The sequence below is a fragment of the Agilicoccus flavus genome, from assembly GCF_014857905.1.
Classification (GTDB): domain Bacteria; phylum Actinomycetota; class Actinomycetes; order Actinomycetales; family Dermatophilaceae; genus Agilicoccus; species Agilicoccus flavus.
Genome location: NZ_JACYXE010000010.1, coordinates 1 through 112,367, shown reverse-complemented (window position 1 = coordinate 112,367; position 112,367 = coordinate 1). Strand labels below are relative to the sequence as shown.

The 112,367-nt window shown below is 74.2% G+C and carries 108 protein-coding genes and 1 pseudogene (1 of these 109 running past the window's edge); 34 read left to right on the top strand and 75 right to left on the bottom strand.

Going from position 1 to position 112,367, the window contains the following annotated elements:
• Both ICW24_RS15150 and ICW24_RS15145 read right to left on the bottom strand, forming a co-directional pair.
• Positions 1 to 863, bottom strand: partial view of a Mur ligase family protein gene (locus ICW24_RS15150; protein ID WP_226346558.1) — the 5' portion only. It extends 439 nt beyond the left edge of the window; only the first 863 of its 1,302 coding nucleotides appear in the window; its start codon is at positions 861 to 863; its stop codon lies off the left edge, out of view.
• Between the two features lie 52 nt (positions 864 to 915).
• Positions 916 to 1,854 carry a phosphatase PAP2 family protein gene (locus ICW24_RS15145; RefSeq protein WP_226346557.1) on the bottom strand — a complete coding sequence of 313 codons (939 nt, stop codon included), beginning with the start codon at positions 1,852 to 1,854 and terminating at the stop codon, positions 916 to 918.
• Between the two features lie 822 nt (positions 1,855 to 2,676).
• On the opposite strand from ICW24_RS15145, the gene hemG reads away from it, so the two are divergent.
• Positions 2,677 to 4,257 (top strand): protoporphyrinogen oxidase, encoded by a 1,581-nt coding sequence (gene hemG, locus ICW24_RS15140; protein ID WP_226346556.1) that lies wholly within the window; start codon positions 2,677 to 2,679, stop codon positions 4,255 to 4,257.
• Between the two features lie 239 nt (positions 4,258 to 4,496).
• Here hemG and ICW24_RS15135 read toward each other — a convergent pair whose 3' ends face one another.
• On the bottom strand, positions 4,497 to 4,877 hold the full coding sequence (locus ICW24_RS15135; RefSeq protein ID WP_226346555.1) for a nuclear transport factor 2 family protein: 381 nt from the start codon (positions 4,875 to 4,877) through the stop codon (positions 4,497 to 4,499).
• A 233-nt stretch (positions 4,878 to 5,110) separates the two neighbouring features.
• Between ICW24_RS15135 and ICW24_RS15130 the strand changes: the two genes are divergently transcribed.
• From ICW24_RS15130 to ICW24_RS15120, 3 genes are read left to right on the top strand one after another with little or no spacing between them, the layout of a single operon-like run.
• Positions 5,111 to 5,344 (top strand): helix-turn-helix domain-containing protein, encoded by a 234-nt coding sequence (locus ICW24_RS15130; protein WP_226346554.1) that lies wholly within the window; start codon positions 5,111 to 5,113, stop codon positions 5,342 to 5,344.
• Positions 5,338 to 5,940 carry a HipA N-terminal domain-containing protein gene (locus ICW24_RS15125; protein ID WP_226346553.1) on the top strand — a complete coding sequence of 201 codons (603 nt, stop codon included), beginning with the start codon at positions 5,338 to 5,340 and terminating at the stop codon, positions 5,938 to 5,940. Before ICW24_RS15130 ends, ICW24_RS15125 begins: the two co-directional genes overlap by 7 nt.
• Positions 5,873 to 6,337 (top strand): HipA domain-containing protein, encoded by a 465-nt coding sequence (locus ICW24_RS15120; protein WP_226346552.1) that lies wholly within the window; start codon positions 5,873 to 5,875, stop codon positions 6,335 to 6,337. The genes ICW24_RS15125 and ICW24_RS15120 overlap by 68 nt, the downstream gene beginning before the upstream one ends.
• Positions 6,338 to 6,480: 143 nt before the next feature.
• Here the strand turns inward: ICW24_RS15120 and ICW24_RS15115 are convergent, their stop codons facing one another.
• On the bottom strand, positions 6,481 to 7,932 hold the full coding sequence (locus tag ICW24_RS15115) for an aminotransferase-like domain-containing protein (RefSeq protein ID WP_226346551.1): 1,452 nt from the start codon (positions 7,930 to 7,932) through the stop codon (positions 6,481 to 6,483).
• Here ICW24_RS15115 and ICW24_RS15110 point away from each other — a divergent pair.
• Positions 7,931 to 8,833 (top strand): DMT family transporter, encoded by a 903-nt coding sequence (locus ICW24_RS15110; RefSeq protein ID WP_226346550.1) that lies wholly within the window; start codon positions 7,931 to 7,933, stop codon positions 8,831 to 8,833. The genes ICW24_RS15115 and ICW24_RS15110 overlap by 2 nt on opposite strands.
• Positions 8,834 to 8,895: 62 nt before the next feature.
• On the opposite strand, the gene ICW24_RS15105 is transcribed toward ICW24_RS15110, so the two are convergent.
• From ICW24_RS15105 to ICW24_RS15080, 6 genes are all read right to left on the bottom strand, one after another.
• Positions 8,896 to 9,384: a nuclear transport factor 2 family protein gene (locus tag ICW24_RS15105; RefSeq protein ID WP_307781357.1), complete on the bottom strand. Its 489-nt coding sequence runs from the start codon at positions 9,382 to 9,384 to the stop codon at positions 8,896 to 8,898.
• 334 nt (positions 9,385 to 9,718) lie between these two features.
• A complete protein-coding gene (gene guaA / locus ICW24_RS15100) occupies positions 9,719 to 11,314 on the bottom strand; it encodes a glutamine-hydrolyzing GMP synthase (RefSeq protein WP_226346549.1) in 1,596 nt (531 codons plus the stop codon).
• Positions 11,315 to 11,324: 10 nt separating this feature from the next.
• Positions 11,325 to 11,702 (bottom strand): DUF3817 domain-containing protein, encoded by a 378-nt coding sequence (locus ICW24_RS15095; protein ID WP_226346548.1) that lies wholly within the window; start codon positions 11,700 to 11,702, stop codon positions 11,325 to 11,327.
• Positions 11,699 to 12,664 carry an SURF1 family protein gene (locus ICW24_RS15090; protein WP_226346547.1) on the bottom strand — a complete coding sequence of 322 codons (966 nt, stop codon included), beginning with the start codon at positions 12,662 to 12,664 and terminating at the stop codon, positions 11,699 to 11,701. Before ICW24_RS15090 ends, ICW24_RS15095 begins: the two co-directional genes overlap by 4 nt.
• Positions 12,665 to 12,763: 99 nt before the next feature.
• Complete coding sequence (locus ICW24_RS15085) at positions 12,764 to 14,395, bottom strand: succinic semialdehyde dehydrogenase (RefSeq protein WP_226346546.1); 1,632 nt, start codon at positions 14,393 to 14,395, stop codon at positions 12,764 to 12,766.
• 71 nt (positions 14,396 to 14,466) lie between these two features.
• Complete coding sequence (locus ICW24_RS15080; protein ID WP_226346545.1) at positions 14,467 to 15,588, bottom strand: GuaB3 family IMP dehydrogenase-related protein; 1,122 nt, start codon at positions 15,586 to 15,588, stop codon at positions 14,467 to 14,469.
• Positions 15,589 to 15,833: 245 nt separating this feature from the next.
• Here ICW24_RS15080 and ICW24_RS15075 point away from each other — a divergent pair, with 245 nt between their 5' ends.
• Positions 15,834 to 17,066, top strand: a complete 1,233-nt coding sequence (locus tag ICW24_RS15075) for a DUF480 domain-containing protein (RefSeq protein ID WP_226346544.1) — start codon at positions 15,834 to 15,836, stop codon at positions 17,064 to 17,066.
• Between the two features lie 49 nt (positions 17,067 to 17,115).
• On the opposite strand, the gene ICW24_RS15070 is transcribed toward ICW24_RS15075, so the two are convergent.
• From ICW24_RS15070 to shbA, 12 genes are all read right to left on the bottom strand, one after another.
• On the bottom strand, positions 17,116 to 17,877 hold the full coding sequence (locus ICW24_RS15070) for an iron ABC transporter ATP-binding protein (protein ID WP_226346543.1): 762 nt from the start codon (positions 17,875 to 17,877) through the stop codon (positions 17,116 to 17,118).
• Complete coding sequence (locus ICW24_RS15065; RefSeq protein WP_226346542.1) at positions 17,874 to 18,881, bottom strand: iron chelate uptake ABC transporter family permease subunit; 1,008 nt, start codon at positions 18,879 to 18,881, stop codon at positions 17,874 to 17,876. The genes ICW24_RS15070 and ICW24_RS15065 overlap by 4 nt, the downstream gene beginning before the upstream one ends.
• Positions 18,878 to 20,038 carry an ABC transporter permease gene (locus tag ICW24_RS15060; protein WP_307781356.1) on the bottom strand — a complete coding sequence of 387 codons (1,161 nt, stop codon included), beginning with the start codon at positions 20,036 to 20,038 and terminating at the stop codon, positions 18,878 to 18,880. Before ICW24_RS15060 ends, ICW24_RS15065 begins: the two co-directional genes overlap by 4 nt.
• On the bottom strand, positions 20,035 to 21,021 hold the full coding sequence (locus ICW24_RS15055; protein ID WP_226346541.1) for an ABC transporter substrate-binding protein: 987 nt from the start codon (positions 21,019 to 21,021) through the stop codon (positions 20,035 to 20,037). The genes ICW24_RS15060 and ICW24_RS15055 overlap by 4 nt, the downstream gene beginning before the upstream one ends.
• Before the next feature lie 398 nt (positions 21,022 to 21,419).
• Entirely contained in the window at positions 21,420 to 22,829 is a 1,410-nt protein-coding gene (gene lhgD, locus ICW24_RS15050) for an L-2-hydroxyglutarate dehydrogenase (protein ID WP_226346540.1), read from the bottom strand.
• Positions 22,826 to 24,145 (bottom strand): NAD(P)H-dependent oxidoreductase, encoded by a 1,320-nt coding sequence (locus ICW24_RS15045; protein WP_226346539.1) that lies wholly within the window; start codon positions 24,143 to 24,145, stop codon positions 22,826 to 22,828. Before ICW24_RS15045 ends, lhgD begins: the two co-directional genes overlap by 4 nt.
• Entirely contained in the window at positions 24,142 to 24,684 is a 543-nt protein-coding gene (gene rfbC, locus ICW24_RS15040) for a dTDP-4-dehydrorhamnose 3,5-epimerase (RefSeq protein WP_226346538.1), read from the bottom strand. Before rfbC ends, ICW24_RS15045 begins: the two co-directional genes overlap by 4 nt.
• Positions 24,681 to 25,709, bottom strand: coding sequence for an NAD-dependent epimerase/dehydratase family protein (locus ICW24_RS15035; RefSeq protein ID WP_226346537.1), 1,029 nt, complete (start codon positions 25,707 to 25,709; stop codon positions 24,681 to 24,683). The genes rfbC and ICW24_RS15035 overlap by 4 nt, the downstream gene beginning before the upstream one ends.
• Positions 25,710 to 25,711: 2 nt before the next feature.
• The gene (rfbF, locus tag ICW24_RS15030) at positions 25,712 to 26,488 is read right to left on the bottom strand and encodes a glucose-1-phosphate cytidylyltransferase (RefSeq protein ID WP_226346536.1); all 777 of its coding nucleotides are present in this window, start codon (positions 26,486 to 26,488) and stop codon (positions 25,712 to 25,714) included.
• Positions 26,489 to 26,947: 459 nt separating this feature from the next.
• On the bottom strand, positions 26,948 to 28,465 hold the full coding sequence (guaB, locus tag ICW24_RS15025; protein ID WP_226346535.1) for an IMP dehydrogenase: 1,518 nt from the start codon (positions 28,463 to 28,465) through the stop codon (positions 26,948 to 26,950).
• Positions 28,466 to 28,708: 243 nt separating this feature from the next.
• The gene (locus ICW24_RS15020; protein WP_226346534.1) at positions 28,709 to 29,929 is read right to left on the bottom strand and encodes a hypothetical protein; all 1,221 of its coding nucleotides are present in this window, start codon (positions 29,927 to 29,929) and stop codon (positions 28,709 to 28,711) included.
• Positions 29,926 to 30,507 (bottom strand): RNA polymerase sigma factor ShbA, encoded by a 582-nt coding sequence (gene shbA / locus ICW24_RS15015; protein WP_226346533.1) that lies wholly within the window; start codon positions 30,505 to 30,507, stop codon positions 29,926 to 29,928. The genes ICW24_RS15020 and shbA overlap by 4 nt, the downstream gene beginning before the upstream one ends.
• A gap of 430 nt (positions 30,508 to 30,937) precedes the next feature.
• Between shbA and ICW24_RS15010 the strand changes: the two genes are divergently transcribed.
• Positions 30,938 to 31,234, top strand: a complete 297-nt coding sequence (locus ICW24_RS15010; RefSeq protein WP_226346646.1) for a WhiB family transcriptional regulator — start codon at positions 30,938 to 30,940, stop codon at positions 31,232 to 31,234.
• A 227-nt stretch (positions 31,235 to 31,461) separates the two neighbouring features.
• On the opposite strand, the gene groL is transcribed toward ICW24_RS15010, so the two are convergent.
• The gene (gene groL / locus ICW24_RS15005) at positions 31,462 to 33,072 is read right to left on the bottom strand and encodes a chaperonin GroEL (RefSeq protein WP_226346532.1); all 1,611 of its coding nucleotides are present in this window, start codon (positions 33,070 to 33,072) and stop codon (positions 31,462 to 31,464) included.
• Between the two features lie 194 nt (positions 33,073 to 33,266).
• Positions 33,267 to 33,563 (bottom strand): co-chaperone GroES, encoded by a 297-nt coding sequence (gene groES / locus ICW24_RS15000; RefSeq protein ID WP_226346531.1) that lies wholly within the window; start codon positions 33,561 to 33,563, stop codon positions 33,267 to 33,269.
• Between the two features lie 277 nt (positions 33,564 to 33,840).
• Between groES and ICW24_RS14995 the strand changes: the two genes are divergently transcribed.
• The gene (locus ICW24_RS14995; RefSeq protein ID WP_226346530.1) at positions 33,841 to 35,061 is read left to right on the top strand and encodes a THUMP-like domain-containing protein; all 1,221 of its coding nucleotides are present in this window, start codon (positions 33,841 to 33,843) and stop codon (positions 35,059 to 35,061) included.
• Between the two features lie 67 nt (positions 35,062 to 35,128).
• Here ICW24_RS14995 and ICW24_RS14990 read toward each other — a convergent pair whose 3' ends face one another.
• The 3 genes from ICW24_RS14990 to ICW24_RS14980 all read right to left on the bottom strand — a co-directional run bounded on the left by ICW24_RS14990 (position 35,129) and on the right by ICW24_RS14980 (position 38,941).
• Positions 35,129 to 36,148, bottom strand: a complete 1,020-nt coding sequence (locus ICW24_RS14990; RefSeq protein WP_226346529.1) for an o-succinylbenzoate synthase — start codon at positions 36,146 to 36,148, stop codon at positions 35,129 to 35,131.
• Positions 36,149 to 36,231: 83 nt separating this feature from the next.
• Entirely contained in the window at positions 36,232 to 38,265 is a 2,034-nt protein-coding gene (locus ICW24_RS14985; RefSeq protein ID WP_226346528.1) for a phosphate acyltransferase, read from the bottom strand.
• 169 nt (positions 38,266 to 38,434) lie between these two features.
• Positions 38,435 to 38,941 carry an NUDIX hydrolase gene (locus ICW24_RS14980; RefSeq protein ID WP_226346527.1) on the bottom strand — a complete coding sequence of 169 codons (507 nt, stop codon included), beginning with the start codon at positions 38,939 to 38,941 and terminating at the stop codon, positions 38,435 to 38,437.
• A 59-nt stretch (positions 38,942 to 39,000) separates the two neighbouring features.
• On the opposite strand from ICW24_RS14980, the gene ICW24_RS14975 reads away from it, so the two are divergent.
• The 4 genes from ICW24_RS14975 (at position 39,001) to ICW24_RS14960 (ending at position 42,147) form a co-directional block, all read left to right on the top strand.
• A complete protein-coding gene (locus ICW24_RS14975) occupies positions 39,001 to 39,984 on the top strand; it encodes a 1,4-dihydroxy-2-naphthoyl-CoA synthase (protein WP_226346526.1) in 984 nt (327 codons plus the stop codon).
• Positions 39,985 to 40,072: 88 nt separating this feature from the next.
• A complete protein-coding gene (locus ICW24_RS14970; RefSeq protein WP_226346525.1) occupies positions 40,073 to 40,306 on the top strand; it encodes a hypothetical protein in 234 nt (77 codons plus the stop codon).
• Positions 40,303 to 40,572, top strand: a complete 270-nt coding sequence (locus ICW24_RS14965; RefSeq protein ID WP_226346524.1) for a hypothetical protein — start codon at positions 40,303 to 40,305, stop codon at positions 40,570 to 40,572. Before ICW24_RS14970 ends, ICW24_RS14965 begins: the two co-directional genes overlap by 4 nt.
• Positions 40,573 to 40,923: 351 nt before the next feature.
• A complete protein-coding gene (locus tag ICW24_RS14960) occupies positions 40,924 to 42,147 on the top strand; it encodes an acyltransferase family protein (protein WP_226346523.1) in 1,224 nt (407 codons plus the stop codon).
• A 48-nt stretch (positions 42,148 to 42,195) separates the two neighbouring features.
• Here the strand turns inward: ICW24_RS14960 and ICW24_RS14955 are convergent, their stop codons facing one another.
• Positions 42,196 to 42,984, bottom strand: coding sequence for an SDR family NAD(P)-dependent oxidoreductase (locus ICW24_RS14955; RefSeq protein WP_226346522.1), 789 nt, complete (start codon positions 42,982 to 42,984; stop codon positions 42,196 to 42,198).
• Between the two features lie 128 nt (positions 42,985 to 43,112).
• Between ICW24_RS14955 and ICW24_RS14950 the strand changes: the two genes are divergently transcribed.
• From ICW24_RS14950 to ICW24_RS14925, 6 genes are all read left to right on the top strand, one after another.
• On the top strand, positions 43,113 to 44,309 hold the full coding sequence (locus tag ICW24_RS14950; RefSeq protein ID WP_226346521.1) for an AMP-binding protein: 1,197 nt from the start codon (positions 43,113 to 43,115) through the stop codon (positions 44,307 to 44,309).
• 219 nt (positions 44,310 to 44,528) lie between these two features.
• Positions 44,529 to 44,714, top strand: a complete 186-nt coding sequence (locus tag ICW24_RS14945; RefSeq protein ID WP_226346520.1) for a hypothetical protein — start codon at positions 44,529 to 44,531, stop codon at positions 44,712 to 44,714.
• Between the two features lie 85 nt (positions 44,715 to 44,799).
• Positions 44,800 to 45,015, top strand: coding sequence for a hypothetical protein (locus ICW24_RS14940; protein WP_226346519.1), 216 nt, complete (start codon positions 44,800 to 44,802; stop codon positions 45,013 to 45,015).
• Positions 45,016 to 45,172: 157 nt separating this feature from the next.
• Positions 45,173 to 46,168, top strand: a complete 996-nt coding sequence (locus ICW24_RS14935) for an iron-containing redox enzyme family protein (protein ID WP_226346518.1) — start codon at positions 45,173 to 45,175, stop codon at positions 46,166 to 46,168.
• A 17-nt stretch (positions 46,169 to 46,185) separates the two neighbouring features.
• A complete protein-coding gene (locus ICW24_RS14930; RefSeq protein WP_226346517.1) occupies positions 46,186 to 46,362 on the top strand; it encodes a CDGSH iron-sulfur domain-containing protein in 177 nt (58 codons plus the stop codon).
• A complete protein-coding gene (locus tag ICW24_RS14925) occupies positions 46,355 to 46,987 on the top strand; it encodes a methyltransferase domain-containing protein (RefSeq protein WP_226346516.1) in 633 nt (210 codons plus the stop codon). Before ICW24_RS14930 ends, ICW24_RS14925 begins: the two co-directional genes overlap by 8 nt.
• Positions 46,988 to 47,047: 60 nt before the next feature.
• On the opposite strand, the gene ICW24_RS14920 is transcribed toward ICW24_RS14925, so the two are convergent.
• Both ICW24_RS14920 and ICW24_RS14915 read right to left on the bottom strand, forming a co-directional pair.
• Positions 47,048 to 48,235 (bottom strand): FAD-dependent oxidoreductase, encoded by a 1,188-nt coding sequence (locus ICW24_RS14920; RefSeq protein ID WP_226346515.1) that lies wholly within the window; start codon positions 48,233 to 48,235, stop codon positions 47,048 to 47,050.
• Positions 48,232 to 49,302: an NAD(P)H-binding protein gene (locus ICW24_RS14915; protein WP_226346514.1), complete on the bottom strand. Its 1,071-nt coding sequence runs from the start codon at positions 49,300 to 49,302 to the stop codon at positions 48,232 to 48,234. The genes ICW24_RS14920 and ICW24_RS14915 overlap by 4 nt, the downstream gene beginning before the upstream one ends.
• Here ICW24_RS14915 and ICW24_RS14910 point away from each other — a divergent pair.
• The 3 genes from ICW24_RS14910 to ICW24_RS14900 all read left to right on the top strand — a co-directional run bounded on the left by ICW24_RS14910 (position 49,286) and on the right by ICW24_RS14900 (position 50,802).
• Entirely contained in the window at positions 49,286 to 49,444 is a 159-nt protein-coding gene (locus ICW24_RS14910; RefSeq protein WP_226346513.1) for a hypothetical protein, read from the top strand. The two genes, ICW24_RS14915 and ICW24_RS14910, sit on opposite strands and share 17 nt — an antisense overlap.
• A 140-nt stretch (positions 49,445 to 49,584) precedes the next feature.
• A complete protein-coding gene (locus ICW24_RS14905; RefSeq protein WP_226346512.1) occupies positions 49,585 to 49,854 on the top strand; it encodes a PLD nuclease N-terminal domain-containing protein in 270 nt (89 codons plus the stop codon).
• Positions 49,855 to 49,920: 66 nt separating this feature from the next.
• The gene (locus ICW24_RS14900) at positions 49,921 to 50,802 is read left to right on the top strand and encodes a 1,4-dihydroxy-2-naphthoate polyprenyltransferase (protein WP_226346511.1); all 882 of its coding nucleotides are present in this window, start codon (positions 49,921 to 49,923) and stop codon (positions 50,800 to 50,802) included.
• An 80-nt stretch (positions 50,803 to 50,882) separates the two neighbouring features.
• Here the strand turns inward: ICW24_RS14900 and ICW24_RS14895 are convergent, their stop codons facing one another.
• From ICW24_RS14895 to ICW24_RS14790, 22 genes are all read right to left on the bottom strand, one after another.
• Positions 50,883 to 51,197, bottom strand: a complete 315-nt coding sequence (locus ICW24_RS14895) for a DUF4229 domain-containing protein (RefSeq protein ID WP_226346645.1) — start codon at positions 51,195 to 51,197, stop codon at positions 50,883 to 50,885.
• Entirely contained in the window at positions 51,197 to 52,255 is a 1,059-nt protein-coding gene (gene ccsB / locus ICW24_RS14890; RefSeq protein WP_226346510.1) for a c-type cytochrome biogenesis protein CcsB, read from the bottom strand. Before ccsB ends, ICW24_RS14895 begins: the two co-directional genes overlap by 1 nt.
• A 93-nt stretch (positions 52,256 to 52,348) precedes the next feature.
• The gene (gene resB, locus ICW24_RS14885) at positions 52,349 to 54,109 is read right to left on the bottom strand and encodes a cytochrome c biogenesis protein ResB (protein WP_226346509.1); all 1,761 of its coding nucleotides are present in this window, start codon (positions 54,107 to 54,109) and stop codon (positions 52,349 to 52,351) included.
• 1 nt (position 54,110) lies between these two features.
• Positions 54,111 to 54,863: a cytochrome c biogenesis CcdA family protein gene (locus tag ICW24_RS14880; protein WP_226346508.1), complete on the bottom strand. Its 753-nt coding sequence runs from the start codon at positions 54,861 to 54,863 to the stop codon at positions 54,111 to 54,113.
• The gene (locus ICW24_RS14875) at positions 54,863 to 55,444 is read right to left on the bottom strand and encodes a TlpA family protein disulfide reductase (RefSeq protein WP_226346507.1); all 582 of its coding nucleotides are present in this window, start codon (positions 55,442 to 55,444) and stop codon (positions 54,863 to 54,865) included. Before ICW24_RS14875 ends, ICW24_RS14880 begins: the two co-directional genes overlap by 1 nt.
• 38 nt (positions 55,445 to 55,482) lie before the next feature.
• Entirely contained in the window at positions 55,483 to 56,247 is a 765-nt protein-coding gene (locus ICW24_RS14870; RefSeq protein ID WP_226346506.1) for a histidine phosphatase family protein, read from the bottom strand.
• On the bottom strand, positions 56,244 to 57,566 hold the full coding sequence (gene hemL / locus ICW24_RS14865; protein WP_226346505.1) for a glutamate-1-semialdehyde 2,1-aminomutase: 1,323 nt from the start codon (positions 57,564 to 57,566) through the stop codon (positions 56,244 to 56,246). Before hemL ends, ICW24_RS14870 begins: the two co-directional genes overlap by 4 nt.
• A gap of 59 nt (positions 57,567 to 57,625) precedes the next feature.
• On the bottom strand, positions 57,626 to 58,645 hold the full coding sequence (gene hemB / locus ICW24_RS14860) for a porphobilinogen synthase (RefSeq protein ID WP_226346504.1): 1,020 nt from the start codon (positions 58,643 to 58,645) through the stop codon (positions 57,626 to 57,628).
• Entirely contained in the window at positions 58,642 to 60,282 is a 1,641-nt protein-coding gene (locus ICW24_RS14855; RefSeq protein WP_372360827.1) for a bifunctional uroporphyrinogen-III C-methyltransferase/uroporphyrinogen-III synthase, read from the bottom strand. Before ICW24_RS14855 ends, hemB begins: the two co-directional genes overlap by 4 nt.
• A gap of 5 nt (positions 60,283 to 60,287) precedes the next feature.
• On the bottom strand, positions 60,288 to 61,454 hold the full coding sequence (gene hemC, locus ICW24_RS19755; protein WP_226346502.1) for a hydroxymethylbilane synthase: 1,167 nt from the start codon (positions 61,452 to 61,454) through the stop codon (positions 60,288 to 60,290).
• Positions 61,451 to 62,770, bottom strand: coding sequence for a glutamyl-tRNA reductase (locus ICW24_RS14845; RefSeq protein WP_226346501.1), 1,320 nt, complete (start codon positions 62,768 to 62,770; stop codon positions 61,451 to 61,453). Before ICW24_RS14845 ends, hemC begins: the two co-directional genes overlap by 4 nt.
• Entirely contained in the window at positions 62,767 to 63,594 is an 828-nt protein-coding gene (locus ICW24_RS14840; RefSeq protein ID WP_226346500.1) for a redox-sensing transcriptional repressor Rex, read from the bottom strand. Before ICW24_RS14840 ends, ICW24_RS14845 begins: the two co-directional genes overlap by 4 nt.
• A 223-nt stretch (positions 63,595 to 63,817) precedes the next feature.
• The gene (locus tag ICW24_RS14835; RefSeq protein WP_226346499.1) at positions 63,818 to 64,123 is read right to left on the bottom strand and encodes a glutaredoxin family protein; all 306 of its coding nucleotides are present in this window, start codon (positions 64,121 to 64,123) and stop codon (positions 63,818 to 63,820) included.
• An 81-nt stretch (positions 64,124 to 64,204) separates the two neighbouring features.
• On the bottom strand, positions 64,205 to 65,176 hold the full coding sequence (locus ICW24_RS14830; RefSeq protein ID WP_226346498.1) for a lysophospholipid acyltransferase family protein: 972 nt from the start codon (positions 65,174 to 65,176) through the stop codon (positions 64,205 to 64,207).
• Complete coding sequence (locus ICW24_RS14825) at positions 65,173 to 66,252, bottom strand: NAD-dependent epimerase/dehydratase family protein (RefSeq protein WP_226346497.1); 1,080 nt, start codon at positions 66,250 to 66,252, stop codon at positions 65,173 to 65,175. The genes ICW24_RS14830 and ICW24_RS14825 overlap by 4 nt, the downstream gene beginning before the upstream one ends.
• A 245-nt stretch (positions 66,253 to 66,497) precedes the next feature.
• Positions 66,498 to 66,596 (bottom strand): 30S ribosomal protein bS22, encoded by a 99-nt coding sequence (locus ICW24_RS14820; protein ID WP_003792170.1) that lies wholly within the window; start codon positions 66,594 to 66,596, stop codon positions 66,498 to 66,500.
• 152 nt (positions 66,597 to 66,748) lie between these two features.
• Positions 66,749 to 67,939, bottom strand: a complete 1,191-nt coding sequence (locus ICW24_RS14815) for an acetoin utilization protein AcuC (RefSeq protein ID WP_226346496.1) — start codon at positions 67,937 to 67,939, stop codon at positions 66,749 to 66,751.
• 120 nt (positions 67,940 to 68,059) lie between these two features.
• Positions 68,060 to 68,563 (bottom strand): GNAT family N-acetyltransferase, encoded by a 504-nt coding sequence (locus tag ICW24_RS14810; RefSeq protein ID WP_226346495.1) that lies wholly within the window; start codon positions 68,561 to 68,563, stop codon positions 68,060 to 68,062.
• A 154-nt stretch (positions 68,564 to 68,717) separates the two neighbouring features.
• Positions 68,718 to 69,587, bottom strand: a complete 870-nt coding sequence (gene proC, locus ICW24_RS14805) for a pyrroline-5-carboxylate reductase (RefSeq protein ID WP_226346494.1) — start codon at positions 69,585 to 69,587, stop codon at positions 68,718 to 68,720.
• Positions 69,588 to 69,631: 44 nt separating this feature from the next.
• Complete coding sequence (locus ICW24_RS14800) at positions 69,632 to 70,585, bottom strand: proline dehydrogenase family protein (protein WP_226346493.1); 954 nt, start codon at positions 70,583 to 70,585, stop codon at positions 69,632 to 69,634.
• Positions 70,586 to 70,644: 59 nt separating this feature from the next.
• Positions 70,645 to 71,478, bottom strand: a complete 834-nt coding sequence (locus tag ICW24_RS14795) for a sugar phosphate isomerase/epimerase family protein (protein WP_226346492.1) — start codon at positions 71,476 to 71,478, stop codon at positions 70,645 to 70,647.
• 122 nt (positions 71,479 to 71,600) lie between these two features.
• Positions 71,601 to 72,536: a Ppx/GppA family phosphatase gene (locus ICW24_RS14790; RefSeq protein WP_226346491.1), complete on the bottom strand. Its 936-nt coding sequence runs from the start codon at positions 72,534 to 72,536 to the stop codon at positions 71,601 to 71,603.
• A 119-nt stretch (positions 72,537 to 72,655) separates the two neighbouring features.
• Here ICW24_RS14790 and ICW24_RS14785 point away from each other — a divergent pair, with 119 nt between their 5' ends.
• Positions 72,656 to 73,567, top strand: a complete 912-nt coding sequence (locus ICW24_RS14785) for a DUF3109 family protein (RefSeq protein WP_226346490.1) — start codon at positions 72,656 to 72,658, stop codon at positions 73,565 to 73,567.
• 64 nt (positions 73,568 to 73,631) lie between these two features.
• Here ICW24_RS14785 and ICW24_RS14780 read toward each other — a convergent pair whose 3' ends face one another.
• A complete protein-coding gene (locus tag ICW24_RS14780; RefSeq protein WP_226346489.1) occupies positions 73,632 to 73,877 on the bottom strand; it encodes a hypothetical protein in 246 nt (81 codons plus the stop codon).
• Positions 73,878 to 74,038: 161 nt separating this feature from the next.
• Positions 74,039 to 74,668 (bottom strand): flavin reductase family protein, encoded by a 630-nt coding sequence (locus tag ICW24_RS14775; RefSeq protein WP_226346488.1) that lies wholly within the window; start codon positions 74,666 to 74,668, stop codon positions 74,039 to 74,041.
• 174 nt (positions 74,669 to 74,842) lie between these two features.
• Between ICW24_RS14775 and radA the strand changes: the two genes are divergently transcribed.
• From radA to ICW24_RS14755, 4 genes are all read left to right on the top strand, one after another.
• Positions 74,843 to 76,285 (top strand): DNA repair protein RadA, encoded by a 1,443-nt coding sequence (gene radA, locus ICW24_RS14770; RefSeq protein ID WP_226346487.1) that lies wholly within the window; start codon positions 74,843 to 74,845, stop codon positions 76,283 to 76,285.
• 345 nt (positions 76,286 to 76,630) lie between these two features.
• Entirely contained in the window at positions 76,631 to 77,749 is a 1,119-nt protein-coding gene (disA, locus tag ICW24_RS14765; RefSeq protein WP_264176657.1) for a DNA integrity scanning diadenylate cyclase DisA, read from the top strand.
• Positions 77,750 to 77,826: 77 nt separating this feature from the next.
• Positions 77,827 to 78,702, top strand: a complete 876-nt coding sequence (locus tag ICW24_RS14760) for an iron-sulfur binding domain-containing protein (RefSeq protein ID WP_226346644.1) — start codon at positions 77,827 to 77,829, stop codon at positions 78,700 to 78,702.
• Between the two features lie 30 nt (positions 78,703 to 78,732).
• On the top strand, positions 78,733 to 78,930 hold the full coding sequence (locus ICW24_RS14755) for a hypothetical protein (protein WP_226346485.1): 198 nt from the start codon (positions 78,733 to 78,735) through the stop codon (positions 78,928 to 78,930).
• Between the two features lie 109 nt (positions 78,931 to 79,039).
• On the opposite strand, the gene ICW24_RS14750 is transcribed toward ICW24_RS14755, so the two are convergent.
• Together ICW24_RS14750 and ku are read right to left on the bottom strand one after the other, a co-directional pair.
• A complete protein-coding gene (locus tag ICW24_RS14750) occupies positions 79,040 to 81,643 on the bottom strand; it encodes an ATP-dependent Clp protease ATP-binding subunit (RefSeq protein WP_226346484.1) in 2,604 nt (867 codons plus the stop codon).
• A 234-nt stretch (positions 81,644 to 81,877) separates the two neighbouring features.
• Positions 81,878 to 82,903, bottom strand: a complete 1,026-nt coding sequence (gene ku / locus ICW24_RS14745) for a non-homologous end joining protein Ku (RefSeq protein ID WP_226346483.1) — start codon at positions 82,901 to 82,903, stop codon at positions 81,878 to 81,880.
• A 191-nt stretch (positions 82,904 to 83,094) separates the two neighbouring features.
• Here ku and ligD (ICW24_RS14740) point away from each other — a divergent pair, with 191 nt between their 5' ends.
• Together ligD (ICW24_RS14740) and ligD (ICW24_RS14735) are read left to right on the top strand one after the other, a co-directional pair.
• Positions 83,095 to 84,138: a non-homologous end-joining DNA ligase gene (gene ligD, locus ICW24_RS14740; RefSeq protein WP_226346482.1), complete on the top strand. Its 1,044-nt coding sequence runs from the start codon at positions 83,095 to 83,097 to the stop codon at positions 84,136 to 84,138.
• A complete protein-coding gene (ligD, locus tag ICW24_RS14735; protein WP_226346481.1) occupies positions 84,131 to 85,051 on the top strand; it encodes a non-homologous end-joining DNA ligase in 921 nt (306 codons plus the stop codon). Before ligD (ICW24_RS14740) ends, ligD (ICW24_RS14735) begins: the two co-directional genes overlap by 8 nt.
• Before the next feature lie 93 nt (positions 85,052 to 85,144).
• Here the strand turns inward: ligD (ICW24_RS14735) and ICW24_RS14730 are convergent, their stop codons facing one another.
• The 12 genes from ICW24_RS14730 to ICW24_RS14675 form a co-directional block, all read right to left on the bottom strand.
• The gene (locus ICW24_RS14730; protein ID WP_226346480.1) at positions 85,145 to 85,480 is read right to left on the bottom strand and encodes a histone-like nucleoid-structuring protein Lsr2; all 336 of its coding nucleotides are present in this window, start codon (positions 85,478 to 85,480) and stop codon (positions 85,145 to 85,147) included.
• A 301-nt stretch (positions 85,481 to 85,781) separates the two neighbouring features.
• On the bottom strand, positions 85,782 to 86,000 hold the full coding sequence (locus ICW24_RS14725; RefSeq protein ID WP_226346479.1) for a hypothetical protein: 219 nt from the start codon (positions 85,998 to 86,000) through the stop codon (positions 85,782 to 85,784).
• Between the two features lie 277 nt (positions 86,001 to 86,277).
• Complete coding sequence (locus ICW24_RS14720; RefSeq protein WP_226346478.1) at positions 86,278 to 87,183, bottom strand: Rossmann-like and DUF2520 domain-containing protein; 906 nt, start codon at positions 87,181 to 87,183, stop codon at positions 86,278 to 86,280.
• 93 nt (positions 87,184 to 87,276) lie between these two features.
• Positions 87,277 to 87,804 (bottom strand): DUF3180 domain-containing protein, encoded by a 528-nt coding sequence (locus tag ICW24_RS14715; RefSeq protein ID WP_226346477.1) that lies wholly within the window; start codon positions 87,802 to 87,804, stop codon positions 87,277 to 87,279.
• Positions 87,779 to 88,735, bottom strand: coding sequence for a 2-amino-4-hydroxy-6-hydroxymethyldihydropteridine diphosphokinase (folK, locus tag ICW24_RS14710; protein WP_226346476.1), 957 nt, complete (start codon positions 88,733 to 88,735; stop codon positions 87,779 to 87,781). The genes ICW24_RS14715 and folK overlap by 26 nt, the downstream gene beginning before the upstream one ends.
• The gene (gene folP, locus ICW24_RS14705; RefSeq protein WP_226346475.1) at positions 88,732 to 89,571 is read right to left on the bottom strand and encodes a dihydropteroate synthase; all 840 of its coding nucleotides are present in this window, start codon (positions 89,569 to 89,571) and stop codon (positions 88,732 to 88,734) included. The genes folK and folP overlap by 4 nt, the downstream gene beginning before the upstream one ends.
• Positions 89,568 to 90,137: a GTP cyclohydrolase I FolE gene (gene folE / locus ICW24_RS14700; RefSeq protein WP_226346474.1), complete on the bottom strand. Its 570-nt coding sequence runs from the start codon at positions 90,135 to 90,137 to the stop codon at positions 89,568 to 89,570. Before folE ends, folP begins: the two co-directional genes overlap by 4 nt.
• Before the next feature lie 88 nt (positions 90,138 to 90,225).
• Positions 90,226 to 92,238: an ATP-dependent zinc metalloprotease FtsH gene (gene ftsH, locus ICW24_RS14695; protein WP_226346473.1), complete on the bottom strand. Its 2,013-nt coding sequence runs from the start codon at positions 92,236 to 92,238 to the stop codon at positions 90,226 to 90,228.
• A 190-nt stretch (positions 92,239 to 92,428) separates the two neighbouring features.
• Positions 92,429 to 92,980: a hypoxanthine phosphoribosyltransferase gene (gene hpt, locus ICW24_RS14690; RefSeq protein ID WP_226346472.1), complete on the bottom strand. Its 552-nt coding sequence runs from the start codon at positions 92,978 to 92,980 to the stop codon at positions 92,429 to 92,431.
• Between the two features lie 99 nt (positions 92,981 to 93,079).
• Positions 93,080 to 94,162 carry a tRNA lysidine(34) synthetase TilS gene (gene tilS, locus ICW24_RS14685; protein WP_226346471.1) on the bottom strand — a complete coding sequence of 361 codons (1,083 nt, stop codon included), beginning with the start codon at positions 94,160 to 94,162 and terminating at the stop codon, positions 93,080 to 93,082.
• Positions 94,163 to 94,172: 10 nt separating this feature from the next.
• A complete protein-coding gene (locus tag ICW24_RS14680; protein ID WP_226346470.1) occupies positions 94,173 to 95,276 on the bottom strand; it encodes an Rv3626c family coenzyme F420 biosynthesis-associated protein in 1,104 nt (367 codons plus the stop codon).
• A 78-nt stretch (positions 95,277 to 95,354) separates the two neighbouring features.
• On the bottom strand, positions 95,355 to 96,932 hold the full coding sequence (locus ICW24_RS14675; RefSeq protein ID WP_226346469.1) for a D-alanyl-D-alanine carboxypeptidase: 1,578 nt from the start codon (positions 96,930 to 96,932) through the stop codon (positions 95,355 to 95,357).
• Between the two features lie 218 nt (positions 96,933 to 97,150).
• Here ICW24_RS14675 and ICW24_RS14670 point away from each other — a divergent pair, with 218 nt between their 5' ends.
• Positions 97,151 to 97,681: an inorganic diphosphatase gene (locus tag ICW24_RS14670; protein ID WP_226346643.1), complete on the top strand. Its 531-nt coding sequence runs from the start codon at positions 97,151 to 97,153 to the stop codon at positions 97,679 to 97,681.
• A gap of 75 nt (positions 97,682 to 97,756) precedes the next feature.
• Here ICW24_RS14670 and egtD read toward each other — a convergent pair.
• A pseudogene (egtD, locus tag ICW24_RS14665) lies at positions 97,757 to 98,677 on the bottom strand (L-histidine N(alpha)-methyltransferase).
• 403 nt (positions 98,678 to 99,080) lie between these two features.
• Here egtD and ICW24_RS14660 point away from each other — a divergent pair.
• Entirely contained in the window at positions 99,081 to 100,241 is a 1,161-nt protein-coding gene (locus ICW24_RS14660) for an MFS transporter (protein WP_226346468.1), read from the top strand.
• Between the two features lies 1 nt (position 100,242).
• Here ICW24_RS14660 and ICW24_RS14655 read toward each other — a convergent pair whose 3' ends face one another.
• From ICW24_RS14655 to ICW24_RS14640, 4 genes are all read right to left on the bottom strand, one after another.
• Positions 100,243 to 102,294: a bifunctional aldolase/short-chain dehydrogenase gene (locus ICW24_RS14655; RefSeq protein WP_226346467.1), complete on the bottom strand. Its 2,052-nt coding sequence runs from the start codon at positions 102,292 to 102,294 to the stop codon at positions 100,243 to 100,245.
• Between the two features lie 320 nt (positions 102,295 to 102,614).
• Entirely contained in the window at positions 102,615 to 103,796 is a 1,182-nt protein-coding gene (locus ICW24_RS14650; protein ID WP_226346466.1) for a DUF222 domain-containing protein, read from the bottom strand.
• Between the two features lie 229 nt (positions 103,797 to 104,025).
• The gene (locus ICW24_RS14645) at positions 104,026 to 104,526 is read right to left on the bottom strand and encodes an SRPBCC domain-containing protein (protein WP_226346465.1); all 501 of its coding nucleotides are present in this window, start codon (positions 104,524 to 104,526) and stop codon (positions 104,026 to 104,028) included.
• Positions 104,523 to 104,894 carry an ArsR/SmtB family transcription factor gene (locus tag ICW24_RS14640; protein ID WP_226346464.1) on the bottom strand — a complete coding sequence of 124 codons (372 nt, stop codon included), beginning with the start codon at positions 104,892 to 104,894 and terminating at the stop codon, positions 104,523 to 104,525. The genes ICW24_RS14645 and ICW24_RS14640 overlap by 4 nt, the downstream gene beginning before the upstream one ends.
• A gap of 358 nt (positions 104,895 to 105,252) precedes the next feature.
• Between ICW24_RS14640 and ICW24_RS14635 the strand changes: the two genes are divergently transcribed.
• Positions 105,253 to 106,275 (top strand): LacI family DNA-binding transcriptional regulator, encoded by a 1,023-nt coding sequence (locus ICW24_RS14635; protein ID WP_226346463.1) that lies wholly within the window; start codon positions 105,253 to 105,255, stop codon positions 106,273 to 106,275.
• Positions 106,276 to 106,300: 25 nt separating this feature from the next.
• Here ICW24_RS14635 and ICW24_RS14630 read toward each other — a convergent pair whose 3' ends face one another.
• Positions 106,301 to 106,990: a TetR/AcrR family transcriptional regulator gene (locus ICW24_RS14630; protein WP_226346462.1), complete on the bottom strand. Its 690-nt coding sequence runs from the start codon at positions 106,988 to 106,990 to the stop codon at positions 106,301 to 106,303.
• Between the two features lie 172 nt (positions 106,991 to 107,162).
• Between ICW24_RS14630 and ICW24_RS14625 the strand changes: the two genes are divergently transcribed.
• The 3 genes from ICW24_RS14625 to ICW24_RS14615 are packed head-to-tail and all read left to right on the top strand — an operon-like array spanning position 107,163 to position 110,828.
• Positions 107,163 to 108,509, top strand: a complete 1,347-nt coding sequence (locus ICW24_RS14625; protein ID WP_226346461.1) for an MFS transporter — start codon at positions 107,163 to 107,165, stop codon at positions 108,507 to 108,509.
• A 13-nt stretch (positions 108,510 to 108,522) separates the two neighbouring features.
• Positions 108,523 to 109,806, top strand: a complete 1,284-nt coding sequence (locus tag ICW24_RS14620; RefSeq protein WP_226346460.1) for a glycoside hydrolase family 1 protein — start codon at positions 108,523 to 108,525, stop codon at positions 109,804 to 109,806.
• Between the two features lie 26 nt (positions 109,807 to 109,832).
• Entirely contained in the window at positions 109,833 to 110,828 is a 996-nt protein-coding gene (locus ICW24_RS14615) for an alpha/beta hydrolase (RefSeq protein WP_226346459.1), read from the top strand.
• 70 nt (positions 110,829 to 110,898) lie between these two features.
• Here the strand turns inward: ICW24_RS14615 and ICW24_RS14610 are convergent.
• Positions 110,899 to 112,367 (bottom strand): alpha-L-rhamnosidase-related protein (locus ICW24_RS14610; protein WP_307781355.1); only part of this gene is annotated, 1,469 nt, incomplete at its 5' end.

The window sequence follows — 112,367 nt, the reverse complement described above, 5'->3', positions numbered from 1 at the left end:
GGCGGGGCGACCTCCCGCAGCGCCGCGCCGGCGACCGCCGGGTCGAACGCCTCGCCCAGGAGCAGCCGGGCCGTGGACACCGCGGCGGTCGCGTTGATCATCGCGGCGAGGCCCCGCTGGCGCAGGACGATGGGCCCGCTCGCCGACCCGTCGCCGAGGACGAGCTCGAACTCCCGCTCGTCCCGAGGGCGCAGGAGGACGTCCTGCGCCCCGAGGCCGGGGGTGGGCGCCTCGTCCTCGAAGCGGACGTCGGCCTCCTGCAGCTCCGCGAGCCGCTCGAGCACGCTCTCGTCGAGGCCGAAGTAGCGGGCCGGCGGCACGTCGGGGTCGTCGGCGATGCGGGCGACGAACGGGTCGTCGCGGTTGAGGACCACGCCCTGGGTCGTGGCCGCGGCGAGCGAGTGCAGGAGGCGGGCCGTGTGGTCGATCTCGGCGAACCGGTCGAGCTGGTCGCGGGCCACGTTGAGCAGGAGCGCGTGGGTGGGCGCGACCTTCTTGACGAAGTGCAGTGCGTGCGCCTCGTCGAGCTCGAGGACGGCGAGGTCGGCGTGCATCCGCCCCTGCCGGTCGAGCGCCGGCAGCATCGCGGAGATGACGCCGCGGGTGAAGTTGCTGCCCGTGGGGTTGGTGAAGACCTCCCGCCCGTGGGCCCGCAGCAGGGCGACGAGCATCTTCGTCGTCGTCGTCTTCCCGTTGGTGCCGGTGACGACGACGACCTGCGGGACGCCGGCGAGCGCGTGCGTGAGGATGTCCGGGTCGACCCGCTCGGCGACGAGTCCCGGCAGGGCCGAACCGCCCCCGCGTCGGCGGGCCGCGCTCCGCGCGATCCGCCCGGCTGCCACGGCCAATCCTGTTCTCGCCACGGACGCCACCCTATGCCGTCCCCCTCCCCCGGGGTCGTGCGGCAGCGGCGGCTCAGCCGGCCCGGGGTGCGTCCCGGGAGTCGGCGCCGACCGCGACGAGGGCGCACAGCAGCGCGCTGGAGAGCCCGAGGACGGTGAGCATGACGCCGCCGACGAGCACGTTCGTCGTCTCGCCGTGGGCGACCAGGCCCCCGGCCACGAGGAGCGCGCCGACGACGGCGGCGCCCACGAGCCCGCACGCGAGGTGCAGCCAGAACCGGCGCGCCGGGCGGACGCGCCCCACGTGCACGGCCCCCGCCACGAGGAGGGCGAGCCCCGCCCACAGGCCGCAGACGCCGAACGCCGCGACGACGTCGCTCGGTCGGTGCCAGCGCTCGACGACGACCGCGGCGCCCGTGAAGGTGCCCACGGCGCTCGCGAGGAACACCGCCGGCGCCCGCAGGGGCCGCGGCAGGACGAGGATCGCCGCGAGCGAGAGGGACACGAGGACCGTCGTGTGTCCGCTGGGGAGGCTGTTGTCGGACCCGATGCCGTAGAAGGGCCGCGGGATCCCGGCCTTGAGCACCTGGGTGGTCACGTTCGCGCCGGCGACGAGCAGTCCGGCCGCGGCCGCCCGGCGCACCCGTCCCTGCACGAGCGCGAGGACGACGGCGGCGATCATGCCGACGGCCACGAAGGGAACGCTGACGAGATCGAGCCAGTCCATGACGGCGGCGCGCGTCTCGTCGGGCAGCGCGATCGACCAGCGCGACCGCTCGTCGGCCCGCTGGCCGAGGTGGGTCCAGACCACCCCGACGACCGCGACGACCACGCAGGCCGCCCCCAGGCCGACGAGGGTCGGCGCGAGCGCGCCGACCCGGCGCACCTCGCTCCGTCCGGCCTGTCGTCCGCCCTCGCGTGCGGCCCGGTCGGCGTCGCCGACGGAGTCGCCGGGTCCGTTCCGGCGCGACGGAGGCCTCTCCCCCGGAATCGCGTCGCGTGTCATCGTCATCCCACCACCCTGCCCCAGTCGTCCGTCGGACCCCTGGACGTCTCCTGGACGCCCACGGGGTGAGCGAGGCACGGGTCCGCCCCCACCCCCACCTCACCCCTCGCGCCCCGCGGCACCGCGACCGGCACCTGCCGGCCACTGCCCGGTGGCGGCCCGGGGGCCGCTCACCGACAGCTCGACGGCGGCTCGGCCGGCGACGAGGGGAACGACCAGCGTACCGGGGCGGGGAGCGGCCACCGGGCGGCAAACCCTGCCCCGGCCGGGCGGCGAGCCCGCGCCGAACCCACGTCCGGGGTGTCGACGGTCCGACGACAGCGTCGGTGTCGCCGCGGCGTCCGTCCACGTCGAGGGCGGCAGATCGCGTCTCCCGGGCGCCGGCGGTGCCGGCGTGGGGCCGGCAGTGCCGGCGTGGGGTCGGTGCGTCACGGCGAGGGGTCGGCGCGCCGCGGCGTGGGGTCGCACGCACCGCGCCGGCACGACGCGCCGCTGGGCGCCCCGCCCGCGATGGTGGTCGGGACGACCGCCGCGCGTCGCGGCGTGGGGTCGGCACGTCGCGGCGCCACCGGCCCTCGCCTCAGGGACGAGCCGGCGTTCTCCGACGCCGCCGGTCCGCACGCGGGGTCGGTGTGGACGCGGTGCCAGCGCGGCCCGTCCACGCCCGGCCGTCCCGCGGGCCGACTCCGGCGGCGGTCCTCGGGGACGTGGCTGCCCGCGCCCGGGTCGTCGCGGGGTGAGCGAGGGCGGCGGATACGCTGGTCGGGCCGGCGCGCCGCCGCCGACACCCGCACCCCCGTCAGCCACGCCCGACCGAACGAGGCCCCGATGTCCACCCCGCCGCGCCCCTGCCGGGTCGCCGTCGTCGGGGCCGGCCTCACGGGCCTCCTGGCCGCCCGCCGCCTGCATCTCGCCGGGGTCGACGTGCTCGTCCTCGAGGCCGGCGACCGCGTCGGCGGTCAGATCCGGACCGTGCCCTTCGCGGGGCGCCGCGTCGACGTCGGGGCCGAGGCCCTCCACCTGCTCGCGCCCGCTGCCCGCGCCCTCCTCGACGAACTCGGTGTCATGGGTGACGTCGTCGGTTCGGTGCCCGGCGCGAGCCTCGTCTGGACGTCGGGGCGCCTACGCCGCCTCCCGGCGGGCGTGGGCCCGGCCGGCCCGACGCGCCTGTGGCCCGTCCTGCGCAGCGGATTCCTCTCCCCCGCCGGTCTGCTCCGCGCGGGGCTCGAGCCGCTGCGCGCCCGCACCTCCCGCCGGCTGCGCGCTGGCCACGACACGTCCGTGGGCGCGTTCACGACGTCCCGGTTCGGCCCCCAGGTGACGGCGCGGCTCGTCGACCCGCTGCTCGGGGGGCTGCACTCCGGCGACGTCGGACGCCTCAGCCTGCGCGCCTGCGTGCCCACTCTCGTGTCCGCCGCGTCCTCGGGGCGCTCCCTCGTGCTGCGCCGCGCGCCCGCGACGACCCGGCCCGTGGCCCCCGCGACGGAGCGACCCTCGGGTGGGCCGGGGACACCGGCCGCCGCCGGCACCCCGCCGGGCCCCCCGGTGACGTTCGCGACGTTCCGGACCGGCCTCAGCACCCTCCTGGACCGCATCGCCGCCGACCTGCCCTCCCCTGTGCGCACCGGCACCCGCGTCGACGCCCTCGACCGGGACGGCGACGGCTACGTGCTCACCACGTCACCCGCCGATGGACGCGCCGACCGCCGGCCCGGGCCCCGAGCGCGAGAACGCGTCGACGGCGTCGTCCTCGCCGTCCCCGCGCACGTCGCCGCCCGGCTGCTCGACGGGCCGGCTCCGGGCGCCGCGGCACCGCTGCGCCGGACGCGCTACGCGAGCACCGCGGCCGTCGTGGTCGCGTTCCGGCGGCGGGACGTCGCGGGCGCGGCCGCCCTGGCCGGCACCGGCATCCTCGTGCCGAGCGAGGCCGGCGGCCTGCTCAAGGCGGCCACCCACCTGTCGACCAAGTGGCCCCACCTCGCCGCGCCCTCACCCGTCGGCACAGCGGCGGGCGACGGCACGACGGGGGACGGCGCGGACGGCGGAGCGCGCGGCGACGCGGCGCACGACGACGACCTCTACCTGGTGCGCCTGTCGGCGGGCCGGGCCGGCGCCGACGTCGTGGCGGGTCTGTCCGACCCCGACCTCGTCAGCGGGCTGCTCGCCGACTTCGCCCGGCTGACCGGCATCGACGCGGCCCCGGTCGACACCCTCGTGCAGCGCTGGGACCCGGGCCTGCCGCAGCTCACCGTCGGCCACCTCGACCGGATGGCCGCCGCTCGCGCCGCACTCGCCGCCGACCTGCCGGGGGTGGCGCTCGCGGGCGCCTCGTACGACGGCATCGGCCTCGCCTCGTGCATCACGTCGGCCGACCGTGCCGCCGCCGACCTGCTGCGCCCTCCCGCCTGAGGTCGCCGTAGCTCTCGCCCGCGATTGCTCCGGCACGGCGATCCCCGCGACCACCGTGGGTTCGTGGAGCGCCCCCGAGCGCCGGGCCTGCACCTCTGACCTGCACCTCTGTGCACGCGCCGCGCAGCGCGTTCGACGGCTCGACGACGCCGCGCGGCCGCCCGCGGGCCCCCACGGCGCCGGGTCGATGCCGAGCCGGCACCGACCCCGCGTCGACGCGGCCTGCGGCCTGGGCCCTTTCAGACCGCGGGCACGTGGAAGTACGTCGTGTGCGAGGCGATGCGGCCGTTGCCGTCGATGGTGAAGAACGCGGCGAACCCGACCGAGCGGCGCCCGCCCTCGCGCAGCTCGCCCTCCCACTGCCCGTGGGCGGCGACCTCGTTGCCGTCGACGAGCATGGACCGGACGACGTGCCGCCCGGGTGCGAGCTTGCGATCGCTCGCGTAGTAACGGCGCAGCGCCTCCAGGCCGACGATCCGGTCGTACCCCGGCCGCCGGTAGAGGACGTCGCCGCTGAACGCCGCGAGCACGGCGTCGATGTCGTCGGCGTCGAGCGCGTCGTAGTAGCCCTGCACCACCCGGCGCGGGTCGACCCGCCCTCGCGTGTCGTTCGTGGTCATCGACGCCTCCCGTTCTCGATCGGTCCAGCGTACGGCCCGCCCCCGTCGACACGGCCCCCCTCGACGCACCTCGACCGGGCCGGGGCGGCCACCACCTGGTGCCGTGTATGGATGTCCGCATAATTGCCCGATGAGCGCAAAATGCGCATTCGCCGCCTGGTGGCCGGTGGACGTCGCCCCGGCGGGTGGACGACGTGGGCACGTTCGTCGGAGCGGTGCGGTGAAGCGCGGGCTTGACGCAGGCACAGCTGGCCGAGCGCGCGGGTGTGGGGCGTCGCTTCGTCAACGAGCTGGAGACCGGGCACTCCACCTTGTTCGTCGATCGCCTCGCCGCCGTACTGCGCGAACTCGGCATCCGGGTCGTGCTCGAGACCGGGCCGACCGAGGGGGCGGCACACGGCGTGGTCCGCGTGAGCGGCCACGCCGAAGGTGAGACGCACTCCCCGGTCAAGGACCTGGGATGGTGAGCGTCCCGCCCGCGCTCGACGTCCACCTGTACGGCATCCACGCGGCGGTCGTGACCCGCGGGCACCATGCGCGAATCCCTGGCCGCGTGCATGGGGAGTGGACCCACGGTGCGGCGAGGCACTGGGGCGACGGGAGACGCGTCGTCTCGTACGGTCTCCCCGTCCATGGCGACGCGCGGGGTGTCGACGCGCGCGTCACCGCCTTCATCGACGGACTTCTTCCTGAGGGCGACCTTCGCACCCGCCGCGCTCTGAACCTCGGCCTCGATCCCGACGACACCTACGCCCTGCTCCACCGGTGCGGCGTCGACACCGCCGGGGCCATCACGGTGACCGCGCCCGGAGAACCTCCGGACGCACCGGCATCCGCGCCGGGCGACGTGCTCGACGACACCGAGTTCGCCCGGCGGCTCACCGAAGCGGGCATGGGCCGATACACGGGCCGACTCACCTCCATCTCGCTGGCGGGCCTGGTCCCCAAGATCGGCGTGGTCCGCGATCCGGGCGGCGCGTGGCGGCGCTGCCCTCGTGGCGACACGCTGCGGACGTCCTGCGGGCCGGGGGCGGGATGCTGTCGCCGCTGGCCCGGCTGGTGACGTTCTCTCGTTCCTCGTCGGCAACACCGACCATCACGCCAAGAACACGTCGTTCCTCCGGTACGAGAACGGCGAGGTGCGACTGGCGCCCGCCTATGACATCGGCGCTCACCTGCACCACCGGGGTCCCCACCGGTTCGCTCTCGACATCGCCGGGCGCCGCGACGTCGAGGACGTCACCGTCCTGCACGTCGTCGACGAGATCGTGTCCTGGAACGTCGATCGCGATCGGGCCGTGGCTGCTGTCGTCGATGTCGCCGCCGATCTGCGAGCCGCTCTGGGGGACGTGGACCGCAGCAGGCATCCCGGGGTGTCGAGAACCGCCTGGACGCTGCTCGACTCCAGATCGGACGACGCCGAGCGGCTGCTCGCCGGCCTGTCCGCGCCCGGCCACTGATCGACCTTCTCCGCCACCCTCCGATATCACCGAAGTTCACAGCGCCGTCCCTCCCGCCCCCGACCCACCCCGTGTCGTCCCTACGGTTCGTCGTCCTCGAGCCACGTCGCGCGACCGGGCGCGCGGGTCGGACTGCGCGTGACTCACGAGCCGCCCGGGCCGCGGATCATGTCGACGAGGCGCCCCGCGGCGGTCTCGACGTCTCGCGGCGTCGGCGCCGCGACGTAGCTGAGCCGGACGAAGGGGCGTTCGTCGTTGCCGGGGGCGTAGTAGTTGCGGCCGGGCGTCACGGCGACCCCCGCTGCCGCGGCGTCCCGCGCGACGTCCGTCCCGGCGCGCCCCCCCGGCAGCGCGACCCACAGGTGGTAGCCGCCACGGGGACGGTGGGGCAGCACGTCCTCGCCGAGCGCGTCGACGAGGGCGGCGCTCGCGGCGTGGCAGCGATCGCGCAGCTCACGCTGCAGCGCGGTGACCGACCGCCGCCATCCCGGGGCGGTCACGACCTCGAGGGCCGTGTGCTGCAGCACCGCCGGGACGAGGAGCGTGTCGACGGTGAGCGCGGCCCGGAGCCGGCCGAGGACCGGCCCCCGCGCGGCGAGCGCCGCCACCCGAAGGTTGGGCGACGAGATCTTCGTCAGGGACCGGATGTGCACCACGGTGCCGTCGGGGTCGTCGTCGACGAGGGGCGGTGGCGGGCTCCACGCGCCCGGGTGGGTGAGGTGCCGGGCGAAGTCGTCCTCGACGAGGAACGCGCGGTGCCGGCGAGCGACGTCGCGCACCTCGCGCCGGCGCTCGGCGTCCATGGCCGTCCCGGTCGGATTCTGGTGCAGCGGCTGGACGACGACGACCCGGGCGCGCGAGCGGGTGAGCGCCTCGTCGAGGTGATCGGGGATGATCCCGCGGGCGTCCAGCGGGGTCGGGACCGCGCGCAGGCTCGCCGCCGCGGCGGCGGCGATGGTGCCGGGGTAGGTCGGGGCCTCGACGACCACCGCGTCGCCCGGGCCGGTGAGGGCGCGCAGCGCGGTGGCCAGCGCGCTCTGCCCTCCGGGCGCGACGAGCACGTCGTGCCGGTCGAGGCCGCCGCCGATGTCCTGGGCGAACCAGTCCCGCAGGGCGGGAACGCCCGCGGCGGGCGGTCGCTCCCACGCCTCGGGCCGCCGCGAGACCCGGGTGAGCGCGCTCGCGAGGAGACCGGCCGGTTGGAGGGTGGGGTGCAGGTAGCCGCCGTTGAGGTCGATCGTGTCGGGGGCGGTCGCCGTCAGGGTGTCGGCGAGCGCCGAGCCGGCGAACCGCCGGGCGAGCGTCGGCCGCTCGGCGAGCCCCTCGGTCAGCTCGAGCGCGGCCTCCTGCCAGGCGGTGTCGCCGCCGGTGCGCGGGCGCGTCCGCGCGGCCCGGAACGTCCCGGCCCCGGGGCGGGTCTCGAGGAGTCCCGCGAGCGCGAGGCGGTTGAGCGCCTGCGCGATCGTCGTCGCACTCGCACCGAAGCGACGGACGAGCTCCCGTTGGGAGGGCAGTCGGGTCCCCGGCGCCAAGGGCCCGACCTCGGCGGCCAGACGACCGGCGATGACGTCGGCCGAACTGCTACTGTCTTTCATGACGGCAAATAGTAGCGATATCGTCGCCTCGCGGGTGGCACCATCGGCGGCGCGGGGTAGCGCCCTCGCCGCCTCGGGGGTCCTCGCCTTCTCCTTCAGCTTCCCCGCAACGGTCTGGGCGCTGGACGGGTTCGGCCCCTGGAGCGCGACCGGCGTCCGAGGCGTGCTCGCCGCCCTCCTCGCCGCCGCGGCTCTCCTGCTCAGGCGGGGTCCGCTGCCCCGGCGGGACGACTGGCCGGCGCTCGCCGTCGTCGCCGTGGGCTGCGCGATCGGCTTCCCGCTCCTGACCACCCTCGCGCTGCAGACGTCCACCACGGCGCACTCGGCGGTCGTCATCGGCGCCCTGCCCATGGCCACCGCCGGCATCTCCGCGTGGCGGACCGGCCGCCGCCACTCGCCGCTCTTCTGGGGCGCGGCCGGGCTCGGCGCCTCCACCGTGCTCGGATTCACGCTGTCGCAGAACCACGGCGTGCCCACCGCCGCCGACCTCTTCCTCTTCGGCGCGCTCCTGCTCTGCGCGGCGGGCTACGCCGAGGGCGGGGGCCTGTCCGCCCACATGCCCGGGTGGCGCGTCATCGCCTGGGGCGTCCTGCTCGCCGCCCCCGCCAACCTCGCGCTGAGCACGTGGGCCCTCGGCGTCGAGCCCGTCCACCCGACCCCCACCGCGGTCGGCGGGATGCTCTACATCGGGTGCGTCTCCCAGTTCCTCGGCTTCGTCGTCTGGTACCGGGGCATGGGCCTCATCGGCGTCGGGCGCGCCAGCCAGCTCCAGCTCGCCCAACCGCTGCTCACCCTCACGTGGGCCGTCCTGCTCATGGGCGAACACCTCCCGCCGGAGGTGCCGCTCACCGCGATCGTCGTCCTGTCGTGCATCGTCGTCACCCAGCGCGCGAGGACGTGAGCCGACCGCGCTCGAGCGTGTGCGCACGGCCCTCCCGCGCGGGTGGAGCCGGCGACCGATCCTCAGACGGCGGGCGCGTCGAAGAACGTCGAGCGGGTGCGGATGCGCCCCGCGTCGTCGAAGCCGAAGAAATCGGCGAACCCCACGCGGGTGTCCGACCCGTCGCGCAGCCGGCCCGTGAACACGCCGCGCGTCGCCGCCGACATGCCCTGCACGACCACCTCGTCCAGCTCGTGAGCGCCGGAGCTGATGACCCGTACGCCGCCGTAGAACTCGCGCAGGCCCGCCGACCCGACGATCGGCTCGTACCCCGGGCGGCGGTACACCGCGTCCTCGGAGAAGCACGCGAGCACCGCGTCGACGTCACCCGAGTCGACGGCGGTGTAGTAGCCGCGCGCCCGCGCCGCCAGCTCGTCGACCCCGAACGGCGGGAGCTGGGTGGTGCCCTCTGCCTCGGCGCCGGCCCCTGCCTCGTCGGGCGTGAGCAAGCGCCCCGCACCCGCCCGCGACGACGCCATCTCGTGGTTCAGGTTGCCCTCGACGTCACTCATGTCACTCCCACTCCAACTCCTGGTCGCAGGAGCGACCCGCTCACAACCCACCTCGACCGGCACGTCACCTGCCGTACCCGCGGGTCACTCCCACTCGAACCCACTGTCGCAGGAGCGACCCGCTCACACCTCACCTCGGCGAGCGACGTCACCTGCCGTACCCGCGGGTCACTCCCACTCGAACCCACTGTCGCAGGAGCGACCCGCTCACACCCCACCACGGCGGGCACGTCACCTGCCGTACCCGCGGGTCACTCCCACTCGAACCCACTGTCGCAGGAGCGACCCGCTCACACCCCACCACGGCGGGCACGTCACCTGCCGAACCCGCGGGTCACTCCCACTCGATCGTGCCGGGCGGCTTGGACGTCACGTCCAGCACCACCCGGTTCACCTCGGCCACCTCGTTGGTGATGCGGGTCGAGATCTGGCCGAGCACGTCGTAGGGCACGCGGGACCAGTCGGCCGTCATCGCGTCCTCGCTGCTCACGGGCCGCAGGACGACGGGGTGACCGTACGAGCGGCCGTCGCCCTGCACGCCGACCGACCGCACGTCGGCGAGGAGGACGACCGGGCACTGCCAGATGTCGCGGTCGAGGCCGGCCTCGGTCAGCTCGGCGCGTGCGATGGCGTCGGCCCGGCGCAGCGTCTCGAGCCGCGACGCGGTCACCTCGCCGATGATCCGGATGCCCAATCCCGGGCCGGGGAACGGTTGGCGCCACACGATGCCCTCGGGCACCCCCAGCTCGAGCCCGACCTGGCGCACCTCGTCCTTGAACAGGTCGCGCAGCGGCTCGATGAGCGTGAACTGCAGGTCGTCGGGCAGCCCGCCCACGTTGTGGTGGCTCTTGATGTTCGCGGCGCCGGTCCCGCCGCCGGACTCGACGACGTCGGGGTAGAGGGTCCCCTGCACGAGGAACTCGACCGGGTGCCCGTCGGCGTCGGCCGAGCCGACGATGTCGCGGGCGGCCTGCTCGAAGCAGCGGATGAACTCGCGCCCGATGATGTTGCGCTTCTGCTCCGGGTCGGTGACCCCGGCGAGCGCGGACAGGAACTGCTCGGCCGCGTCGACGACGACGAGGTCGACGCCCGTGGCGGCGACGAAGTCCTGCTCGACCTGCTCGGCCTCACCCTCGCGCAGCAGCCCGTGGTCGATGAACACGCAGGTCAGCTGGTCCCCCACGGCCTTCTGGACGAGGGCCGCGGCCACCGAGGAGTCGACGCCGCCCGACAGCCCGCAGACGACGCGGGCGTCACCCACGGCGGCGCGGATCCGCTCGACCTGCTCGGCGACGATGCTCTCGGGGTTCCACGTCGCCTCCAGGCGAGCGCCACGCCGCAGGAAGTTCTCGAGGACCCGCTGGCCGAACGTCGAGTGCATGACCTCGGGGTGCCACTGCACGCCGTAGAGGCGACGGTCGTCGTCCTCGAACGCCGCGACCGGCGCCCCGGGCGTCGACGCGGTGACCCGCATGCCGTCGGGTGCCTCGGTCACGCTGTCGCCGTGCGACATCCACACCGACTGGGCGTCGGGCTGGCCGTTGAACAGCGTGGACTCGCGGTCGGAGACCGACGCCTTCGTCGCCCCGTACTCGCCCAGACCCGTGCGCGAGACGGTGCCGCCGAGCGCCTGCACCATGGCCTGGAAGCCGTAGCACATGCCGAACACAGGGACGCCGGCCGCGAGGATCTCGGGGTCGAGCGGGGGCGCGCCCTCGGCGTACACCGACGAGGGCCCGCCGGAGAGGATGATCGCGCCCGGCTCGCGGGCCAGGAGGTCGGCGACGCTGCTCGTGTGCGGGACGACCTCGCTGAACACCCCGGCCTCGCGGACCCGCCGGGCGATGAGCTGCGCGTACTGGGCGCCATAGTCGACGACGAGGACGGGCGAGTCGTGCGGGTCGGGCTGGGGCGCGCTCGGGTCGGTCACGGCCAGGAGTCTACCGGCGCGTCGAATCCTGGACCTGTGCGTCCCGGCCCCCGGCCACCTGCGGGAGCAGGCCCCGGCTCACGCGGTGCTCCACCCAGAACGACAGGAACGGGACACACCCGGCGAGCATGACGCCGACCATCTTCGGCAGCGACCACCGGGCCGTGAACCCGAGGTTGGCCACGGCGGCGAGGTAGACGATGTAGAGGAACCCGTGCGGCTGCGGCCACCAGTGCAGCGGATTGTCCGTGCCCTTCATCCCGAAGCCGTAGCCGAGCACCATCTCGACGACGAGCACGAGCAGGCCGATGCCGACGATGAACGCCATGACCCGGAAGAAGGTGAGGGAGGAGCGGAGCTTGTCGCGGTCGAGCGCGGGGGTCGTCATGTGTCGGTCCTGGTGGTCGTCGGGTCGGGTGTCGTCGTGGCGGCCGGGGCCGCAGTGGTCCTGGCGGTCGGTACCGCAGTGGTCGTGGCGGCCGGGGCCGGGGTGGTCGAGGCGGCCGGGGCCGAAGTGGTCCTGGCGGCCGAGGCCGGGGTGGTCGAGGCTGCGCTCGGGGCGTCGTCGCCGCCGTCCGCGGCCGGTGCGCCCTCGCGGTCCTGCGCGGCGGCGAGCAGGGTGCGGTGGTGGTCGTCGGCGACCATCCGCGACCACATGTAGAGGACGAACGCGGCGAAGACCCACCACTGCGCCGCGTAGGCGAGGTTGCGCCACGACAGCTCGGTCTCGGCGAGGTCGGGCGGCGGCACGCGGGTGAGTCCGCCGCCGGTGGGGACGGCCGCCCCGTCGGCGGTCTCGGCCCCGGCGAAGACGAGCGCGTTGTAGACGGAGGCGTCCCACTCGTTGACGAGGTTCGCGAGGTCCACGGACTGGATCTGCCCGGGCGGCAGCGCGACGGGTTCGTTGGGCGCCGACTCGGGCGGGGACAGCGTGCCGGTCACACCCACCCGGCCGGCCGGCGGCGCCGCGGCGGACGCGGCGTCGCCGACGAAACCCCGCAGGACGGGCAGGCGGGCGCCGGTCCCCTCGACGACGAGCGGCGTGACCACCCAGAAGCCCTGGCGGTCGCCCTGGCGGCGGTGCGCGACGAGCACCTGCTGGTCGGCGTCGTAGCGGCCTCTCGCGGACACGGACCGCCCGACGGCGTCACCTGCCATGACGGCGTGCGGTCCGACGATCGCCGCGATGTCGGCGGTCGGCATGGCCCGGATGCGGGCCACCTGTTCGGCGCGCCCGGCGTCCCGCGCCGCGTTGAGCTGCCAGAGGCCGAGTTCGACGAAGGCGACGACGATGACGATCGCGAGCCCGAGCAGCCCCAGCCACCGGGGTCGAAGAGCCGTCCGCCACATGCCGCCAGGCTAGGTCATGGGGCTGGGCGCCCCCTGGGCCGTCCTGGCGTCCGGGGCCCCCGGAACCGGCGCCGGGCGGAGCCCCTGTGGGTACCGACCTCAAGCCCTCCCGAGGCGGCCCATGACGCGCAGGGCACCGGTGGCGACGCGGGCGAAGGTCTGCGGGGCGACGCCGTCCGGCACCCCCAGCCCGGCGAGGCGCTGCACGGCGATGGTCTGCGGCTCGGTGAACCTCAGCAGCCCCTCGACACCCTGGCGCCGGCCCAGCCCGGACGCCTTCATCCCGCCCATGGGCGCGGCGGCGCTCGCGAACGAGGCCGCGTACCCCTCGTCGACGTCGACCGAGCCGGCGCGCAGCAGGGAGGCGATGGCGACCCCGCGGGCGTGGTCCCGGGTCCACACCGAGGCGTGCAGGCCGAAGTCCGTGTCGTTGGCCGCGGCGATCGCCTCGGCGTCGCTGCGCACCCGGGAGACGGCGACGACGGGCCCGAAGACCTCCTCGCGGTGCAGCCGGGCCGACGGGCCGACGTCGCTGAGGACGGTCGGGGCGTAGAACCAGGGCCCGACGTCGGGGCGGGCGGTGCCGCCGGTGAGCACGCGCGCCCCCGCGGCCACGGCGTCGTCCACGTAGGCGGAGACGCGATCGAGCTGCGCCTTCGACACGAGCGAGCCCATGTCGGCGTCCCAGTGCAGGCCCGCCCCCAGGCGCAGGCCCTCGACCGCGGGCACGAACGCCGCCAGGAACTCGTCGGCGATCGTCTCGTGCAGCAGGAGCCGCTCGACGGACACGCACAACTGGCCGGCCGAGGAGAAGCACGCCCGCAGGGCGCCCTCGACGGCGCGCGGCACGTCGGCGTCGGCGGCCACGTACATCGGGTTCTTGCCGCCCAGCTCGAGGCTCGCCCCGACGAGCCGCTCGGCGGCCCGCACCGCGACGGTCCGTCCGGTGGCCGTGGACCCGGTGAAGCAGACGTGATCGGCGGCGTCGAGCACGGCCGCGCCGACGTCGGGGCCGTCGCCGAGCACGACCTGGAGGACCCGCGGCGGCAGACCGGCACGATGCAGGAGGTCGACGGCGGCGAGGGCCGTAAGCGGGGTCTGCGGGTCGGGCCGCAGGACCACGGCGTTGCCGGCGACGAGAGCGGGCAGGGCGTCGGTGATGCCCATCGACAGCGGGTAGTTCCACGGGGAGACGATCCCGACGACGCCCTTGGGGTGGTTGACCTGTGTGACCTGGGTCAGCCCGGGGACGAACCCGACGAGGCGACGCGACCGCAGCGTCCGCTCCGACGTGCGCGCGTAGTAGCGGGCGACCGAGGCGACGTGCACGACCTCCTCGAGCGCGTTCAGGCGCGTCTTGCCCGTCTCGAGCTGCACGAGGTCGAGCAGGTCCTCGAGGTGATCGAGGACGAGGTCGTGGAAGCGCAGGAGGATCGCGGCGCGGGAGGAGACCGGGAGCTGCGCCCACGAGCGTTGCACGTCGCGCGCCCCGTCGTAGGCGACGGCGACGTCCTCGGCGGTGCTGCGCGGGAGCCGCGCGAGCTCGCGCCCGGTCGCCGGCGCGTACGTCACCGCCGTCTCGCCGCGAGGAGAGGCGACGACGGCCTGCGCCACGTGCTCGACCCACGCGGCGTCGAGGGCGCCGTTACCGGCCGACCCGACGCCGGCTGATAGGGCGTGGCCGGCAGAATCGCCGGCGGCGCGTCCTCGCGTCGGGCTGGTCGAGGTCATGCCCTCCAGGATAGGCCGGGCTCCGGGCGAGGCCGGGGACCTGGGCGGACCTCGGCGGACCCGGCCCGGGCTCAGCTGCTCACGTACGGCGAGACGACGACCTCGACGCGCTGGAACTCCTTGAGGTCGGAGTAGCCGGTCGTCGCCATCGAACGCTTGAGGGCGCCCACGAGGTTCGTCGTGCCGTCCGCGCCGCGGCCGGGGCCGTGCAGGATCTCGGCCAGCGGGGCGAGGGAGCCGACCCCGACCCGCTCGCCGCGCGGCAGCTCGCCGTGGTGCGCCTCGGGGCCCCAGTGGAAACCGCGGCCCGGCGCCTCGTGCGCGCGGGCGAAGGCCGCGCCGACCATGACCGCGTCGGACCCGCACGCGATGGCCTTGACGACGTCCCCGGAGCGGCCGACGCCGCCGTCGGCGATGACGTGGACGTACCGGCCGCCGGACTCGTCGAGGTAGTCGCGGCGGGCGGCCGCGACGTCGGCGATGGCCGTCGCCATGGGCGCGTGGATGCCGAGCGACTGCCGCGTCGTGTGGGCGGCTCCCCCACCGAACCCGACGAGCACGCCGGCCGCGCCCGTCCGCATGAGGTGCAGGGCGGCCGTGTAGGAGGCGGCGCCGCCGACGACGACGGGCACGTCGAGCTCGTAGATGAAGCGCTTGAGGTTGAGGGGCTCGGCGTGGCTGCTCACGTGCTCGGCCGACACGGTCGTGCCCCTGATGACGAACAGGTCGACGCCGGCGTCGACGACGGTCTTCCAGTGCTCCCGCGTGCGCTGGGGCGAGAGCGCGCCCGCGACCGTGACGCCCGCGCGGCGGATCTGCGTCAGCCGCTCCGAGATGAGCTCGGGCTTGATGGGCTCGGCGTAGATCTGCTGCATGCGGCGCGTCGCCGAGGCCGGGTCGAGCGCGGCGATCTCGGCCAGCAGCGGCTCCGGTTCGGCGTACCGGGTCCAGAGCCCCTCGAGGTCGAGCACCCCGAGTCCGCCGAGCTTGCCGAACTCGACCGCCGTCGCCGGCGACACGACCGAGTCCATCGGCGCGGCGATGAACGGGATGTCGAAGTGGTAGGCGTCGATCTGCCAGCTCGTCGAGACCTCCTCCGGGTCGCGCGTGCGCCGACTCGGCACCACCGCGATGTCGTCGAAGGAGTACGCGCGGCGACCCCGTTTGCCCCGGCCGATCTCGATCTCAGTCACGCCCGCCAGGCTATGCGATGCACCGGCCGCGACGCGCGCCCCGCCGCCCGTGCCGGAGGTCCGGCGTGACCGGCCGAGCACGTCCCCGAGGCCTGAGAGCATCGGGGTACGCGTTCCTCCTGCGCCCTCTCCGTGGACGCTCGCGGCCGCCTGAACATCCACGAGATCATCGAGTCCGATCGCTTCGCGCTGCGGCAGCACGTCCGGCGGGTCGCCGAGGCACAGGCCTGGTCAGGAGGACCACCATGACGAGCATGACCGACCTGCCCACCCTCGACGCCCTCGACCAGCGCATCCTCGGCAGCCTGCTCGAGAAGCAGATCACCGTGCCGGGCAGCTACCCGCTGACGCTCAACGCGCTGCGCGGCGCGTGCAACCAGTCGAGCAGCCGCGAGCCGGTCAGCGACTACGACGACGCGACGCTCGAGCAGCGGGTCCGCGACCTCAAGGGACGTGGGCTCGTCCGGGTCATCTGGGCCGGCAAGGGATCCCGCACCCTCAAGCATCACGAGCTGCTCACCGAGGTGCTCGGGCTCGAGGCCGACGAACGCGCCCTGGTCACGGTGCTGCTCCTGCGCGGGCCGCAGTCGGCGGGCGAGCTGAAGACGCGCACCGAGCGGCTGCACCCGTTCGCCGACCGGGCGGACGTCGAGGCGTGCCTCGCGCGGATGTCGCGCCGGGCCGAGCCGCTCGTCGCTCGACTCGAACGCCGCGCCGGACAGCACGACCCGCGGTGGGCGCACCTGCTCGGGCCGGTCGAGTCCGCGGCCGCGTCGCCGGGCACGGCCTCGCACGCCGCGGTCGCCGTCGACCTCGAGGTCGTGCTGCGCGACGGGGGCGAGGCCCGCGACGCGCGGGTGCGCGCCGCCTACGACGAGGTCGCCGCCGAGTACGCCGGGCGGGTCTCCGACGAGCTGACGCACAAGCCGTTCGACCGGTGGCTCCTGGCGCGGGTCGGCGAGTCCGCCGCCGGCGGGCCGGTGCTCGACGTCGGATGCGGGCCCGGGCACGTCACCGCCGCGCTCGCCGCGGCCGGTGCGCAGGCCCACGGCCTCGACCTCTCCCCGCGGATGGTCGAGCTCGCGACCGCCGCCCATCCGCAGGCGTCGTTCGAGGTCGGCGACCTGCGGCGCATCCTGCGCCCGGCGACCGCCGACGGGTGGGCCGCGATCGTCGCCTGGTACTCCCTCGTGCACTTCGCGCCGTCCGAGCTGCCGGAGGCGATCGCCGGTCTCGCGCGGACCCTGCGCCCCGGCGGCGTGCTCGCCCTCGCGACGCACGTCGGCGGCGAGGTGCGCCACCACGACGACTGGTGGGGCCACGAGGTCGACCTCGACGTCGCGCTCCACGACCCGGCTCGTGTGCTCGCCGCGGTCGAGGCCGCCGGGCTGCGGGTCGAGGAGCGCTACGTGCGCGGCCCGCTGGCCGACGTCGAGGTCGAGACCGACCGCCTCTACGTCCTCGCCCGCCGCCCCTGAGGAGGCGCCCGCTCGGTCGGCCGCGTCGCGACGGCCGCCCCCCGAGCGCTCAGCCGCGCACGTAGAGCGCGGTGAGCTCGCCGTCGATCTCGCGCACCCGCACGGGGGTGCCGAACACGTCGGTCAGGGTCGCGTCGGTGATGGTCGCGCCCACGGTGTCGTGCGCGACGACCTGGCCGTCGCGGAGGGCGACGATGCGGTCGCTGTACGCGGCGGCGAAGTTGAGGTCGTGGACGACCATGACGAAGGTCTTGCCGAGCTCGTCGGCGGCGCGGCGGATCCGCTTCATCATCTGCACGGCGTGGAACATGTCGAGGTTGTTGAGCGGCTCGTCGAGGAGCACGTGGGACGTGTCCTGGGCGAGCACCATCGCGACGAACGCGCGCTGCCGCTGCCCGCCCGAGAGCTGGTCGAGGAACCGGTCGGCGAGCGGCTCGAGCTCGAGGAACGACAGGGCCGCGTCGATGTGCTCACGGTCGGCGGGCCCCAGCCGTCCCCGGGAGTGCGGGAACCGGCCGAAGGCGACGAGCTCGCGCACCCGCAGGCGGGCCGTGACGTGGTTCTCCTGCCGCAGGATCGAGACCGTCCGGGCCAACTCGGCGCCGCGGGTCGTCGCGACGTCGAGGCCGCCGATGCACACCCGGCCGGTCGTCGGCTCGAGCAGGCGGCCCATGATCGTCAGGAGCGTCGACTTGCCGGCCCCGTTCGGGCCGACGAGCGACGTGATCCCCCCGGAGGGGATCGAGCCCGTCACGGGCCCGAGCACGCACGTCGTGCCGTAGGTCTTGGAGACGTTCTCGAACTCGATCACAGCGACCGCCGTTTCAGCAGGAGGGCGAGGAACAACAGGCCGCCGACGAACTCGATGACGACGGTGAGGAAGCCGGCGGCGTAGAAGACGTGCTGCAGGACGAACTGCCCGCCCGCGAGGAAGACGACCCCGATCGCGAACGCCATGGGGATGACGTACGCGTGCCGGTACGTGCCCGTGAGCTGGTAGGCGAGGGTCGCGACAAGGAACCCGAAGAACGTCATCGGGCCGACGAGCGCCGTCGAGAAGCTCACGAGGAGCGCGACGAGCACGAGCACGCCCGTCAGCTCGCGCCGGTGGTCCACGCCGACGCAGATCGAGGTCTCGCGCCCGAGGAGCAGGGCGTCGAGGACGTGCCGGCGCCACCACACGACCACCCCGGCGAGCAGGCACACCCCGAACGCCAGGGGCAGGAACGCGGGGTCGACGTCGGTCATCCGCCCGAACAGCTCGACCGAGAGCAGGTCGTAGTCGGTGGGGCGCAGGAGCCGCTCGAGGAACGTCGAGAGGCTGTCGAAGGCCATCCCGAGGACGACGCCGACGAGCAGGAGCACGAAGAGGTTGCCGAAGCGGCCCGAGAAGAGCCACCGGTAGAGGCCGGTCGCGGCGAGCACCATCGCCGCGGTCTGCGCGAGGCGCATCGGGACGCCGGCGAGCTGCGTGAGGATCATGCCGCCGAAGAACCACACGAGCAGCGTCTGCATGAGCACGAACATCGAGTCGAAGCCCATGATCGACGGCGTGAGGATGCGGTTGTCCGTGACCGTGTGGAACAGGACGGTCGCGACCGCCTGCGTGAACGCGGCGACGACCATCGCCGCCGCCGTGGGCGCGCGCAGCTCCACGGCGAAGAGGAACGAGCCGCGGGTGAACAGCGTGAGGTAGGCGGCGAGCGCGAGCAGGGCCAGCCCGAACGCGATCGCCACGCGGGCGCCCGGCGCGAGTCGCGGCCGGGTGGCGTCCGCCGGAGCGGCGGTGCGCGCGGGAGCGAGCGTCGCGCTCACGCGCTCATCACCCGCCGCTGCCGCAGGACGAGACCGATGAAGACGGTGGCCCCGACGACCCCGAGCACGACCGAGGCGGGGATCTCCATCGGCGCGACGATCGTGCGCCCGACGAGGTCGCACGCGAGCAGGAACGCGGCCCCGGTGAGCGCGACCCACGGCAGGTTGGCCCGGATGTCGTCGCCGAGGATCATCGAGACGAGGTTCGGCACGATCAGGCCGAGGAACGGGATGAACCCGACGACGACCGCGGTGATCCCCGTCGACAGCGCGACGAGCGCGGTGCCGAGGACGACGGTGCGGTCGTAGTCGAGCCCGACGTTGGTCGCGACGTCGCGGCCCAGGCCCGCGACGGTGAACCGGTCGGCCGCGATCCACGTGAGCACGGTGACGACGAGCACGGCCCACAGCGGCTCGTAGAAGCCCTCGACGATGCTCGAGAAGCCGCCGCTGCGCCACGCCGACATCGCCTGGAGCAGGTCGAACTGCCCGGCGAGGAACGTCGTCACCGACCCGACGACCGCGCCGAGCATGATCCCGACGAGCGGCACGACGATGGAGGTCGTCACGGCGATCCGCCGCAGCGCGGCGAGGAAGACCATCGTGCCGAGAAAGGCGGCGCTCGCGGCGGCGACCATCCGCAGCATCGGCGGCGCCGCCGGGAACGCGATGAGCATGAGCAGGATGCCGAGCCCGGCCCACTGGCTCGTGCCGGCCGTCGTCGGCTCGACGAACTTGTTCTGCGTGATCATCTGCATGATGACGCCCGAGACGCTCATCGCCGTCGCGGCGAGCACGAGCGCGAGCGTCCGCGGGATGCGCGAGATGGTGAACATGAACCACGCGCCCGGGTCGGTGAAGAGGTTGGCGAGCGTGATGTCGTACCCGCCGACGAGCAGCGAGGCGACGACGAGCGCGAGGACGCCCACGATCAGGACGCCGCCGACGACGCGGCGAGTTCTTCTGTCGCGCTCACTGCGGCTCGCGAGCTCGCCTCCGTTCGCCGCTCGCCGGCCGGCCCCGACGGGCCGGCGGGCGGTGGCCACGGCGGCGGTCGGGGCCGGCGCGGCCGCCGGCGGGGTCTCCCCCGAAGACCCCGCCGGCCCGGACGGCTCCTCGCCGCCCGGCGTCGGCCGGCGCGTGGCGGCGGAGCTCACGCGGCCTGGCCGACGGTCTTCGCGAGGGCCCGGTAGGCGTCGGTGTAGGCCTGGATGCCCTCGGTCGTGTAGAAGGTCGGGTCGAGGTACACGATCGCCTTGTTCTTCATGAAGGTCGTGTTCGCCCAGGCCTTCTGGGCGGCGATCGTCGCGGAGGCGGGCGCGCTCGCGGTGCCCGTCGAGGTGGCCGCGTCGCGGTCCATGACGACCATGACGTCGGGGTTCGCCTGCGCGACCGTCTCGGGGGCGAGGCCGGAATCCTGGTGGACCGCCTCGGACCCGCCCTGGGCCTTGCCGAACACGTCGGTCATGTCGAGCGGCTGGAGCAGCGGGGCGATGCGCCCGGCGCCGTTGTCGATCTTGCCGCCGTTGTGGTTGGCGAGGAAGACCGACTTGGTCCCGCCCGCCTTCTTGGCCTCCGCGGCCGCGGCGTCGAGGTCGGCGTTGAGCTTCGTCGCGACGTCGGTCTTGCCGAAGATCCTGCCCAGCTCGGTCGTCTGCGCCTTGAGGGCGGTGAGGTAGCCCTCCTTCTCGACGCTCGGCGCGAGGTCGACGACGGGCGCCACCTTGGCGAGTTGGTCGGTGTACTTGACGAACCGCTTGCCGCCGACGATGAGGTCGGGCTGCGCCTGGTCGACGACCTCGATCTTGGGCTCGCGGTGCGTGCCGACGTCGAGGATGTCCGCGTCCTTCTTCCACGCCTGCGCCTGGGCCGGCAGCAGCTGCTTGGGCACGGCGACGGGCGTGACGCCCATGGCCTGCAGCGTCTGGAACGACGTGTTGTCGAGGGCGACGACGCGCTTGGGGTTCGCCGGCACCTCGACGGTGCCGTTGTTGGCCTTGACGCTGACCTTCGCCCCGGACGCCTGGGTGCCCCCGCTCGCCTGCCCGGCGGGCGACGTGGCCGACGGAGCGCCGCAGCCGGCGGCCGCGGCCAGAGCCCCGACGGTGAGCAGGGACAGGGCAGCACGATCCAGGCGCATGGGGACTCCAGGGCAGGCGGGAAGCAGGTCCTCGGCCCCCGAGGGCGACCGATGTAGGCGAGCCTAACCATAGTCACGGGGTCGCGGGCAAGCCGTCCAGCGCTGCAGCAGCCGGAGTTTTCACGCCAACTGCACTGCCGTTCGCACCGGCGTTCACATCGCCGCAGGTCAGCGGAGTGCGCCTTTCCGCTAGGGGCCATTGGCAGTGCAGTTGTCGCGAAAACCCCCGCCCCGGCGGCTCGGCCTCGTCGGGTTCCCGCTCCCGATCATCAGCTCCTGCGCAGACGCCTGCCCGGGACGTGTCACCGCTCGAGCCCGGCACGCCGAACGCCCCGCCGGTCCGGTCGGATCGGCGGGGCGTTCGAGGGCGTCGGGCGTCCGACGGGCGGGCGGGCCCGTCAGGCGCCGGTCAGCACCTTGTCGGCGATGAGATCGCCGATCGGCATGGCACTCGTGGCGGCCGGGGAGGGCGCGTTGCACACGTGCAGCATGCGGTCCGTGGAGTAGAAGAGGAAGTCCTCGACCATCGTCCCGTCCTTGCGGACGGCCTGGGCGCGGATCCCCGCCTCCTCCGGCGTGAGGTCCTTCGTCGTCAGCAGCGGGCAGTACTTGCGGACGAGGTCGAGGTAACCCGGCTTGTACACCGAGTTCCACTGCTCGACCGCACCCGTCTTGAGCTGCGCCTTCGCGATCTTCCAGAACCCCGGGAAGGTGACGAAGTCCTTGATGTCCCGGGCGTTCGTCGACCACTTGGGGTACCCCTCGCGGGCGAACCCCATGACGGCGTTCGGGCCGACGGTGACCCCGCCGTCCATCATCAGCGTCAGGTGCACGCCGAGGAAGGGCAGCTCCGGGTCGGGCACGGGGTAGATGAGCGTCGAGACGACGTCGTTCCGGCTCGGCGGGAGCCGGTAGTACTCCCCGCGGAACGGCACCATCTGGAAGTCGACGTCGAGACCCGCCAGGGTCGCGAGCCGGTCGGCCTGGATGCCGCCGCAGACGACGAGCTTCCGGGCGTACATGCGCTCGCGGCCCGAGGCGTCCGAGGACCCCTCCGGCGCGGCCGTGGGGGCCGCGTGCCGCCCGGAACCGCCGGCCGACTCGACGTCGATCCGCACCTCTGAGAGCGACTCCGTGATGTCGGTGACCTTGGTCGACAGCCGGATCGTCCCGCCGGCGTGCTCGATGACCTCGGCCATCTTCCGACACACCTGCGTGTAGTCGACGATCCCGGTGCTCGTCAGCCAGATCGCACCGACGCCCGTGATGTTCGGCTCGCGCCGACGCAGCTCGGCGCCGTCGATCTTCTCGACGTCGAGCTCGTTGACCAGGGCCCGCTCGTGCAGGGCGTTCATCCGCTCCAGCTCGACGTCGTCGGTCGCGACGATGAGCTTGCCGGTGTTGCGGTAGGGGATGCCGTGCTCGTCGCAGAACTCGCGCGTGCGGACGGCCCCCTCCTTGCACAGCTTGGCCTTGTGCGAGCCGGGCTTGTAGTAGATGCCCGCGTGGATGACGCCGCTGTTGTGGCCCGTCTGGTGCCGCGCGACGCCGTCCTCCTTCTCGACGACGACGAGGCTGGCGCCGGGCCGCTCCCGCAGGAGCGACATGGCCGTCGCGAGGCCGACGATACCGCCGCCGATGACGGCGAAGTCGTAGACCTTCTGCGCCGGGTCGGCCACGGCGGCCGGCTCGGCCGTGTCGGCTGTGTCGGCGACGTCCTGCGTGTGCTCGACCGGGCTTTCCTGCCGGTCGGGCACGCGGCGCGCCTCATCGGCGTTCATCACGACGGGGTCGATGGGCTCGGTCATCGGGCCCCCTCGACCGCGGGCTGCGGGAACGCGGCGTCCTGCTCGGCGCGCAGCTCGTCGGCGAGCCGCCCCGAGGGCACCGTGACGTCGGCGTACGAGATGGCCTCGTCCTTGGCGACGTCACGCGTCAGCACGCACCCCTCGGCCAGGCCGACGGGCAGCAGACGCTCGGCCGCCGCGATCGGCGCCTTCTCGCACTCGCCGTAGTACGTGTACCCGCCGAGGGCGTCGAGCGTCTCACCGGCCTTGAGGTCCGTCTTCGCGACCGTGATGACCTCGACCTTCGGCGCCTGCCTCAGCGGCTTGATCGTCGCGTCGCCGAGCAGGACGGCGCGGGCGATCGTGTTCGGCACCTCGAAGTGGCACAGGTGGTAGGGCGTGTAGAAGCTGTACAGCGGCCCCTCCCCCAGCTTGTAGAGGTTGAGGTAGTGACGCTGCTTTGGGTCGTCGTGCGTCGCGAGGACGTAGACGCCGGGGCCCGGCTTGGAGCCGACGACGTAGTCGACCGCGCCGCCGAGCTCCTTGAGCTCATCGATGTCGTACATGCCGGTCAGCTCGTCGACGTGCCCGCGGTGGTCGCGCTGCAGGCAGCCGCGCCGGTGCACGGACAGGCCGGCCGCGTTGGCGACGAGGGCCTGCTCGACGGACACCTTCGTGCCGTCGGCGAAGCTCGTCACCATGTGCGGGTCCTGCCCCCACTGCTTGGCGAACCCCTCCTGCGTCGTCGGGTTGCGGTAGGGGTCCTGCAGACCCTTGACGTTGCCCGCGACGAGCGGCGTGAGGCCGAGGCCGCGGACGAACCGGATGAGGTTCATCTGCACGCCCGGCTGGTCGCCGTCGCAGCCGGTGTAGACGAGGCCGGCGTCCTCGAACCTGCTGTTGAGGATCGGGCCGATCGTCGCGTCGACCTCGGCGTTCATGAGCACGAGGTGCTTGGCGCCCGCGAGAGTGTCGAGCGCGAGGCGGGCCCCGAACTCGACCGAGCCGGTGCAGTCGACGACGACGTCGACGCTGCTCGCGCCGGTCATCGCGGCGTGGTCGGCCGTGACGGCGTGGCGGCCCTGCGCGACGACGCGGTCCACGTCGGCGGCGGTGTCGACGACCTCGATGTCGGCCGAGGCGATGCCGGCGTTCTCGAGGGCCGCGACACCCTTGGCGGCGGTCCGGGCGTACACGACGGCGACGTTCTGACCGGCGACGGTGTTCGTGATGTGGTTGATGAGGCCCTTGGCCATGAACCCGGGGCCGGCGATGCCGACCTGGATCGGCGTGCCGTCGGCCTGCCGGGCGGCCAGCAGGGTGTCGGTGACGATCATCGGATCTTCTTCCCGTCCCAGTCGGGCCAGTTCTGGTCCTTCTCGGACACGACGGTGACCTCGCCCGGCCACTCCAGCCCGAAGGCCGGGTCGTCGTAGCGCTGACCGCGCTCGGCGCCGGGCGTGTACATGCCGCTGACCTGGTACATGACCTCGGTGTCGTCGGTCTTCGTCAGGTAGCCGTGGCCGCAGTACGGCGGGATCCACAGCGCGCGGCGGTTGTCGGCGCTCAGCTCGACCATGACGTTCTGCCCGAACGTGGGGCTGTCCTCGCGCAGGTCGAGGCAGCAGTCGACGATCGTGCCGCGCACGCACCGCACGAGCTTGCCCTCGGCCGCGGGCTCGATCTGGCGGTGCATGCCGCGCATCGTGCCCTTCTTCGCGTTCCAGCTCATGTTGGCCTGGGCGACGTTCGTCTCGATGCCGTGCTGCGCGAACTCCTCGACGCAGAACGTGCGGGCGAAGCCGCCCCGCTCGTCCTCGAACGCCTTGAGGTCGATGATCCAGCAGCCGTCGACGGCGGTCTCGGTGAAGATCACGCGGACACCTTCTTCCAGAAGAGCTGCTTGTCGACCTGGCCGGTGTCGACGAGCCATTCGATCTGCTTGAGGCGCGTGTGCCCGCGGCCGTAGAACGTCTCGGCGTCGAGCTGGATCGCCTCGAAGACCTCGTGGAGCTGCTTGGCGCCCTTGGCGAGATCCCAGTCGCACGAGAAGCCGAGGACGTTCTCGATCTTGTCGAACTTCACCTTGTAGGAGCGGTTGTCCTGGCCGGGCTCGCCGAAGCTCAGCTCGCAGCCGGGGAACTCCGCGGCGACCGTCTCGGCGATCTGACGCACGGTGTAGTTGTTGTCGTAGCTGCCGACGTTGAAGACCTCGCCGGAGACCTTCTCGACCGGCGCGTCGAGGACCATGCGGATCGACTTGCAGATGTCGAGCGCGTGGACCATCGGGCGCCACGGGGTGCCGTCGGAGGTCATCGCGATCTTCTTCTCGACCCAGGCCAGGCCCGAGAGGTTGTTGAGCACGATGTCGAAGCGCTGCCGCGGGCTCGCGCCGAAGGCGGTCGCGTTGCGCATCGCCGTCGGGTGGAAGTTCTCGTCCTTCATCTTCCACAGGTCCTGCTCGGTGAGGTACTTGCACTCGCCGTAGGCCGTCTGCGGGTTGACCGGGCTGCTCTCGTCGACGTCGCCTTCGGCGACGCCGTAGACCGAGCACGAGCTCATGTAGACGAAGCGCTTCACGCCCGCCTTCTTGGCGGTCTCGGCGACGTGCACCGAGCCCTTGTGGTTGATGTCGAACGTGATCGGGCCGACGAGGTCGCCGACCGGGTCGTTGGACAGCTCGGCCATGGCCACGACGGCGTCGACGCCCTCGAAGTCCTCGACCGTGAGGTCGCGCATGTCCTTGTCGAGCGTGAACGGCGTCGACTCGAGGCCGTTGTAGAGCCAGCCGTTCTTGTAGAAGCCGGTGTCGACCGCGACGACCTCGTGGCCGTCGGCGATGAGCAGCGGCGCGAGCAGACAGCCGAGGTAGCCCTCGGTACCGGTGACGAGAATCTTCATGGTCAGTTCCACACCTTCCAGGGCGCCTTGCCCTCGCTCCACAGGGTTTCCAGCAGGTTCTTGTCGCGCAGCGTGTCCATCGGCTGCCAGAAACCTGCGTGCTTGTACGCGTTGAGCTGGCCGGCGTGCGCGAGGTTGCGCAGCGGGTCCTGCTCGAAGACGGTGTCGTCACCGTCGATGTAGTCGATGACGCTCGGCTCGAGGACGAAGTAGCCGGCGTTGATCCAGGCGCCGTCGCCCTGCGGCTTCTCCTGGAAGGACTCGATCTTCGTCTCGTTCGCCCCGAGCACGAGGGCGCCGAACCGGCCCGCCGGCTGCACGGCCATCATCGTGGCCTGCAGGCCCTCGGCCCGGTGGAAGGCGATCTCGGCGGAGATGTCGGCGTCGGTGACGCCGTCGCCGTAGGTGAAGCAGAACGTCTCGTCGCCGACGTGCTCGCGCACCCGCTTGAGGCGGCCCCCGGTCATCGAGTCGGCGCCGGTGTCGACGAGCGTGACCCGCCAGTCCTCGGAGTCGCGACGGTGCACCTCCATCTCGTTCTTCCCGAGATCGAAGGTGACGTCGGAACGGCGCATCGCGTAATTCGCGAAGTAGTCCTTGATCACCTCGCCCTTGTATCCGCAGCACACGACGAAGTCGTTGACGCCGTGCGCGGCGTACGTCTTCATGATGTGCCACATGATCGGGTGACCCCCGACCTCGACCATCGGCTTCGGACGCAGCGAGGTCTCCTCACTCAGCCGCGTGCCGAGTCCTCCGGCCAGAATGACTGCCTTCATGTGTGCCCCTCCCCAGGCATCGGCATGCGGGATGCATGCGCGTCGGTGCGTAGCGTCGTGGTGACCCGAGCGAGCTTGGGCCGGCTCGGGATCCGCTGCGCACATCCGTTGCAGTTCGTCGGCGGAGGGCGCGCGCGAGGCGCCCCACCGCCGTCTCGTGTCGTGCATCGACGTCGCCTCGTCGGCGACGCGATGCCGGTGCGAACCGTTCGTGCGGCGATGCCCCCGTGGCCGCCGACCGACCCGCTTCTCGCGCAGCCGGGCGGCGGACCACCCCGCAATCACGAGATCATGAGCCGATCCGACAACACGTCGCACCAGACATCTACGAGAAAACTATACAACCGTCCTGGACGCCACTTCGGTCCCAGCGCATACAACAGCACCCCGACCGGCGACATATCGGTCGCCTCGGCGGGTCACACCCCGTGATCGGGCCGTGATCGGCGGCCGGCCGGATCAACGCCCGGCGTAGTTCGGCGCCTCGACCGTCATCTGGATGTCGTGCGGGTGGCTCTCCTTGAGGCCGGCGGCGGTGATACGCACGAATCGACCGTTGTCGCGCAGCTCGTCGACCGTGCGCCCCCCGACGTAGAACATCGACTGCCGCAGGCCGCCGACGAGCTGGTAGGCGACCGCCGCGAGCGGCCCGCGGTAGGGCACCTGGCCCTCGATGCCCTCGGGGACGACCTTGTCGTCGTCGCCGACGTCGCCCTGGAAGTAGCGGTCCTTGCTGTACGACGTGCCCCGCCCCCGCGACTGCATCGCGCCGAGCGACCCCATCCCCCGGTAGGACTTGAACTGCTTGCCGTTGATGAAGACGAGCTGGCCGGGGCTCTCCTCGCACCCGGCGAGCAACGAGCCGAGCATGACCGTGTCGGCACCCGCCACGAGGGCCTTGGCGATGTCGCCCGAGAACTGCAGGCCGCCGTCGCCGATGACGGGCACGCCCGCCGGCCGGGCGGCGAGCGACGCCTCGTGGATGGCGGTCACCTGCGGCACCCCGACGCCCGCGACCACGCGGGTCGTGCAGATCGACCCCGGTCCGACGCCCACCTTGATGCCGTCGGCGCCCGCGTCGACGAGCGCCTGGGCCCCGGCGCGGGTCGCGACGTTCCCGCCGACGACGTCGACGCGGGCCGCGGCCGGGTCGGCCTTGAGCCGGCGGATCATGTCGGTGACCCCGCGCGCGTGGCCGTTGGCCGTGTCGACGACGAGGAGGTCGACGCCCGCGTCGACGAGGGCCATGGCCCGCTCGAAGGAGTCGCCCCAAAAACCCACGGCGGCGCCCACCCGCAGCCGCCCCGCGTCGTCCTTCGTGGCGTTCGGGTACTTCTCGCTCTTCGTGAAGTCCTTGACGGTGAACAGGCCCTGGAGGCGGCCGGAGTCGTCGACGAGCGGCAGCTTCTCGATCTTGTGCCGGGCGAGCAGCGCGAGGGCGTCGTCCTTGGCCACGCCCACCGGCGCCGTGACGAGGGGCATCGGCGTCATGACCTCGGCCACCCGGCGTTCCGGGTCGGACTCGAAACGCAGGTCGCGGTTGGTGATGATGCCGACGAGCCGGTCGCCGTCCACGACCGGCAGGCCCGAGATGCGGAACTGGCCGCACACCTCGTCGACCTCGCGCAGCGTCGCGTCGGGGCGGGTCGTCACCGGGTCGGTGATCATGCCGTTCTCGGAGCGCTTGACCCGGTCCACCTGGCCGGCCTGGTCGGCGATCGACAGGTTGCGGTGGAGGATGCCGAGCCCCCCCTGGCGGGCCATCGCGACGGCCATGGGCGCCTCGGTGACGGTGTCCATCGCGGCCGACACGAGCGGGATCCGGACCGTGACGTTGCGGCTCACCCGCGTGGAGGTGTCCGCCTCGCTGGGGATGACGTCGGTCTCCCCCGGCAGGAGCAGGACGTCGTCGAACGTCAGCCCGAACGGCGCGAAGGGATCGTGCTCACGGGGGGCCTGCTCACCGGGGGTCACCATGGACCGATTCTAGGTGTCGGCCCCCACTGCGCCCCGGTCCCCCCTGCCGCGGCCCGCCGGTCGGCGACAGGCCCACCGATCCGGCCCCCGGGAAGACCCGGGAAGACCCGGGAAGACCCGGGAAGACCCGTGAAGTCCCGGGAAGACCGGCCGAGGCCGCCATGAGCAGCAGCCACGTCCGCCCGCCTCCGGCCAGACCTGCCCGCCTCCGACGGCGGACGGGAGTGGACCAGGTGTGGGCGCCTACTCCTCGACGTCGGCGGTGGCCGGCACCCGCTGGGTGCGCGCGTCGTCGACCCGGGCCGCATCGCCGCCCGACGACGCACCCGGCGTCGCGGACCCGCGGCTGGGGGTCGCGTCGTCGGTGGCCGTACCGGTCGCCGAACCCGAATCGCCGGTCGCCGAACCCGTCGACCCCGAGCCCGTCGACCCCGAGCCCGACGGGGTCGGCGACCCCGACCCCGTGTCGCCCGAGCTGCCGGACGCGCTCGGCGTGGCGGCCGAGCTCGGGGCCGACGACGGCGCGGTCGACGGCTTGGCGGGCTTCGACGGGCTCTTCGGCTCCTCGGGCGTGCGCGACGGCGTGCCCGACCCGCCGGTGGTCGCCGAGGACGAGTCCGATCCGTTCGGGGCGGACGTCTGCGGCGCGGTCGGGGCCGGCACGCTCGCGGACCCGCGGCCGGGCTCGGGGGCCGCGGGCGGGAGGTTCGGGGGCCGGGTCGGGTCGGTCGTCGTCGACGGGGCCGGCGGCGCCGTCGGGCTCGACGTGACGGGCGCGGCCTGGGCCTGGGCGGCGGCGACGACGGCTCGCAGCTCGGCGACCTTGGCGGCGACCCCGGGGTCGGCGGCCGCGGCCGGCGGCACGATGGCGAGCAGCTCCTCCGCGGCGCGGAAATCCTTCGCATCGACCCGCTCGCGCACGAGACGGTCGACGGTGCTCGCCCAGGCCTGGGACTGGGCGTCGGTCGTGGCGTCGGCGCCGGGCACGAGGGCCGGGCGCGCGGCCGCGACGAGGCGGCCGACGAGCGGGACGTCCTGACCGGAGACGGCGGCGGCGACCCCGCCTCCGGACATGACGAAGACGGCGGCGCCGGCGAGCGCGACGGCCCGCGAGGCGCGGATCCGCACGGCGTGCACGGGGGTCGCGCCCCGCGTACCGGCAGCGGGGGTGACGTCCGGCGCAAGGGCCCCGTCGGTGGCCTGCGCTGCGGCGGACGCCGTGCGCCGCACACCGAGCGGGATCGAGGCGAGGTCGGCGTCGGCCGCGGCGTCGCGGTCGATCGCCGCGGTCCACGACGCGAGCAGCGCCTCGACGCCGTCCGCGCGCGGCTCCGGGTGAGCCCCGGCGGCACCGGCTCGGACCGGGTCGACGGCACCGGCGATCGACCCGCGGCGACCGAGCCGGTCGAGCAGCTCGTCGTCGGCGCGGATACGGTCGAACCCCAGCGTGTCGGGCCGGTTCACAGCTCCCCCTCGTTCCTCTGCCTGTACAGCGTGCGCAGCCGGGCCAACGCCCGGTGCTGGGCCACTCGGACCGCCCCCGCGGTCATCCCGAGCGACTGTGCGGTCTCCTCGGCGCTCAACCCCACGGCCACCCGCAAGGTCAGCAACTCCCGTTGATGGGCCGGCAGCTCCTGCATGAGACTCCAGGCCTCGTCCGCGTCGGACCCGCTGACGGCGAGCTCCTCCGGCCCGGCGGCGAGGTCGGCGCCCTCGGGCACCTCGTCGGTCGGGACCGGGTGGCGGAAGACCAACCGCTGCACGTCCGCCACCTTGCGCGCACAGATCGAGTAGACGTACGCCTCGAAAGGCACACCCCGCTCGTCGTAACGCGACAGCGACGTCAGCACGGCGATGCAGACCTCCTGAGCGGCGTCCTCGGCCGCCCCGGCCGCCTGGGGAAATGCCCCCAGCCGGGCCCGCGCGTACCGGTAGGCGCGCTCACGCACACCGAACATCAACGACTCGAGCGCGTTCGCGTCCCCGCCGATCGCCGCCGTGGCGTACGTCGCCAGGGACTCGGGCGCGTTCGATCCTGACATCGCGTCGCCGTCGCGTTCCGTTACAGATGGGTCACGATCTTCTCTGCGGGCCTGGGCCCACCCGCCTACCGCCATCGATCTCCCCCAACTCACTCGTGCCCCGCCCCGGGCGGCGCCTGTCGTCCTCGTCGGCCCGCCGGCGCCCTCATCGACCTCGACACCGGATCCGATATCGAATCGAGGCCGCCCGACTTCGTGCCCGGGTCACCGGGCGCGATCCCCCTCGCGAACCGCCCGATATCCGACGAAGGGGACGGGTTTGGCGCCGCAGGCCCCGGGTACCAGGCTGAATAACGGCCTGATGCGCCTCCGCCTCCTCGAGACGTCGGCGCTCTGACGTTCGAGCGTGCCGCATCGACGCGGCATCGGCAACCCGGAGGCGCCGGACGGCGTCATCGGACCTGAGCCAGCAGTCCTGGAGGGCAGATACGTGGCCGAGATCTCTCGTCTCCCCGGTCCGAGGGCCGACCTGTGGGAGTGGCAGGTGGAGGGTCTGTGCCGCGACGTCGGCCCCGAGACCTTCTTCCACCCCGAGGGCGAGCGCGGCGGCGCCCGGCGACGCCGCGACGAGGCCGCCCGCGCCCTGTGCCTCGAGTGCCCCGTCATCCGGGAATGCCGCGCCCACGCCCTCGCGGTCCGTGAACCCTACGGCGTGTGGGGCGGCATGACCGAGGACGAGCGCGAGGCGCACTACCAGCGCGAACGCCCTGTCCGCGCCGCGAGCTGAACCGCGCACGTTCCGGCCGACTCGACGCGGCACCGGACATACAGACGCGCCGAGGGCGCCGACCCCCGAGGGGGCCGGCGCCCTTTCGCACGCGTCGGCTGAGCCTTCCGTCGCGCTCACTCCGGCTCGCAAGCTCACCTACGTTCGCCGCTCAGAGCCTTCCGTCGCGTTCACTCCGGCTCGCAAGCTCACCTACGTTCGCCGCTCAGGCGAGTGGCCGCCGTGGACTAGTGCGAGTGGCCGTGGTGGCCGTGCTCCGGCTCCGCCGGCTCCTTCTTCTCGACGACGAGCGTGTCGGTGGTCAGCACCATCGACGCGATCGAGGCCGCGTTGCGCAGCGCCGACCGGGTCACCTTGACCGGGTCGATGATGCCCTTGGCCATGAGGTCGCCGTACTCGCCGGTCGCGGCGTCGAGGCCCTCGCCGAGCGGACGCTCGCGAACCTTGGCGACCGCGACGTAGCCCTCGATGCCGGCGTTCTCGGCGATCCACCGCAGCGGCTCGACGCTCGCCTTGGCGACGAGCTTCGCACCCGTCGCCTCGTCGCCGGTCAGCCCGAGGCCCTCGACGGCCGAGGCCGCGTGGACGAGAGCGGTGCCGCCACCGGCGACGATGCCCTCCTCGATGGCCGCGCGGGTCGCCGAGATGGCGTCCTCGATGCGGTGCTTCTTCTCCTTGAGCTCCACCTCGGTGTGCGCGCCGACCTTGATGACGCAGACGCCTCCGGCCAGCTTGGCGAGGCGCTCCTGGAGCTTCTCGCGGTCCCAGTCGGAGTCGGTGCGCTCGATCTCGGACTTGATCTGCGCGACGCGGGCGGCGACCTCGCTGCCCTCGCCGGCGCCGTCGACGATCGTCGTGTCGTCCTTGGTGACGACGATGCGGCGGGCCGAGCCCAGCATGTCCTCGCCGACCTGGTCGAGCTTGAGGCCGACCTCCTCGGAGACGACCGTGGCACCGGTGAGCACCGCGATGTCCTGGAGCATGGCCTTGCGGCGGTCGCCGAAGCCGGGCGCCTTGACCGCGATGACCTTGAGGATCTCGCGCATGCGGTTGACGACGAGCGTGCTCAGCGCCTCGCCGTCGACGTCCTCGGCGATGACGAGCAGCGGCTTCTTGCTCTGCGCCACTTTCTCGAGCAGCGGGAGGATGTCGGCGACCGTCGAGATCTTGCCCGCGTTGACGAGCACCGAGGCGTCCTCGAGGACGCCCTCCATGCGCTCGGGGTCGGTGACGAAGTACGGGGACAGGTAGCCCTTGTCGAACTGCATGCCCTCGGTGAACTCGAGCTCCGTCGTGGAGGTCTGGCTCTCCTCGACGGTGATGACGCCGTCCTTGCCGACCTTGTCGAACGCCTCGGCGATGAGCCCGCCGATCTCGGTGTCCTGGGCGGACAGCGCGGCGACCTGGGCGATCTCGTCCTTGCCGTCGACCTCGCGGGCCGTGGACAGCAGCCGGTCGCTGATGGCCTCGACGGCGGCGTCCATGCCGCGCTTGAGCCCGGCCGGTCCGGCGCCCGCGGCGACGTTGCGCAGGCCCTCCTTGACCATGGCCTGCGCGAGGACCGTGGCGGTCGTCGTCCCGTCGCCGGCGATGTCGTTGGTCTTGGTCGCGACCTCCTTCGCGAGCTGCGCGCCGAGGTTCTCGTAGGAGTCCTCGAGCTCGATCTCGCGGGCGATGGTCACGCCGTCGTTGGTGATGGTGGGGGCGCCCCACGCCTTGTCGATGACGACGTTGCGGCCCTTGGGGCCGAGCGTCACCTTGACGGCGTTGGCGAGCGCGTCGACGCCGCGCTCGAGGGACTTGCGGGCGGAGTCGTCGAACTCCAGGGTCTTCGCCATGGGTGTGTCTCTCCTTGAGGCGGGAAGGATCTGGACGGGTGCGGGCGGGGCGGACGCGGACGACCCCGGGCGCGCCGCGAGAGGGCGCGCACCGGGGTCGTCAGGGCCGTGAGGACCGTGGGCGCCGTGAGCGTCGTGTCACTGCTGGGTCGGCGCGGCCCCGGTGGGACGCCCGGAGGCGTACCGGCGTGGGCTCAGCGCTCGACGACGGCGAGCACGTCGCGCGCCGAGAGGATGAGGAACTCCTCGCCGGCGTACTTGACCTCGGTGCCGCCGTACTTGCTGTAGATGACCTTGTCGCCGACCTTGACGTCGAGCGGGACGCGGTTGCCGTTGTCGTCGATCCGACCCGGACCGGTCGCGAGGACCTCGCCCTCCTGGGGCTTCTCCTTCGCGGTGTCCGGGATGACGAGGCCGGACGCAGTGGTCTGCTCGGCCTCGCTGGACTTGACGACGATCCGGTCCTCGAGGGGCTTGATGGAAACCGACACGTTTCGCCCTTTCTTCGGCACGCCGTGCGGCGTGGGCGGAGATGGAAGTTTGCGGTTCCGGACGACCGAGGCCGACCGCCGTCGCGGGGGTCGACCGGCCCGGGGCTTCCGGAGGGTCCACTTGGCACTTAACCGTGCCGAGTGCTAATCCCGAATCTACGACCCGCTTAGCACTCGGTCAACTCGAGTGCCAGCGTCGGCGGCACCCGCCGAGGTGCGCAGGCGGCGACGCGGGCGAGATACAGCGCAGGTGCGGCGGCGAGGCAGACTGCTGCCCATGGACTTGGCCCGCGTGGAGGCGCTCACGGCCCCCGGGGGGCGTGCGCTGCTCGACTCCCTGCCCCCGTACGACGAGTCGGCGGCGCTGTCGCTCGGCGTGGCCCTGCGCGAGGCCGGCTACGCCCCCGGACTCGTGGCCGACGCCCTCACCCAGTCGCGCCTGCGGGCGCGCGCCGCCGAGAAGTTCGGGGACTTCGCGGCGGGCATGCTCTTCACGCCCGACGGGCTGGAGCAGGCCACCCGGCTCGACGTGGCCGCCCATCACGCCGCCCGGTTCCGGGACGCCGGGATCGGGCTCGTGCACGACCTCGGGTGCGGCATCGGCGCCGACGCCCTGGCGTGCGCGGCGCTCGACCTGCGGGTGCGGGCCTGCGACGCCGACGCCGCGACCGCGGCGATCGCGGACGTCAACCTGCGCCACTTCGAGGGGGCCCGGGCCCGGCCGGGCCGCGCCGAGGACGTGAGCGCGGCCGACCTGGCGGGCGGTGGCGCCTGGCTGGACCCGGCCCGGCGGACCCCGGGCCGCACCGACGCGCGGGGCCACACCCGGCGCCGCTCCGACCTCGACTCCCTCTCGCCCTCGTGGGAGACCGTCTGCGCCGTCGCGGAGGCCGCCGCGGCGACGGGCGCCAAGCTCGCGGCGTCGTTCCCCCACTCCGCCCTGCCGGCCGGGACCGAGGCGCAGTGGGTCTCACGGCGGGGCGAGGTGCTCGAGCTGGCCCTGTGGTGGGGGCCGCTCGCCACCCGCCCGGGGCGCGGGGCCCTCCTCCTGCACCCCGACCGGCCGCCCGTCGCGCTCGGGGAGTCGGACGCCCCGGGCGACGCACCGGTGGCGACCGGGCCGCCCGCGCAAGGCGCCTACCTCTTCGACCCCGACAAGGCCGTCCTGCGGGCCGGGCTCCTCGCGGCGGTGACCGCCGCCGTCGACGGCGCCCAGGTCGCGCCGGGCGCGGGATACGTCGTCGCCGAGGGGCGCGCGGACACCCCGGCCGCCCGGCGGTACGTCGTCACCGACGTCCTCCCCCTGCACGTCAAGACGCTACGGTCCTACCTGCGCGCCCGCGGCGTCGGGCGCCTGACGATCAAGAAGCGGGGCCCCGAGATCGACGCCGACCGCCTCCGCTCCGACCTGCGGCTGACCGGCCGCGGCGCCGAGCTCACCGTCGTCGTCACCCGCGCGCCGCAGGCCACGCACGTCCTCGTCGTCGAGCCGGACTGAGACTCCCCCACCTCGACTCCCCCGGTTCCGGCGAACCGAGCCGCGGCGTCGGCGGGCCCTCCCCGCGTCAGCCCGCGAGCACGGCGTGGGCGCGCGCGAGTCGCTCCTCCCACCAACGCTGCCGGTCCGCCCCGGCCGCCAGCCGCGCCGGCGCCGCCGCGTCGACCTCGTCCGGGCGCACCGCCCCCGACACGGGCAGGAACCCGCCCCGCGGGACGAGTCGCGTCGTCGTCACGTCGTCGGCGAGCAGCTCGACGGTGCCGAGGCCGCAGTCGAAGGGAAGGTCGGGCAGCGCGGCGGCGAGCGCGACGCCGGCGCGCATGCCGACGCTCGTGTCGAGCGCGCTCGAGACGACGGCCGGCAGCCCTACCGCGGCCACGACGTCGAGGGCGGCGCGGACCCCGCGCAGCGGCGCGACCTTGACGACGACGACGTCGGCCGCGTCGAGGGCCTTCACCCGCAGGGGGTCCCGCGCCCGGCGGATCGACTCGTCCGCGGCCACCCGCACGTCGAGGGCGGCGCGGGCCAGCGCCACCCGCAGCCGGGCGAGGTCCTCGACGGCGGCGCACGGCTGCTCGACGTACTCGAGGTCGTAGGGCGCGAGCGCGGCCACGGCGGCCCGGGCGTCCGCCAGGCTCCACGCCCCGTTCGCGTCGACGCGCACCCGCCCCGCGGGGCCGAGGTGGCTGCGTGCGGCGGCGACGCGGTCGACGTCGTCGCGCAACGTCTGCCCCGCCTGCGCCACCTTGACCTTGACGGTCCGGCACCCGTCGTAGCGAGAGAGCACGTCGTCCACCTGCTCGGGCCCGACCGCCGGCAGGGTCGCGTTGACGGGCACGGTGTCCCGCCGGGGCGCCGGCCACCCCACCCAGCCGGCCTCGACCGCCGCGGCCAGCCAGGCGCTCGCCTCTGCGTCGTCGTACTCGACGAAGGGCGCGAACTCCGCCCACCCGACGGGCCCCCGCAGCAGGAGCGCCTCCCGGTGCGTCACGCCCCGGAAGCGCGTCCGCAGCGGGACGATCACGGCGTACGCGTGCTCGAGGAGCTCGGCGACGTCGGGGAGCGGCGGCACAGACTCGGAGGTCATGCCCCATCCTCACCCACCGGCGCGGACCTGCTCGGCGGAGTCCGTCCGGCAGGGCTTCCCGGCAGGGCTTCTCGGCAGGCCGGTCAGGACCAGGTCGACTGGAGCGCGGTGATCCCGATGAGGCTGACGAGATCGGGCAGGCTCACGTCGCGCGGCATCGGGCTGAGGGGGCGCGCGAAGCCGCAGAGGATGGGCCCGATGACGTCGGCACCGGTCGCCCGGTGGACGGTCGTGAAGACCTCCTGCGCGTGCCGGCGCCCGGGGAAGACGTAGACGCTCGCCCCGCCGGCGTCGTCTCCGTCGCCCCCCGCCGTGCGGGAGGAGGCGACGCCGAAGTCGTGCACACCGACGACGTGCAGGTCGGGCCGACGATCGCGCACGATCTCCATGGCCCGCTCCGAGCGGGCGACGAGCTCGGCGCGGTCGTGGGCGAACCGCGACGGTGAGACGAAGACGACGCGCGGCGCCAGCCCGACCGAGCGCGAGTTCTCCGCGGCGCGGATCGCGATCACGGCGAGATCCTGCGCCGACGGGTCGTCGTTGAGGGCGATGTCGGCCCACAGGCTCGCGTCGTCGCGCGACATGAGGGCCGTGACGGTGGAGGCGATGTCCGTGCGCCCGCCGACGATCTCGTCGGCGAGGGCGAGGGTCGCGAGGTCGTCGAGGTCCCCGCCGACGACGCCGTCCACCTCGCCGGTCGCGGCGAGGGCGTACGCGCAGACGAGAGGGTCGCGCAGCGCCTCCCTGGCCGCCGCCTCGTCGCAGCCCCGGGCCGCCATGACGTGGTCGAGCAGCCCCTGACCGGGATGGGCGGGGTCGACGATGCGCAGGCCGGGCGGGATGTCGAAGCCGAGGTCGCGGGCGGTCGCCCCGACGGCGGCCGGGTCGGCGACGAGGTGGCAGCGGACGCCACCGAAGTCGGCGTACGCCGAGGCCGCCGCGAGGGCGACCGGGTCGCTCCCGGCGGCCAGGGCGATGTCGTGGTGCCCGACGCCGAGGAGGCGGACGGCGTCGGCGCGGGCCCGGGCGGCGGTGAGGCGCGGCACGCGACCGCCCGCGGCCAGCTCGCGGACCCAGTCGGCGTCGAGGGCCTCGGCGGTCGCGACCATGACGCCGCGGGCACGGTCTTCGTCGTCGGACGGGATCCGGGAGTCGAGGGCCAGGACGGCCTGGACGATCGGGAACGTGCGCTCGCTCGAGAGGAGGAGCGGCAGACCCGCCTGCAGGGCGGGGCGGGCGAGCTCGAGCACGCTCGACGCGGGTGAGGTCCCCACGGTGAGGAGGAGCCCGGCGAGCCGGGTGCCTCCGGTCTCGGCGAGCGCGGCGGCCATGAGGACCTCGGCCCGGTCGCCGGGCACGACGATCAGGGCGCCCTCGTCGAAGAGCTCGATGAATCCGGGGGCGCTCTGGGCCGCGACGACGATGCTGCCGACCCGGCGGGCCTGGTCGCCTTCGTTGAGCACCTCCAGGCCGAGCTCCCGGACGAGGTCGGCGACGCGGGGCCGCGCGGTGCGGTCCTGGTCGGCGAGGCAGGCGACGGCGCGCAGGCCGTGCGCGGCGAGGGCCGACGTGTACTCCTTGCACGTCGCGGACTCCGGGGTGAAGCGGTCGACGACGACCCCGACGACGCGGTCGCCGTCGCGGCCGGTCAGGGGGCGCGCGAGCGCGGCCACCTGCTCGCCGAGCACCTCGGTCGACAGGTCTCGGGCGGAGGCGACGAGGAGGACGTCGGCGTCGAGCGCCGCCGCGATCTCGCGGTTGACCTGGTCGGTGAGGAACGTCGCCGTCCCCGGGCGCAGGCCCTCGAAGACGACGATCTCGTGCGCCTCCACCTCCTCGGCCGACATCGCGACGATCTCGGCGCCGAGCGTCTCCACGTCCCCGACGGCGAGGAGCGAGCGCGAGCGGGCGGCCGACATCGGCTGCGGCGGGCGCAGGTTCGTCACCATCCGGAAGACCTCCGCCGACGGGTCCTCCCCGCGGACGGTGGGCTGGGCCAGCGGCTTGACGTACGAGACGCCGGTGCCCTGCTCGGACAGGGCGTGGACGAGACCGAGGCAGACGGCCGTCGAGTCGGCGTCGGGTCCGCAGGGGACGACGAGGATGCGGCGGGCCATGGGACTTCCTCACGGGACGGCGATGTTCCGTTCCTATCGGCCGGATCGCGCGCTCCGGCACCGTTTTCCGCCGGCGAGACCGCGCTCGGATCACCCGCGGCGGCAGCGGGACCCGGCCGCCGGGCCGCGTGCTCGGCCGCCCGGGCGATCGGGCCTCGCTCGAGCGGGGTCAGGCGGAACGGCCGGGCGTTCCGGGTAGCGGCCCGAAGCCCGTCTCGGCCCGCCCGGCGAGGGCCACCCGGACGCGGGCGGCGAACTCGTCGGGCAGGTCCGGGAGGTCGTCGGCCGGGAAGAAGCGGGCCTCGAGCGACTCGTCGTCGCCGACCGCCGGCTCCCCGGAGACCCAGCGGCACGCGAAGGTGTGGTCCAGGTACGTGGCGCGGTCGCCGTTGTCGTAGGTGACGGGCTCGGTGACGCTCACCCACGCGAGCCGCTCCGCGACGGCGACGACGCACGCCTCCTCGAGCGTCTCGCGCTCGGCGGTGACGTGCGGGTGCTCGCCGGGATCGACGATCCCGCTCACGGGGGCCCAGCGACCGCTGTCCGCGCGGCGGACGAGGAGCACGTGCGGGCGGCCGTCGACCTCGCGCAGCACCACGGCCGTGGCGCCGGTGAGCCACAGGGGCGCGGTGCCGACGTGGCGGCGCAGCTCGGTGATGAAGTCCGGGATCGGCATGGGTACCTCCTGCGCCCGAGCGTAGGGGTCGCCCGGCTCCCCCGGTTAGGGTCCCTACCGTGAGCAGCCTCCCCGACGTCAGCGCGACCTTCGACCCGCAGGCCTGGTCGGAGGTGCCCGGTCTCGACCTCACCGACCTCACCTACCACCGCGCCACGCTGCCCGGCCCGGTGCCGGGGCGCACGCTCGGCGCCGTGCGGATCGCCTTCGACCGGCCCGAGGTGCTCAACGCGTTCCGGCCGCACACCGTCGACGAGCTGTACCGCGCGCTCGACCACGCCCGCCGCACGCCCGACGTCGGCGTCGTCCTGCTCACCGGCAACGGCCCCGGCCCGGAGGGCACCGGCGCGGCCGGCACATGGTCGTTCTGCTCGGGCGGCGACCAGCGCATCCGGGGGCGCTCGGGGTACCAGTACGCCTCGGAGCAGGCCACCGAGTCGGGCGACGAGAGCAGCGACAGCGTCGACCGGGCGCGCGTCGCGGCCGAGGGCGGCCGGCTGCACATCCTCGAGGTGCAGCGCCTCATCCGGACGATGCCCAAGGTCGTCGTCGCCGTCGTGCCCGGCTGGGCGGCCGGCGGGGGGCACTCGCTGCACGTCGTGGCCGACCTCACCATCGCCTCGCGCGAGCACGCCCGGTTCAAGCAGACGGACGCCGACGTCGGCTCCTTCGACGCCGGCTACGGCTCGGCCTACCTCGCCCGGATGGTGGGCCAGAAGTTCGCCCGCGAGATCTTCTTCCTCGGCCGGACGTACTCGGCGCAGGACATGCACCGGATGGGCGCCGTCAACCTCGTGGCCGACCACGACCGGCTCGAGGAGACCGCCCTCGAGGTGGCCCACGAGATCCTCGGCAAGAGCCCCCAGGCGCAGCGCATGCTCAAGTTCGCCTTCAACCTCGTCGACGACGGGCTCATGGGCCAGCAGGTCTTCGCCGGCGAGGCCACGCGTCTCGCCTACATGACCGACGAGGCCGTCGAGGGCCGCGACCAGTTCCTCGAGAAGCGCGACCCCGACTGGTCCCCCTTCCCCTGGTACTTCTGATCGCGTCGCCGTCGGGCGGTCGGCGCATCCCAGGGAGCGCCTGCCCGTGGGCATGTGGGAAAGAGGGATGCTGGGTTAGGATCACGGTATGCCTCAGATCGTGCAGACCGATGACCGCGGCCGTGTCGTCCTGTCGGGACGGCGATCTCAGAGCTTCCTCATGAGCGAGCGTCCCGACGGGACCATCGTGCTCGAGCCTGGATCCTTCGTCACGGATGCCCAGCGCGAGTACGACACCGACCCCGCACTTCGGGCGATGCTGTCCAAGGCCGCCGCATCCGCGACCGTCCGCCGCGCGCGCCGAGCAGGCCCGACGACGTGACCGAGGGGTCATACTCCGCTGTCGCCTCCGGGCAACTCGACCGGATCGAGGCCGGGGACAGCCGACTCGCCGACGACATCTACGAGGTCATCGAGGAGATCTTCGCGGTTCCCGGCCAGGCCCGGGCCTTTTCGCAGGTGATCCAGACCCAGGAAGGTCCGCGCTTTCGGACCGTGGTTCCCTCGCGCCGTCCGATGAGCGTCTTCTGGTCGATGTCCGCCGAGGACGAGCCACGCATCGAGGCGGTGTTCCCCTACTCACGCTGACGTCCGGTGGCCTGGCGGGCCCGACCGCGAACTCCCTGACCGCACGGACCCCCGGCCCGGTCGGCTCCGAGCGTTCCGCCGTCCTCGCGTCGGCGGATCCTGCGCGCGTACGATCGACGAAACGGAAGAGCGGCTGCGTCGGGCAGTGAGGTCCGACCGAAGGTCATGCGGGTCACGGCGCATCCACTCTCGCGTTGTCAGGGTCTCGACACCCGTCGACGGCGGACGACAGGAGGGACGCTCATGGGTGCGGTCGGTTCCGACGCGGCCGGCGCGGGCGCGCCCGCCGGGTCCACCCGCCACGCCCCGCCGGGCGCTCGGGCTGCGCGGCCGTCCGCGGCCGAGACGTCCATGGCCTCCGCGGGCACGACCCCCGACGCGGCCCTGACCGGCGCGGCCGACCTCGCCCGCCCGACCGGCCCCGCCGGGTCGGCGACCTCTGATCCCCGCACCACGCCCGCCCCGGCGCGCTACGACTGGGTCGACCTCGCCCGCGGGTTCGCGGTCGTCGCCGTCGTGCTCTTCCACGTGAGCATCGGCCAGTACTACGGGATGGAGCACGCCGACGCGAAGCTCGTCGCGTGGTGGGACCGCATCAACCAGATCATCACCGTCGTCCGGATGCCGCTGCTGTTCACGGTGTCGGGCATGCTCGCCGCGGGCAAGATCCGCCGCGGGTTCCGCGGCGGCAAGGCGCTCGAGGCGTCGGTGACGAACGCCTACCTCTTCCTCGTCTGGATGACGATCTACGGCGCGCTGCTCGCGGCGGCGGCGCTGACCGGGCGCGAGGGTGTCCCGTTCCAGGTCACGTCGGTGCCGGCGTTCCTCGTGCAGTACTGGGCGCCGAACACCCCGCTCTGGTACGTCTACGCGCTCGCCGTGTACCTGCTCGTGTTCACCGCGCTGCGCAGCGTCCACCCGCTGGCGGTGCTCACGCTGCTCGTCGTGCTGCACCTCGCGACGACGCAGACGTACACCCTCGAGAGCCCGCTGTGGACGCGCGGCCTGCTCTACGCCATCTACTTCGGCCTCGGCGTGTACGGCGGGCGCCTCATCCGGGCCGTGGCCGCGAATCCCGCGCTGGGGGCGCTGTTCACGGGCCTGGCCTACCTGCTCTACCAGCACCTCGGCATGACGAAGCTCATGTCGGCGAAGGTGCCCGAGATGCCCGACGCGCTCGTCGTCACCGCGCTGTACGTGTGCGCGGGCCTCGGCGTGTTCTCCCTCGCCGCGCTGGTGTGCCGCGCGGCGCCCTATCGGGCGATCGGCCGCTACGTCGGGTCGCACACCCTCGCGATCTACGTGCTGCACATCCCGGCCATCACGGTCCTCTCGTTCGCGCTGGAGGGGCCGCTGTTCTGGCTGGCGGACCTCGTGCGCACGAACGAGACCGTCGACGTCGCCTACCCGTTCATCGGCGCGGCCATCGTCGTCACCGGCTGTCTCGCCGTCGAGGCGTTCATGCTCCGCTGCGGCCTGCGCTGGGCGTTCGCCCTCCCGACGGGGATCAGGCTGCTCGTCGAACAGGTCCGGCTCGCCCTCGCGCAGGAACGCCCGCTCCGCCGCGCGGCCTGACGCCGGGCATTCCACGGCGGGCATTCCACGGCCCGCGGCGGAGTGCCGTCAGCCCGAGCGGTCCACCTTGTACGACGCGGCCTGCGCGAGCGGCTTGATCGTCATCTTGTCGATGTTCACGTGGTGCGGCAGGCACGCCACCCAGGCGACGCACTCGGCGATGTCCTCCGCGGTCAGCGGTTCGGCCACCCCGGCGTAGACGGCGTCGGCCTTGGCCCGGTCGCCGCCGAAGCGGACGAGGCTGAACTCGTCGGTGCGCACCATGCCCGGGGCGAGGTCGCACACACGGACGGGGCGGCCGTTGAGCTCAAGCCGCAAGGCGTCGGACGCGAACGACTCCGCGGCCTTGACGCCGCAGTACCCGGCGCCCTTCTCGTAGGCGGCCTGGCCGGCGATGGAGGAGATCGTGACGATCGTGCCGGGCCCGTTGCCGAGCGCGGGCAGGAGCGCCTTCGTCACGGCGACCGTGCCGAGCACGTTGATCTCGTACATGCGCCGCCACGCGTCGAGGTCGGCCTCCTCGACCGTCTCCATCCCGAACGCGCCGCCGGCGTTGTTGACGAGCAGCGCGACGTCGTCGCCGGCCGCCGCCGCGAGCGCGGCGACGTCGTCGGGGTTCGTGACGTCGCAGGTCACCGCCCGCCCGCCGACGCGCTCCGCGAGCTCGGTGATGCGGTCCGTGCGCCGCGCGGCGAGCACGACCTCGAACCCGTCGTCGGAGAGCCGCTGCGCGCACGCCGCGCCGATGCCGCTGCTCGCGCCCGTGACGACGGCCACGCCGCGCCATCCCCCGCCGCGCTCGGAGGCCGTCCCGTTCGTCGTCTGCTCCGTCGTCATGCCGCCATTCTGTCGCGCGCGGCGCGGACCCGACAGCCCGGTCGGCGCCCCGCGCCGTGCGGCGCCCGCCCCGGCCGTGTCCACCGTGCCGCGGCGGCGGGTGAGCCGGCCCCCGGTAGCGTGGCGGGATGCGTGCGGTGGCGGCCCTCGGGATCGGAGCGGGTCCCGCGGTGCTCGACGCCCTGCCCGCGATCGAGGCAGCGCTCGGCGGGGAGGGCCCGCTGCTCGTGCCCCACGCCGACGGCGCCCCGGCCCCGGACCTGCCGCCCGACACCGCGCTCGACGCGGCGATCGCGCTCGGCACGTCGGGGTCGACGGGGGCGCCCAAGCTGGCAGCGCTGTCGGCCGAGGCGCTGTCGGCGTCCGCGACGGCCACCCACGCCGCGCTCGGCGGCCCCGGGCGGTGGTTGCTCGCGCTGCCGGCCCACCACGTCGCCGGCCTGCAGGTGATGCTGCGCAGCGCCGCGGCGGGCGTCACCCCGGCCGTCGTCGACGCCGGCCGGTTCGACGCGGCCGCCTTCGTCCGGGCCGCCGCGGCGATACCGCCGGGCGGGCGCCGGTACACCTCGCTCGTCCCGACCCAGCTCCGCCGCGTCCTCGCCGACCCGGCCGCCACGGACGCCCTGGCCGGCTTCGACGCCGTCCTCGTCGGGGGCGCGGCCACGGCCCCCGACCTCGCGGCGGCCGCTCGCGCCGCGGGCGTGAACGTCGTCACCACCTACGGGATGAGCGAGACCGCCGGCGGGTGCGTCTACGACGGCATGCCGCTGGCCGGGGTGGGCGTCCGCATCGGCGACGGCGGACGGATCGCCCTACGCGGCCCCACCCTCGCAGTGGGTTACCTGTCCCGGCCCGCGGCCGTCGCCCGCGGTGGCGAGACGACCGCCGACGCCGGGGGCTTCGTCGACGACGCCGACGGTCTGCGGTGGTTCGTCACGGACGACGTCGGGCGCGTGGAGCCCGACGGGCGGCTCGTCGTCGAGGGCCGCGCCGACGACGTCGTCGTCACCGGCGGCCTCAAGGTGTCCCCCGCGGTCGTCGAGGCGGCGCTGCGGGCCGTGCTCCCGGCCGGGAGCGACGTCGTGGTCCTCGGGGTGCCCGACGCCGAGTGGGGCCAGGCGGTCGGCGCCGCCCTCGTGCCGGGCGACGGGGACACCGCCGGACTCGCGGCGACCTGGCCCGCACGCCGGGCGCGGATGGGGTGCGCCCCCGAGGCGATGCCCCGCCGCGTCGTCGTCCTCGACGCGCTGCCCACGACCGGCATCGGCAAGCCGGACCGGGCGGCACTCGCGGACCTGCTCGCCTCCGCCGACGACCGGCGCTGACGCGGTCGGGCCCGACCGACACCGCGACGCCCCGCCCCACCGGCGCACGACGAGCCCGGCGGGGGACTAGTCTGGAAAAAACTCTCGATCATCGAAGGACATCCCTGACCTGCGCGCTCGCCGCACCCCGCGACGCCGCCATTCGCCCTGGCTCAGAAGCGGTCCGAACCCCGGCGAGCGCCCGTTGTGGGATCTCGCGGCGCGTGCTTGAGTTACCCCATGACCGACCGGGACATCTGGGACAGCATTCGGCACGCCCGCGACCGGGCCAAGCAGGCCGAGGAGCGCGAGCTGCAGCGGGTGCAGGACGCCGAGAACGACGAGCAGCAGCGCAGCGCGGGCGTGCGGGTCGCCGCCCGCCAGGCGGTGCGCGAGGCCCTCGACGACATCCTTAGCGACGCCTGATCCATCCCTCGTGCGCGGCTCGCACCACGCGAGCGCGCGAATCCGTCGGCGGCCCGGACCGGGACGCCCCACGAAAGGAACCACCGTGATCGAGACCCTGAGCAAGGCCGGCCTCAAGTCGGAGTACTGCTACGCCGCCGGTTTCGCCTCCATCGTCGCGAGCTACGGCTCGTGGTTCGCGAGCCGCAAGAAGACCGGCGACTCCAAGGCGCAGTCCGACCGCTGGGGCATCTTCGTCGGCCACTGGGCGCCGTCCTTCTTCGCCCTGGGTAACGCCCTGCAGATCGCCGAGAAGAACTGACGCCGCACCATCACACGTCCCGAGGACCGGATCCGTCACGATGGATCCGGTCCTCGGGGCGTGGCGGAGCGGGGCCGCCGTCGCCGACGCATCGGGCCCCGCCCGACCTCGCGCCGCAGGGCCGGCCCGCCCGATCCAGCCGTCATGGAGGATGTCGATGAACCTGCCGGAACCGCGCGGGCCGCTCAGCGCCGCCGTCATCGCCTCGCTGCGTGGCGGGACCCCACCCGAGGCCGTCGCGGTCGACGAGCAGGTGCCCGTCCTGTCCGACGAGGACGCGCAGCTCGCGTTGTGGGTTCTCTTCGAGCTGCACTTTCGGGGCTTCGACGACGTCGCGGGCGACCGCGAGTGGGACCCGGCGCTCCTGCGCCTGCGCGGCAACCTCGAGGCCCGCATGGAGGCCGAGCTGCGGGAGGCGACCCGCCCCGCGCTCCACGCCGCCCCCGACAGCGGGGACCTCGCGGAGGACCTGTTCGCCCTCGTCGCGGCCGACCACGGCCCGTCGCTGGCGTCGTACCTGCACCGGCACGCCACCCGGGAGCAGGTGCTCGAGTTCCTCGCCCAGCGCAGCGTGTACGCCCTCAAGGAGTCCGACGCGCACTCGTTCGTGCTCGGACGCCTCGACGGCCCGGTCAAGGCAGCGCTCGCCGAGATTCAATACGACGAGTACGGCGGCGGCCGCCCCGAGCGCCTGCACTCCACCCTGTACGCAGACGCCCTGCGGGCTGCCGGGCTGGACGACACGTACGGCGCGTACCTGCCGCAGGCCCACGTCGAGACGCTGGCGGCCAACAACGCGCAGGCCGTCTTCGGCCTGCGACGGAGGCTGCGGGGCGCGGCGATGGGACTCATGGCCGCCTTCGAGGCGACGAGCTCGCTGCCGTGCCGGCGAATCGCGGCCGGGATCGAGCGGGTGGGCCTGCCCGCCGCCACCGCCGCCTACTTCCACGAGCACGTCGAGGCCGACGCCGTGCACGAACAGGTGGCCGTGCGGGACGTGTGCGCCGGCCTCGTCGCCCGCGAGCCGCGCCTGCGGGCCGACGTCCTGTTCGGCGTCGCCGCGTCGCTGCATCTCGACGCGCTCGTCGGGGGCCGGATGCTGGCCCGCTGGGGCGCCGCCCCGCAGGTCGCCGACGGGCGGCGCAGCGCGTGAGCGGCGGGAGACCGGAGGTGAGCGTGCGCCTGTGCCCCGGCGGCCCGCTCCTCGTCCGCGGGGCCGACGTCGTCCGCGACGAGGCGGGCGTCGCCCACGCGGTCACGCGCCCGGTCGTCGCCGTCTGCGCCTGCGGGAAGACCGGCCGCCCGCCGTGGTGCGACGGCACCCACAAGGTCGTGCGGCGTGGCTGAGCCCGCGCGCCGCACCGCGGCCTTCGGCGGCCTGCAGATCGCCTACGACGACCGCGTGCTCGAACCGTGTCCGTGGACCGCCGCGCAGTCGGCGTGGGCCGCGGAGCTCGCCGAGCAGGCCCCCGAGGGGGACGTGCTCGAGCTGTGCACGGGGGCGGGGCAGATCGGCCTGCTCGCCGCCGCCGGCTCGTCGCGGCGCCTCGTCGCGGTCGACGCCGACCCGACGGCCGCCTCGTACGCGCGGGTCAACGCCCGGGCGGCGGGCCTGGCGGACCGGGTCGAGGTGCGCCTGACGCGGCTGGAGGACGCGCTCGGCCCCGACGAGCGCTTCCCCGTCGTCATCGCCGACCCGCCGTGGGTGACCCGGCGGCGCACCGGCGCGTTCCCGGCCGACCCCCTGAGCGCCATCGACGGGGGCGACGACGGGCTCGACGTCGCGCGCGCCTGCCTCGAGGTGATCGAGCGCCACCTCGCCCCGGGCGGCGCGGCCGTGCTCCAGGTGGGGAGCGCCGAGCAGGCGGCCGTCCTGCGGGAGTGGGTGCGCGGGCGCGGCGTGCTCACCCTGGGCGAGACCCGCGTCCACGACCGGGGCGTGCTCGCCCGCCTCGACCACGCGGCCCGCTGAGGCGACACCGCCTCGGGGCGCGGCCTCGCCGGCGGGCACAGGCCGCGGCGATCGGCGCGATCAGACGCGGCCGCGCAGCAGGAGGCGGTCGTAGACGACCGGTTCGACGAACCGGTCGAACAGGTAGGTCGCCCGGCGGGGCCGGGTGAGGTCCACGAACGGCACCGAGCCCGCGGTCCGCCCGTCGCGGGTGTGCTCGGCGAGGACCAGCCGCCGGCTGTCGACGGCAATGGGAATGACGGTGTACCCGTCGTAGCGCGACGTCGGCTCGCCCCCCGCCACCGCGGCGGTGATGTTCGCCGCGGCGACGGCCACCTGCCGGCGCAGCGCCCCGCCGGAGGGCCGGGTGCGCACGGTGGCGGCGTCGCCCAGCCCCCAGACGTCGCGGTGGCGCATGTGCCGCAGGGTCAGCGGGTCGACGTCGACGAGGCCCGGGGTGCCCTCGGCCGCGAGGCCGGCGTCGGCGACGAACTCCGGCGCCCGGCTGCGCGGGGTGACGTACGCGAGGGCCACGTCGGTCGGCCCGAGTGACCGCGGGCCGTCCACGCGGACCGCCCGGGTGGGGGCGTCGACCGACGCGATCCCCGACCGGTCGTGGACCGTGATCCGGTCGGCCGCCAGGAGAGGCCGCAGGCGGGAGTCGATCGGCTCCAGCCCGAGCACGCCGGCGTAGGGGGTGACGAGATGGACGTCGATCGCGGCGCGCACGCCGGAGCGGCGCCACGCGTCGCAGGCGAGGAACATGGCCTTGAGCACGGTCCCCGAGCAGGAGGCCGGTTCGGGCGGGACGGAGAAGACGACTCTGCCGGAGGTGACGTCGGCCAGCGCGCGAGCGGCGCGGTCGACGTTCTCGGGCACGTGCGCGGAGACCGCCCACCCGGCGTCGAAGCCCTCCCGCAGGCCCGGCGTCGCCTCCCACGCGGGCGTCAGCCCGGGGCACAGGACCAGCGTCGCGTACCCCAGCTCGCGGCCGGACCCGAGCCGCACAGTCCGCGCCACCGGGTCGATCGCCACCACGTGGTCGGCGACGAGGTCGACCCCACCCGGCGTGACGCGGGACGTGGGCCGCTCGTAGCGGCGCATGCGGGCCCCGGCCGCGGCCGCGTAGTTGAGCATCGGGCGGTACCGGTGCGTCGCGCGGGGCTCGACGAGCGCGATGCTCGCGTGCCCGTCGCGGCGCAGGCGCGCGGCGAGGGAGACCCCGGCGTTGCCCGCGCCGACGACGACGACCCCGTACTCCTCGCTCATCCCCGGTCCGACCCCCGGCCCGGGAGGACCTGCTCGACCACGCCCCGCACGGCGTCCGACGCCTTGGCCAGGAGCGGCTGGTCGTCGCCGCCGGAGGCCCACGACGGGTCCTGGGGCATGGGGCCCATCGGGTCGGCGCTCTCGGGGTCCTCCGGGACCTCCGTCCGCGGGTCGGCCAGGGAACGGCGGATCGCCTCGTCGAGGCCCATGAGGTGGTACCCCGTCGGCAGGAGGTCGGCGCGGAAGTCCTCCTCCGCGCACACCATGTCGTGGTGCAGGCTCTCCACCAGCGCCTGGACGGTGGAGCTGGGCACATCGGTGAGGGCTCCGACGAGCGTGCCCACGAGGTCGGTGGGCAGGAACGGAACCTCGACCTGCGGGCGCTCCAGCCCGGTGATGTCGGTGTACCGGTCGAGGAGGTCGCCGTACGGCATCCGCTCGGGGCCGCCGATGTCGTAGCTGCGCGTGCTCACCGGCGCGGTGAGGGCCCCGAGGAGCGCCTCGATCGCGTCGACGACGGCGATGGGCTGGACGTCGGAGTTCATCCACGTCGGCACCGTCTGCACCGGCATCCGCTCGCTGACCTGGCGGATGATCTCGAACGACGTCGACCCGCTGCCCATGAGGACGGCGGCGCGCAGCGTGAGGGTGGTCGCCGGCGTCGCCGCGAGGATCTGTTCGACCTCGTGACGCGACGTGATGTGCGCGCTGAGCTCGTCGGGGTCCGCGGGCGGCACGATCCCGGACAGGTAGACGACGCGGGACGTGCCGTGCGCCTCGACGGCCCGCGCGACGTTCGTGGCGGCCCGGCGGTCCTTCTCGGCGAAGTCGTCTCCGCCGCCCATGCCGTGGACGAGGTAGTAGACCGCGTCCATGCCGGCCAGGGCCGCGTCGACGTCCGCGGCGTCCGCGATGTCCATTCGCACCGTCTCGACCCGGTCGGACCACCAGGGGGCCGGCTTGTCGGGGTTCGTCGTCGTCGTCCGCACCTCGTGACCCGACTCGAGCAGCCTGGGCACCAACCGTCCCCCGACGTACCCCGTGGCTCCCGTGACCAAGACCTTCACGACGTGCTTCCCTTCCTCACCGGTGACCGGACCGATCGGCCAGCAGGTCGACGGTACGCCTCTCTCGCCCGAAAGTCTTTCGATCGTCGAAAAAATTCGCTGCGGCGCGGCGGCCGTGGACGACCCGTCGCCCTCCTCGTGACCCCAGGCTGCAGGGCAGCCCCCGCGTGGGAGAATGAAGGGGTCCCACGCCCCGTGGGGCCCGCCGCTCCTGCCGACGGCCCCGGCGCCCGCTCGCCGGGTGGACGAGGTGGCCGCGGCGATCCGATCGAAGGAGCCGACATGCTGCGCGTCGTGGGCGCCCTCGCCCTCCTGGCCTTCACGGTCTACACGCTCGTCGACTGCGTGCAGACGCCCGACGACGCCGTGAAGGGGCTGCCGAAGATCGTCTGGGTCTTCGTCATCCTCCTGTTCCCGCTCGCCGGCGGGGCCGCGTGGTTCCTCGTCGGTCGGCCCACCCGCCCCCGCCTCATCTCGGGGCCGCAGGACCGACCCGGTCCGCGGCGCCCGCGCGGCCCCGACGACGACCCCGACTTCCTCAAGGGCCTGTGACGCGCCGCGGGACCGCCCCGGTCCCCACGCGTCCGACCCGTTCGACTGCCGAAAGCTGACATCCCCGTGGCCACCCTCTCCCAGTGGATCGGCGGCGCCCGCCCCCGCACCCTGCCCACCGCGTTCGCGCCGGTGTTCATCGGCACCGCCGCGGCCTACGCCGCCGGGTCCGCCGACCTGCTCGCCGCGTTCCTCGCCCTCGGCGTCGCCCTGGCCCTGCAGGTGGCCGTCAACTACGCCAACGACTACTCCGACGGCGTCCGCGGAACCGACGACGTCGGCCGGCGCGTCGGACCGGTGCGGCTCGTCGGGCAGCGACTCGCCGCCCCGGGCCAGGTCAAGCGGGCCGCGTCCGCGGCGTTCGGCGTCGCCGCGGTCCTCGGCCTGGGCCTGACGTGGCGGTCCGGGGCTTGGTACATGCTCGCGGTGGGGGCCGCGTGCATCCTCGCCGCCTGGTACTACACCGGTGGCGACCACCCCTACGGCTACCTCGGCCTCGGCGAGGTCTTCGTCTTCGTGTTCTTCGGACTCGTCGCCACCCTCGGCACGATCCTCACGCAGGCCCACACGACCACGCTCACGGCCTGGGCGGGCGCGGTCGGGGTCGGGGCGCTGTCGTGCGCGGTCCTCGTCGCGAACAACCTGCGCGACATCCCCGGCGACACGCTCGCCGGCAAGCGCACCCTCGCGGTCCGCCTCGGCGACGGCCGGACGCGCACCCTGTACGTCGTCCTCGTGGCGCTCGCGTTCGGCTGCGCGCTGCTCGCCGCGGCCGACTCCCCCGGCGCCGTGGCCGCCCTGGCGGCCGGCGCGCTCGCCCTCGCCCCACTGCGCCGGGTGCGCTCCGGCGCGACCGGGGCCGACCTCGTGCCCGTGCTGGCCGGCACCGGGATGCTCGTCCTCGGCTACGGGATCCTGTTCTCGCTCGGGGTGGCCCTGCTGCCCTGAGGCGGGCCTTGGAACGGTCCCTGAAACGGGCCTGAGACGGGCCCTGACGCTGCCCCCGAGGGCCTCCCCTCGGATCCGGCTCAGCCGTCCTGCGGGTCCCGGGAGCGTCGCTCGATCTCGACGTCCTCGGCCTCGTCGTCGGAGAGCACCTCGGCGTCGCGGCGCTTCTGCGCCTCGCTCGTCTTGCGCTGGGTGCGTGCCTCGACGCGGTCGTACACCTCGCGGCTCATCTGCTCCCGCATCCCCGAGAGCAGCCACATCGACAGCACGAGCGAGAGCGTCGCCGCCACGAGGAGCAGCAGGATCGGGTCGCGCAGCCCGACGAGCCACAGGACGAACAGGCAGGCGAAGAAGACGAACAGGCGGGCGAGGGTGTAGCGGACGGACGCGCGCATCACGGGGCCGACACCCCCGAGTACGAGTGCATGCCGGGGAAGAAGTAGTTGACGATCGTGAAGTTGACGATGATCGCGAGGTAGCCGACGACGGCGATGATGTTCGCGGTCCGCAGGCTCCACCCGCTCGTCGCGCGGGCGTGGAGGTAGGCGGCGTAGATCGTCCAGATGACGAACGTCCAGACCTCCTTGGGGTCCCAGCTCCAGTAGGTGCCCCACGCCTTCTGGCCCCAGATCGCGCCGGCGATGAGCGTGAACGTCCACAGCGGGAAGCCGAGGATGTTGAGGGAGTAGGCGGTCCGGTCGAGACTGGTCGAGTCGGGCAGCCCGGCGAGGAACCGGGGGCGGCCCCGCTGCCCACGCGCGATCGCCTGTTCGCGGCGGGCCTGGGCGAGCTGGAGCAGCAGGACGATGAACCCGAGCGTGAAGATCGCGGTCGCGAGGATGGCGACCGGCACGTGGATGACGAGCCACGCGTCCTGCAGCGACGGGACCAGCTCGCTCGCGGCGGTGTACCAGCTGCGGATCGCGATCCCGAGGACGAGCAGCACCGGGGTGACGACGAAGACGCCGAGCCACTTCAGGGGGCGGCGCTGGGCGAGGGCGAGATAGAGGGCGAGGACGACGAAGGAGCCGGCGACCGCGAACTCGAACATGTTGCTCACGGGCGCGCGGCGCACGGACAGCCCGCGCAGCACCATCGAGACGAGCAGGAGCATCGTCGCGAGCCACGACAGCGACATCGCCCAGGCCCCGACGCGGGCGCCGGGCGACCCGGGTCCGGGCTGCGGGCCGCCGACCGCGGACGAACCGGCCGTCGCGCCCGTCGTGCCCGTGGCGTCTCCGGCGTCTCCGGCCTCGACGCCATGGGTCGCCTCGCCCGCACGGGCGGACGCGCCGGCCCCCACGAGCTCGCGCGTGCGGTCCTGCGGCGGCGCGGAGCGCGCGCTCGTCACCTTCGCGGTGTGCAACGCGAACGCGATCATCGCGAACGCGAGCACACCCATCGCGGTGTAGAGCACCGTGTTCGAGAGGGACGCGAGTCCTTGGGGATCCATGTCGTTCCTGCCTTGTCGTTCGCCGGGGGTCACCTCGGCGGCCGGGTGGGCGTGTCCTCGCGGGCCGAACGGTCCGCACGCCTGCGCTCCAGCCTAGGCCCTGGGCGGGCCGCTCCCCTCGGGGCTCCGGTCGGGGCTCCCGTCGCCCGCCCGCTCGGGTCCGTCCGCGGCGCCGACCCCGGGCAACCGGGCGGCGAGGGCGTCGACGGCGCCCTGGAGGGTGGCGTCCTCCCCGCGGGCGAGGCCGGCGACCTCGACGACCCGGCGGCCGTCGGGCCCCGGCTCGCCGACCCGGACGAACAGGCGCCGGCGCCGGATGAGCAGCGACGCGACGAGGCCGAGGAGCGCCACGAGGGCCGAGGTGAGCGCGAGCGGCTTGGCGGGGTCGTACCGCGTGGACACGCCCGCCCACCGGTCGATGCCCTCGAGCGTCACGGTGCCGCGCCCGCCGGGCAGTGCGACCGTCTGGCCGGGGCGGAGCTCGAGCCGGGCGGCCTTGCCGTCCGCGCCGGTCAGGGCCGTCAACCCCGAGGTGTCGAGCGTGTAGACCGACTCGGCCCCGCCGGCGAAGAGCTCCCCGACGTACGGGTTGAGGATGAGGACCGGGTCGCGCAGGTCGGGGAACACCGACTCCGGCCCGTTCGGGCCCTGCGCGGCGGTCGGCAGCAGGACACCTGTGAACCCGAGCTGCTCGGGGCGCGCGCCGGGGACCTTGACCGCGCCGGCGGAGGTGTAGACCCCGTCCTGCGGGAGGAACGGGGTGGCCTGCTCGTAGAGCACGGCGCCGGCGGCGTCGCGCACCGTCAGGCGGGGGGCGTACCCGTTGCCGAGCAGATAGACCGAGGCGTCGCCGAAGGTGAGCGGGCCGTTGACCCGCAGGTCGCGCTGCTCCGGCGCGGCGCCGGGGTAGGGCGTCACCGTCGTGTCCGCCCGGAAGTCGCGGGCCGCGCCGAACTGCGCCCCCTGGTCGGACTCCTCGAAGCGGACGTCGAGCCGGTCGAGGTGCACGGTGAACGGCACGAGGTCGTCCGCGTCGACCCAGGGGCCCGGCGCGAACGTGTCGTACCCCGACACCGTGTTCGTGAACGACTGGCCCACCGGCACGATCCGGTCGGCCTTCCACCCCACAAGGTATCCCCAGGCCAGGGCGACGATGACGACCAGGATCCCGGCGTGGAAGAGGAGGTTCCCCGTCTCGCGGAGGTAGCCGGTCTCGCCCGCGACGCTCCGGTCGCGGGGGGAGGCGGTATTCGCAGCGGCTGCGCCGGTGTCGGCGGGGGTGCCGGCGGGGTCGGCGGGGGTGCCGGCGGGGTCGGCCCGCACCCGGTACCGGGACCGCCGCAGGGCCGCGCGGGCCGCGGCGAGGACGTCGTCGGGGTCGGCGTCGGTCTCGACCCGGGTGTAGGCGGGCAGCCGCCGCAGCCGGGACGGCGCGGCCGGCGGCGCGGAGCGGAGCGCCCGCAGGTGCAGGCGCGTGCGCGGGACGACGCAGCCGATGACCGACACGACGAGCAGCAGGTAGATCGCTGAGAACCACACCGAGCTGTAGACGGAGAAGAAGCCCAGCCGGGCGAGCCACGGCCCGAGGGTGGGGTTGTCGCGCAGGTAGTTCGAGACGGCGACGGGGTCGATGCCGCGCTGCGGGAAGATCGAGCCGGGGACGGCGGCGACCGCGACGAGCAGCAGCAGGAGCAGGGCCGTGCGCATGCTCGTGAGGTTGCGCCACGCCCACCGCGCCCAGCCGCGGGCGCCGAGGCCGACGGGCCGGGAGCCCGGGCCGTCGGTGACGGGGGCGGCGGCGTCGGTGGGGTCGGGGGCCGCGGGGGCGAACCCGCCGTCGCGGTCGTCGGTCACGTCACAGCACCGTTTCGAAGGAGGAGATGAGGTCGTTCTGGAGGCGGACGACGACGTCGCCCCACCAGCCGGTCACGAGCAGGACCCCGACAGCCAGCAGCAGGCCCCCGCCGATCCCCTGCACGAGGCGGTGGTGCCGGCGCAGCCACCCCGACGCGCGCACGGCCCGCCCCCAGCCGGCGGCGAGCAGCAGGAACGGCACCCCGAGACCGAGGGAGTAGGCGACGCCGAGCGCGATCCCGCGCGCGACGAGACCGGAGTCGCCGGCCAGGTTCGTCGCGAGGGCCATGATCGCCGCGAACGTCGGCCCCATGCACGGAGACCACCCGATGCCGAAGACGACACCGAGCAGCGGTGCGCCGCCGAGCCCGGCCGCGGGCCGCCACGCCGGCTGCCACGTGCGCGCCGATCGCGCCCCGCCGACGCCGAGGAAGAGCAGCCCCATCGCGATGACGACGACCCCGCCGAGGCGCATGAGCAGGTCCCGGTGCGCGGCGAGCGCGCCGCCCGCGATCGCGGCGACGAGGATGCCGGTGACGAACACCGCGCTGAACCCGAGGACGAACAGGGCCGCCCCCAGCAGGACCCGCGGTCGGCGCCGCGCGTCGAGGGCCTGCCCGCCGAGGCCCGTCACGTAGCCGAGGAAGCCCGGCACGAGCGGCAGCACGCACGGCGACGCGAAGGAGACCGCGCCCGCGAGCACGGCGACGCCGAGCGCGAGGACGAGGTTCCCGTCGGTGACGACCGACCCCATCAGGCCTTCTCGGCGGCGACGTCGTCGACGAGGTTCTTCAGGGTCGTCGGCGAGGTGATCGCCCCGTTGATGCGGGCGGCGATGCGGCCCTGCCGGTCGAGGACGAGGGTGGAGGGCGGGTTGCTCACCTTGCCCTGCAGCCACACGCCGGCGGCCCGGTTCGGGTCGGACAGCGAGGGGTACGGCAGGCCCTGTCGTTGGGCGGCGGCCGCGCCGGTGGCCGGGCTCTCGCCGAAGTCGATCCCGAGGAAGACGACGTCGGGGTGGGCGGCGGTGAGCTCGGTGGCGGCGCGCACGAGGTGCGGCGCCTCGGCCTCGCACGGCCCGCACCACGACGCCCACAGGTTGACGACGACGACCTTGCCCGCGCCCTGCCTCGTCCGGGACCAGGCGCTCCCGTCGAGCAACTCGCCGCTCAGCTCCACCGGCGCCCCGCGCCGGTCGGTGCCGATCTGCTCGATGGCGCCGTCGCCGATCTGGATGTTGCGTTCGCCGTTGTCGCGGGCCCGCTGGCCGAGGGCGTCGTCGCCGGCGCACGCGGACAGCCCGCCGACGAGCGCCAGGGCGAGGAACGTCGACACGAGCGGCACCGCCGCGTGCCGTCGACCGCCGCGCGCCCTCACGCGCCCGGGGTGCTCGCCGCTCCGGGGAGGAGGTCGGCGGCGGGTTCGGAGTAGGCGATGGAGACGAGGTCGTCGCCTGCGTACGTCAGCGTCGTCACCGACGCGAGGTTGCAGTGCCGGTGGCGGGGGTCGTGCCACAGGTGGCGCCCCTCGAGGGAACGGCGCAGCGTCTCGATGGGGAGCTGGTGGGAGACGAGGACGACCTCGCCGCCGCCGTACAGGCGGTGCGCGGCGCGCCTCGCGTCGGCGACGGCCTCCCGCATGCGCCGCGCGATCTGCGCGTACGGCTCGCCCCAGGAGGGGCGGAACGGGTTGCGGACGAGCCACCAGTTGCCCGGGTTCCGCAGCGACCCCTGGCCCTCGCCGAAGCGGCGACCCTCGAACCGGTTGCCGGCCTCGATGATCCGGTCGTCGGTGTGGAGGCCGACCCCGTGCGCGGCGGCGACCGGCGCCGCCGTCTCCTGCGCCCGGTCGAGGCTGGAGGCGGTCACGAGACGCACGTCGCGGTCCGCGAGGTGCTCGGCGACCCGGTCGGCCATCTCGCGGCCCCGCTCCGAGAGGTGGTAGTCGGCGAGGCGGCCGTAGAGGATGCGGTCGGGGTTGTGCACCTCGCCGTGCCGGACGACGTGGACGACGTCGTGCGGGACGCCCCGGCCGGCGCCGGTCCGGTCGCCGCGCCCCTGCTCGCCGTGGTCCTGCTCGCCGTGGGCCTGCTCGCCGTGGGCCTGATCGCCGTCGAGGACGGGTCCGGTCGTGCTCATCCGGGCATCCTGTCACGGAAGGCTGAGGCCTCCCTGGCCGCCGCGGGCAGGGCCGCGAGCACGTGGTCGACGGCCTCGTCGTCGTGCGCCGCGGAGACGAACCATGCCTCGAAGGCGCTCGGCGGCAGGTGCACGCCCTGGTCGAGCATGGAGTGGAAGAACGCGCCGAACGCGCCGGTGTCCTGGGCGCGGGCGTCGTCGTAGTTCGCAACGGGCTCGTCGCGGAAGAACACGCTGAACATGCTGCCCGCCCACTGGATCGTGTGCGGGACGCCCTGGGCGGCGAGGGCGGCGTGGGCGCCGTCGGCGATCGCGTGGGACACGACGTCGAGCCGGTCGTAGACGGCGGGCGTGCAGCCTCGCAGCGTGGCGATGCCGGCCGCGGTCGCGACAGGGTTCCCCGACAGCGTGCCCGCCTGGTAGACGGGGCCGAGCGGCGCGAGCTGGGCCATGAGGTCGGCGCGGCCCCCGAACGCGGCGGCCGGGAACCCGCCGCCCATGACCTTGCCGAAGGTGAACAGGTCGGGCGCCCCGCCCTCGGGCTCGCCCTCGAGGCCGTACCAGCCGGCGGCGCTGCAGCGGAAACCCGTCATCACCTCGTCGGAGACGAGCAGGGCGCCGTGCGCCGACGTGACCCGGCGCAACGCGGAGGTGAAGCCCAGCGCGGGCGGCACGACGCCCATGTTGCCGGGGCTCGCCTCGGTGATGACGCACGCGATGTCGTCGCCGTGCTCGGCGAACGCGGCCTCGAGCGCGGCGACGTCGTTGTACGGGAGCACGATCGTCTCCCCCGCCGAGCTGCGCGGGACGCCCGCGGAGTCGGGCAGGCCGAACGTGGCGACCCCGCTGCCGGCGTGCGCGAGGAGCGCGTCGACGTGCCCGTGGTAGCACCCGGCGAACTTGACGACCTTCGACCGGCCGGTCGCGCCGCGGGCGAGCCGGACCGCGCTCATCGTCGCCTCCGTGCCGGAGTTGACGAGGCGCACCTGCTCGACGGGGGCCACGCGGGCGACGATCTCCTCGGCGAGGACGACCTCGTTCTCGCTCGGCGTGCCGAAGCTGAAGCCCCGCGTCGCCGCGTCCTGCACGGCCGCGAGCACGTCGGGGTGGGTGTGCCCGAGGATCATCGGGCCCCACGAGCAGACGAGGTCGACGTACCGCCGGCCGTCCACGTCGGTGAGCCACGGGCCCTGCGCGCTGCGCATGAACCGCGGCGTCCCGCCCACGGCCCGGAAGGCGCGCACCGGGGAGTTCACGCCGCCGGGCGTGACGGCCAGCGCGCGGTCGAGCAGGGCGGCGGAGGAGGGGACGTCACTCATGCGACCCATCATCGCAGCCACCGCTCCCCTCCTCGGGGGCACCGTCGTGCGGCCCCCACTCAGCGCAGGCGCGCCGCGACCTCGAGGGCGTAGTACGTGAGGATCGAGCCGGCGCCGGCGCGGCGGATCGACGTGAGCGACTCGAGGATCGCTCGGTCGCGGTCGATCCACCCGTTCGCGGCGGCGGCCTCGATCTGCGCGTACTCGCCCGAGACCTGGTAAGCGCTCACGGGCACGTCCACGCGCTCGGCCACGGCGCGCAGCACGTCGAGGTAGGGCAGGGCCGGCTTCACCATGACGATGTCGGCGCCCTGCTCGACGTCGAGCGCGACCTCGCGCAGCGACTCGCGGACGTTGGCGGGGTCCTGCTGGTACGTCGCGCGGTCCCCGACGAGCGTCGAGGCGACGGCCTCGCGGAAGGGGCCGTAGAAGGCGGAGGCGTACTTCGCCGCGTAGGCGAGGATGACGACGTCCTCGTGCCCGGCGGCGTCGAGGGCGTCGCGCACGACGCCGACCTGACCGTCCATCATCCCGGACGGGCCGACGACGTGCGCCCCCGCTCGGGCCTGCGCGACCGCCATCGAGGCGTACCGCTGCAGCGTCGCGTCGTTGTCGACGACGAGCCGCCGGCCGCCGTCGGGGGCGGTCACCTCGGTGAGGACGCCGCAGTGGCCGTGGTCGGTGAACTCGTCGAGGCACAGGTCGGCCATGACGAGCGTGTCGTCGCCGACGACCTCGCGCACGGCCCGGAGGGCCACGTTGAGGACGCCGTTCGGGTCGTCGCCGCCGCTGCCGGTGGCGTCCCGCGTCGTCGGCACGCCGAAGAGCATGATGCCGCCGAGCCCGGCGTCGACGACCTCGCGGGCGACGCCGCGCAGCGACTCGAGGGAGTGCTGGACGACGCCCGGCATGGAGGCGATGGGCACCGGGGTGTCCGCGCCCTCCTTGACGAAGGCGGGGAGGATGAGCTGCCCCGGGTCCAACCGCGTCTCGGCGGCGAGGCGGCGCATCGCGGCGCTCTGCCGCAGCCGCCGCGGCCGGTGCCGCAGCCCGGCCGTCGACGACTCGGCGTCGCTCATCGGGCCTTCCGGCGCCCGGTGGTGCGGCGGTCGCTGGGGCGGACGACGTCCTCGCCCGCGGCCATGGCCTCCGCGCGCAGCCCGCGGCCGTACGCGGCGAGCGCGTCGACGAGCGCCTCGGACGACGCCTCCTCGGCGAGGACCGCGACCGACAGGCCGTGCTCCTGCGCCGTCTTGGCGGTAGCCGGGCCGATGCACGCGACGACGGTCGACGGGTGCGGCTTGCCGGCGATGCCGACGAGGTTGCGCACCGTCGAGGACGACGTGAACAGGACCGCGTCGTAGGCGCCGGACTTGATCGCCTCCCGCACGGGGGCGGGCGGCGGCGCGGCGCGCACCGTGCGGTACGCGGTGACGTCGTCGACCTCCCAGCCCATCCCCTGCAGGCCCGCGACGAGGGTGTCGGTCGCGATGTCGGCCCGCGGCAGGAAGACCCCGTTGATCGGGTCGAGGACGTCGTCGTAGGGCGGCCATTCGTCGAGCAGTCCCTGCGCCGAGCTCTCGCCGCTGGGCACGAGGTCGGGCTCGAGGCCCCAGTCGCGCAGGGCGTCGGCGGTGACCCCGCCCACCGCGGCGATCTTCAGGCCGGCGAAGGCGCGGACGTCGAGTCCGATCTCGGCGAGCTTCTCCTTGACCGCCTTGACCGCGTTGACGGACGTGAAGCCCACCCACTCGTAGCGGCCGGTGACGAGTCCCTTGATCGCCCGCTGCATCTGCTGCGGGGTGCGGGGCGGCTCGACGCTGATGGTCGGCACGACCTCGCCGCGGGCGCCGTACATCGTGAGCCGCGACAGCGTCGTCTCGGACTGGTCCTTCGTCCGTGGAAGGAGCACGCGCCACCCGAACAGCGGCCGGGTCTCGAACCACGACAGCTCGTCGCGCTGGTCGACGCCGCGGCCGACGACCGCGACCGACGGCTCGCCGGCCCGCCCGGCCTCGAGGGCGTCGATGGCCTCGGCGAGGCTCGAGGTGTACGTGTGCTGCTTCGTCGTCGTGCCGTGCTCGGTGAGCGCGACCGGGGTCGACGCGTCGCGACCCGCCTTGAGCACCCGGGCGAGGGCGTCGGCGAGCTGCTCGGGCTCGCCGTGGACGACGACCGTGACGGACTCCGATGCGGCCGCGCCGAAATCGGCCTTGGCCGGGTTGCCCGCGTACGTGAGGACGGTCGGCGAGGCGTCGGTGCTCAGCGGCACGCCGGCGTAGGCCGAGGCGGCCTGCGCGCTGTCGACACCCGGCACGACCTCGACCTCGATGCCGGCCTTGTGGCAGGCCGACAGCTCGGTGGTCAGGGTGCCGGAGCGGCCGACGTCTCCCGTGGTGACGCGCACGACGAGCCCGCGGTTCGGGGCGGTCCGCTTGGCGACCGCCTTGGCCGTGGACACGACGAGACGAGCGCGCGCGGCGCGGGTCAGGGCGGTGCCGCGGTCGGCGTGACACGCCTCGACGACCTCGACCTCCGGGATCGAGTGGGCGGCGAGGACCTCGGCGGTGCCGGGGTCGACGACGAGCACGTCGGCCGCGGCGATGAGCTCGGCCCCTCGCATGGTCATGAGACCCGGGTCTCCGGGGCCGGTGCCGACGAAGGCGACTCGGGGCAGCTCCGTGGACGGGGCGCGGTGATCGTGGCCGGTACTCACGGCGGTCACTCCTGCTCGTTCGTGGTGTCGGTGGCGGCCGGCGGGGCCGCCTCGGGAGGGGCGAGATCGGGGGCCGGGGCGTCGCGCAGCCGCATGGTCGCCGGGATGCGGTCCGCGCCCGCGGCGAGCAGACGGGCCGCCACGTCGCGGCCCAGGTGCGTGGCCGCGGCGAGCGCGTCCGCGCCCGAACCGGTCTGCAGGCGTGGTGTCGACTCCTCCGCATCCTGCACAACGTCCGGAGGCAGCCCGATGATTCCGCGACGACGCAACGAGATCGACGCGTCGTCGGATCCGGCGAAGGCGTCGAGGACGAGGAGGTGCTCCGCGGGGTCCGCCGGGTCGTGCGGGCCGGGCCGGTCGGGCGGCGCGTCGCGCAGGCGCGGCGGGGCCGAGACCTCCGCGCCCAGGCCCTCGGCCTCCTCGCGCGTGACGACGCGGGCGAGCGCCCCGACGGGCGCCGTGCACCCGGCCTCGAGGGCCGCGAGCAGGGCGCGCTCGGCGGTGACGGTCAGGCGGGTGATCGCGTCCTCGAGCGGGGCGGTGGCGGCGAGCGTCGGCGCGTCGTCGCTGCGGCACTCGACGGCCAGGGCGCCCTGGCCGGGCGCCGGCAGCATGACCTCGGGGGGCAGGACGGCGGCGCCGGACTCCTCGAGCAGCCCGAGGCGCGTCAGCCCCGCGGCGGCGAGGACGACCGCGTCGAGCTCGGCGCCGACCTTGGCCAGGCGGGTGCCGACGTTGCCGCGCAGGGGCCGCACCCGCAGGTCCGGGCGGGCCGCGGCGAGCTGGGCGGAGCGTCGCGGGGACCCGGTCCCGACGACGGCTCCGGCCGGCAGGTCGGCGATCCCGCCCCCGCCGTCGGCGACGAGGGCGTCGGCCGGGGTCTCGCGCGGGGGCACGGCCGCCACGACGAGGCCCGGCTCGGGCGTGACGGGCAGGTCCTTGAGGGAGTGCACGGCGACGTCGATGCGCCCCTGCGTCAGCGCGGTCCGGATGGCGGCGGCGAACACGCCGGTGCCGCCGATCTGGGTGAGCGGCGACCGGTCGACGTCCCCCTCGGTGACGATCTCGACGATCTCGACCTCGTGGCCGAGGGCGCGCAACCGGTCGGCCACCCACGTCGACTGGGTGACGGCGAGGTCGCTGCGGCGGGTTCCGAGGCGGAGGCGACTCACGTCGTCCCTCCCCGGTTCGGGGGCGTGCTCACCGCGGCGACGTCGCGGCTGTCGAGGTCGAACAACTCGCGCAGCACCTGGGCGTAGTCGCCGGTCTGGTCGCGGCCGGCCAGCTCCTTGACCCGCACCGTGGGCGTGTGCAGGAGCTTGTCGACGATCCGGCGCACGGCGCGCGACACCTCCTCACGCGAGGCGGGGTCGAGCTCGGGGAGCCGGCGGTCGAGGCGGTCGAGCTCGTCCCCGACGACGGCCGCGGCCCGCGAGCGCAGCGCGGCGACGGTGGGCGCCACCTGCTGGGCGCGCGCCGTGACGAGGAAGGCGGCGACCTCGGCGGTGACGAGATCGCGGACGGCGGCGACGGCGGACCCGCCGTCCCGGGTGGACAGTCGCGCCCCGATCGCCTCGAGGTCGATGACGTGGGCGCCGGGCAGTGCGGCGACGGGCGGGTCGACGTCGCGCGGGAGTGCGAGGTCGACGTAGACCTGCGGCCCGCGCACGCCCTCCGCCCGCCGCGCGGCCAGGCCCGCCCCGGCGAGATCCGTGGAGACGACGTGCCCGACCGCCCCCGTGCACGTGACGACGACGTCCGCGTCGGCGAGGGCCGCGGGCAGGTCGTCCCATTCGCGGACGCCGGCGTCCAGGGACGCCGCGAGGCGTTCGGCCTTGCCGCGGGTGCGGTTGACGATGTCGAGGTGGGCCGGGCCGCGGCGCGCGACGGTCGTCGCCGCGAGCGCGCTCATCGACCCCGCCCCGAGGACGAGGACGCGCGCGTCGGACAGTCCGCCGAGGACCTCGGCGGCGACGTCGAGCCCCTCACCGACGAGCGAGGCCCCGGCCCGGTCCAGCCCGGTCTCGGAGTGCGCGCGCTTGCCGACCCGCAGCGCCTGCTGGAAGAGGAGGTTGAGGGACGTGCCGACGGTGCCGACGCCGCGCGCCCGGTCGAGCGCGGTGCGCAGCTGACCGAGGATCTGCGGCTCCCCCACCGCCATCGACTCCAGCCCGCAGGCGACCGAGAACGTGTGCGCGATGGCGCGGTCCTCGTAGTGGACGTAGAGGTGGTCGCGCAGGCCGGCCACGTCGACGCCCACGGCCTCGCGCAGGGCCGCGACGACCTCGTCGATGGCGCCGTGGAAGGTCGCGGCCTCGGCGTAGACCTCGAGCCGGTTGCACGTCCCGACGACGACGGCCTCACGCACGTGGTCCCCGCACACGAGGGCCCGGCCGACCGCGTCGGCCTGGGCCGGGGTCAGCACGACGCTCTCGAGCACGTCGAGCGGGGCCGTGCGGTGGGACAGACCGATGACGACGAGGCTCATGATGCCGTTCCTTCCAGCGGTGAGGGCTCCGGGTCCGGCGTCGCGCCGGCCGGGGCCGGCGACACCTGCGTCGCGGTCCGGGCCCGGGGGGCGCCCTGCGCGTCGAGGCCCGACGCGCGATCCACGCCACCGGGCGTCAACGCCTCGTGGGCGGCCGGCATGCCGGCCGCTCCGGCGGGCGCCGAGCCGTTCTCGGCGTGGAACGCAAGGATCTGCAGCTCGTGGGCCACGTCGAGGCGGCGGACGTGGACGTGCGCCGGAACGGCGAGGGTGCCCGGTGCCAGCGTGAGCATCGAGGTCACGCCGGCGGCCACGAGGGCGTCGGCCGCCGACTGCGCGCCCGCGGCGGACGTGGCGACGACGCCGAGGACCCGGTCGAGGCCGGAGACGATCTCGGTCAGCCGGGCGACGTCCTCGATGACGAGTCCGCCGGCGCGGCGCCCGACGACGGCCGGATCGCGGTCGAGCACGGCCACGACCTCGAAGCCGGCCCCGCTCAACCCGGAGTGGTCGGCGAGGGCGCGGCCGAGGCGCCCGGCCCCGACGAGGACGACGGGCCAGCCGTGGGAGACCCCCAACCGGGCGCCGATCTCGCGGGCGAGGGTGCGGGCGTCGTAGCCGACCCCCCGCACGCCGTGCGCGCCGAGATAGCTGAGATCCTTGCGGAGCTGGGCGGGACCGACACCGGCCGCGGCCGCGAGCTCCACGGACGATACGGTGGCGAGGTCGTCACCGCCGAGCGCGGCGAGGGCCCGCAGGTACTCCGGAATCCTGGCGACCGTGGCGTCGGGGATGTCCCGACGGGCTGTGGTCTCGGCAGGCAACGGAGGTCACCGGCTCCTCGCATCGAACGGAGTGGTCAAGACGGCGCGGGACGAGACGTCCGGCGGGCATGACCCCGGCGGGCGGGCCGGTCCGGCGGTGGTCCGTCCCCGGGGGGGCCGTTCCGGTGCGCCGTCGACTCACTCTAGGACCGCCGCAGGGTTGCCACCAAACGCTCGCCGCCCGCCCGGGCCCGGGCGCGCCCCCGTGGGGGCGCCGAGGGCGTCAGGCGTGCGCCGGGGTGGGGGCGGAGGCGAGCGCGGCCCGCAGCCGGCTCGCGCTGACGCGCCAGTAGTCGTGCTGCTCGCCGTCGACGAGAGTGATGGGCAGTTGCTCCCACCACAGCGGGTCGGGGTCGCGCAGGTCGAGGATCGAGACCTCTTCCCACGTGACGTCGAGGTCTTCGGCGACGCCGCGGATCACCTCGCGCGCCATCTTGCACAGGTGACATCCGGGTCGACCGACGAGCGTGATCCTGGCGGCGGACGACCGGTCCGCCCCGCCCGACGTGGTGTCTGACGTGTTGTCCATGCCGACCACTGTATGACGCTCGTTCAACACCACGGGGCCGGAGTTCCCCGCGAGGACGGCGCCGCCCGCCTCGAGCCCACCTCAGGTGAACGGGTGACCGCGTTCGGAGAGCAGCCGGTGCAGCCGGGTCTGGATGTGCTCGCGCACGCGGTCGGTGAGGTCGAACACGACGAGGGGGTCGTCCGCGTCGTCGGGGCCGAGGCCGGTCGTGTCCAGCGGCTCGCCGAAGTCGATGATCCACCGCGTCGGGAGGGGCACGAGACCGAGGAGCCCCAGGTGCGGGAACGTCGGAGTGAGCGGGAAGTACGGCAGGCCGAGCGCCTGCGCGACCGGGGCGAGGTCGGCGATCATCGGGTAGGACTCCTCCGCGCCCACGATGGAACAGGGCACGACGGGCGACCCGGTCCGCAGCGCGGCCGCCACGAACCCGCCGCGGCCGAAGCGTTGCAGCCGGTAGCGCTCGCTGAACGGCTTGCCGACGCCCTTGAACCCCTCGGGCCAGACCCCGACGAGCTCCCCCGCCTCGAGGAGGCGGTGGGCGTCGCCGCGCGAGGCGAGGGTCGTGCCGGCGCGGCGCGCCACCTGCCCGAGGAACGGGGTCGCGAAGACGAGGTCGGCCCCGAGCAGGCGCAGGAACCGGTGGTCGGGGGTGTGCTCGTGGACGGCGACCTGCGTCATCACCGAGTCGATCGCGATGGTGCCGGAGTGGTTGGCGACGACGAGCGCGCCCCCGTCGCGGGGCAGGTTCTCCGCGCCGTGGACCTGGGTGCGGAACCACCGCCGGTAGAGCGGGCGCAGGATCGGCAGGTAGACGTGCTCGGTGAAGTCGGGGTCGAACCCGAACTCATCCACCGCGCTCTCGCCGGTGACCGCCCGGCGTGCGTAGGCGAGCGTCGAGGCCACCTCGGCCTCGATCTGCGTCTCGGGGACGCCCGCCTCGCGCGCCGACCAGCGCAGGACGGCCACGAGCAGGCCCACGAGCCGGGCGACCTGGGCGCGCGCGTCGTCGGCGTGGTCGCGTCCGTCGTCGCGCCCCGTCGGGTCGTGGCTCACGGGCGGGGTCCGGCCTCGGCGCCGTCGTGACCGCGCACGGCGTGCGCCCCGGTGCCGACGAGCGCCGGGTCGAGGCGGGCGGCGAGTCCGTCGGCGGCGGCCGCCGCGGCCGCGAGGGTCGCGTGCGCGGGCGACGCCGGGGCGGCGGCGCCGAGGTCGGCCAGGGCCTCGCGCGTCGTGTGGAGGGGGTGGAAGCCCAGGTCGTGCCGCATCCGGGTCGTGTCGAGGGCCCGGCCCCACATGAGGTGGTCGATGGCCTCGTCGGGCATCTCCCACAGGTGGACCCGCCGGGCGAGCCCGGACAGGAGGCGCCCGGTCGACACGACGACGGGCACGGGGGTGCCGCCGGCGAGCCGCACGGCGCGCCGCAGCCCGACGACTCCCGGCGCCGCGACGTTGATCGTGCCCGTGACGTCGGACGTCGTGGCCGCGACGAGCGCGCCCACGGCGTCGTCGGCGTGGAGGACCTGCAGCCGCGCGTCGAAGCCGAGCGGCACGGGCGCGAACGACGACCGCAGGTAATCGGTCATGGCGCTGCTCACGTGGGGGCCGACGACGTGGGCCGGGCGCAGGACGCACGCCGCGAGGCCGGGGCGCCGGCGGGCCGCCGACCGCAGGTAGCCCTCGACGTCGAGGGCGTCGCGCGCGTACCCGCCGCGGCGTCCGCCCCGGGCCTCGTCGTCCTCGGTGAAGTGGGAAGGGTCCTTGGCCGACGATCCGTAGACCGAGGCGGTGGACTTGAGGACGACGCGCCGCACGCCCGCGCGGGCCTGGGCCGCGGCGAGGAGCTGCATCGTGCCGATGACGTTGTGCTCCTTGGTCGCGGTGCGCTCCCGGGACGTGCGGGGCTCGGTGAGGCTGAGGTGCAGGACGACGTCGACGTCGGCCCGCGCGAGGATGCGTCCGAGGAGCGGGTTGCGCAGGTCCGAGCGGACGAACTCGGCCCCGCCGAGGGGGTGCCGGGGCTCGACGCCGTCGAGCCCGATGACCCGGTCGACCCCGGAGGCATCGCACAGCTCGCGGGCGACGCGGGCACCCAGGTACCGGGACGCGCCCGTGACGAGCACCGTGGACATCGCAGGCACCCTTTCGGCAGTGGTCGTCCCCGATCCTAGCGTCGGCCCCGATCGCCCCCGCCGGGCCGGGACGCCCGCCGGGCCCGGCGCGCCAGGCTCGTGGGGGCTCGTCAGGGCTCGTCAGGGCTCATCGGGTCGGGCCGGGGCGGGCCGGGGCACGGAAAAGGCCACCCGCTCCCGAAGGAGGAGTGACCGTCCGTGTCGGGCCGCGCCCGCCGACCCGCGGGCACCTGCCCGCGAGGGGGTTACTTCTTGTTGCGGCGCTGGTGACGCGTCTTGCGGAGCAGCTTGCGGTGCTTCTTCTTGGCCATCCGCTTGCGGCGCTTCTTGATGACGGAGCCCATGTGAGTCCTTCGGTCGGCGGTGATGAGGTGATGGTGTAGGTCCGGGACCGTCTGCCGGACCTCGTCCGGTTTCGGGTTTCGGTCAACCCTACTCCCGTCCCGGCGGGCGCCCCAAACGGCGGTGGCGGAGCCCTGGGGACGCCACGCGCGGGTCAGTCGAACCAGATGTCGAGCCCGTGATAGGGGAAGACGCCCTCCCGCGTGGCCATGACGGCCCGGTCGAGGGAGGTGTCGGGGTCGTAGCCGCCGTCCCACGGGCGCCACCAGATGCGCCCCCGCTCCGAGGTGCCGTCGCCCATCGTCGGGGGGGCGTCGACCCCGAGCCGGGTCGAGACGTCCTCGAGCCAGTCGGCCGGGACGGGGGTCTCCGGGTCGATGGGCCGCCCGGCCGCGACGGCCACGAGGTGGGTCCAGGCCCGGGGCACGACGCCGACGACGTCGTAGCCGCCGCCGCCGAGGGCGACCCAGCGCCCCTCGCACACCTCGTCCGCGAGATCCGCCAGCGTCGTCATGACGAGTCGCTGGGCGTCGACGGAGATCGACAGGTGGGCGAGGGGGTCGTTCGCGTGCGAGTCGGCGCCGTGCTGGGTGATGAGCACCTGAGGCGCGAACGCGCGCAGCACCGGCGGCGCCACCGCGTGGAACGCCCGCAGCCACATCGCGTCGTTCGTGCCCGGGGGCAGCGCGACGTTGACGGCGCTGCCGAGGGCGTCGGGGCCGCCGAGGTCGCCGGGGAAGCCGGTCCCGGGGAAGAGCACCGTGCCGGTCTCGTGCAGCGAGATCGTCAGGACGCGGGGGTCGTTCCAGAAGGCGCGCTCGACCCCGTCACCGTGGTGGGCGTCGACGTCGACGTAGGCGACGCGCTCGGCCCCGTGCTCCAGCAGCCAGTGGATGGCGACGGCGGCGTCGTTGTAGACGCAGAACCCGGAGGCCCGTTCGCGCATCGCGTGGTGCATCCCGCCGGTGAAGTTGACCCCGCGGCGGGCCGCTCCGGTCCACACCCGCTCGGCCACGGCCCGGGTGCCCTCCGCGATCCGCGCCGCGGCGTCGTGCATCCCGACGAACGCGGGGTCGTCCTCGGTGCCCAGCCCGAAGGCGGAGTCGGCCGACGACGGGTCGATCGAGGCCGCCTTGACGGCCGCGACGTAGTCGGCGTCGTGGACGGTGAGCAGCACCTCGTCGTCCGGCACCTGGGGCGCGACCAGGTCGAGGGAGTCGAAGAGGTCGAAGCTGCGGCACAACCGCGCGGTGAGATCGAGCCGCACCGGGCTCATCGGATGACCGACGCCGAAGTCGTAGGCGGTGAACTGCTCGTCCCAGACGACGGCGACCGGTGGATTCATGCGACGACCCTACCGACGCGGCGCCGCACGCGGGGCCTCCGTGGACCGTCGCCGCCGAGCACCGTGCGCCGGCGCGGTCCGGTCGGTCAGCGGTCGAGCGCGGTCAGCGGCTGAGTGCGGTCAGCGGTTGAGCGCGAGCACCATGGCGAGTTCCTGGTCGCCGTCCTCGTCGGTGCGCACGCGCATGGGGCGGCGGTACTCGGTGGGGCGGAACCCGTAGCTGCTCGCGAAGGCGACGGCGCGGCCGTTGTCGGTGCCGACCCAGTAGACGAGCTGACGATGCCCGTGACCGGTGGCCTGGGCCGCGCCCGCCTGCACGAGGGCGGCGGCGGCGCCGGCGCCGCGCATGTCGGGGGCCACCCAGAGACCGAAGATCTCGGCGGCGTCGTCGAACAGGTCGTCCTCGCCGCGGACCGACACGATGCCGATCGCCTTGCCGTCGGCCTCGGCGACGAGACGGGCCGAGCGACGCATGCGGGCCTGCCACTGCTCGTCGTCGAAGGCGGCCTCGGTGGCGTGGTCGGCGACGAAGGCCTCGGGAGACTCCTGGAGCGCCCGCAGCCGGACCTCCTTGTACTGTTCCCATTCGTTCTCGGCGAGCACCCGCACACTGATGTCGGTCATCCGTGTCACCTTTCGTCCACACTGGATCGAACACGAGGGATCGGCACGGGGCGAGGGGACCCAGGCCGTAACGGTTTCAAGCCTATCAGCGGGCCCCCGAGCGCCGGCCGGGCCGTCGGGCGCAGGCCGGGCGGCCGGCGACGCGGGCGGTCCCTCAGCCGCCCAGCTCCACGGACTTGTCCCGCGCGGCCTCGATCCCGCCGAGGATCGTGGACCGCAGCCCGCCCCGGTCGAACTCGCGCAGGGCGGCCGCGGTCGTCCCCCCTGGACTCGTCACGCGCTCGCGCAGGAGCCCGGGCGGGGTGTCGCCGTCGCGGAGCATCGCCGCCGCCCCGACGAGCGTCTGCACCGCGAGCTGGGTCGCGACCGGCCGGGGCAGGCCGACGAGCACGCCGCCGTCGATCATGGCCTCGGCCAGGGCGAAGACGTAGGCCGGCCCCGACCCGCTCAGCGCGGTCACGGCGTCCTGCTGCTTCTCGGGAACCACGACGACCTGGCCGCAGGTCTCCAGCAGGGCGCGCGCGAGGCCGAGGTGGTCCTCACCGCAGCTCGTCCCCGGGGACAGAGCCGACATCCCCTCCCCGACGAGGGCGGGCGTGTTGGGCATGACGCGCACGACCGGCACCCCCGACGGCAGGTGCTCCTCGAGGGCCGCCACGCGGATGCCGGCCGCGAGGCTGACGACGAGGGTGTCGGCGCCGATCGCGTCGGTCACCTCGTCCAGCAGGCCGGCCACGTCGGCGCCCTTGACCGCGACGACGACGACGTCGGCGCCGCGCACGGCCTCGGCGTTGCCGGCCACGGTGACGCCGCGCTCGTGCCAGCGGGCGGCCGCGTCCTCGTCGAGGGTCGTCACGCGGGCGTGGGCCGGGTCGGCGCCGGCCCGCAGGATCGAGTCGAGCACGGCCGACCCCATGACCCCCGCCCCGAGCAGGGCGATGGTCAGGTCGCCCAGGCGCGGGCCGGAGGTGGGGTCGGAGGCGTCGCCCTCGTCGCGGGGCTGGGCGGTGGGGTTCGCGGACACGAAGGGCTCCTGGCGTGTGGGGTGGACGATCGGTGGCGGGTGTCTCAGCGGGCCGTCGCGGCGCGCACGAGCGAGACGACGGGATTGGTCTCCTCGGCGATGCGGGACATGAGATAGGGGTACCAGTCCTCGCCGAAGGGGACGTAGACGCGCATCCGGTCCCCGCGGTCGGCGACCGTGGTCTGGGTGACCGGCGCGACGCCGTACCGCAGCCCGTACTCGATCTCCCGCCCGGCCCGCTCCGCCTCGGGCAGATGCGCGACGAGGCTCTCGGCGATGCGCAGGAGGCGGAGGTCGTGCGTGGCGACGACGACGTCCGCTCCCCCGTGGAGCAGGATCTTCAGGCAGCGCACGTAGGCGAGGTCGACGTCGTGGGGCCGCGTGATCGCACCGGGGCCGTGGGCCGTGCCCTTGCCCAGCCGCACCCGAGCGCCGTCCGCCGCGAGCGCACGGCAGTCGTCGGCGCTGCGGTCCAGCCCGGCCTGCAGCGCGATGCCGGTGTCGGGGAACTCGCCCCGCAGCTCGCGCCACGCGCCGAGCGTGACGTCGATCGGCAGCGTGTTCTCGGTCTCGACGGTCAGGCGGGTCCCCACCTCCGCCGCCGTCTGCGCGACGAGGCGGGCGTGCTCGAGCGCCGCCGGTGCCCCGCCCGGGCGCAGGCCCGCGCCAAGGGCCCGCATCCGCACGCTCACCTCGGTGCGGGCGCCCTCGCTGTACCCCGCCTGCCCGAGGCGGCGCAGGAGTTTGCGCAGCCGTTTGCGCCGGTCCTTGGCCTGGGTCGCGTCGAGCGGGTCGGCGGCCAGATGGGTCAGGGAGACGAGCCGCCCGCGCACGAGCAGCTCCCCGGTCACATCGAGCGCCGAGCTGATCGACTCGCCGGCGACGTACCGGCGCACGACGTCGTGCCCGACCGACTTGCCCTCGATGAGACGCCGCAGGCGCGCGTCGTGCGCCATCCGCATGAGCACGTCCTGCGTGGTCGACCAGACCTCCCGCACGCCGGGCTCCCCTCGTGTCAGATCCGCTCCGGCGCGGCCGACGCCGGGCCCGGACGTCGTCAGGCTAACGGTCCGGCGCCGTCGTCGCCGGGTCGGCCCGCCTCGAGGTGGGTGCGGGCGAACTCCAGGGAGCCGGCGAGGTCGGCGTCGCGGTTCGCGCCCCCGCCGCGGCGGGTGCTCACCTCGACGGCCACGACGCCCGTGAACCCCGACGCGCCCAGGCGGGTGAGGAACTCCCCGCACGGCTGGGTGCCGCGTCCGGGCACGAGGTGTTCGTCCGTGAAGGACCCCGACCCGTCCGCGAGGTGCACGTGCGCGAGGCGGTCGCCGAGGGCGGCCTGCATCGCGAGGACGTCGCTGCGCGCGGTGGCGGCGTGGCTGAGGTCGAGGGTGACGTGGCGGTAGGCCTGCGGGACCGGGTCCCACGTGGGCAGGTACGCCTTGACCTCCCGGCCGCCGGCGCGCCACGGGAACATGTTCTCGACGGCGAGCACGATGTCGCGCTCTCGCTCCATCCGTGCCACGCCCTCGACGAACCCGGCCGCGTACTGGCGCTGCCACCGGAACGGCGGGTGGAGCACGATCGACTCGCAGCCGATCTCCTTCGCGAGGTCGACCGTGCGGTCGAGCTTCACCCACGGGTCGGTCGTGCCGTAGGCCCGTTGCGTGACGAGCAGGGTCGGTGCGTGCAGCGACAGGATCGGGACGCCGTACGTGCGCTCGAACTCACGGAGCCGGGCGACGTCCTGGGTGACGGGGTCCGCGAGGACCATGACCTCGACGCCGTCGTAGCCGAGCCGGGCCGCGGTCTCGAACGCGGCCTCGACCTTGAGCGGGTACACGGACGACGTGGACAAGGTCACGCGCGGACGGGCCGCGTCGGGGGTCGTCATTTCCACGAGCGTAGCCGCAGAGGGTGCGCACCGGCGCGACCGCCACCGGGGACCGGACCCGCCCCGGGTGGGCGGGCCGGCGTCGGCCGGCGCGGCCCGTCGCGGACCGGCACGGACGCCGCTCAGTCGCCGGCGCCCAGATGGTCGAGGGTCTGCAGGATGACGCCCTCGCGCAGCGCCCAGGGGCAGACGACGAGCTCCTCGATGCCGACGAGGTCCATGACCGCCTCGACGACGAGCCCGCCGGCGAGGATCTGGTGGGCGCGGTGCGCGGACACCCCGGGCAGGCGGGCGCGGGCCGACGCCGACAACGGCGCCACCTTCTCGACGATGTCCTTGAGCGACGCCCGCGTCAGTGTCCGGCGGACGTACGGGCCGTCGCCGCTCGGGGCCGCTCCCCCGAGCCGGGCGAGCGAGCGGATCGTCTTCGACGTCCCGACGAACAGGTCAGGCTCCCCCACGCGCGTCAGGTCCCGCAGGACCCGGGCGATGTCGGCGCGGACGGCCTTGCGGACGGCCTTGACGTCGGCGGGATCGGGCGGGTCGGCGCGCAGGCGTTCCCGGGTGAGGCGGCCGGCGCCGAGCGGGAGGGACAGCGCGACGTCGGGGTCCTCGTCGAGACCGGAGGCCAGCTCGAGCGAGCCGCCCCCGATGTCGACGAGGAGCAGCCGCCCCGCCGACCAGCCGAACCAGCGGCGCGCCGCGAGGAACGTCAGCCGCGACTCGTCCTCCCCCGGCAGGACCGTGAGGTCGACGCCGGTGGCGTCCCGCACGGCCGCGAGCACCTCGGCGCCGTTCGGCGCCTCGCGGATGGCGCTCGTCGCGAAGCCCATGAGGGTCTCGATGCCGAGGTCCTCGGCCACGTCGAGACACTCGCCGACGAACCGCACCAGCATCCGCTCGCCGTCGCGGCCGATCGTGCCGTCGTCGAGGGTGTGGGACGAGAGCTGGAGGTCGATCTTGTGCTTCGTCGCCGGGATCGGCTGGGCGCCGCGGTGGGCGTCGACGGCGAGCAGGTGGACGGTGTTCGACCCGACGTCGACGACCCCGATGCGCATGGTTCGCGATGCTACCCACCGGCACGACGTCGGCGGGCGAGCCCCCGGGGCTCCGGGCATGGTCGCTCTGGGCCCTCGACCGGCACGTGTCGCCTCCCGCCGGCCGTACAGTGACGCGCGTGAGCGACGCCAGCACGCCGGACGGGCCGGGGACCGAGACGACCGGCGACGCGGGGCGGACGTGGGTCGAGTTCGACGACCCGGCGGATGCGGCCCAGCGGTTCCGGTGCGACCTCACCTGGCTGACCTCGACCTACCGCTGCATCTTCGGCTGCGGCTGCCCCGGGATCGACGCCGACCGGCCCGACGACGGCTGCTGCACGCTGGGGGCGCACTTCACGGACGAGGACGACGTCACGCGCGTGGCCGCGGTGGTCGACGACCTCGGCGACGACGAATGGCAGTACCGCAGCTGGTCCGGTGAGTCCGGGGGTTGGAGCGAGCCGGAGGGCGACGAGGTCAAGACCCGGGTCGTCGACGGGGCCTGCGTCTTCCTCAACCGCCCCGGCTTCCCCGCGGGGGCGGGGTGCGCCCTCCACCAGGCGGCGGTGGTGCGCGGAGTCGAGCCGCTGACCGCCAAGCCCGACGTCTGCTGGCAGCTCCCGCTGCGCCGCACCTACCGGACCGTGACGGAGAACGACGGCACGAGCTACCTCGAGACGTCGATCGGCGAGTACCGCCGCCGTGACTGGGGGCCGGGCGGGCACGACTTCGACTGGTACTGCACGTCGTCCCCGCTCGCCCACGCCGGCGGCGTGGACGTCACCGACGGGGCCGCCGGCGGCGGCCGCAGCGGGAGCGAGCCGCTGTTCCGCTCGAGCGAGGCCGAACTGCGCGAACTCATGGGCGACCAGGGGTACGCGGAGCTGGCGGCGCGCTGCGAGGTGCACCTCGCCGCCGTGGCCGCGTTGGTCTCGTCGGCCGGGCCGATCGGGCCGGCCGGGCTCGCCGTGGCGCCCGGCGGGCGGGCGCTGCTGCCGCTGCTCGTCCACCCCGCGACGCTCGCGGCCCGCGGGGCGTCGGCGTCCTGACGCCGCCGCGCATCGACCGAGCCCGGCCTCGGCGAGTCGACCGGCCTCGGTCGCGTGCCGGGCCTCAGTGGTCGGAGCGCTGCGTGCCGGGGGTGTCCTCGTCCCAGGCGGCCCGCTCGCGGCCCTCTTCGCGCATGGCCTCGGGCTCGGTGGGCAGGTCGCCGACGGTGTCGCCGCCCGAGGCGTCACGCTCGGCCGAGAGAAGGTCGTCGGGCGACGGCGCGGCGCCGGCGTCACCGGCGGCCGGGCGCGGGGCGGGCCCGGAGTGGTCGTCCTGCGACAGGTGGGACTGAGGGTCGACATCGCTCATGGCGTCAACCTACGTGCCGCGGCCGGACGGCGTGCGAGCGGGCGCGTGATCCCCGCCCGGTCGTCGCGCACGCCTCGAGGACTCGAGCCCGCACGCGACCCCGAGGGGTTCCTCATCGGCTCTCCCCCGGGGAACCGAGACGGCCCCGCGCCCGGCCGCACTCACTCGCCGTCGCGGCCGCCGGGGTAGCGGGGCCGCGGGGCGGAGCGGACCTCGCCCGGCAGCCCCCACTCGTCACGGCCGAGCCGGGCGAGGGGCGCGAGCGCCTCGTAGCGGGGGTGGGCGGCGTGCGGGTCGTCGAACGGCTCGAGCGTGTCGGCGTCCACGGCGACGTGCACGACCTTGCCGAAGACGACGGTCGAGTCGCCCAGCTCGAGCGTCGAGTGCAGGGTGCACTCGATCGCGACGGGGGACTCGCGGACCCGCGGCACCCCGACGAGTCGGGCGTCTTCCCGCGTGAGACCGAGGTGGTCGAACTCGCTGACGTGCGGCGGCTGGTCCGACCCGGTGCCGTTGACCGCGTCGAACGCCCGCTCCGGCGTCAGGTGGACGACGAACTCGCGGGTCTCGCGCACGTTGCGCAGCGTGTCCTTCGCCCCCACCGACGTGAACTGCACGATCGGCGGCCGGGCGCACGACACGGAGTAGAAGGAGTGCGGAGCGAGGTTGTCGACCCCGTCGGCACTGCGGGTCGACACCCACGCGATGGGGCGGGGCACGACCACCGCGGTGAGCAGGCGGTAGATCTGCCCGGGGCGCATGGCCGGCAGGTCGTACTCGTGTCGTGTCATGGAGCCCATCCTGCCCCGCCGGGCCGGCGCCCCGCCCGGGGGCGGGGGCGGTGCCGGGGGTGGACCGCCGACGCCGGCCCGGGGGCCCGAGCCGGTCATTGCCCGTCACTGCCGGCCGCTGCCATCCCCCGCCGTCCCCGACCTTGTCGGTACCGACGCCTACCGTGTCGGAGCATGGCCACCCGAACCGCCGCGCGCACCTCCTCCCGTGCCTCCGGCCGCCCCGCCTACCGTTGCTCCGAGTGCGGCTGGAGCACCGTCAAGTGGGTGGGTCGGTGCGGGGAGTGCCAGGCCTGGGGCACGGTCGTCGAGGCCGGGGCACCCACCGCCGCGCCCCGCACGGCCGCCTCGAGCGTGTCGACGCCGGCGCTGCCCATCGCCCAGGTCGACGCGCAGAGCGCCCAGGCCCGCACCACGGGGGTGGAGGAGCTCGACCGGGTGCTCGGCGGCGGGCTCGTCGACGGCGCCGTCGTCCTCTTCGCCGGCGAGCCGGGCATCGGCAAGTCGACGCTCCTGCTCGACGTGGCCGCCCGCACCGCCCGCTCTGGGCGCCGGGTGCTGTACGTCAGCGCCGAGGAGTCTGCGGCGCAGGTCCGGCTGCGGGCCGAGCGCATCGGTGCCCTGTCCGACGACCTGCTGCTCGCCGCCGAGACCGACCTCGGCACGGTCCTCGGGCACGTCGAGGCCGGCGCCCCCGACCTGCTGGTCGTCGACTCGGTCCAGACCGTCGCGAGCGCCGAGATCGACGGCGGCGCCGGCAACGTCACGCAGGTGCGGGAGGTGGCGGGCACCCTCATCCGCGCGGCCAAGGCCCGGAACATGTCCACACTGCTCGTCGGGCACGTGACGAAGGACGGCTCGATCGCCGGCCCGCGGGTGCTCGAACACCTCGTCGACGTCGTCGTCGGCTTCGAGGGCGACCGGCACTCCCGGCTCCGGCTCGTGCGCGCGATCAAGAACCGGTACGGCCCCACCGACGAGATCGGGTGCTTCGACCTCACCGACACCGGGATCAGCGGTCTCGCCGACCCGAGCGTCCTGTTCCTCTCGAGCCGCGACAGCGCCGTGCCGGGCACGGCGGTGACCGTCACGCTCGAGGGGCGCCGGCCGCTCGTCGCCGAGGTCCAGGCCCTCGTCTCCCCCACGGGGGCGCCGTCGCCGCGGCGCACGACCTCCGGCGTCGACTCGGCCCGCACGGCGATGCTCCTCGCCGTCCTCGACCGGCACGCCCGCGTGCCGACCCGGCAGGCCGACTGCTACGCCTCCACGGTGGGCGGGGTGCGCCTGTCGGAGCCGGCGGCCGACCTGTCGGTGGCGCTCGCGATCGCGGGATCCGCCCTCGACACCGCGCTGCCGCTGGGGACCATCGCCGTCGGCGAGGTGGGGCTGGCGGGTGAGATCCGGCCGGTCACAGGCCTGCCGCGGCGGCTGGCCGAGGCCGAGCGCCTCGGCTTCCGCACGGCGATCGTCCCGGCCTCCCCGGAGCGGGCCCGCTCCGGGGCCCGCGGCCCCGGGCGCCCGGGCGGGTTGCGCGTCGAGGCCGTCGGCGAGGGCCTGCGGGTCGTCGAGGTGGCGGACATCCGGGCGGCGGTGGCGCACCTCTCGCACCGGCGCTGACACGAGCGGCGAACGGAGGCGAGCTCGCGAGCCGCAGTGAGCGCGACAGAGAACGCCGAGCGGCGAACGGAGGCGAGCTCGCGAGCCGCAGTGAGCGCGACAGAGAACGCCGAGCGGCGAACGGAGGCGAGCTCGCGAGCCGCAGTGAGCGCGACAGGTGAGACGACCCCCGTGGCCCTGGCGGTCGTCGGCCTTGTCGTCATGGTGCCCGGCGGGGCGTGACAGCCCCGCGCCACCGGCCGGTCCCCGTAGGCGCCGGACGTGCGCGGGAGTTCACGGCCGGTTCGGCAACGAACCGGTGACGGCGCGACCTCGCTCCCCGCGAGGTGAGTGCGCGCGCCTACGATGGCCGAGGGCGCGCCCGCCCGAGGGGACGGCGAAGGAGTGATCGTGGAGCGCAGCGACGAGGACCTGCTCCGGGCGACGGTCGCCGCCGTCGCGCCGGGCACGGAGCTGCGCGACGGCATCGAGCGGATCATCCGCGGGCGGACCGGGGCGCTCGTCGTCCTCGGCGACGACGACGTGGTCCGCGAGATCTCGACCGGCGGTTTCCCCCTCGACATCGAGTTCTCGGCGACGCGCCTGCGGGAGCTCGCGAAGATGGACGGCGCCGTCGTCCTCGACCGGGAGGGCACGCGCATCGTGCGGGCCGCGACCCAGCTCCTGCCCGACGCGAGCATCGAGACGAGCGAGTCCGGCACCCGGCACCGCACCGCCGAGCGCGTGTCGAAGCAGACGGGGTTCCCGGTCGTCTCGGTGAGCCAGTCGATGTCGATCGCCGCCGTGTACGTCGGCTCGCAGCGTCACGTCCTGGAGAACTCCGCGATCATCCTCAGCAAGGCCAACCAGGCGCTGGCCACGCTGGAGCGGTACAAGAACCGCCTCGACGAGGTGACGGGCACGCTGTCGGCCCTCGAGATCGAGGACCTCGTCACGATCCGCGACGTCACCGCCGTCCTGCAGCGGCTCGAGATGGTGCGCCGCATCCGCGCCGAGGTGTCGGGCTACGTCATCGAGCTCGGCACCGACGGCCGGTTGCTGTCGCTGCAGCTCGAGGAGCTCGTGGCCGGGATCGACCGGGAGCAGGACCACGTCATCCGCGACTACCTGCCCGCCGACACGGCCCGCAGCGCCGTCGACGTGCTCGACGCGATGAGCAACCTGTCGGCCCTCGACCTGCTCGACCTCGCGGCGGGCGCCGCCGCCCTCGGCCACTCGACCCTCACCGAGAACCTCGACGACTCCGTGTCGCCGCGCGGGTACCGCCTCCTGTCGAAGATCCCCCGCCTGCCCGGCGTCATCGTCGACCGCCTCGTCGGGCACTTCGGCGGGCTGCAGCGGCTGCTCGGGGCGAGCTTCGAGGAGCTGCAGGCGGTCGACGGGGTCGGCGAGGGCCGCGCCCGCGCCGTACGGGAGGGCCTGTCGCGCCTGGCCGAGTCGAGCATCCTCGAACGCTACGTGTGAGCCCCACGCGTTCCCGGGCGTCTGCCGCCCACGCCACCGGCGTCCCCGCCCCGGGCGGCCTCGCCGTCGACCCCGTCGTGGCCGAGGAGCTCGTGACCCGCGTCAACGCGTGGTTTGCCCGCGCCGGGCGCGACCTGCCGTGGCGGTCGCCCGAGGCCTCGCCGTGGGGCGTCTTCGTCTCGGAGGTGATGAGTCAGCAGACGCCGTTGTCGCGGGTCGAGCCCGCCTGGCGCCGCTGGATGGAGCGCTGGCCGACGCCGGCGGCCCTCGCCGCCGACGCGCCCGGTGAGGCGGTGCGGGCCTGGGACCGCCTCGGCTACCCGCGCCGCGCGCTGCGGTTGCACGAGGCGGCAACGGCGATGGTCGAGCGGCACGGCGGCGACGTGCCCGACTCCTACGACGAGCTGCTCGCCCTGCCGGGCGTCGGCCCGTACACGGCGGCCGCGGTCACCGTGTTCGCCCACCGGCAGCGGGCGGTCGTCGTCGACACGAACGTGCGGCGCGTGCAGGCCAGGGCGGTGACCGGCCTCGCGCTCCCGGCCCCGGCGCTGACCCGCGCCGAGAGCGAGCTGGCCGGCGACCTCGTGCCGTCCGACGACCAGGCCGCCCTCACGTGGAACGTCGCCGTCATGGAGCTCGGGGCGCTCGTGTGCACGGCCCGCTCGCCGCGCTGTGGCGCCTGCCCGGTCCTCGACCTGTGCGCCTGGCAGCTCGCCGGCGCCCCCGCCTACGACGGGCCCATCCGGCGCGGGCAGGCGTGGGCCGGCACCGACCGGCAGGTGCGTGGCGCCCTCCTCGCCGTCCTGCGGGCCGCCCCCGCCGACGTCGGCGCCGCCGACCTGCGGGCCGCGTGGCCGGACGACGACGCCACGCGCGAGCGCTGCCTCGCCGGCCTGATCGAGGACGGCCTCGTCGACGCCCTCGGCGGCGGCCGGTACGGCCTCCCCGCCTGACCCGACCACGCCCGGTAGGGTCCTGCGACTGTGCGCCAGGGCACCGTCGACGTCTTCGGCTCCGAGGGGGCCGGCCTGCGCCAACGACTGTCCTTCGACGCCGAGCACCTCACCGCCGCGCAGCTCCTCGCTGCAGTGTCCGCGCGCGTCACCGTGCGCGACCTGTCGATCGAGGAGCCCGACATCGACGACGTCGTGCGCCGGGTCTACCGGGCCCGGCGCGCCTGACGGCCATCTCTCCCGGACGGCAGGCACCGTCACCGGCCGCCGGCTCCGCCCGGGCGCGCGAAGAGGGGCCGGACGCGCTCGCGTCCGGCCCCTCTCGTGGTCCCGCGGGTCAGCCCTGAGCCGCCTCGCCGCCGGGCGGCGGGCCCTGCTCGGCGCCGGCCGCGCCACCGGCTCCGCCGGCGATGTGGTCGGGTCCACCGTGGTCGCTGCCCGCGACGTGCGCCGGCATCTCCTCGCGGTGGTCCGGCTCCTTGCGGGTGCCGTGGAACGTGAACACCGCGTCGGCGCCCTCGCCCTCGACGTCGACGCCGACGATCTCGCCGGCCCCGATCTCGCCGTAGAGGATCTTCTCGGAGAGCACGTCCTCGATGTCGCGCTGGATCGCGCGGCGCAGCGGACGGGCGCCGAGCACCGGGTCGTACCCGCGCTTGGCGAGGAGCTTCTTCGCCTCCCCGGAGAGCTCGATGCCCATGTCCTTGTCCTTGAGGCGGGTGTCGAGCTTGGCGACCATGAGGTCGACGATCTCGACGATCTCGCTCTCGCTGAGCTGCGGGAAGACGATCGTGTCGTCCACGCGGTTGAGGAACTCGGGGCGGAAGTGCTGCTTGAGCTCGTCGTTGACCTTGTTCTTCATGCGGTCGTAGCTCGAGTTCACGTCGCTGTCCGACGCGAAGCCCAGGCCGACGGCCTTGGAGATGTCCCGTGTGCCGAGGTTGGTCGTCATGATGATGACGGTGTTCTTGAAGTCGACGACCCGACCCTGCGCGTCGGTGAGACGCCCGTCCTCGAGGATCTGCAGGAGGCTGTTGAAGATGTCGGCGTGCGCCTTCTCGACCTCGTCGAACAGCACGACCGAGAACGGCTTGCGCCGCACCTTCTCGGTGAGCTGACCGCCCTCCTCGTACCCGACGTAGCCGGGAGGAGAACCGAACAGCCGCGAGACGGTGTGCTTCTCGGCGAACTCGGACATGTCGAGGGTGATGAGGCTGTCCTCGTCGCCGAAGAGGAACTCCGCGAGCGTCTTGGCCAGCTCGGTCTTACCGACACCCGTGGGGCCGGCGAAGATGAACGAGCCACCGGGACGACGCGGGTCCTTCAGGCCGGCGCGGGTGCGGCGGATGGCCTGGGACAGCGCCTTGATGGCGTCGTCCATGCCGACGATCCGCTTGTGCAGCTCGGCCTCCATGTTGAGCAGGCGCGAACTCTCCTCCTCGGTGAGCTTGAAGACGGGGATGCCCGTCGACGCGGCGAGCACCTCGGCGATGAGCTCCTCGTCGACCTCGGCGACGACGTCCATGTCGCCCGACTTCCATTCCTTCTCGCGCGTGTTCTTCGCCTCGATGAGCTTCTTCTCGTCGTCGCGCAGCTTCGCGGCCTTCTCGAAGTCCTGCCCGTCGATGGCCGCCTCCTTCTCGCGGCGCACGTGGGCGATCTTGTCGTCGAACTCGCGCAGGTCCGGCGGCGCCGTCATCCGGCGGATGCGCAGGCGCGCCCCCGCCTCGTCGATGAGGTCGATCGCCTTGTCCGGGAGGAAGCGGTCGTTGATGTACCGGTCGGCCATGTTGGCCGCCGCGACGAGCGCGCCGTCCGTGATCGAGACGCGGTGGTGCGCCTCGTAACGGTCGCGCAGCCCCTTGAGGATCTCGATGGCGTGGCTCAGCGTCGGCTCGGCCACCTGGATCGGCTGGAAGCGGCGCTCGAGCGCCGGGTCCTTCTCGATGTGCTTGCGGTACTCGTCGAGCGTCGTCGCGCCGATCGTCTGCAGCTCGCCGCGGGCGAGCATCGGCTTGAGGATGCTCGCGGCGTCGATCGCGCCCTCGGCGGCACCCGCCCCGACGAGGGTGTGGATCTCGTCGATGAACAGGATGATGTCGCCGCGGGTCTTGATCTCCTTGAGGACCTTCTTGAGGCGCTCCTCGAAGTCACCGCGGTAGCGCGACCCGGCGACGAGCGCGCCGAGGTCGAGCGTGTAGATGTGCTTGTCCTTGAGGGTCTCGGGAACCTCGCCCTTGACGATGTCCTGGGCGAGCCCCTCGACGACAGCGGTCTTGCCGACGCCCGGCTCCCCGATGAGGATCGGGTTGTTCTTGGTGCGGCGGGACAGCACCTGCATGACCCGCTCGATCTCCTTGCCGCGCCCGATGACCGGGTCGACCTTGCCCTCGCGGGCGGCCTGCGTGAGGTTGCGGCCGAACTGGTCGAGCACGAGCGACCCCGCCGGGGTCCCCTCGGTGCTGCTCGACGCGCCGACGCCGGCCCCCGCGGGCTCCTTGCCCTGGTAGCCCGACAGCAGCTGGATGACCTGCTGACGCACCTTGTTGAGGTCCGCGCCGAGCTTGACGAGCACCTGGGCGGCGACGCCCTCGCCCTCGCGGATGAGCCCGAGCAGGATGTGCTCGGTGCCGATGTAGTTGTGCCCGAGCTGCAGCGCCTCGCGGAGGCTGAGCTCCAGGACCTTCTTGGCCCGGGGCGTGAAGGGGATGTGGCCGCTGGGGGCCTGCTGGCCCTGGCCGATGATCTGCTGGACCTGCTCGCGGACCGCGTCGAGGGAGATCCCCAGGCTCTCCAGGGCCTTCGCGGCCACGCCCTCACCCTCGTGGATGAGGCCGAGCAGGATGTGTTCGGTACCGATGTAGTTGTGGTTGAGCAGGCGCGCCTCTTCCTGCGCCAGGACGACCACCCGTCGGGCCCGATCGGTGAATCTCTCGAACATGAACTCGCTCCCTCGCTATCGAGACACCTCGATGCTAGCTGTGCCGCGCCGCACACGACCCAATCGTCCAGGTGCGCCGCCTGTGGAGCACAACGCGGCCCACCGGCGACATGTTCCGCCTCTTGAGTCCCGATCGCTCAGGTTTCGCCCTGAGCGGACACGACCGCCCCGGGTCGCGGGCGGCCGGCCCCCGCTCCGCCCCGACATGCCCCGCCGCACCCCGGCGCCGGGGAATCAGCCGGCCTTGGCCTCGGGCGCCTCGTCGGCCTTGGTGGCCGTCTTCGCCGTCGTCTTCTTCGCCGTCGTCTTCTTCGCCGTCGTCTTCTTCGCGGCGGGCTTCTTGGCCGTCGTCGAGGACGTCGACGTCTTCGAGGTCGTCTTCTTCGGTGCGGCGCTCTTGGCGGTGGTCTTCTTCGCGGCCGTCTGCTTCGAGGCGGTCTTCGTGGCGGGCTCGTCGTCGGCCTCGGACCCGCCCGACTCACCCCGGGCGGCCTTGGCGCGCTCGACCGACTTCTGCAGCGCGGCCAGCAGGTCGACGACCTGGCCCTCGTCCTCGTCCTCCTTCTCGGCCACGACGACCTCGCCGCCGGTGAGCTTGGCCTCCACGAGCGACTCGACGGCGCTGCGGAAGTCGTCCTCGTAGTCGTCGGGGTCGAAGTCGCCGGCCATGGACTCGATGAGCATGTGCGCCATCGACCGCTCGGACTCCTTGGGCTCGGGCACGTCCTCGAGCACGGGGAAGTCGGCGGCGCGCACCTCGTCGGGCCACAGCATGGTCTGGCAGACGATGACGTCGTCGCGCACGCGGAGCACGGCGATCGAGGTGCGCGAGCGCAGCGACAGCGTGACGACGGCCATGCGGTCGGTGTCGCGCAGCGCCTCCCGCAGGAGCGCGTAGGGCTTGACGGCGGCCGCGTCGGGCTCGAGGTAGTAGCTCTTCTCGAGCAGGAGCGGGTCGATCTGATCGGCCGGGACGAACTTCTCGACCGCGATCTCCTTGCTGCTGCTCGTCGGCGCCTGGGCGAAGTCCTCGTCGGTGAGGATGACGGTCCGACCGTCGCCGGAGTCGTACCCCTTGGCGATGTCGGCGTACTTGACCTCCTCGCCGTCGGCCTCGGCAACCCGCTTGTAGCGGATGCGGGAGCCGTCGCTCGCCCGCACCTGGTGGAACTTCACGTCGCGGTTCTCGGTGGCGCTCACCAGCCGCACGGGCACCGTGACGAGGCCGAACGACACCGCGCCCTTCCAGATCGCGCGCATGGCGTCCACCTCTTCCCTCGTCGAATGCCCCGGCGGTGTTCCGTCCCGCGCGAGAGGTCCAGAATCCCCCATGGCCCGGTCGGGGGCCAGCCCGTGGGGGGGGTCCCGACCCGGTGGCCGGTCGTCACACGCGCCTCCCGCCGCCCTCCCACGGCCGACGGGCCGAGCGGCCGGTGGGTGACAATCGGGGCATGCGCCCCATGCTCGCGACCCCGGCGACCGTCGTGCCCGCCGGAGACGCCTGGGTCCACGAGGTCAAATGGGACGGCATGCGGATCGTCGCCCACGCGGTCGACGGGCGCGTGCGCCTGAGCACGCGCGACGGGCGCGACGCGACGGCCCGCTTCCCCGAGCTCGCCGACCTCGGCGCCGGCCTCGACGAGGTGGTGCTCGACGGCGAGGTCGTCGACCTCGCCGACGGCCTCCCGTCGTTCCACCGGCTCATCACGCGTATCCACGCGACGCCGGCCCTCGCGCAGCGCCTCGCCCGGAGCGCGCCGGTCACGTACATGGCCTTCGACGTCGTCCGCCTCGGCGGGCGGGATCTCTGCGACGTGCCGCTGTCCGCGCGGCGGGAGCTCCTGGAGGCCATCGGGGCGCCCGGCACGCGCGCCCGGCTCTCGCCGACGTACACCGACGGCGCCTCGCTGCGCGACGCGACGCGGGAGCAGGGCCTCGAGGGGATCGTCTCCAAGCGTCTGGACAGCCGCTACGAGCCGGGCCGGCGCTCACCGGACTGGCTCAAGCTCGCGCACCGGCCCACCCGGTCGGTCGTCGTCGGCGGGTGGCGGCCCGAGACGGGCGGTGGCCGACGCGTCGGCGCGCTCCTCGTCGGCGTCCCGGCGGCCGGCGGCTCGCTCGCGTTCGTCGGGCGCGTGGGCAGCGGCCTGTCCGACGCCGCCGAGCGGGACCTGCGGGCGCGGTTGAGCGACCTCGGGGCCGACGCCGACCCGTTCGACCCGGCCGTCCCCGGAGTCGACGCGCGAGGCGCCCGCTGGGTGCGCCCCGAGGTGGTCGTCGACGTCCGCTCCCTCGGAGGGATCTCCGATCCCGGCGCCGACGGCGCACCGGCCGGGGCCGGGCCGCGACTGCGCCAACCGGTCTACGTCGGGCTGCGGGCCGACCTCAGACCGGACGACCTGCGCGCCGATGCCGGCCCGGGCGGCCCGGCGGAGCCGGGAGAGCCCGGAGAGCCCGGAGAGCTCGGAGAGCTCGCGGAGTCCGGCGATGCCTGACCCCTCGGGTGCGACGCGGGTGTCCGTCGGCGACCGCACCCTGTCGGTGTCGAACCTCGACAAGGTGCTCTACCCCGAGACGGGCACGACGAAGGCCGAGGTCGTGCACTACCTCACGCAGGTCGCACCCGTCCTGCTGCCGCAACTGCGCGACCGCGTCGTCACGCGGGTGCGGTGGCCGCACGGCACGGGCGGTCCGTCGTTCTTCGAGAAGAACGTCCCCGCCGGGGCCCCCGCCTGGGTGCGCCGGGTCACATTGCCGGCGCCGGGCTCGGGCCGGGGCTCCGCGACGACGATCACGTACCCGTTCGTCGACGACGTGGCCGGGCTCGTGTGGCTGGCCAACCTCGCCGCCCTCGAACTGCACACCCACCAGTGGCGTGTGCTCGACGGCGCCCCGGTGGCCCCCGACCGCCTCGTCGTGGACCTCGACCCCGGCTCCCCCGCCGGGCTCGCCGAGTGCGCCCGGGTCGCCCTCCTCGTGCGCGACACGCTCGCGGACGTCGCGCCGGGCCCCTGCGTCCCGGTGACGAGCGGGAGCAAGGGGATGCAGCTCTACGCGCGGTCGCCGGACCCCGCCGACCCCGACGCGACCCGCACGTTCGCCGAGGCCCTGGCCCAGGCCCTGGCGAGCGGGCATCCCGACCTCGTCGTGGCCCGGATGACGAAGAACCTGCGGGGCGGGAAGGTCTTCCTCGACTGGAGCCAGAACACCCGCGCCAAGACGACGATCTGCCCCTACTCGCTGCGGGGCAAGCACGAGGCGCCCTACGTGGCCGCTCCCCGCACGTGGGACGAGGTCGAGGCCGCGGCCGCCGGGCGCACCCCGCTGCGCCAGCTCTCCCCGGCCGAGGTCGTCGACCGCCTCGTGGACGGCGACCCCATGGCCGCGCTGGACGACCCCGACGCGTGAGGCCCGGGTGATCCGGGGCGCGCACACACGCCGGGACGCCGCGATCGACTCGATCGCGGCGTCCCGGCGTACCTGCGCCCTGGGGGCGGTGGATCAGGAATTGGCCTTGTCGTAGGCGTCCTGGAGCTCACCGGAGACGCGGCCCCGGTCGCTGACCTTGAATCCGTTGGCCCGGCCCCACTCGCGGATCTCGTTGAGGTCGCCGCGGCGGGTGGACCCGGTGGCGCCGCCTCGACGCCCGGTGACCTTGCGCCCACCGGAGCGACGGGCGTGACCCGTCCACGCGCTGAGGCTGTCGCGAAGCTTGCGCGCGTTGTCGTCGGAAAGGTCGATCTCGTAGTTGACGCCGTCGAGGGCGAAGGACACGGTCTCGTCGGCGACACCGCCGTCGAGGTCGTCCACAAGCAGAACTTGAACCTTCTGAGCCATGAATTTTCTCCGTCACTGAGGAAACTGTGCCGGAGCTGTATCGCTTATCCGGCCGGTCCACCGTCAGCCTAGTGATAAATGGACGTGAAGAAAAGTCACCCACACCACCCGAACGACGCGTTTCTCGACCGCTCTCACTGATCGCCCGATTGGGACTCATTCATCCCTGCACCCCGCGCAGGTGGGGGCCTGGAGAACGCACAGGTCGAGGCGCCGAGAAACTCCGGCGAGTGCCGGATGTGCCCGGGACTCAGGGACATTCTCCGGTGGCGTCGATCGCGGCCGGACAGGCCGGCGGGATTCAGCCGTCGTGACGCGTGCGCGCGTCGGGCAGCCGATCCGCGGGGGGCTCGTGCGGCGCGGTCCCGCCCGCGGCGTCGCCGTGTTGCGCCTCCCAGCGGGATTGCGCAAGTCGCTCTTTGCGGTCGCCCTCGACGATCGCCTTGATGACGAGGTAGAAGAGGAAGCCGACACCGACCGGCGGGGCCAGCGCCATGAGGTAGGGCCACACGTCGTTCATCGCTCTTCCCTGTTCTTCTCGTGCCGGGTGTCCGCGCGCGTCGGGTCTGGCGTGGCGGAGCGGAACCGATCGGTCGGGCGAACGGGGCGCGTCGACCGGGGCGAATATCTCCGGGATGCGACCGGAGAAGCATCGCGAGCCACCGCAAACCCTCGATAAGGACATATCGGCATCGGCTCGTCCCCGTGGATTCTACGCGCGTCGCAGAGCGCGCGAGTACCCCCGCGGACGCGCTCACCGCACCCATTCGGGGCCGCGCCACCCCGGCGTGCCGGGGTCAGGCCGACGGGCGCCCCGAACCGAGCAACCCGAGCAGGCGGTTGGCCTGCGCCTCGTCGATGCGTCCGTCCGAGAAGGCGCGCGAGGCAGCGGCTCGCGTCATCGCGAGATGCACGGCGCTCGACTCCGGCGCGAGGTCGTCGAGCTCACGCAGGTCGGCCCGCAGGCCGTCCTCGTCGTCGAGGGCGTCGAGGTGGGCACCGGGTCCCGAGCGGCGCAGGGACTCCTCCAGCGCGGTGAGCATGAGTGGGCCGAGCACCCGACGCCCGCCCGGCACGTGGGCCGCCTCCATCACCTCGGCCGCCTGCTCGACGAGCACCGGCAGCAGCGAGGCCGCGTGCGCCACGGCCGCGGCGTACGTCGCCCGGTCCCGCTCGTGGACCCAGACCGGCTCCGCGCCCATCTCGATGACGAGGGCCTCGCCGATGGGGCGCAGCACGTCGGAGGTCGTCACGACGATCGAGGACTCGGGGAGGCGCTCGAGGTCGACGAGGGTGCCCGTGAACCGCATCGCCGGATGCCAGGCGATCGGGAGCACGTGCGAGGCGAGCGCCGGCTCGAACACCTCGATGCCGTACCGGGCCCCGGTGTGGGCGACGATCTGCCCCGCGCGCCAGACCCCGCGCTTCGACAACCCCGACACGAGGCCGGGCAGCTCGCGGGACGGGACGGCGAGGAGCACGAGATCCGCGGCCTCGACGGTGTCCTCGACGGGCGTGATGGGGACCCCGGGCAGCAGGTCGAGGGCCCGTCGGCGACTCTCGTCGCTCAGCCCCGACACCGCGACGACCTGATGGCCGACGGCGTCGAGGGCGGCCCCCAGCACCGCGCCCACACGCCCCGCGCCGATCACCCCTACGCGCAGACGCGCATGGGATCGCTCGATCCAACCTGCGCGTTCCATGACCACTCCCCTACCCGCCCCGACGGTGCGGGACACCCCCTGCGGAGGGCCCGGACCGAATCGGGCCGGCCCGCACGGCGGGTGCGGGGCCCGTCAACGGCCCCGTTCCGGCTCTCCGGGCCGCAGCGGGCCGACCGTCTCGCTCGGGTCGCCCTCCGGTGGATCGATGCGGCACACGCGCTGCACCCACAGGCCGGCCGCCACGAGCGCCGCCCCGCCGAGCACGGTCACGACCCCCGAGACGAGGTCGGCGCGGGCCGAGGCGGCCGCGAGATCCGGCAGGGTGCGGGCGCACACGACCGCGTAGGCGCCGACGACGAGGGCGCCGGTCAGGGCGCTCGCCTGGGACAGGAGCAGGACACGGTAGGCGGCGATCGGGTGCACCGGGCGCGGCGCCGTCCCGCGCCGGGTCGCGCGGATCCGGCGGCCGGCGACGACGAGGGCGGCGGCGAACGCGCCGAGGAGCAGGCCGGCGGCCCACGACGGTGGCGGCGTGCTGCCCTGGGCCCGGGCCCACAGGGTGAGACCGGCGTGCGTCAGCGCGGCCGCGACGAGCGCCACCGTGAGCAGGGTGCGGGCCCGCAGGCCCCCGCGCTCATCCATGAGTCTCGTGGGTGTCATGGGTCCCATGGGTCCCTCGGACCAGGCCGGCCCGCACGCCCGGCCACGCGGGGCCGGGGCGCACGCCGACGGCGGCGGGGTCGCGCCCCACGACCTCGGAGGCGAGGTCGGCGACGGCCGCCGCGGAGCCGTCGGGGCGCCGCAGGCGGGCCCACGGGTCGACGACGGACCACGGGATCAGCACGAACGCCCGCTCGTGCGCCCGCGGGTGCGGCAAGGTCAGCGCGGGGTCGGCGGAGGTCAGGTGGCCGGGCCCGCCGGGGTCGCCCACCGCGATCAGGTCGAGGTCGAGGGTGCGCGGCCCCCACCGCACGTCGCGACGCCGGCCGGCGTCGGCCTCGATCCGGTGCAGGCGGGCGAGCAGGGTGCGCGGGTGCAGCCGGGTCCGCCCCACGAGCACGGCGTTGAGGTAGACGCCCTGGTCGGGCCCGCCGACGGGGTCGGTCTGGAACAGGGGCGACACCCCGGTGACCCGCACGCCGTCGAGCGCCTCCACCCGGCCCACCGCCTCCGCGAGCACGGCCGCGGCGTCCCCGAGGTTGGCCCCGAGCGCGACCACGACGGGGCGGTCGGCCTCCCGGACGACGCGGACCGCGACGTCCCCGAACGGCACCCCCACGGGCGCCTCCGGCTTGTGGACGCACACCTGCGCCGCCTCGACGAGCGGGGCGGCGAGGGCGGCGTCGGCGATCCGGGCCGCGAGGGTCTCGATGAGGTCGACGGAGTCGCCCTCGACGATGCGCACGACGTCGGCGGCCACGTCCGCGTAGCTGACCGTGTCGGCGAGGTCGTCGCTCGCACCGGCCGCCGCGAGGTCGACCCACAGGTCGACGTCGACGACGAAGGGCGCCGGAGTCGTCTTCTCGTGCGGCAGCACCCCGTGCCGGCCGCGCGCGGTCACGCCGCGGATCTCGATCCGGTCGCCGCTCACGCGGAGCCCCCCGCCGCCGCCGCGCCCGCCCCGGCGTGCGACACCGCGCGGACCACGCGCAGCGCCGCCACGGTCGACGGCACGTCGTGCACCCGGACGCACCACACCCCGGCCTGCGCGCACACGACGCTCGTCGCGGCGGTGGCGGCGTCCCGCGCGTCGGGCGGAGCGGGCGCACCGTCGGGACCGGCCAGAAGCCGCCCGAGGAAGGTCTTGCGGGAGGTGCCGAGCAGGAGGGGCAGGCCGAGCTCGCTCAGCCGGTCGAGCCCGGCGAGCAGGCTCCAGTTGTGCTCGGCCGTCTTGCCGAACCCGAGACCGGGGTCGAGGACGATCCGCTCGCGGGCGACGCCGGCGGCGACGAGCTCCTCGACCCGCTCACCGAGCTCGCGGCGGACGTCGGCGACGACGTCGTCGTACACGGCGCGCGACTGCATGTCGGCGCTGTGCCCGCGCCAGTGCATCGCGACGTAGTCGACCCCCGCGTCGGCGACGAACCCCGCCATGTCCGGGTCGGCGAGACCGCCGCTGACGTCGTTGACGAGGACCGCCCCGCGCTCGACGCAGGCGCGGGCCACGCAGGTGCGCATCGTGTCGACGCTGACCCGCAGGCCGGCCTGGACGAGCCGGTCGACGACGGGGACGACGCGGCGGGTCTCCTCGGCCACGTCGGGGCGCGCGGCGCCGGGCCGGGTCGACTCGCCGCCGACGTCGACGAGATCGGCGCCCTGGCGCGCGAGCTCGAGTCCGTGCGCGACCGCCGCGTCCTCGTCGAACCACCGCCCGCCGTCACTGAAGGAGTCGGGGGTGACGTTGACGATGCCCATGACGAGGGTCATCCGCGACGCCCTCGCAGGACGAGCGACATGGCCTCGGCGCGCGTCGCCGGGTCCCGGAGCTGCCCGCGGACCGTCGACGTCGTCGTGCGGGCGCCCGGCTTGCGGACGCCGCGCATCGACATGCACAGGTGCTCGCACTCGACGACGACGATGACGCCGCGGGGGCGCAGGTGCTCGACGAGGGCGTCGGCGATCTCGCTCGTCAGCCGCTCCTGCACCTGCGGCCGGCGGGCGAACACGTCGACGAGGCGGGCCAGCTTGCTCAGCCCGGTGATCCGGCCGTTGCGCGCGGGGATGTAGCCCACGTGCGCCACGCCGTGGAACGGCACGAGGTGGTGCTCGCACGTGGAGTAGACCTCGATGTCGCTGACGAGCACGAGCTCGTCGTGGTCCATCTCGAACGTCGTGGTCAGCACGTCCTCCGGGCGCTGGCGCAACCCGGCGAACAGCTCGGTGTACGCGCGGGCCACCCGGGCCGGGGTCTCCCGCAGCCCGTCACGGTCGGGGTCCTCGCCGACGGCGAACAGCAGCTCGCGGACGGCCGCCTGGGCGCGGGGGACGTCCACCGGACCCGGCCGGGGCGCCGACTCCTCGGGCTCCGACCGGGTATCCGATGCGGGTCCCTGACCCTCCGGACCCCGGTCCGGGTCCGCGTCAGGACTCGACACGACCGTCCCCGGGCACCTCGACGATCTCCTGCAGCGGGTGCTCGTCGTCGTCGGCGAACGGGTCCTGGCCCTCGTTCAGCGCCCGACGCTCGGCCGGCGTGAGGACCGGGCCGCGGTCGCTGACGTTGCGGCCGTCGCTGCTCAGCCACACGGGGCGGCGAGGCCGCTTGACGACGTCGGCGAAGATCTCGACCAGTGCTTGGGCGCCGAGGGTCTCCTTCTCGAGGAGCTCGAGGACGAGCCGGTCGAGGACGTCGCGGTTGTCGTTGAGGGCGTGCCACGCCTCGTCGTGGGCGGCCTCGATGAAGCGGCGCACCTCCTCGTCGACGACCGCCGCGAGACCCTCGGAGTAGTCGCGCCCGTGGCCCATGTCGCGGCCCATGAACGGCTCCCCGGAGTCGGCGCCGAGCTTGACCGCGCCGACGCGCTCGCTCATGCCGAACTGGGTGACCATCTTGCGGGCCAGCCCCGTCGCCTTCTCGATGTCGTTGGCGGCGCCCGAGGTGGGGTCGTGGAAGATCATCTCCTCGGCCACCCGCCCGCCGAGCGCGTAGGCGAGCTGGTCGAGCATCTCGTTGCGCGTCGTCGAGTACTTGTCGTCGGCCGGCAGGACCATCGTGTAGCCGAGAGCGCGGCCGCGGGGCAGGATCGTGATCTTGCTGACCGGGTCGGTGTGGTTCATCGCCGCGGCGACGAGGGCGTGGCCGCCCTCATGGTAGGCGGTGATCTTTTTCTCCTTGGCGCTCATGATGCGCGTGCGCTTCTGCGGGCCGGCGACGACGCGGTCGATGGCCTCGTCGAGCGCGCGGTCGTCGATGAGCTGCGCGTTGCTGCGGGCCGTGAGCAGCGCGGCCTCGTTGAGGACGTTGGCGAGGTCGGCGCCGGTGAAGCCGGGGGTGCGTCGGGCGACCGAGAGCAGGTCGACGCCGTCGGCGAGCGGCTTGCCGCGGCCGTGCACCTCGAGGATGCGGTGGCGGCCGATCATGTCGGGGGCCTCGACGGCGATCTGGCGGTCGAAACGGCCGGGGCGCAGCAGGGCCGGGTCGAGGATGTCGGGGCGGTTCGTCGCCGCGATGAGGATGACGTTCGTCTTGGGGTCGAACCCGTCCATCTCGACGAGGAGCTGGTTGAGCGTCTGCTCGCGCTCGTCGTGCCCGCCGCCCATGCCGGCGCCGCGGTGGCGACCCACGGCATCGATCTCGTCGACGAAGACGATCGCGGGGCTGTTCTGCTTCGCCTGCTCGAACAGGTCGCGCACGCGGGACGCGCCGACGCCGACGAACATCTCGACGAAGTCGGAACCCGAGATGGAGTAGAAGGGGACGCCCGCCTCGCCGGCCACCGCCCGCGCGAGCAGCGTCTTACCCGTCCCGGGCGGGCCGTACAGCAGGACGCCCTTGGGGATCTTCGCGCCGACCTCGAGGAACTTGGTCGGCTCGGAGAGGAACTCGCGGATCTCGGTGAGCTCCTCGACCGCCTCGTCGGCGCCGGCGACGTCCGAGAAGTTGACCTTGGGCATGTCCTTCGTGGCGAGCTTCGCCTTGGACTTGCCGAACTGCATGACCTTGCCGCCGCCACCCTGGGACTGGCTGAGGATGAACCAGAAGATGCCGATGAACAGCAGCAGCGGGAGCAGGTTGAGGACGAGCGCGCCGAGCCAGCTCGACTGCGGCGGCTGGTCGTCGTACACCGCCTGCGGGTTCTTGGCCGAGACGGCCTGCACGAGGGAGGAGCCGCGCTCGGGGACGTAGAGCGCGTACACCTTGCTCGCGTTCTTCACCTCGCCGACGTCCTGGGCCGCGGTCAGCTCGAGGTTGACCCGGTCGCCGTCGACGAACGTGGCCTCCTTGACCTTGCCCTCGTCGATGAGCTTGACGGCCTGCGACGTGTCGACCTTCTGGTAGTCGGAGGAGCCGGTGAACTGCAGCGCGACCAGCAGGGTGACGATGAGGACGACAGCCCACAGGAGGGGCTGCCGGATGATGCGCTTGGCTTTCATGGATGCCTGAGGGCCGACGGCCCCGTCCCTTCTAGTCGTCGATCGTTCTGCGGGGCACCGGCGCGGCGCCCGAGGCGGCCCGCCATGCGGGCCCACTCCTTCGCTCTCCGCCAACGTGCACCGTCACCGCCGTGTTCCTGGGGCGTTCCCGGGATGCCTCGGATGCCCGTGGCGGGGCCGTGCAGCCGGGTCAGGAGTAGACGTGCGGCGCGAGGGTGCCGACGCAGCGCAGGTTGCGATAGCGCTCGGCGTAGTCGAGGCCGTAGCCGACGACGAACTCGTTGGGGATGTCGAAGCCGACGTAGCGGACGTCGACGTCGACCTTCGCGGCGTCGGGCTTGCGCAGGAGGGTGAGGATCTCGACCGACGCGGCCTTGCGGGAGGCGAGGTTGGCCTTGATCCAGCTCAGCGTGAGTCCGGAGTCGACGATGTCCTCGACGATGAGGACGTCCTTGCCGGTGATGTCGGTGTCGAGGTCCTTGAGGATGCGCACGACGCCCGAGCTCTTCGTCCCGGAGCCGTAGGACGAGATCGCCATCCAGTCCATCGGGGCCGAGCCCGGCAGGGCGCGCATGAGGTCGGCGACGACGACGACGGCGCCCTTGAGCACCCCGACGAGCAGCAGGTCCTTGCCCTCGTAGTCCGACCACACCTGGGTCGCCATCTCCTCCAGCCGGGCATGGATCTGCTCCTGCGTGAGGAGGACCTTCTCGAGGTCGGCCCCCATGTGCTCTGCGTCCACGTCCCACTCCTTGCGGTTGGCGGTCGTCGGTGCCCGCTCTCGGGCGGGATCACCGTGGTCTGCGCGAGCGCCGCGTCGCCGGCCTCGGCGGCGCCACGCTCATGGCGCCCATTCAACCCGACCCGGGCCGGTGATCGTCACGCCGCCCGCGCGCCGCGTGCCGCGTGCGCTGCCGGGGAGGGCGACGGGCCCCTGCCCGCGGTAGCGGGTGACGAGCGCGTCGAGCGCCGCGACGTGCTCCGCGCTCACGTCCCCGGGCGGGCAGCCGGCCTCGAACGCGAGCCGGCGCCACAGGCGCCCGCGGATCGCGCGCGGCAGCTCCGCCAGCCGCGCGGCGGGCCAGGGAGCGGGCCCGAGGTCTGCGCGGGCCGCGGAGGCGAGGTCGTCGAGGAGGTCGGCGTCGTCGCGCAGCAGATCGGCGCTCCGGGCGAGCGCCGCGCTCAGGCCGGGCCCGAGGTCGTCCTCCAGGGCCGCGAGGGCGCGGCGCGCCCGTACGCGCGTGAACGCGGGGTCGTCGTTGTGCGGGTCGCGCCACGGGGTGAGGCCGGCCTCGGCGCACGCGGCTCGAGTCTCGGCCCGACGAAGGGCGAGCAGAGGACGGAGGTAGCGGCCGCGTCGGGGGGCCATCCCGCCCAGCGAGCGGGCGCCGGATCCGCGGGCCAGCCCGAGCAGCACCTGTTCGGCCTGGTCGTCGAGGGTGTGCCCGAGCAGGACGACGCGGGCCCCGGTCTGCCGCGCGGCGGCGTCGAGCGCGGCATACCGGGCGCTCCGCGCCGCGGCCTCCGGCCCCCGCCCCCCGGCGCCCACGTCGACGGCCTCGACGAGGACGGGATCGAGGCCGAGGGCGGCACACGCCGTGGCCGCGGCCTCGGCCACGGCCCCCGACCCGTCCTGGAGGCCGTGGTCGACGACGACGGCCCCGGCGCGCCACCCGGCCCGCGGCGCCTCGAACGCCGCGCCGGCCGCGAGCGCGAGCGAGTCCGGGCCGCCGCTGCAGGCGACGAGCGCGAGCGGCGCACCGGACGCGCCGGAGGGATCGGCCGGGACGACGCTGCCCGACGTACCGCCGACGGCGGAGGCCGCGGCCGGGACAGCCTCGCCGCGATCCCCCGCGGCGCACGCGCGCAACGCGGCGCGGACGGCGACGCGGACGGCGGCCACCGCGGGCGGCGGGCCGGGCACGGGCCGCGCCTCAGCCGTGGACCCGGGCCACCCAGGCGGCGGGGTCGGTGATCTCGTCGGGCGTCGGGAGCGTGTCGGGCGAGGTCCACACGGCGTTGAACCCGTCGATGCCGACCCGGTCGACGACGGTGCGCACGAACGCGGCGCCGTCGCGGTACTGCGCCATCTTGGCCTCGAGTCCGAGCAGGCGGCGCAGGGTGACGTCGAGCATGCCGAGGCCCTCGCGGCGCCGGTCGAACACGGCGCGGATGTGGGCGACGCTCGGCACGATCTTCGGGCCGACGTCGTCCATGATCACGTCGGCGTGCCCCTCGAGGAGGGCCATCGTGGCGGTGACCCGGGCGAGCCGGTCCCGCTGTTCGGGGGTGAGGAAGAGCTCGGCGAGGCCGTTCCCGCCGGGGCGCAGCACGTCGCCGACGTGGCCGGCCGCGTGCTTGAGGCGATCGAGCAGGAGGTCGGCTTCGGGCGCGAGGTCACGCGCGGTGGAGCGACTGGCCTCGACCATGTGGTCGCGCAGCCACGGCACGGCCGTGAACTGGACCCGGTGGGTCTCCTCGTGCAGGCAGACCCAGAGGCGGAAGTCGTCGGGGTCGACGCCCAGCTCCCGCTCGGCGGCGAGCACGTTCGGAGCGACGAGCAGCAGGCGCGCCGAGCCGGCCGGTCGGCCGGGCGCGAGCTCGTACTGGCCGAGGACCTTCGTCGAGACGAACGAGAGGAGCCCGGCGAGTTCGGTCCCCGTGAGCTTCCCGCCGACGCGGGCGACGAGCGGAGACATGGGGCGCGCGCCCGTGCGGCTGTTCTGGCGCTCGATGGCCGCGCTCAGGGCGGGGTCGATGATCGTCGCGAACGAGTCGACGTTGACGTCGATCCACGTGGGCCGGTCGACGACGAGGGCCGAGGGCGCCTCCGGCGGTGTCTGCAGCCGGGCGGTCTCGGCCACGGGACCCCGCGCATCGAGCGCGGCCCGCTTGAGGGCGGCGACGACCTCCCGGGCCTGGGCCGGATCGACGGCCGGCCCGGCGGGGGTGACCCGGCGCGCCGCCGACTTCGCGAAGGCCCAGTCGACGAGGGAGGTCGGGCCGCCGGCGGCGGTCGGCTGCGGAGTGCGGGTCATGTCGTCCTCTCGGCCGCGGCGCGGGGGGTGGGGCGCTGACGGCGGTGGCTGGCGGTGCTGGTGGATGGTCGGCCGGGCTCACCCCGCCGACCGACAGCCGCAGGCCGCGAGCGTCGTGGCGACCCGGTCGAGGGCCGCGCGGGCCGCGAGCGTACCCGAAGGTGGGGCCGAGTCGGCGACGATCGAGAACGCGAGCAGCCGACCGTCCTTGCTGACGACCGTACCCGTCAGGGTGCTCACGCCGGTCAGGGTCCCGGTCTTCGCGCGCACGACTCCGGCGCCGGCGCGCGAGGGGCCGGAGCGGTACCGGTCGGCGAGGGTGCCGCTCAGCCCGGCCACCGGGCTGCGCGCGAGGACCCGGGCGAGGTTCGGCTCGGCCCCGGTCGTCGCGAGCGTGACCGTGCGGGCGAGCGTGTCGGCGGGAACGGTCGTTCCCCGGGTCAGCCCGCTCGTGTCGAGCAGGCGCAGCCCGGCCTGCGGCAGCCCCAGCGCCACCGCCCGGGAGCGCACCCACCCCGCGCAGCCGGCGAACGTCACCGGCGCCCCGTTCCGCGCGCAGGCCCACCGGGCCACCGACTCGGTGAGGTCGTTGTCGGACTCGTCGAGGGCGAGCGCGAGGACGTCGACGACGGGGGCCGAGTCGACGGAGGCGAGCGTGGCCGCCCCGGCCGGGGCCGCGCCGCGGGCAACCGCGGGGGCGACGGCGACCCCGTGACGCGCGAGGGCCGCCGCCAGGGCCGCGCGGAACGCCGCGGCGGCCCGCATCGCCGGGTCGGCGCTCGCGGGGCGGCCGGGGATCGCCCGGTCGGTCGCGAGACCGAGCATCGCGACGGGGCCGGTGATCCCGACCGCCACGTCACCCGGCGCCCAGCCCGGCGCGAGGGCGGGGCCGCGGGCGTGGCGGTCGTCGAGGACGACGGTGACGCGCCGCGCCGGCGCCGTGGGCGTGGACGAGGACGACGCGGTCGGCGAGGCGGCGGGTGACGACTGCCCCGCGGGTCCGTCGCCCGCACGGAGCGATCGCGCGACGCCGGCGGCGAGGTCGGCGAGCCCGGCCCGGCCGGCCACGGCCCCCGGCGTGCCGGCCCCGGTCGCGAGGAGGTTGTCGCCGCCGGCGACGAGGACGACGACCCGGTTCCCGGCGGACGCGGGCCCCTCGACCACGCGGGTGGTGAACCGGTCGGTCGGGGACGACCCGGCGACGACCGCGGCCGCCGTGACGACCTTCGTGCTCGAGGCGGGCGCGCCCGGCCGCGTCGCGCGCACCCCGAGCAGCGGGGTGTCGGTGGCGGCGTCGCGCACCGAGATCGAGGCGCCCGGGCCGAGGGCGGGGGCGGCCAGCAGCGGCGTCAGGGTGGCGGCGAGCACGCCCGGGTCCGGCATCGGCGCCGAGGGGGACAGCCCCGGCAGCGGCGGGCTCGTCGGGACGACCGCGGGGTCGGCCGTGGGGGCAGCAGACGACGTGGGCGGGGCGTCGTCGCCGGTCGGTGTCGTCGCGGGGCTCGCCGTGGAGGTCGTCGTGGAGGTCGGCGTGGCAACCGGGGCCGCGGTGACGACACCGGGGACGACGTCGGCCGCGTCGAGGGCCACGTAGCCCACAAGAGCGACGAGCGCGGCGGCCGTCACCGACGCCACGACGCGCGAGGGTCGTGCCATCGGCGACCTCCCTTGTTCTCCCCCGTGCCTGTCACCGCCGTGGGCGAGGCGACATCCGGCCCGCCCACGTGTCACGCTGTGAGCCGAGCACCACGATTCCGAGCAGACGATTCTCGATGCCGCGCCGCGGCACCCAGTAGCGTCGACCGGTACGTCCGTATCTTCTCATCCGACACAGGAGGCCACCCGGCATGACGAGCGACGAGGCCAGCACGCCGATGTTCTTCGACGTGACGATCGAGATCCCCAAGGGTCAGCGGAACAAGTACGAGGTGGACCACGAGACGGGCCGCATCCGCCTCGACCGCATGCTCTTCACCTCCACCCAGTACCCCGCCGACTACGGCTACATCGAGGACACGCTCGGTGAGGACGGGGACCCGCTCGACGCGCTCGTCCTGCTCGACCAGCCGGCGTTCCCCGGGGTGCTCATCATGTGCCGCGCCATCGGCATGTTCCACATGCGCGACGAGGCCGGCGGTGACGACAAGATCCTCTGCGTCCCCGCGAGCGACCCGCGCGTGACGAACATCCAGGACCTCGACGACGTCAGCGAGTTCGACCGCCTCGAGATCCAGCACTTCTTCGAGACGTACAAGGACCTCGAGCCCGGCAAGTCCGTCGAGGGCGCCCACTGGGCCAACCGCGCGCACGCCGAGCAGGTCATCCGCGAGGCCATCCAGCGCGCCACCGACGAGGGCATGACGACGAGCCGCTGGCCCAAGCCGAGCCACACCCAGCACGCCTGAGCCGGCCGCGATCCGGCCCGAGGCCGCACCCGTCCCGGGTGCGGCCTCTGTCGTGCGGTGGGCCGGTCGGTGCCCCTATCCGTCGACCTGCGCCAGGGTGAGCGCGACGTCGCCGGCGGGATCGGTCCACTGTCCGATCGTGCCGAACCCGGCGTGGGCGAGCTCGGCCACCGCCCCCGGGAGTCGGAACTTCGTCAAGATCTCGGTCCGGAGCTCCTCCCCCGCCGCGAACGTCACGTCCAGACCGAGTGCGTCGATGAGGCAGCGGGTCTCGACCCGGGCGCGCAGGCGCATCTCGATCCGCTCGGCGTCGGCGTCCCAGAGGGCGACGTGCTCGAAGTCGTCCGGGTCCACCTGCGCGCCCAGCTCTCGGCGCAGCACGTGCAGGACGTTCCGGTTGAACTCGGCGGTCACGCCGGCCGCGTCGTCGTAGGCGGCGACGAGTCGCCGCTCGTCCTTGACGAGGTCGGTGCCGAGCAACAGCGTGTCGCCGTCGACCAGGCCTGCCCGCCACTCGGCGTAGAAGGCGGCGCGGCCGTCCGGATCGAGGTTGCCGATCGTGCTGCCGAGGAACGCGACGAGGCGCGTGCCGCCCTGCGGCAGGGTGTGCAGGTGTCGCTCGAAGTCCCCGACGACGCCGTGCATCGCCAGGCCCGGGTAGTCGGCCTCCAGCGCGGCCATCGCCCCCTGGAGCGCATCGACGCTGACGTCGAAGGGGACGTACCGACGCAGTGCACCGCGCCGATCGAGCGCGTCGAGCAGCAGCCGAGTCTTCTCGCTCGCGCCCGAGCCGAGCTCGACGAGCGTGTCGGCCCCCGAACGCGCCGCGATGTCGTCCGCGTGGGCGTGCAGGATCGCCGCCTCCGCTCGCGTCGGCTAGTACTCGGGGAGCCGCGTGATGTCGACGAAGAGGTCGCTCCCGCGAGCGTCGTAGAAGTAGGTGGAGGGCACCGATCTCGGCGAGGCGCCCAGGCCCTCGGACACGTCCCGGCGCATCGTCTCGCGCAGGTCGTCCGGACCGAGGTGGACGTCGACGGGGTGCCGGGACAGGGTGGTCTGCGGGGTCGTCGCGGGGTGGGACACGGGTTCTCTCCTCGGATTCGGACGGGGGGTGGACGAGACGCCGCGGCGGCGCGGGTCGCGCGGCGGGATCGACCTCGGCGAGGTGCTCGTCGGGGATCTGGCGAGGGAGCTCGAGGAGGCGGCCACGAGGGTGGCGCCGACGAGGCGCAGCGGGGGCAGGGGGGCGAGCCCGACGCAACCCAGGGCAGCGTGCGTCGACGGTGGAGCGATGTTCCGCATCGGCGGCCTCCGCGCAGCGGTGGGGTCACGACTCGTCGAGCGACATCCTCACCCGACCGCGTCCGGCCCGCGATACCGGGGGCCCTAGCCTGTCCCGGTGACCGCAGCCGACCGCCCCGAGCCTGCGGGCCGAGCGCCGCGGCTGTGGCCGCTGTACGCCGGCGGGTTCCTCGGGCCGTTCGGCGGGGCGATGGTCAACACGATCCTGCCCGAGCTCGCGACCGGCCTGCGCTCGGACGTCGCGACGATGGGGTCGGCGCTCGCGGCCTACATGGTGCCCTTCGCGGGGCTCATGCTCGTGTCGGGCACGGTCGCCGGCCGGTGGGGGCGGGCGCGGACGGTGCGCGGCGCGTACCTCGCCTACGCCCTCGCCTCCCTCGTGTGCATTCTCGCCGCCTCCGCCGGGCCGTTCCTCGCGGGACGCGCGCTGCAGGGTGCGGCCAACGCCTTCACGACCCCGCTGCTCATCGCGATGATCGCCGACCTCGTCCCGCCCGGGCGGCGGGGCATCGCCCTCGGCACCTACGCCGGGATGCAGGCGGCCGGGCAGGCGTTCGCGCCCCTCATCGGCGGCCTCGCGGCCGAGGTGGATTATCGGCTCGCGTTCGCCGCGAGCGCCGGCGCCGCCCTGCTCCTCGCGGTCGTCACCCCCGGCGGACGCGCCGCGGGTGAGCGCCGTGCCTCCGTGACGCGCGAGCAGTGGCGGGCGCTGGCCAACCTGCGGCTCGCCCGCGCGGGCGGCATCGCGTTCACCGCCCAGTTCGCCTCGACGGCGCTCATGGTCGTCGGGGCGCTCGTCGCGGCCGACGAGTTCGGGCTGTCGCCCGGCGCCCGCGGCCTGCTCGTCGCGTGCTTCGGCCTCGCCGGCCTGGCGAGCGGTCGGCTCACCGGAGCGGCGACCGACCGCTACGGGCTGCGCCTGGTCGGGTCGACCGCCCTGGCCGTGCTGGCGCTGGCCGTGCTCTGCGTGGGCGTCGCCCCCGGCATCGCGGTCCTCGTCGGCGCCATCGCCGTCGCCGGCGTCGCCGGCACCGGGGCCAGGGTGCTGACGAACACCCTCGGGCTCGCGAGCACCCCGGCCAACAGCGGCGGGGCGATGTCGATGACGCTGTCGGCCCAGTTCCTCGGCGGCGCCGCCGTGCCGCTCATCCTGCCGCTCTACGCCGTCTCGCCCGCCCTGACCTGCGCGGTCGCCGCGGGCGTGGCCGTCGTCGGCCTCGCTCTCGCCGCCCGTCCCACCCCGACCGAAGCGCTCTAGCTCACCGCAGGAACGCCGCCGCGACGCCGGCGTCGACGGGAATGTGCAGGCCCGTCGTGTGCGAGAGGTCCCCGCCGACGAGCGCGAAGACCGCGTTGGCGATGTTCTCGGGCAGCACCTCGCGCTTGAGCAGGGTGCGCTGGGCGTAGAAGGCGCCGAGGTCCTCCTCCTTGACCCCGTAGACCGCGGCGCGGGAGGCGCCCCAGCCCCCGGAGAAGATGCCCGACCCCTTGACGACCCCGTCGGGGTTGACGCCGTTGACGCGGATGCCGTCGCAACCGAGCTCGGCGGCGAGGAGGCGCACCTGGTGGGCCTGGTCGGCCTTCGTCGCCGAGTAGGCGATGTTGTTCGGGCCGGCGAAGACGGAGTTCTTGCTGCTGATGTAGACGATGTCGCCGCCCATCTCCTGCGCCTTCATGACCTTCGCCGTCTCGCGGGAGACGAGGAAGCTGCCCTTGGCCATGACGTCGTGCTGCAGGTCCCAGTCGGCGACGGTCGTCTCGAGGAGCGGCTTGCTCAGCGAGAGGCCGGCGTTGTTGACGACGAGGTCGACGCCGCCGAAGGCGAGCACGGAGGCCTTGACCGCGGCGACGACGGCCTCCTCGCTCGAGACGTCGGCGGCCACCCCGATGGCGACGTCCGCCGACCCGATGTCCGCCGCGGCGACCTGCGCCTTGGCGAGGTCGAGGTCGGCGATGACGACGCAGGCGCCCTCCGCGGCGAGCCGCTTCGCGGTGGCCAGGCCGATGCCCGACGCGGCCCCGGTGACGAGGGCGACGCGCGTCGCGAGCGGCTTCGGCTCGGGCATCCGCACGAGCTTGGCCTCCTCGAGGGCCCAGTACTCGATGCGGAACTTCTCGTGCTCGTCGATCGGCGCGTAGGTCGAGACCGACTCGGCGCCGCGCATGACGTTGATCGCGTTGACGTAGAACTCCCCCGCCACCCGGGCCGTCTGCTTGTTCGCCCCGAAGGAGAACATGCCGACTCCGGGGACGAGGACGATCGCCGGGTCGGCGCCGCGCATCGCGGGCGAGTCGGGCTCGGCGTTGCGCTCGTAGTAGCCGGCGTAGTCCTCGCGGTAGGCGGCGTGCAGCTCGCGCAGGCGCGCCTCGCACTCCCCGATCGTCGCGGTCGTCGGCAGGTCGAGCACCATCGGCTTCACCTTGGTGCGCAGGAAGTGGTCGGGGCAGGAGGTGCCGAGCTCGGCCAGGGGCGCGAGCTTTTCGCGGGCGACGAAGTCGAGGACCGCCTCGGAGTCGGTGAAGTGCCCGACCTGCGGCTTGTCCATGCTGGCCAGCCCGCGGATCAGCGGGAAGAGCGCCGCGGCCCGCTCGCGACGCTCGGCCTCCGGCAGCGCCTCGCGGCCGGGGACGACGGGCCCGAACGGCTCGGGGTCGCCGTGGGAGTCGAGGTAGGCCTGGGCGCCGTCGATGATCGCCATCGAGTTCGCCTCGGCCTCCGCGGAGGTCTCACCCCAGGCGGTGATGCCGTGCCCGCCGAGGACGCAGCCGATGGCGTCGGGGTGGGCGCGCTTGATCTCGGCGATGTCGAGCCCGAGCTGGAAGCCCGGTCGTCGCCACGGCACCCAGGCGACGGTGTCGCCGAAGATCTCCTTCGTCAGCCGCTCGCCGTCGGCGCTCGTCGCGAGCGCGATGCCGGCGTCGGGGTGCAGGTGGTCGACGTGAGGTGCGTCGACGAGCCCGTGCATCGCCGTGTCGATGCTCGGCGCGGCGCCGCCCTTGCCGTGCAGGCAGTAGTCGAACGACGCGACCATCTCGTCCTCGCGCTCGATGCCGGGGTACACGTCGACGAGCGCGCGCATCCGGTCCAGGCGCAGGCATGCGAGGCCCGCTGCCGTGAGGGTGCCGAGGTCGCCGCCGGAGCCCTTGACCCACAGGAGGTCGACGTCCTCGCCCGTCGCCGGGTCGACCCCGCTGCCCTTGGCGGAGGTGTTGCCGCCGGCGTAGTTCGTCACGCGGGCCTGCGAGCCCAGCCGGTTCGAGCGGTCGAGGAGGTCGGCGACGGGCTGGGGCAGATCGTGCTGGGCGCTCATGGGGCGATCCTTCGGTGTCGGCGGCGAGACCGTGGCGTCGGGTTATGAATCGTTTCAAGGACACGCTATCGGCGCGGGCGAGCGGCGTCAAGGCCCACCTACTGCCGCCCCCGGGCCCAGACGTCCAGGGGCGGCACTCAGCTCAGAAGGACGTGACGCGGGGGCCGTTGCCGATCGGGGAGCCGTCGGATCTGGTCCATCGAACTCCCTCGGGGGTGACTTTCCCGCGGTGTCGTTGTCGGTGGACTTCGGTGTGGTGGTGGCGACAGAGCAAGGCCAGATTCGTCATAGCCGTTCGCCCGCCGATCCCTCTGTCGCGCTCACTGCGGCTCGCAAGCTCGCCTCCGTTCGCCGCTCCCAGGGCCCAATAGATCAAGTGGTGCCCGTCGCATCAGGCTGGCGGGATCGTGCAGCCCGGGAAAGGTGCAGCGGCCGTCGCGCTGCTGAAGGGCGAGGCGCTGAGCTGGGGTGATGAGGCGCTTCGCGTGGCCGAGGTCGAGGAGTTCGCTCTTGGCTCCGAGGACGGCGGGGATGATCTGGGCGTCGCAGCCGAGGATCCGCGCCTCGCTCGGCGACAGCGCCTGCGAGAACCCCGTCGTCGCCCACCCCTTCTCGGCGGCATCTTCGAGACCGGACAGGAGGGTCTCGAGCGGGATCGCCACGACGACCTTCGCCTTCGTCCCCGACCCCGGCACATCCCGGTCGGCCTCCGTCGCCGCGGCGACCATGTCGAGCAGCGCGTCCGCCCGGCGGGCGCCGGCCGAGCGGGGGTCGAGGTTGCCGTGTTCGTCGGTGATCGGCGCGGACAAGGCGTTGATCGCCGCCGTGAAGACGGCTTCCGAGGCGGGGTCGAGCCGCAACGTCGCCACCAGCATCCCGTTCCGGTCCCGGTGGAACCCGGTCAGCTCGCGCCGGTCCCGCTGCCGGTCGTGCTGGTCGTCCAGCCGGCCCGGGATCCCGTACTGACCGATCAGCAGGTCTTCGATCGCCGCGAAGTCCTTCGCGGGCGCGCCCTCGGCCGCATGGTCGATGAGGATCTGCAGCAGCGCGTCCCAGTTCGGGTACTCGATGTCCCTCTTCAACCGCCGGAACGACTTCGCCACCACCCCGGCCAGGTCGATCCCGACCCGGCCCTCGGTCACCGCAGCCCGCAACGCCTCGACGTCGTACCCGACGCACGTCTGCGCGACCTCGTGCAGACTCCGCGCCTGGGCCTTCGCGACCGGCACCCCCGCGTCACGACAGGACTGCTCCACCCACGCCCGCGTCCGGGGGTGATCCGACTCCGCGATCACGCCCCGCGTCGACGCCTCCAACACGACCGCCGCCTGCACCGCCGACGCTGTGGCCACCAGCTCAGCCGCCGACGCCGCGAGCCGGGCCAGCTCGGCATTCGCTACCGAGGACAAGCCCCCGGAAACCCCGAGAATCGCGTCGATCTGCGCCCGCAACCCATCCCCGGCCGGCACGGCCGGCGACTCGGGAAGGGTGGTCGACGTCATGCCCCATTCTATCGAACACGCATCCGACGATCGCCTTATCCACAGGTGAAACGCTCACTGCTGCAACAGGTTTCACCACCCCTTGCAACGGTCGAAACCCGTTGGGCGGCAACCTCCTTCGCGCGGTCGCCGCAATGTGATTCAGGTCACATTTTGCTCCGTTCGAACCGAGGTCCGGTCTCCCCCCCAACGAATAGGCCGGCCGGCAGCTCCGAGCCGCGCGCGTCCGTCAGCCCACCCGCCGGGAGTAGTCGGCCATGAGCGGTTCGTAGTCGCTCCAGGCCACCTCGGCGACGTCGCGGCCCCCGAAGACCGCGGCGAGGCGGTCGAGGTAGTACTCCCAGCCCGGGCCGACCATGTCGACGGGCACGTCGGCGGTGAGCAGCTGGGCGAAGCGGAGGGTCGTGACGCCGCGCTCCTCGGACAGCGCGAGGTCGAGGGTCCACGCCGAGCTCGGCCCGTCGGCGTCGATGTGTACCCGGAGGCGGGTCGGCGGCTCGCAGACGTCGATGACGGTCGGCTCCGGCGGCGCATCCTCGCCCTCGGCGGTCATCCGGAAGGTGACCCGGCCGGAGGCGGGATCCCCCTCCCAGGTCCCGATCCATCGTTCCATCCGCTCGGGCTCGGTGACCGCGGCCCACACGTCGTCGATCGGCGCGGCGAAGGTCCGGGTCCACGCGAGATGCTCGGCGCCGTCGATGGGTTCGCGGCGGGCGGTGACGTCGCTCATGCGCTGTGCTCCTGTCGGTTCGTGCCGGCCCGGCCGACCGGGCGGCTTTCGCGGGTGGTGCGCCTGACCTCGAGGTCGAGCGCGTCGAGTCGGTCGGCGGCGATGGGGGGCCGCGCGGTCCGCAGGCCGGACAGCCAGTCCCGGACCGGCGCCAGGCCGTCGTCGGCGAGGCGATAGCGCCGCTCCCGGCCACGGGCCTCGACCCGGAGCAACCCCGCCTCCGAGAGCACGCGCAGGTGGCGGCTGACCGCGGGGCGCGACACGTCGTGGTCGGCCGCGAGGTCGACGACGCGCGTCGGCCCCTCGGCCGCCACCCGGGTCAGGATGGCCCGCCGCACGGGGTCGGCGATCGCCTCGAAGACATCCATCCGATTAGGTAACCACAACGTTACCGATCTTGCCAGGGGCCGATCGACACCGGTCGGCGGGGTGGACCGGACGGGCGGGACGGCGCGGAGTAGACCGCACGGGGCTGGACCGGGCGGACCGAACGGGCGGGACCGGCGCGGGGCGGCGCGGACAGGGCGGGACCGGCGCGGGATGGACCGGCGCGGGATGGGACGGCGCGGGGCGCGCCCGCCGCGCGCGAGAGCGCGAGCCGCGAACGTCGGCGGCGGCGGCGTCGGCGGCGAGCGGGCCCCGGGCGAGGCCGGCGGCCTTGCCCGTCGCCGCCGGTCACGAGCGGACCCCGCCCGGCGTGCGGGACAATGAGGGTGTGATGAGCAGGTGAGCACGACGAGCGTCAAGGACGTGGCCCGGGCGGCGGGCGTGTCCGTGGGCACGGTGTCCAACGTCCTCAACCGGCCCGACGTCGTCGCGGAGGCGACCCGGGTCCGGGTCCTCGCGGCCATCGACCGGCTCGGCTTCGTCCGCAACGAGGCCGCCCGCCACCTGCGCTCGGGCTCCAGCCGGGCCATCGGCCTCGTCGTCATCGACGCCGGGAACCCGTTCTTCACCGACCTGGCCCGCGGGGTCGAGGACACGGTCGAGGGGTTCGGCGATTCCGTCCTGCTCGGCAACAGCGCGGAGGACCCCCGGCGCGAGGCCCGCTACCTCGAGCTGTTCGAGCAGCAGCGGGTGCGCGGCGTCCTCGTCACCCCCACGCGCGGGGAGCTGCCCGATCTCAGCGGGTTCGAGCGCCTCGACATCCCGGTCGTCGTCCTCGACCGACACCTGCCCGCCTTCGCCGTCTCGTCCGTCTCGGTCGACGACGTCGCGGGTGGGCGACTCGCGGCCGAGCACCTCGCCGAACTGGGGCACCGCGACACGTGGTTCGTCGGCGGCCCGGAGGGCCTGCAGCAGGTGCAGGACCGGCTCGCGGGGTTCACGGGCGGCATGCGGGCCGCCGGGGGCCGGACCGAGCACGTGCCGACGACCGGGCTCACCGTGGGCGCCGGGCGGGAGATCGGTGCCCGGCTCGCCGCGCTGGCCCCGGGGGCGTGGCCGACGGCCGTCTTCGCGGCGAACGACCTCGTCGCCATCGGCATCCTCAACGCGCTCGTGGCGGAGGGGCGGCGGATTCCCGAGGACCTGTCGATCGTCGGCTTCGACGACATCGCGTTCGCCTCCACGACGACGGTGCCGCTCACGTCGATCGGTCAGCCCGCCCACGCCATCGGCCAGGCCGGCGCCGAACTCCTCTACGCCCAGCTCGACGCCGAGCCCGGCCGGCGGCCGGCCGCGCGGCAGGTGCGCTTCTCGCCCACGCTCGTCGTGCGCGAGTCGACGGGCCCCGCTCCCCGGCCCTGACCGGGCCGCGGAGCCTACGGTCGGGTCACCTCTGCTCGCTCGGGCGGCCGGGCCCCTCGGCGGGATCCGCCCGCAGGAGGTCGACGAACGTCCGGGCGTGCGCGGCCATGTCCTGCTCCGGGTCCTCGAGCCACGCCGTCTGCAGGCCGCTGACCAGGGCCGTCACGAGCGGCGCGAGCGCCGCCGGGTCGAGGTCGGCGCGCAGGCGCCCCGCGTCCCGCTCGGCGGTCAGCGCCTCGGTCACCTGCTCGCGGAACTCGCGCCCCTGCCGGCGGACGAGGTCGTGCGCCGGGTGGGACGCGTCGAGCGCCTCGACCCGCATCACCGTGTCGAGGCCGATCACCCCGCGCCGCTGCGAGTGGGAGGCCAGGACCTGCGGGAGCGCGGCGAGGAACCCGTCTCGCCGGACGAGGTCGTCGCGCTGCGGCGCCTCGTCGTCGGTCCGCGACTCGAGGACGGCGGCGAGCAGGTGCTCCTTGGTGCCGAAGTGGTGGCGCAGCACCGTGTGACTCGTCCCGAGCAGCTCCGCGATCTGCCGCAGCGAGAGGCGCTGGAAGCCCTGCTCGGCGAAGAGGTGCAGAGCGGTCTCGACGAGGGCGGCCCGGGTGCGCTCCCCCGTGGCGTACGGCCCCCGGCGGCCCCCGGCCCGAGTCCGGACGGACCCGGATCCCTCGTCCGAGGACTCCTCGGACTCCCCCGACGTCGCCACGGCCATGCGCTCACGCTACCAGCGGGCCGACCCGCCTCTTGAGTTTCATCGATTCAATTTATTCCAATCTGGAAGATGTTCGTCTACGGTCGACCCCAGGCGCCGCGGCGGCGCCGAACCGGCCGGGCGGCACCCGGCGACGGCCCCGCGGGGCACCTCAGCGACGAGGACTCCTTCCATGAGCGACACGACGGCACTCCCACCCCGCTCCCCACGGGACCCCGAACCGGGCGACCTGGCCCCGGGGACGGCCGCCGGCCCCGCCACCGCCCTGCGCGACGAGGCCCACCACGACGTCGACCCCGCGGCTCCCCGCAGCGTGCGGCGCACCGTCGCCCTCGTCCTCGTCGCGGGGCTCGGGATGTACATCATGATGCTCACGGTCAACACGGCCCTGTCGCTGCGCATCGCGTCCATCGACCCGGGTCAGAAAGAGGCCGTCTTCGGCCGCGCCGTGTCGCTGAGCGCGCTCGTCATGCTCGTGACGATCCCCCTCGGCGGCGCCCTGTCGGACCGGACGACGAGCCGCTTCGGCCGTCGCCGCCCGTGGATCCTCGGCAGCCTGGTCGTCGCGCTCCTGTCGATGGCCGTCATCGGCTCGACGGACTCGTTCGCCCTCATCACGTTCGCCTACGTCATCGGGATCGTCGCCGCGCAGAACGCCTTCAGCACCTACGCGGTCATCCCCGTCGAGGGGGTGCCGGACCGGCTGCGCGCCCGCGTCATGGGCCTCATGGGCATGTTCGGTGCCCTCGCGATGTCGGCGGGCTCCTACCTCGCGGCGGCCCTCGTCGGCATCCCGGTCGCGCTCATGGTCGTGCCGGTCCTGCTCGCGGCCCTCACGACGATCCCGCTGCTCGTCATGTACAAGGACCCGGTCAAGGCGGCGGCCGACGTCCCGCCCCTGGACCTGCGGGCCATGTTCTCGGGGATGGTCGTCAGCCCCCGCCGCCACCCCGACTTCGCGTGGGCGTGGTTCTCCCGCTTCCTCGCCGGTATCGCGATGACGGCGATGTTCTCCTTCTTCATCTTCTACCTCATGGACGGCCTGAACCTGCCCATCGCCCAGGCGGGCGCGAGCGCGGGCACGCTGTCGCTGGCGAGCGCTCCGGTGAGCATCCTCTTCTTCACCGTCTCGGGCTGGCTGTCGGACAAGCTCGGCCGCCGCAAGCCGTTCGTCGCGCTCGCCGCGATCCTCATGGCGATCGCCCTCGTCGTCGCGGCCACGTCGACAACCTTCACCCAGTTCCTCGTCGCCTGGCTGATCTTCGCGATGGGGCAGGCCATGTACCTCACCGTCGACCTCGCCCTGTGCGCCGCCGTCCTGCCCGACGCCCGCGACGCCGGCAAGGACATGGCCGTGTTCCAGCTCGCGCTCAGCCTGCCGAACATCATCGTCCCGGCGCTCGCCCCCGCGGTGCTCGCGATGGGCGCCGGCCACAACTACCTCCTCCTCTGGGGCGGCGCCGCCGTCCTGTGCGCCATCGGCGCCCTGACCGTGTTCCGCGTCCGCGGCGTGCGCTGAAAGGATCGACATCATGACGACCACCGACTCCCGGGCCGCCACGGGCGCGCAGACCGTCTTCCCCACCGGCTTCCGCTGGGGCGTGGCCACCGCCGGCCACCAGGTCGAGGGCGACAACGTCAACAGCGACGTGTGGTTCCTCGAGCACCTCGAGGGGACGATCTTCGCGGAGCCGTCCGGCGACGCCATCGACCACTACCACCGGTTCGCCGACGACATCGCACTCATCGCGGACCTCGGCTTCGACACCTACCGCTTCTCCCTCGAGTGGGCGCGCATCGAGCCAGAGCCGGGCCGGTTCTCCTCCGCCGCGATCGAGCACTACCGCCGGATGATGCTCGCCTGCGAGGCGAACGGGGTGACGCCGGCGGTCACCTTCCACCACTTCGTCTCGCCCCGCTGGCTGCTCGCGGCCGGCGGCTGGGAGGACGCCGGGACGCCGGATCGGTTCGCCCGGTACTGCGACGTCGTCACCGAGCGCCTCGGCGAGCACCTCGGCGCCGCCTTCACGCTCAACGAGCCGAACCTGCCGTTCCTCCTGTCGGCGATGGGCGTCGTCGACGGGTCCCCCGAGGCCCGGGCGCACGCCCCCATGTGGGTGGCCGCCGGCAAAGCCCTCGGCATCGACCCGCGCCGGGTGGCGCCCTTCCAGTTCACGGCGTCGCAGGAGGGGTACGCCACGAAGCTCGCCGCCCACCACGCCGGCCGCGACGCCATCAAGGCCCACCGTCCCGACCTGCTCGTCGGCTGGACGCTCGCGAACTCCGACATCCAGGCGGCGCCCGGCGGCGAGGGTCGCGCCGACGCCGTGCGCGAGGCGGTCAACGAGCGCTTCCTGCTCGACACCCGCGGCGACGACGTCGTGGGGATCCAGACGTACGGTCGCACCGTCTTCGACGCCGACGGCCTCGCGCCCGCGCCCGAGGACGCCGTGGTGAACACGATGGGCGAGGAGATCTACCCCCGCGGCATCGAGACGACGGTCCGCGAGGCCTGGCGCATCGCGCAGGTGCCCGTGTGGGTGACCGAGAACGGCCTCGCCACCGACGACGACACCCAGCGCGTGGCCTACTTCGACGCCGCCGTGTCGGCGGTCGCGGAGTGCCTCGCCGACGGCATCGACGTGCGCGGGTACACGGCCTGGTCGGCCTTCGACAACTTCGAGTGGGTCTTCGGCTACCGTCCCCACTTCGGGCTCATCGAGGTCGAACGCGCCACGCAGCAGCGCACCCCGAAACCGAGCGCCTACCGCCTCGGCGAGATCGCCCGCACCAACGGCGCCGCCCTGCAGGGCTGAGGCCACCCCGACCCCAGGAGGACGTCATGCCGTTGCACCCCCACCTCGCCGAGCGGCTGCCCGCCCTCGCGGGGCTCGACTGGACGATGATCGAGGATCCGGCCGCGCGGGCCGCGTTCGCGACGTGGGAGGAGGAGCCGCCCGGTGGGCGGCCCCTCCCGGCCGCGGCCACCCGAGAGGTGACGCTGTCCGCGCCCGGGCGGGACGTCCGGGTGCGGGTCTACGAGCCCGAGGACGGTGGCGCGGCATCGGGCGGCGTCCGCCCCGGCCTCGTGTGGGTGCACGGCGGGGCGTTCATGGGCGGTGACCTCGACATGCCCGAGGCCGACGGTGTCGCACGCGAGATCGTCGCCCGCACCGGCGGGGTCGTCGTGTCGGTCGACTACTCACTCGTCCCCGCGGTGACGTTCCCCGTTCCCCACCGGCAGGTGATGCGGGCCTTCACGTGGACGCGCGAGCAGGCCGCGGAGCTGGGGATCGCCCCCGACCGGATCGTGCTCGGTGGTGCGAGCGCCGGCGGGGCGCTGTCGCTGTCGGCGGCGCGCGAGCTCGTCGCGTCCGGGGGCCCCGCCCCCGCCGCGCTCGTGCTCGCCTACCCCGTCGCGCACGCCGCGTGGGAGCTCGACCCCGAGCTGCAGGCCCGCATGGCGGAGCTGCCGCGGATGCTGCGCTTCCTGCCGACGGACACCACCATGATCACCGGCAACTACCTCGGTACCGACCCCGACGTCGATCGCCGGTTCGCGTTCGTCGACCTCGATCCCGCCGGGCCGCGGGCCGCGGTCGCGGGCCTGCCCCCGAGCCTCGTCCTCACCTGCGAGTACGACGACCTGCGCACGAGCGCGGAGCTGTTCGCGCGAGCGGCGCGGGCGGCGGGACGGCCCGTGCGAACCCGCCTCTGCGAGGGCATGGTGCACGGCCACCTCAACCGGACGACCGCGTTCGCGGAGGTCGACGCCTCCCTCGACGAGATCGCCCGCGTCGTCCGGGACCCGGACGTCCTGGCCGACGACGGCTCCTGAGCCCGCGACCGACGCAGGCCCCGCACCGGCGATCCGGTGCGGGGCCCTCTCACGCGTGGGGGTCGCCCCCTCAGCCGCTCACGGCCGCCGGCGCGGCGGGGCCGCTCGTGAACGACCGGGCGCCGCCGTCCGTCTCGCCCTCACCCCAGGCGTGTTCGGTGCCGTCGGGCAGGACGAGCCGGGTCGGGACACCGGCGGGCGTCTCGACGTCGACGACGTAGCCGTCGCCCTCCCGGCGCCAGCCGCACTCGATCCGGCCGTGCGGGGAGTCGAGAGTGGCCTTGGCCCAGTCGAGGCCGGGCCCGGGGGTGGGCTTGAACAGGACTCCCGCGTAGCCGGGCGCGGCGGGGCGGAGGCCGGCGACGACCTGGTAGAGCCAGTCGGCGACGGCGCCGAGGGCGTAGTGGTTGAAGCTCGTCATCTCGCCGGGATTGATGGTGCCGTCGGGGAGCATCGAGTCCCAGCGCTCCCAGATCGTGGTGGCGCCCATCGTCACGGGGTAGAGCCAGCTCGGGCACGCCTTCTCGAGCAGGAGCCGGTAGGCGGCGTCGACGTGCCCGGTCTCCGACAGGGCCCAGGTGACGAACGGGGTGCCCGCGAAGCCGGTCGTGACGACGTAGTCGCGGTCCGCGACGACCTGGGCCAGCCGGTCGCCGGCGGCGGCGAGCCGGTCGCCGTCGAGCAGGCCGAAGCAGATCGCGAGGGCGTAGACCGTCGCGCAGTCGGAGGTGATCCGCCCGTCGGCCTGGACGTAGTGGGCGTTGAACGCCTCGCGGACCCGCGCCGCCAGGGCCTCCCAGCGGGCCGCGTCCTCGTCGTGACCGAGCTCGCGCGCGGTGAACGCTGCGAAGGAGGCCGAGCGGTACAGGCAGGCGGTGGCGACGACGCCCTTGTCCGCCTTGGCCCCGGCCGGGTCGTGCGGGGACGCGTCGGGGTCGAGCCAGTCGCCGAACTGGAAGCCGGTGTCCCACAGCCCCGACTCGGACAGCACCGCCTCGACGGACTCGAGGTGCAGGACCATGCCGGGGTAGTGCGCCGCGAGCCGGTCGCGGTCGCCGTAGGCGTGCCACAGCGCCTCCGGCACCCAGACCGAGGCGTCGCCCCACACGGCCGTCGCCCCGCCCCACTGCTCCGCCATCTCGGCGAACTCCGCCGGGAAGTGCGCGTGCTTGAGGACGTCGGGCACGACGAACGGGACGAACCCCTTCGGGTTCTCGCGCGTCTCGACCTCGAGGTCGAGGAGCCACTTGTGCAGGAAGTCGCTCGTGTCGAACTGGTAGCTCGCGGTCGCGGCGTAGGCGGCGATGTCGCCGGTCCACCCGAGTCGCTCGTCGCGCTGGGGGCAGTCGGTCGGCACGTCGAGGAAGTTGCCCTTCTGACCCCAGACCGAGTTGCTCACCAAATGGTTCACGAGCGGATCGGAGCACTCGAACCACCCGGTGCGCCGCATGTCCGAGTGGACCACGACGGCCTCGAGCGCGTCCGGGGTGAGCTGCCCGGGAAAGCCCGTGACCTCCGCGTACCGGAACCCGTGGAACG

Coding starts and splice junctions, on each gene's coding strand:
- ICW24_RS15145 (WP_226346557.1), bottom strand. CDS start 1,854: ATGACGATGACACGCGACGCGATTCCGGGGGAGAGGCCTCCGTCGCGC.
- hemG (WP_226346556.1), top strand. CDS start 2,677: ATGTCCACCCCGCCGCGCCCCTGCCGGGTCGCCGTCGTCGGGGCCGGC.
- ICW24_RS15135 (WP_226346555.1), bottom strand. CDS start 4,877: ATGACCACGAACGACACGCGAGGGCGGGTCGACCCGCGCCGGGTGGTG.
- ICW24_RS15125 (WP_226346553.1), top strand. CDS start 5,338: ATGGTGAGCGTCCCGCCCGCGCTCGACGTCCACCTGTACGGCATCCAC.
- ICW24_RS15110 (WP_226346550.1), top strand. CDS start 7,931: ATGACGGCAAATAGTAGCGATATCGTCGCCTCGCGGGTGGCACCATCG.
- ICW24_RS15115 (WP_226346551.1), bottom strand. CDS start 7,932: ATGAAAGACAGTAGCAGTTCGGCCGACGTCATCGCCGGTCGTCTGGCC.
- ICW24_RS15105 (WP_307781357.1), bottom strand. CDS start 9,384: ATGAGTGACGTCGAGGGCAACCTGAACCACGAGATGGCGTCGTCGCGG.
- ICW24_RS15095 (WP_226346548.1), bottom strand. CDS start 11,702: ATGACGACCCCCGCGCTCGACCGCGACAAGCTCCGCTCCTCCCTCACC.
- ICW24_RS15090 (WP_226346547.1), bottom strand. CDS start 12,664: ATGTGGCGGACGGCTCTTCGACCCCGGTGGCTGGGGCTGCTCGGGCTC.
- ICW24_RS15085 (WP_226346546.1), bottom strand. CDS start 14,395: ATGACCTCGACCAGCCCGACGCGAGGACGCGCCGCCGGCGATTCTGCC.
- ICW24_RS15075 (WP_226346544.1), top strand. CDS start 15,834: ATGACGAGCATGACCGACCTGCCCACCCTCGACGCCCTCGACCAGCGC.
- ICW24_RS15055 (WP_226346541.1), bottom strand. CDS start 21,021: ATGCGCCTGGATCGTGCTGCCCTGTCCCTGCTCACCGTCGGGGCTCTG.
- lhgD (WP_226346540.1), bottom strand. CDS start 22,829: ATGACCGAGCCCATCGACCCCGTCGTGATGAACGCCGATGAGGCGCGC.
- ICW24_RS15045 (WP_226346539.1), bottom strand. CDS start 24,145: ATGATCGTCACCGACACCCTGCTGGCCGCCCGGCAGGCCGACGGCACG.
- ICW24_RS15035 (WP_226346537.1), bottom strand. CDS start 25,709: ATGAAGATTCTCGTCACCGGTACCGAGGGCTACCTCGGCTGTCTGCTC.
- rfbF (WP_226346536.1), bottom strand. CDS start 26,488: ATGAAGGCAGTCATTCTGGCCGGAGGACTCGGCACGCGGCTGAGTGAG.
- guaB (WP_226346535.1), bottom strand. CDS start 28,465: ATGGTGACCCCCGGTGAGCAGGCCCCCCGTGAGCACGATCCCTTCGCG.
- shbA (WP_226346533.1), bottom strand. CDS start 30,507: ATGTCAGGATCGAACGCGCCCGAGTCCCTGGCGACGTACGCCACGGCG.
- groL (WP_226346532.1), bottom strand. CDS start 33,072: ATGGCGAAGACCCTGGAGTTCGACGACTCCGCCCGCAAGTCCCTCGAG.
- ICW24_RS14995 (WP_226346530.1), top strand. CDS start 33,841: ATGGACTTGGCCCGCGTGGAGGCGCTCACGGCCCCCGGGGGGCGTGCG.
- ICW24_RS14990 (WP_226346529.1), bottom strand. CDS start 36,148: ATGACCTCCGAGTCTGTGCCGCCGCTCCCCGACGTCGCCGAGCTCCTC.
- ICW24_RS14985 (WP_226346528.1), bottom strand. CDS start 38,265: ATGGCCCGCCGCATCCTCGTCGTCCCCTGCGGACCCGACGCCGACTCG.
- ICW24_RS14980 (WP_226346527.1), bottom strand. CDS start 38,941: ATGCCGATCCCGGACTTCATCACCGAGCTGCGCCGCCACGTCGGCACC.
- ICW24_RS14970 (WP_226346525.1), top strand. CDS start 40,073: ATGCCTCAGATCGTGCAGACCGATGACCGCGGCCGTGTCGTCCTGTCG.
- ICW24_RS14960 (WP_226346523.1), top strand. CDS start 40,924: ATGGCCTCCGCGGGCACGACCCCCGACGCGGCCCTGACCGGCGCGGCC.
- ICW24_RS14955 (WP_226346522.1), bottom strand. CDS start 42,984: ATGACGACGGAGCAGACGACGAACGGGACGGCCTCCGAGCGCGGCGGG.
- ICW24_RS14950 (WP_226346521.1), top strand. CDS start 43,113: ATGCGTGCGGTGGCGGCCCTCGGGATCGGAGCGGGTCCCGCGGTGCTC.
- ICW24_RS14945 (WP_226346520.1), top strand. CDS start 44,529: ATGACCGACCGGGACATCTGGGACAGCATTCGGCACGCCCGCGACCGG.
- ICW24_RS14935 (WP_226346518.1), top strand. CDS start 45,173: ATGAACCTGCCGGAACCGCGCGGGCCGCTCAGCGCCGCCGTCATCGCC.
- ICW24_RS14920 (WP_226346515.1), bottom strand. CDS start 48,235: ATGAGCGAGGAGTACGGGGTCGTCGTCGTCGGCGCGGGCAACGCCGGG.
- ICW24_RS14905 (WP_226346512.1), top strand. CDS start 49,585: ATGCTGCGCGTCGTGGGCGCCCTCGCCCTCCTGGCCTTCACGGTCTAC.
- ICW24_RS14895 (WP_226346645.1), bottom strand. CDS start 51,197: ATGCGCGCGTCCGTCCGCTACACCCTCGCCCGCCTGTTCGTCTTCTTC.
- ccsB (WP_226346510.1), bottom strand. CDS start 52,255: ATGGATCCCCAAGGACTCGCGTCCCTCTCGAACACGGTGCTCTACACC.
- ICW24_RS14880 (WP_226346508.1), bottom strand. CDS start 54,863: ATGGGGTCGGTCGTCACCGACGGGAACCTCGTCCTCGCGCTCGGCGTC.
- ICW24_RS14870 (WP_226346506.1), bottom strand. CDS start 56,247: ATGAGCACGACCGGACCCGTCCTCGACGGCGATCAGGCCCACGGCGAG.
- hemL (WP_226346505.1), bottom strand. CDS start 57,566: ATGAGTGACGTCCCCTCCTCCGCCGCCCTGCTCGACCGCGCGCTGGCC.
- hemB (WP_226346504.1), bottom strand. CDS start 58,645: ATGAGCGACGCCGAGTCGTCGACGGCCGGGCTGCGGCACCGGCCGCGG.
- ICW24_RS14845 (WP_226346501.1), bottom strand. CDS start 62,770: ATGAGCCTCGTCGTCATCGGTCTGTCCCACCGCACGGCCCCGCTCGAC.
- ICW24_RS14835 (WP_226346499.1), bottom strand. CDS start 64,123: ATGGACAACACGTCAGACACCACGTCGGGCGGGGCGGACCGGTCGTCC.
- ICW24_RS14825 (WP_226346497.1), bottom strand. CDS start 66,252: ATGTCCACGGTGCTCGTCACGGGCGCGTCCCGGTACCTGGGTGCCCGC.
- ICW24_RS14820 (WP_003792170.1), bottom strand. CDS start 66,596: ATGGGCTCCGTCATCAAGAAGCGCCGCAAGCGGATGGCCAAGAAGAAG.
- ICW24_RS14815 (WP_226346496.1), bottom strand. CDS start 67,939: ATGAATCCACCGGTCGCCGTCGTCTGGGACGAGCAGTTCACCGCCTAC.
- ICW24_RS14810 (WP_226346495.1), bottom strand. CDS start 68,563: ATGACCGACATCAGTGTGCGGGTGCTCGCCGAGAACGAATGGGAACAG.
- ICW24_RS14795 (WP_226346492.1), bottom strand. CDS start 71,478: ATGACGACCCCCGACGCGGCCCGTCCGCGCGTGACCTTGTCCACGTCG.
- ICW24_RS14790 (WP_226346491.1), bottom strand. CDS start 72,536: ATGCGCATCGGGGTCGTCGACGTCGGGTCGAACACCGTCCACCTGCTC.
- ICW24_RS14780 (WP_226346489.1), bottom strand. CDS start 73,877: ATGAGCGATGTCGACCCTCAGTCCCACCTGTCGCAGGACGACCACTCC.
- ICW24_RS14775 (WP_226346488.1), bottom strand. CDS start 74,668: ATGACACGACACGAGTACGACCTGCCGGCCATGCGCCCCGGGCAGATC.
- radA (WP_226346487.1), top strand. CDS start 74,843: ATGGCCACCCGAACCGCCGCGCGCACCTCCTCCCGTGCCTCCGGCCGC.
- disA (WP_264176657.1), top strand. CDS start 76,631: ATGGCCGAGGGCGCGCCCGCCCGAGGGGACGGCGAAGGAGTGATCGTG.
- ICW24_RS14750 (WP_226346484.1), bottom strand. CDS start 81,643: ATGTTCGAGAGATTCACCGATCGGGCCCGACGGGTGGTCGTCCTGGCG.
- ku (WP_226346483.1), bottom strand. CDS start 82,903: ATGCGCGCGATCTGGAAGGGCGCGGTGTCGTTCGGCCTCGTCACGGTG.
- ligD (WP_226346482.1), top strand. CDS start 83,095: ATGCGCCCCATGCTCGCGACCCCGGCGACCGTCGTGCCCGCCGGAGAC.
- ligD (WP_226346481.1), top strand. CDS start 84,131: ATGCCTGACCCCTCGGGTGCGACGCGGGTGTCCGTCGGCGACCGCACC.
- ICW24_RS14730 (WP_226346480.1), bottom strand. CDS start 85,480: ATGGCTCAGAAGGTTCAAGTTCTGCTTGTGGACGACCTCGACGGCGGT.
- ICW24_RS14725 (WP_226346479.1), bottom strand. CDS start 86,000: ATGAACGACGTGTGGCCCTACCTCATGGCGCTGGCCCCGCCGGTCGGT.
- ICW24_RS14720 (WP_226346478.1), bottom strand. CDS start 87,183: ATGGAACGCGCAGGTTGGATCGAGCGATCCCATGCGCGTCTGCGCGTA.
- ICW24_RS14715 (WP_226346477.1), bottom strand. CDS start 87,804: ATGACACCCACGAGACTCATGGATGAGCGCGGGGGCCTGCGGGCCCGC.
- folP (WP_226346475.1), bottom strand. CDS start 89,571: ATGACCCTCGTCATGGGCATCGTCAACGTCACCCCCGACTCCTTCAGT.
- ftsH (WP_226346473.1), bottom strand. CDS start 92,238: ATGAAAGCCAAGCGCATCATCCGGCAGCCCCTCCTGTGGGCTGTCGTC.
- ICW24_RS14680 (WP_226346470.1), bottom strand. CDS start 95,276: ATGACCCGCACTCCGCAGCCGACCGCCGCCGGCGGCCCGACCTCCCTC.
- ICW24_RS14675 (WP_226346469.1), bottom strand. CDS start 96,932: ATGGCACGACCCTCGCGCGTCGTGGCGTCGGTGACGGCCGCCGCGCTC.
- ICW24_RS14670 (WP_226346643.1), top strand. CDS start 97,151: ATGTTCTTCGACGTGACGATCGAGATCCCCAAGGGTCAGCGGAACAAG.
- ICW24_RS14655 (WP_226346467.1), bottom strand. CDS start 102,294: ATGAGCGCCCAGCACGATCTGCCCCAGCCCGTCGCCGACCTCCTCGAC.
- ICW24_RS14650 (WP_226346466.1), bottom strand. CDS start 103,796: ATGACGTCGACCACCCTTCCCGAGTCGCCGGCCGTGCCGGCCGGGGAT.
- ICW24_RS14645 (WP_226346465.1), bottom strand. CDS start 104,526: ATGAGCGACGTCACCGCCCGCCGCGAACCCATCGACGGCGCCGAGCAT.
- ICW24_RS14640 (WP_226346464.1), bottom strand. CDS start 104,894: ATGGATGTCTTCGAGGCGATCGCCGACCCCGTGCGGCGGGCCATCCTG.
- ICW24_RS14630 (WP_226346462.1), bottom strand. CDS start 106,990: ATGGCCGTGGCGACGTCGGGGGAGTCCGAGGAGTCCTCGGACGAGGGA.
- ICW24_RS14625 (WP_226346461.1), top strand. CDS start 107,163: ATGAGCGACACGACGGCACTCCCACCCCGCTCCCCACGGGACCCCGAA.
- ICW24_RS14620 (WP_226346460.1), top strand. CDS start 108,523: ATGACGACCACCGACTCCCGGGCCGCCACGGGCGCGCAGACCGTCTTC.
- ICW24_RS14615 (WP_226346459.1), top strand. CDS start 109,833: ATGCCGTTGCACCCCCACCTCGCCGAGCGGCTGCCCGCCCTCGCGGGG.